We start from the raw sequence: 115343 nt of genomic DNA, 5'->3' as shown, positions 1-115343 counted from the left end.
GGGCGACCGGGTGATGACCGAGACCTCGCCCGCGGGAACCGGATTCCTGGCGGGCCTGTGCCGCGACTGGGAAGCCGCCACCGCACCGGCCGCGAATGCCGGAACCCGGGTGGTGCTGCTGCGCAGCGCGGTGGTCCTGGCCCGGCACGGCGGCATGCTCGGAATGCTCTATCCGCTCTACTTTTTGGGGCTCGGCGGCCGTCTCGGCAATGGGCGGCAATACATTCCGTGGATTTCGCTCGACGACGAAATCGGCGCGATCGTTTTCGCACTCGGCGATGAATCGGTATCCGGCCCGGTGAATATGGTGGGTCCCGCCCCGGTCACCAATGCCGAATTCACCCGGGCGGTGGGGCGCGCGCTGCATCGTCCCACTCCCCTGCCGGTGCCCGCGTTCGCGTTGCGCCTGGCCGTCGGCGAATTCGCCGACGAGGGAATCCTGCATGGTCCCAGGGCAATTCCCACCGTGCTCGAAGCCGCGGGTTATCAGTTCCGGCATCCGACCATCGGCGCCGCATTGCAGGCGGCCGTCGGCGATCGGGACTGAATAAATCATCGCGCGAACGCAATTCCTGAAAGGGTGTCCGGCAGGGCCCCGATATGTCATGCTTGATCTTGTAGTGATCGGCCCTGACCACTGACAACGGTGGGGCAGCAGAGCAAATCGGCAATCCCGATTGCCGATTAACCCCCTGTCTGGCTCGTACCGGATGCGGGCCAGCGAAGGAACGCTGGGGTCACACCATGATCAAGACAATCATTGCCGAATTCATCGTCGCACTGGGACTCGTGGTCGCCGGAAACATGGTGGACCAGGTCGAAGATCCCGTTCGCTGCACCCTGCACGTCATCGATCCGGGCGGTCTCATGGCGTGCATGGACAAATGACCGGCACCGAGGCGCAGCTCACAGCGGACGCGTCGCTACCGTTGGCACGGTGAGCCCCGAACCGAACGTGCTCGCGCCCGCCGAACTCCTGGTGCGCGACGCCCGCGTGAGCGATCTGCCGCAGATCCTGGCCATCCACAACACCGCGATCGCCGAGACCACCGCCATCTGGGACACCGAACTCGCCGATCTGGCGGAACGGGAAGCCTGGTTCGCGGCCCGCACGGCGGCCCGATGCCCGATTCTGGTCGCCGAGATCGACGGCTCGATCGCCGGATACGCCAGCTACGGCCAGTTCCGGCCGAAATCGGGATACCGGTACTCGGTGGAGAACTCGGTCTACGTGGCCGATCGATTCCACCGGCGCGGCGTCGCCAAGGCGCTGATGACCGAACTGCTGGTCCGCGCCGAGCAGGGCGGGGTGCACGCGATGATCGCGGTCATCGAAGCCTCCAACCTGACCTCGGTCGCGCTGCACGAGAAGTTCGGGTTCGAGATCGTCGGCCGACTGCCCGAGGTGGGCCACAAGTTCGGCCGGTGGATGGACCTGACGCTGATGCAATTGCTGCTCGACGATGGCGTAACGTCGCTCTCGTGAGCGACAGCACGACGGCCACCGCGCCCGTACGCGGCGCCTCGGCCCGCTTCGACAGCACACCCCTGCTGGTCGAGGATCTGGGCCTGATCGAGTACACGCGAGCCTGGGACATACAGCGCGCCATCGCCGGCGAGCGCGCCGAGGGCCGCGGTCAGGATCGGCTGCTACTGCTCGAGCATCCCTTCGTCTTCACCGCCGGGCGGCGCACCGAGGCCGCCGACCTGCCCGTGGACGGCAGCCCGGTCATCGAGGTGGATCGCGGCGGGAAGATCACCTGGCACGGGCCCGGGCAATTGGTGGGCTACCCCATCATTCGGCTCGCCGAACCGGTGGACGTGGTCAAGTACGTCCGCAGGCTCGAAGAGGCGTTGATCACCGTGTGCGCGGGACTCGGGCTGAAAACCGGTCGGGTGGAAGGACGTTCGGGCGTCTGGCTGCCCGCCTCGGACTTCCTGCCCGAACGCAAGGTCGCCGCCATCGGCGTGCGGGTGCAGCGCGGGGTCACCCTGCACGGGATCTCGCTGAACTGCAATTCGTCGCTGGACGGATTCCAGGCCATCGTGCCGTGCGGGATTCGCGACGCCGGGGTCACCACCCTGAGCCGGGAACTGGGCCGCGAGGTCACCGTGGCCGAGGTGCGACCGCTGGTCGCCGACGCCATCGCCCGGGCGCTGGACGGCGATTTGCCCGTTACCGAGCACACCGTGGACCGCCCGGCCGCCCCGGGGGCTGCCGAAGCGAAATGATCGCGAGCGTAGGGTGACAGGGGTGACCTCCGTCGACACCCCGACATCGAACACCCCGTCCGCGCCGGAACCGTCTGCGCCGCGTCCGGGATCCGCCGCCGCGACCTCCCCCACCGCGGGCGGGCGCAAGCTGCTCCGCATCGAAGCGCGCAACGCCGAGACCCCGATCGAGCGCAAACCGAAGTGGATTCGCACCAAGGCCACCATGGGCCCGGAGTACACCGAGCTCAAGGGTCTGGTCAAACGCGAAGGGCTGCACACGGTCTGCGAGGAAGCGGGCTGTCCCAACATCTTCGAATGCTGGGAGGACCGCGAGGCCACCTTCCTGATCGGCGGCGAGCAGTGCACGCGGCGCTGCGACTTCTGCCAGATCGACACCGGTAAGCCCGCCGCCCTGGACCGCGACGAACCGCGCCGGGTGGCCGAGAGCGTGCAGGCCATGGGACTGCGCTACTCCACCATCACCGGCGTCGCGCGCGACGATCTCGACGACGGCGGGGCGTGGCTGTACGCGGAAACCGTGCGCGCGATCAAGCAGCTCAACCCGAGCACCGGCGTCGAACTGCTCATTCCCGACTTCAACGCCGATCCGGACCAGCTCGCCGAGGTGTTCGCCACCCGGCCCGAGGTGCTCGCGCACAACCTCGAGACGGTGCCGCGCATCTTCAAGCGCATCCGCCCGGCCTTCCGGTACGAGCGCTCGCTCGCGGTGCTGACCGCGGCGCGCGAGGCCGGACTGGTCACCAAGTCGAATCTGATTCTCGGCATGGGCGAGACGCCCGAAGAGGTCACCCAGGCCATGCGCGATCTGCACGAGGCCGGCTGCGACATCCTGACCATCACCCAGTACCTGCGGCCCTCGCCGCGGCATCATCCGGTGGACCGGTGGGTCAAGCCGGAGGAGTTCGTCGAGCACTCCGACGCGGCCAACGCGATGGGATTCGCCGGCGTGATGGCCGGGCCGCTGGTGCGCTCCTCGTACCGCGCCGGGCGACTGTACGCGCAGGCCATGCGCCATCACGGGCGCGAGATCGCGCCGGAGATGGCGCATCTCGCCGAGGAAGGGACCGCTTCGCAGGAGGCCACCAGCGTGCTCGCGCGCTACGGCTCATAGCCGCCTCCGCGCGAATCCGGGCCGGACTCGGGCGCACCGCCGTTCCCTGTGCGAGCGGCGGTGAGTTGATCGGGCAGTTCGCCCATCCCTCATGAGTTACCCCGACCGGCACGAGATCTGTTGTCGAGCAGGCAACGACGGCTCCTTGTCGGACAGCCTTCATGGTGGTCCGACATGCCTGCCGTGTGGCGGCGTCTGGGGGAATCGTCCGATTCGTGGACGGGACCGCGCCGGCGGTGGGAAGCTCGAAGTACCGCACTTCGACCCCGGAGCGAGCCATATGGTCGAGCGAACAACGGCGTCGGCAGGCGCCAATGGAAAAACGGTGACGGCGCAACGACCGGACGAGATACGCAATGTCGCACTCGTCGGGCACAGCGGCTCGGGTAAGACCACGCTGGTCGAAGCCCTGGCGGTGGCCACGGGGGCGGTGGTGCGGGCCGGGCGGGTCGAAGACGGCACGTCGGTCTCGGACTACGACGACATCGAGCAGCGACAACATCGCTCCGTCCAATTGTCGGTGGTCCCCATGGCGTGGGACGGGAGAAAGATCAATCTCCTGGACACCCCCGGCTACGCGGATTTCGTGGGCGAACTCAGGGCCGGTCTGCGCGGAGCGGACGCGGCCCTTTTCGTGCTCTCGGCCGCCGCCGGGGTGGAGGGCGTGAGCGGGCCGACACTGGCGCTGTGGGAGGAATGCGCGAGCGTGGGCATGCCGCGCGCCATCGTGCTCACCCACTTGGACACCGCGCGAGCCGATTTCGAGGAGATGACCGAGACCTGCCGCGACATTCTCGGCGGCGGACAGTCGGAAAGCATACTGCCGCTGCATCTTCCCGTGTACGGCGACAAGGGCGCGGACGGGCACCGGCCGGTGATCGGCCTGATCGATCTGCTCACCCAGCACGTGTACGACTACTCGGCCGGATCGCACACCGAGACACCGGCTTCGCGGGAGCAGCTGGCGCTCATGGCGCAGGCGCGGGACAGGCTCATCGAGGGGATCATCGCCGGGAGCGAGGACGAGACCCTCATGGACCGGTACATCGGCGGCGAGGAGATCGACCTCGAGACGCTGGAGACCGATCTGGAGCGGGCGGTCGCGCGGGGCAGTTTTCATCCGGTGCTGATCGCCGCGCCGCCGCCCGAGGGCGCCCGGCAGGGGCTGGGAACGGTCGAGATCCTCGACCTGGTCACGCGGGGATTCCCCACGCCCGCAGAGCATCCGGTGTCGGCGATCGGGGTGAACGGACGGTCCGCGCCGCTGGTGTGCGATCCCGGCGCGCCGCTGGCCGCGGAGATCATCCGCACGGCCTCGGACCCGTATGTGGGGCGCATGTCGGTGGTTCGGGTGTTCTCCGGGACGCTGCGGGCCGACGACACCGTGCACGTGTGCGGGCATCGCGGGGGCGGGACGGGGACCCTCGACCACGATTCGGACGAACGGATCGGGGCGGTGTCGGCGCCGTTCGGGAAACAGCAGCGACCGCTCGGGCACGCGATCGCGGGCGACATCGTGTGCGTCACCAAGCTCTCCCGGGCCGAGACCGGGGATACGCTGTCCGCCAAGGATTCTCCGCTGCTCATCGAGCCGTGGTCGATGCCGGATCCGCTGCTGCCGATCGCCATCCGCGCGCACAGCAAGGCCGACGAGGACAAGCTGTCACTCGGGCTGGCGCGGCTCGTCGCCGAGGATCCGACCGTGCGGCTGGAGCAGAACCCCGACACGCGTCAGCTCGTGCTGTGGTGTCTGGGCGAGGCGCATCGGGATGTGGCGCTGGAGCGGCTGCGCGCGCGGTTCGGGGTGCAGGTCGATGTCACCGATCATCAGGTGGCGTTGCGCGAGACGTTCGCCACCACCGCCGTGGGGCGCGGGCGGCACGTGAAACAGTCCGGCGGGCACGGGCAGTACGCGATCTGCGAGATCGAGGTCGAGCCGCTGCCCAACGGGTCCGGAATCGAATTCGTGGACAAGGTGGTGGGCGGAGTCGTTCCGCGGCAATTCATTCCGTCGGTGGAGAAGGGTGTGCGTGCGCAGGCCGCGCGCGGAATCAGCGCCGGGTATCCGCTGGTCGATGTGCGGGTGACGCTGTTCGAGGGGAAAGCGCATTCGGTGGATTCCTCCGATGCCGCTTTCCAGCTGGCCGGTGGATTGGCGTTGCGCGAGGCGGCGGCCGCGGCGCGGATCAATCTGCTCGAACCGGTAGCCGAAGTGCGCGTGGTGGTTTCGGACGACTACGTCGGGCAGGTGCTGGGCGATCTGTCGAGCCGGCGCGGGCGGGTGCTGGGGACCGAGCCGGTGGGATCGGGGCGCACCGCCATCCGGGGCGAGGTGCCGGAGCTGGAATTGCGCCGCTACGCCGTGGACCTGCGTTCGCTGGCCCACGGCGCGGCGACGTTCACGCGCGCCTACAGTCGCCACGAATCCATGCCCGCGCCGCTGGCCGATGCCATTCGCGCGAAAAACACCGGATAGCGCGGGAATTCACGAATTCGGCGGGGTGACTAGCGCTCGCAGGCGACGCCGTCGTTGTCGCGGTCGAGGGCGGGACGGTAGCCCGGCTCATCGCGCAGGATCGGCGCGGCGCCCGCGGCACGGGCGGCGGCGCAGTTCTTGTAGTAGACCTCGTCGGCCTGGGCCGACTTCGTGCCGAGCAGCACCGCGGCGAAAACGATGGCGATAACGCCGAACCAGGTCAGAAACTTCTTCACTCTTCTTCTTCCACAGTCGATTCGAATATCGAGGAGTAGTGGAACCACCCCCGCCGAGGCACCTTACCCGTCGACCACGACACCGAATCCCGAAGCCAATTCACCCAATCCCGCGGGATAGCCCTGACCCACCGCGCGCAATCGCCAGGTGTCCGCGCGCTGATAGACCTCGGCCAGCAGCAGGGTGCGCTCCTCGGTGGCGGCGTCGAGGGTGGCGCGGGCCAGCACACCCGATTCCAGGCCCGCCGTCACCTCGATCTCGATAGCGCCCACCGACCCGAACCGGACCTCGGGATCGTCGAGGGCGACGGCGAAAACCACGCGCCGACAGTGGTCGGGCAGATCGTCGGGGGTCAGGGTGATCGACTGCTCGCCGGGGGCGTCGACGGTCAGCACCGCACCCGCGGTCTCCGGCTGGTTGTAGAAGACGAAATCCGCGTCCCCCGTGACCTTCTCGCCCTGATCCAGCAGAAAGGCGACCAGGTCCACTTCCCAGCGCCCGTCCTGCTTCCAGGACGCACGCACCGTCCACGTCGTCCCGTACCGGGCGGCGGGCAGGTCCATCACCTGCCCCCGCGTCAGCTGTGCACCCATATTCAACTGTGGCACAGCGGGTTCCCGCGTCTCGTCCATTCGCCTCGCACCCAGCATCTCCGGCCCGTAGACGGGCAGCCCCAACGCCCGGACCCGCCCGTATCGCGGATCGGACTCCGCCCCGGGCAGCACGAGCACGTCGGTGACGCTCGCGGAGATATCCACCGCGACCGAACCACCGCATTCGACCACGCGGGCGCACAACTCCGCCCGCCGGGTATGGGTTCCACCCAGGATGAGGAACCTCTGCCCCGCCAGCACGCCCCCGGGGGTGGGAGCCGAGCCGGCGGCCGCATCCGAGGGCTCCGCCGACATCGACGCTGAGACCGGGGTTTTCGGCCCGGGCGGCGTCGAATCGGGCGTCAGAGGCCGCGCGGCGTCTACCGCTTGCTCCGACATCGACGCTGGGTCTGGGACTTTCGTGCCGGGCGGCAACACATTCGGCGGCGGAACCTGCGACGAATCCGAAGCCGCATCCCAGGCCGCGGCTGGCTCAGATCCCGCAGCCGCTCCCCCAGCCGGAGCATCTCCGGGGCCGAGTGGCGAAGCCGGAGTCGGAGCCGCCCTCGATGCCGACGTGAATTGCTCTGCTGCGCCGGGCACTTCGGCCGCGGAATTCACCGAGGTTTGGCCGGCGATGCGCGCCTGCGCGGACTCCGGCACCGACGTCCGACCAGCCGCCGGCGCGGACGCGGGGGCTCGAGGCGGAAGCGAGGCCGGGGTGCCGGGAGCGCCCTTCGGGGAGCCCGGGGTGATGTGGGGCAGGAGGGCGAGGAACCCGGATTCGGTGGCCGTGGGGGTGCCGTGTTCCCGGGCGGCCCGGGCTTTGCCCGTCGGGGAGGTCGGGTCGTTCGTCACCAGGAGGCTGGTGCGGCGGCTGACCGTGGTGGTCACGTCCAGGCCTGCCGCCTCGGCTCGGGCCAGCAACTCCGCGCGAGCCAGGGTGGTGTCGCCGGTGAAGGCGATTTTCATGCCCTGGATCAGGTGGGATTCGAAACGGCCCGGATAGATGAACGAGCACGGGATCTTGCGGGCGGACCGCTCGATCGGGAAGCGGCTCGGGCGGTCGGGAGTCCCGGCGCGGGGGCGGAGCAGGGGCACGGCTACGCCCAGGCGGCCGGCGTCGGCCATCAGGCCGTGCAGGACCCCGGCCAGGACGCGCGTGTCGTCGAGGGCGTCGTGTGCTTTCCGCTGGCGCACGCCGTAATGAGCGGCGAGGGTGCCGAGTTTGAAGTTCTCCGTCGGCGGGGCGACGCGGCGGGCGAAGGCGAGGGTGCACAGCTGCCGGTCGACCGGGAGCACCGCGCCCGCGCGAGTGAACTCCTCCGCGAGGAAGCCGTGGTCGAAGGAGGCGTTGTGCGCGACCATGACGCGGCCGTGCAGCAGCTCGGCCAGCCGGGCGCGCACGGCCTCGAATCGGGGCGCGCCCCGGAGCTTCTCGCGCGTCAGACCGTGAATCCGGACCGGGCCCGGATCACAGCCCGGATCGAGCAGGGTGTGGAACTCCTCCACGATCTCGCCGTCGTCGGCCAGGGTCAGCGCCGCCACCGACAGCACGCGGTCGCGGGCTCGATGCAAACCCGAGGTCTCCACGTCCACGAGCGTGAACGAACCGAATCCAGCCGGTGATTCGCAAGTTGTGTGCTGTGTGATCGGAATGCCCTCCGCCTCGAATCCGACTCTCGCAGTGGAGAAATCAGGCCGCGCGCACCGGCCGTTACGAGACCGGCGAGCCCACCGGGACACGCCGTGCGGGTCAGACATTCCCGACTGCCGGGCGGGGCCGAATCGCGAATTGAGCCCGAGCGGACATCGGTCTCGACCAAACCGCTCTGCGGGGTGACGAGCCTCCACCGCGGGGCCGCGCGAACTCCCGACGCACGGCGGCGGCAGGAGAAATTGGCACGGTCGTTCGGTGGGTGTGGCTGCCGGCTGCGGGGCAGGAAAGCCGCCGCGTGCGCCGAACGGAGTGCTGGATCGGGTGGGGCTTTCGGGCGGGTGGAGCGGGAATCGGATGAATGGGGCGGGGCGCGCTGGATCCCGTCGCGAACCAGCGCATACCGGGCCACTATCCTGGGGGCATGGCAGCAGGTAAGGGCGGCACAGCTCCGTCGAAGGAAGCGAAGGCCGCGGCTAAGGCGGCGCGCAAGCAGGCGTCGAAGGAGCGTCGCCAGCAGCTGTGGCAGGCGTTCCAAATGCAGCGCAAGGAAGACAAGGCGCTGCTGCCGCTCATGATCGGCGCGCTGGTCGGCGTGACAGTGCTGTTCCTGGTGATCGGCCTGGTCTTCGACCTGGGCTGGTTCCTGCTGCCGATCGGCATCCTGCTCGGCGCGCTCGCGGCGTTCATCCTGTTCGGGCGGCGAGTGCAGAAGAACGTGTACGCCAAGGCCGAGGGCCAGGCGGGCGCGGCCGCGTGGGTCTTGGACAACCTGCAGGGTAAGTGGCGGGTCACCCCGGGCGTCGCGGCCACCACCCAGCTGGACGCGGTGCACCGCGTGGTCGGCCTACCCGGCGTGGTGCTGGTCGCCGAGGGCTCGCCCTCGCGCGTGAAGTCGCTGCTGGCGCAGGAGAAGAAGAAGGTCGCGCGGCTGGTCGGCGACACCCCGATCTACGACGTGGTCATCGGGACCGAGGGCGATCAGGTGCCGCTCAAGGAGCTGCAGCGCTACCTGACCAAGCTGCCGCGCAACATCGACACCAAGCGGATGGACGTCATCGAGGGCAGGCTGTCCGCGCTGGCCACCCGCGGCGGCCCGGCGCTGCCGAAGGGTCCGCTGCCGGGCGGGGCGAAGATGAAGGGCGTGCAGCGCTCGATTCGCCGCCGCTGACACACACGTCCACGAGGCCCGCGTCCGTATTCGGACGCGGGCCTTCTGCTTGTCCGGGAGCGGTGCCCCGCGATGATCGAACGCGGGTCGTGCGTCCACTCCGAAACGGAGTCGACCGCCCGGGTCCGGTAGCCGAAAAGGCACCCCGGTAGCCGTCCGGCCGACCCCTCGATTACCCCGGCCCGCGCCCGATCAGGGTGCGGGCTTCGCCGTGTCCGCGGCAAAACCGGAGGTCAACACCGATTCGCTTGGCCCGGTTCGATTCTCGGAAAAAAGTTCCGGCGATCGGGAATGGCTTCGCGCCGACTAACCTTCTATCTATCGATAGCCGGTTAGGACATCCGATCGGCGCGAAAGCATAGGACGACGCCATGACCACCGTGCAGCACCACACCGTCGAGATTCAGGGCCGGAAGATCTTCTACCGCGAGGCCGGCGACCCGGCGAACCCCACCGTCGTGCTGCTGCACGGATTCCCCAGCAGCTCGGCCATGTTCCGCAACCTGCTGCGCGATCTGGGCGACTCGTACCACCTCATCGCGCCCGATCACCTGGGTTTCGGGCAGTCCGACATGCCGTCGACGACCGAGTTCGAGTACAGCTTCGAGGCGCTGACCGCGATCACCGAGGAACTGCTGGACACCCTCGGCATCGACCGGTTCGCGCTGTACATCCAGGATTACGGCGCACCGATCGGGCTGCGCATCGCCGCCCGCCATCCCGAGCGGGTCACCGCGCTCATCTCCCAGAGCGGCAACGCCTATCTCGAAGGCTTCACCCCCTTCTGGGATGTGCTCTTCGCGCACGCGCGGGACCGCGCCACCCACGAGCCCGCGGTCCGCGACCTGCTCGAACTCCCCGCCACCGAATGGCAGTACACGCACGGGGTTCCGGCCGATCGCCTGGCGCTGGTCAGCCCCGACACCTGGACCCTGGATCAGGCGTATCTGGATCGCCCCGGCAACAAGGAGATTCAGCTCCAGCTGTTCTGGGACTACCAGTTCAACCTCGACGGCTACCCCGCCTTCCAGAAGTACTTCGCCGAGCACCGCCCGCCGACCCTGATCACCTGGGGCGCGAACGACGAGATCTTCGGCGCCGAGGGCGCCCGCGCCTACCTGCGCGATCTCCCCGACGCCGAACTGCACCTGCTCGACGCGGGCCACTTCGCCCTGGAGTCACACGGTCCCGAGATCGCGGCGCTGATCCGCGACTTCCTCGGGCGCACGGTGGGTTGACCTTCCGCCCGGGCGCGCAAGTTCTTCGTCGCGAGTCCCGGCGGGGTCGAGCAGCGGCGGCGAATAGCCGCCGGTCGCGCCGACCCCTCGACCGCAGGGGGTGCCGCTGGGCTGTGAGGACAAGTTCGGCCCGGGTATCGGGGTGCGCAGCGGGCCTCGGATCCATTGCCTATGAGCAGAATCGGGCCGGTCGGAACACGGAAACAGCCTGCCCGATCTCGGTGTGCCGGCGCGCCTACCCCTCCGGGATAGGCAGGCACAGCGACGCGCCCTCGCCGAGGTCGAGCCAACGGCCCGCGGGGGTGACGGTCAGGCGCAGGACCACCGCCGAGCAGTGGGAACAGCGGGCCACCGTCCCGGGACAGTTCAGGTAGACCAGGGCGCGGGCCAGGGGCTCGACCGCACCGCAGCAGCCGCAGCGGCAGCCGTGGGCGACGGGGTCGACGGTGAAGATCTCGGCGAGCAGACCGGCCAGGACATTGCCGTCCAGGTGGCCGGGTGCGGAGGTCGCGTCAGCGGACATGGTCAGCTCCCCGTCGGTCCGAAGCGTTCGGTTCTGATCGCGGCCGGATCGTGCCCGGCGGAAACCAGTGCGATGGCGGCGAATTCGACGAACGGCGTCGGACCGCAGACGTAACAGGTGGTGCCCGGGCCGGGCGGCAGAGCGTGGCGGGCGATCTCCGCGGCGGACAGCCGCCCCGGGGCGCGCTGGTCGCCGGGCGGGGCGAGGCGGGTGTAGGCCAGGAACACCTCGATCTCGTCCGGGGCGTCGACATCCTGGTCGGCCGAGGAGAAGGGCGCGCGCTCCCGCAGCGGGGTCAGCTCGTCCCGGTAGTACAGGTCGTCGGGGGTGCGCAGGGAGTACAGCAGCCGAAAAGCACTGGGGTTCGGCGAGTTTCGACGGGCGCGCAGCATGGCCGCGAGCGGGACGATGCCCGAGCCGCCCGCGACGAGCGTCGCCGGTCCCCCGGCCTCGGGATCCCAGACGAACCAGCCGCCGACCGGTCCCCGGACCTCGATCAGGGCGCCGATCGGGAAGATGTCCACGAGATAGCCGGACACCTCGCCGTTGGGCACGCGCTGAATGGTCACCTCGATCTCGTCGCCGCGGGCCGGTGCGGCGAGCGAGTAGCTGCGCTCGGCCCGGTACCCGTCGGGCGCGGTGAGCCGAATGTCGAGGTGCTGGCCCGGAAGATGCCCGGGCCAGCCCGGAACCCGCAGGGTCAGGGTGCGCGCGGTATCGGTTTCGAGGCGGTCGGCGATGAGTTCGGCGGGCTGCCAGCGCATCAGTCGTCCTGATAGCGCTGTTCGCGCCAGGGGTCGCCGTAGCTGTGATAGCCGGCGGTTTCCCAGAAGCCGGGCTCGTCGTAGTCGAGCAGGCGGATGGACTTGACCCACTTCGCGGATTTCCAGAAGTACAGGTGCGGGACCAGCAGCCGGGCCGGGCCGCCGTGCTCGGGGTCCAGATCCGCGCCGTCGAAGGTGTGCACGATCCACGCCTTGCCGCCGGTCAGATCCTCGAGCGGCAGGTTGGTGGTGTAGCCGCCGTAGCTGGTGATGTGCGCGAATTCGGCGTCGGTGACGACGTTTTCGAGCAGCGTGTCCAGGCTCACGCCCTGCCAGGCCGTGTCGAGCTTGGACCAGCGGGTGACGCAGTGGATGTCGACGTGCGGGCGCTGCTGGGCCAGCGACATGAATTGCGGCCAACTCCAACTGTATTGGCGGCCGGTCTCGTTGGTGATGGAGAACTGCCAGCGGTCCAGATCGACGGCCGGGGTGGGGCCCGCCGACAGGACCGGGAAGTCTTCGGTCAGATACTGGCCGGGCGGCAGGCGGTCGTCCTGCGGTCGCGGGCGTCCCTGAAAACCTGGCGAGAAGGTACTCATGCGATCCCTCCGGGCTACCGTCGGTGGCACTGCACGCTGGGCCTGATACTCGGACAGACTACGCCCGGAAGGTCCGGAATTCCGGATGAACCGAACCTAACGGTCGCTCAGTACGGGTCAGCGCACATGCCTGCCGAGGAACGCGACCACCTCGGGCGTGATCGTCCGCCAGTACTCCTCGGTGTGCCCGCCGGGGCTGACGCGGCCGATCTCGAGCGGCGCGGCGCCGATGAACTGCCGGCACCCCTCGACGAACTTGTCGCGGTCGCCCACCCAGACGCCGGTCGGGGCCGGGCCCTGTTTATCGATGTTGCGCAGCGGGTCCAGCGCCGTCCACTCCTCGTGGCTACTGAAGGCGTTGCGCTTGCTCATCTCGTCCCAGGAGGTGATCAGACCCGGCGAGATCGCGGCGATCGCGTTGGCGGGACGACCCCGCTCATTGCGCCGGCGACCGTACAGCAGCGAGCCGAATCCACCCATGGAGATGCCGGTGCAGGCGAACGGCTCGCCCACCGGACCGCCCAGGCGGCGCTCGCTCAGCCAGGTCGGGACCTCGTCGGTGAGCATGCGCATCGGGTCGTCGTTGACGTTGCGCTGATGCCAGTAGCTGTCGCCACCGTCTACGGCGAGGAAGCCGAAGGCCGGGACGAGCCGGGCGGCGACCGCGACCGCGAGCACCTCGGAGAGCCCGCCGACGGCGGCGTTGCGGGCGTTGCCGTGCAGCCCGTGCAGCAGCAGCGACATGGGCAGACCCTCGTGCGGGACGCCGGGCGGCAGGATGGCGACGATGTCCACGTCGCGGCCGCGTGCGGCCGAGTAGAGCCGCTCGGTGCGGATCAGCGGATCGATGCCGAAGACGGTGTGCGCCACGTCGTTGTCCGGGGCGGCCTGTACGCCGGTGCCCCACGCGGCGGCGGCGGTCGCGACGCCGAGTAGTCCGGCGGTCGCCAGGAACGAACGCCGGCTGAATCCGCGCGCGGCACGGCGGCCGGCAGCCTCATGGCTCGTCGAGCCCATCGAATCCTCCATCAGCACATCAACAGCTATCTGCCGTGGCGCGCGCTCGAGCAGCACTCCACGGCAGATGCCCTGCACCATACCGACCCAAAACAACACACGGTGAACGCTTGGCTACGTACAGAGGTCCCCCTGAACACCACTTTTAGACCCGGACCGGGAGTTATGGCGCAAACACGGCAATTCTAATCCGCGAGCGCCGAATGGACCCGCAGGTCACGCAGGTGTCAGGGAAAACATCGAAGGAATTCAGCTGCGGCTCAGCCTGGTTCAGCGACTGTAGACCAGCCCGGTGCCGGTGGCGCGGTCGTGCATGCCGCGGCCGTTGGCATCGGTGAACAGGGCCGGAATCACGAAGATCAGGATGAGCTGACGCACGAGCGCGCGGATGAAACCCACCGGCGCGTCGGCGTCGACGCGGGATACGCGGATGCGTAGGAAGTACTGGCCGGGCGTGAACCCGAATAGTGTGACCCCGATCAGGCCGATGCCGAACCAGACGAAGATGTTGTAGTTCACCAGCTCGCCCGCGATGAGCGTGAAGCGCGAGGGGAGCTCCTGATCCGGGTAGTTGCTGATGAACTTGGCCATCAGCGCGTCGGAGTTGGGCCGCACGATGATGGCGGTCAGACCCAGGGCGATGAACCAGTCGAGCACGAAGGCGGGCACGCGCCGGACCATCGGGGCGAGCGCGCCGACGCCGGACTTGGGCAGACCGAGATCCTTGCCCTGGTAATCACCGGGGGCCTCGTCGCGGGGTTCGCCGTTCGGGCCGGACAGCCAGGAGCCGGTGATGCGTGACATGCCCCCACCTTATTCGGCCCGCGAAGGCGCTCGTGCACCCCCGGTACCCGTGCGGGCGTGCGGTATCCCACTGAGCGAGACGCGTCACGGACGAGCCGCCCGAGATGCGGGACGCGGCGATCGATGCGAGGCTACGAAACACAGGGGTACATCGGCGTGACCGGAAAGTAACCGGAGCGCCCGCGCGCGGTGAGGATTGTCACGGCGACCGGGCGCGACACGATAAGACCCCTATCTTTTGGGGCCCTTACCTGCACTTCGACCGAGGTCGGTGGCAGGATATCGGTGCTGGTCGAACGCCACTCGGCGGTCGGTCGAGGCGAATTCCACACCGTGGGAGACCGCCGAACACCCGCCCAGCTGTACGTGTAACACTGGCGAAACACAGCCTTGATTGCGGGGAAACACCGCGTCCATACCGTCTGGTCGCGACGAACCCATGCAGTCCAACTGGCTGGGAACCGATCCGTAAGGAGTACTAAGTGGCGTTCAGCACGGCCGACGAGGTCATCAAGTACATCAAGGAGGAGGAGGTCGAGTACGTCGATATTCGTTTCACCGACCTCCCCGGTGTGCAGCAGCACTTCTCGATCCCGGCGAAGGCCTTCACGGCCGATCTGGCTGAAGAGGGTCTCGCGTTCGACGGCTCGTCCGTGCGCGGCTTCCAGTCGATCGACGAGTCGGACATGCTGCTGCTCCCCGACTTCAGCACCGCCCGGCTGGATCCGTTCCGTGCCGCGAAGACTGTCAACCTGAACTTCTTCGTCCACGACCCGTTCACCCGCGAGGCCTACTCCCGCGACCCGCGCAACATCGCGCGTAAGGCCGAGGAGTACTTGAAGTCGACCGGCATCGCCGACACCTGCTACATCGGTGCCGAGGCCGAGTTCTACATCTTCGACTCGATTCGCTACGACTCGGGCATGAACGGCTCGTTCTACGAGATCGATTCGGTTTCCGGTTCCTGGAACACCGGCAAGGAATTCAACCTCGACGGCACCCGTAACCGTGGTTACAAGGTCCGCAACAAGGGTGGTTACTTCCCGGTCGCCCCGTACGACCACTACGTCGATCTGCGCGACGACATCTCGACCAACCTGCAGAACGCGGGCTTCGAGCTCGAGCGCGGCCACCACGAGGTCGGCACCGCCGGTCAGGCCGAGATCAACTACAAGTTCAACTCGCTGCTGGGCGCTGCCGATGACCTGCAGCTGTTCAAGTACATCGTGAAGAACACCGCGTGGCAGCAGGGCAAGTCCGTCACCTTCATGCCGAAGCCCCTCTTCGGTGACAACGGCTCGGGCATGCACGCCCACATGTCGCTGTGGAAGGACGGCAAGCCGCTGTTCCACGACGAGGCCGGCTACGCGGGTCTGTCGGACATCGCGCGTCACTACATCGGCGGCATCCTGCACCACGCGCCGTCGCTGCTGGCGTTCACCAACCCGACCGTGAACTCGTACCACCGTCTGGTGCCGGGCTACGAGGCCCCCATCAACCTGGTGTACTCGCAGCGCAACCGCTCGGCTGCCGTGCGTATCCCGATCACCGGCTCGAACCCGAAGGCCAAGCGCATCGAGTTCCGCGCGCCGGACTCCTCGGGCAACCCGTACCTGGCCTTCGCCGCCATGCTGATGGCCGGCCTGGACGGCATCAAGAAGAAGATCGAGCCCCTCGCTCCGGTCGACAAGGACCTGTACGAGCTTCCCCCCGAGGAGGCCAAGAACATCCCGCAGGCCCCCACCTCGCTGGCGTCGGTCATCGACAAGCTCGAGGAAGATCACGAGTACCTCACCGAGGGCGGCGTGTTCACCGAGGACCTGATCGAGACCTGGATCGACATCAAGCGCAACCAGGAGATCGCCCCGGTCAACCTGCGCCCGCACCCGTACGAGTTCGAGCTCTACTACGACGTCTAAATCGTCTGTGTAGCACACGGTCTCGGGAAGCCCCATCTGCTCCGGCGGGTGGGGCTTCGCCCGTTTCCGGGGCGGGTGGGTTGATCTTCTTCGCCAAATCGGACAAATGACCGATTGGGGCGGGGTAGCCTGCTGGCTTCGGGGGATTCGCGGGCGGCGGTCCCGGCAGGGGAGGTAATTCCGGATGATGGATCGGGTCGTATCGGGCTGTGGCGCAACGCGTTCGGGTGGCGAGCGGGGGCGGCTGCGCGCGGTGCTTATCGGGGTTTCGGCCGCGTTGTGTGTGGCTGGTACGCCGATGACAGTTGCCGGGGCCGACTCGCCGGTCACCCTGCAGAGCGACCCGTTCTACACCCCGCCGGCGGGGTGGGACTCGAAAGCGCCGGGGACCGTGTTGAATTCGCGTCCGGTCGAGGTGGCCTCCATGGGGCCGCAGGCGCTGGACGCCGACGCGTGGCAGCTGCTGTATCGATCGACCGACGCCGACGGGCTGCCCATGGCGACCGTGACGACCGTGCTGCGGCCGCGGGGCGGGGAGATCAAGGGGCTGGTCAGTTATCAGGCCGCCACCGACGCCTCGGCGCCGCAGTGCGCGCCCTCGGTCGCGCTGCGACAGGGGGCGCCGGACCAGTACGACTCCAGTCTGGATCTCATGACGATCGAGCAGGTGCTGTCGACCGGTCATGCTGTCTCCGTTCCCGATTGGGAGGGCCCGAAGGGCGTGCTGTTCAGTGCGCGGCAACCGGGTTACGCCATCCTCGACGGCGTGCGCGCGGCCGAGCGGTTCGAGCCGCTCGCCCTGTCCGGCGTCGATACGCCGGTCGCCGCGTTGGGCTACTCCGGCGGGGGATTCGGCACCGGCTGGGCCGCGCAGGTCCAGCCGGCCTACACTCCCGAAGTCCGGCTGGTCGGTGTGGCCGTGGGCGGGGGCAGGGCACAACTGGCCAGTTACCTGAAGGGTTTGAACGCCGGGCCGTTCGCGGGCTTCCTGCCGTCGCTGCTGCCGGGCGTGATGCGCAGCGATCCGCGGGTGGCAACGGCTTTCGGCAACCATTTGACGCCCGCCGGGCAGGCGCTGCTGGCCCGGGGTGACAGCAAATGCGTGACGGCGAATGTGGGTCAGAACGCGATGCTGAACATGGACGACTACCTGACGATCCCTTTTTCCCAGGTGATGGACCAGATACAGACCTCGATCGACAGCTGGGAGTTCCAACCGGAGTCGGCGACCCCGCCGATGTTCGTCTATAACGCCGTGCACGACGAGATCGTCGCCATCGCCGAGGCCGACCGCATGGTGGCGCAGTGGTGTGCGGCAGGTGCGCGGATCACCCAGGTGCGAGACCAGTTGAGCGAGCACGTGGCTCTCGCGATCACCGGGACCGCCGCGACGCTGCGCTGGATCGATGAACGCCTGGCGGGACAGCCCGTACCGGACGGCTGCGCCACGCGCACGGTGACATCCATGGCGCTCGACGGCGCGTAGCAGTCTGACGCCGGACGGCGACAGCCCCTCGAAAAGGGGCAAATGTCCGATACCGCCGGGGATTGCGCGTTGGCAGCATTGCCGAGATCATCCGCTGCAATCTGAGGAGTACTACTCGATGAGCAATCTCCGGACATCCGTGTCGGCCGCGATCGCCTTGACCGCCGCCGGTGTGGCGCTGGGCGCACCGCAGGCGTCGGCCGAGATCGGGGCGAGGGTCGTGATCGCCGGCGGCGGGTTCAGCAACGGCTTCGGCACCGGCTGCACCTACTCGGTGATCGCGAACGGAGCCACCGGCGCGGGCATGGACTTCTACGACAACGGGGTCCTGTTCGCCGCCACCCAGGGCGCCTCGGAGCCGAAAACCCATGTGGTGAACTGGACTCCGGCGACCACGGGCACCCACGCCATCCAGGTGACCCAGAACGGCGACTCGAAGACCATCATGTTGACGGTCGGCACCGGGATCAACGGCGGCAGCTCCTGCCTCGTCATCTGATGCGCTCGCGCGCCGAATCACCGGCGTAGCAACACTTCCCACGGAGCCCCATCCGTTCTGCGGATGGGGCTCCGCCGCTTCGGCCGGTCCCCCGCAGCAAGCCGAATTCCTGACCTAGCGGCAATTCGAGGTCCCGGCAAGACCGGAATTCACCAGCTACTCAGCCCGACTGAGCGCGCGCTAAGCTCGCACGCTGGCAGCGAGGGGTGGTAGATCATGATGGAAACCTTCATCATCGTCGCCATCCTCGCCATGCTGCTGATCACGCCGACGACCATCGCCCTGACGGCGGACTCCGCGGAAAAGAAGAGCCGCGCTCGCGCGGTATCCCGGTGGACGGCCCGCCGCAGGCACTGATCCGTCTCGCTGTTCAGCGCCGGGGGGCGGGGTTGATCGTGTCGCCGTCCCAGCTCAGGTCGGAATCCTCGGCTACCTCGAAGGCCTCGAAACGGGTGTCGGACAAGACCGCATCGATCATGGGGCGTGGGCCCGCGACGATCGTGGAGTCGAAGTCGATCTCGCTCGCGACGGACCAGGCGTGGTCGGCGGGCCAGAGCAGTTGGGGTAGGACGCCGGGGAAATCCGGCGTCCAGCCCAGGCCCGCCGTGTGGACCCAGGCGGGGGTCGCGAGTTCGGTGAGGCTGATTTCGAACAGCAGGAGATCGCGGCCTGGCCAGCGCAGGAAGGGGCCCTTCGTGACCGCCCGTGCGACTTCCGGCGCGACCGAGGCGGTCAGTTCGGCGGCCACGCGCGAGCGTTCGTGATCGAGGCGTCCGGGATCGCCGTCGGTCGACGCGACGAGGAAGGTCGAGGATTCGTGCAGGTCGCCGAAGCCGTTCCAGACCCCCGCGGTCAACGTTCCGGGTGTCGCGGTGGCCGCGCGGAGATGGACGGTGAGCGCGGCCAGGAGGTTCGGGTCGAACCAGCCTTCCACAGTCTGGCCCACCGACCAGCCGTCGGCGAACGACATCGCCGACTCGGATTCGCCGTCGGTCAGGTTGCGCCACTGCACCAGTGGATGCATGACCCTGCCGTTGCGTGCGGCGACCTCGGCCCACGGCCAGGTCGCCTGCGCCACAACCGCGGGCAGTCCCCACTCGTCGATGACGGCGCCGTCCAGGCGGGTCGCCTCGACCGGGTGCAGGATTCGCGCGTAGGCCTCGAAACCGGTCCCGGCGACCGCTCCCGGGCCGTGCTCACCCGCGCGGGCCAGGAGCCGTGCGCCGCGCTCGACATCGGTGGTGAACTTCACCTCGACAGCGTAGGCCGCAGCTCAGCGCGTGCTGCGGCGGATATACAGGGACTGGGTAGCCCGGGCCACGAGAGTGCCGGTGGCGGAGAGGATTTCGGTGGTGTGGGTCGTGACCGACTTCTCGCCGGTGGCGGTGGCCGCGCGGATGGCATCGAGTTCCCGCGCGGGGAAGACCATGGTCGCGGTGAGGGTGCCGTGGCCGGGCGCCAGGAAGTCGATGGAGCCGGTGGTGTTCCAGATTCGGTAGCCGGGGCCGAGCTGACGGCCCGCCATCACGGCGTAGAAGGGGTCGGTCATGGCGAAGAGGGTGCCGCCGAAGGCGGAGCGGTTCACGTTGCAGTTCCAGGGGCGGACGCGGTGCGTGACGCGGATGGCGGTCCAGTCGGGGGCCACCTCGCGCACGCGCACGCCGGAAAACAGGAACGGCGGGTAGGAGCTCATGAACAGCGGGAACAGCTTCGGGCCGACGGGGATCGAACGCGCGGTGCGCGGGGCAGGCACGCGTCCCGAGCTCGCGGTCGGATCCACGGGGGCCGGCACACCCTCGGGACGTGGAGCGGAACCCGTCGGGTCGGGCACGAACTCGGCACTGGACGCAGCTGCCGGTGCGGCGGGTGCAAGCTCGGTACTCGAAGAGAAATCCGGTGGAGTCGACACTGCGGCAGCGCCTTTCGAGTCGGGGGCGCGTCAGCGCAGAGCGGGAGTGGCGCGCGGGGCGGTGCCGAGGAACGACGGGACGCAGGTGACCCGATTCCAGGCTGGGCGCGGCACTTCGGTGACGGCGGGTGTGTGGGCGGGGGGCGGGCCCACTATCGCATGCGCGTTGGTGCCGATGATGCCGAAGGAGCTCACCCCGGCCAGGGCGCCCGACTCGTCGAGAGACCAGGTCGCGCCGTTCCCGGAGATCCGGACGGCCGTGCCTTCCAGCTCGATTCGCGGATTCAGGGTGTGGAAGTTCGCCACCGGCGGGACCGTGCGCTCCCGCAGGCACAGCAGCGCCTTGAGCAGCCCGACCACGCCCGAGGCCGCCTCGAGGTGGCCGAGATTGGCCTTGGCCGAACCCACGTGCAGTGTCCTGCCGCCGTTTCGAGCACCCAGGGCGGCGACGATCGCGTTCACCTCGATCGGATCGCCGAGCGCGGTGCCGGTGCCGTGCGCTTCGAGCAGTCCGATGTCGGCCGCGGTGCGGCGGGCATCGGCCAGCGCGGCCTCGATCACCCGGCGCTGCGCGTCGGCGTTCGGTGCGGTGAAGCCGGAGGAGCGGCCGTCCTGGTTGATCGCGGTGCCGTGAATCACGCCCAGCACCCGGTCACCGTCGCGTTCGGCGTCGGCGAGCCGTTTGAGCACGATCATCGCGCAGCCCTCACCGCGCACGTAGCCGTTGGCCCGCGCGTCGAAGGTCTTGCAGAGCCCGTCGGGCGCAAGGGATCCGGTGTGGTTGATCGCCCGGGTCGAGCCCGGGGACAGCACGAGATTGACCCCGCCCGCCAGCGCGATATCGGATTCGCCGCGCCGCAGCGATCCGACCGCGTGGTGAATCGCCACCAGCGACGAGGAACAGGCGCTGTCGAATGCCACGGCGGGACCGGTGAATCCGAAGGTGTAGGCGATGCGCCCGGCGGCGAAGCTGTGGCCGTTGCCCAGTGCCCAGTGCGCGTCGGTCTGCTGCCGGGCCCAGTCGGCGTAGTCGTGGCGGCCGGTGATCCCCACGAACACCGACACGATCTCCGCCCGCGCCACGGCGGGATCGATGCCCGCGTGCGCCAGCGCCTCCCAGGACACCTCCAGCAGCAGCCGGTGCTGCGGGTCGATGGCCTGCGCCGCACGCGGGCTGATGCCGAAGAACTCCGGATCGAAGTCGAGCGCGTCGCCGATGAAGCTGCCGCGCGAGGGCAGCATGTCCCACTCGTCCTCGAAGGGCCAGCGCCGATGGAACGGCATGTCCGAGATGAGGTTTCGCCCCTCGGCAAGCACGCTCCAGTAGGCGTCGAGATCGCGCACTCCGTCGCCCAGCCGCAGCCCGGCGCCGACGACCGCGATCGGCCCGCTCGCGTCCTGCTGCGCCAGCTGGGCGCGCAGTTGCTTGATGGTCTGGGTGGCGCGGCGCAGCGCCGTGCCTTCGTCCGCGCGCGGGCTCGGGTTGTCCATGACAGTTCTCCTGATGTCCGGTGCCGTCAGGCAGTCGCCGCCTCGACCCCGGCGGGCGTGCGGACGAGTCGTTCGCCGATCGCGCCCGCCAGGGTCTCGGTGGTTCCGTAGGTCCACAGCAGCGTGGGTGAAAGCCGCAGCGCGAAAGCCGATTCCAGGCGATTGCGCATTTCCAGGCTCATGAGCGAGTCGAGTCCGAGCGCCTTGAACGGCGTGCTCGTGTCGAGTTCGGCGGGGGGCATGCGCAATACGCGCGCGGCCACCTCCACGATCTTGTCCCGCACCAGGATCTGGCGATCATCGGTGGTCGCGGCGGCCCAGGCGGCGTGGAATTCGCCACCGGTTCCGCCGGTTCGAGCGTCCGAGGCACTCGCGCGCAATCCCTGCCAGCTCTCCTGGGCGGCGGCGTCGGGGTAGGCGTCGAACCATTGGCGCTGGTCGAAGGACAGGTAGCCGACCACGGCGCGATCCTCGCAGAGGAAGGCGGTGAGCGCGGCCCAGGCGTCCTGCATGCCGAAGCTGCTCATCCCCTGCTCTGCCAGCCGCGCGCCCCGGTTCTCCTGTGCGGCAGCCAGGCCCACGTCCGCGAAGGGTCCCCACTGCACGCTCAGTCCGGGCCGGCCCGCATGCCGCCGGGCCAGGGCCAGCGCGTCGAGGTACGAGTTGGCCGCGGCGTACGCGGCCTGCCCCGGGTTGCCGACCAGCGCCGCGGCCGAGGAGAACAGGACGAACAGGTCCAAGGGGTCCGCGGCGGTGAGCGCGTCGAGGTGGCGGGCTCCGTCGATCTTGGGGCGGAGCACGCGGTCGAGCTGTTCCGCGTTCAGGCCGAGGATGGTGGCGTCGTCCAGGATGCCCGCCGCGTGGAAGACCCCGCGCACGGGAGGCAGTTCGGCACGAATCGAATCCAGTGCGGCAGCGAGCGATTCCGCGTCCGCGACGTCGGCCCGGTAGCTGTGCATCGCGGGGTGTCCCATCGGGCCCGGTGCGCTGCGGCCGATCAGGGCCACCGCACCCGCGCCGGCGTCGAGTAGATGTGCGGCCAGGCTGCGGCCCAGCGCGCCGTGGCCGCCGGTGATCACGTAGGTGCCGTGTGCGCGGAAACGACCGTCCGGCAGCGGCTCCGGGGCGATCTCGGTGACCGTTTCCGGATCGGTGAGCACCAGCTTGCCGATGTGGTCGCCCCGGGTCATGCGCTGCAGCGCGGGGGCGACGGCGGCGAAATGGTGCGCGGTGATCGGCAGCGGCGCGAGTTCACCGGCGCGGATTCGCGACCAGGCCGCGGCGAAGACGGCCGCGAAGCGGTCCGGCCGGCGCGCCATCAACCCCGTGAGATCGACCGCGGCGAAGCTGATGCCCTTCGCGAAGTGGTGCAGGCCGATTCGGCGATCGGCGTAGATGTCCTTCTTGCCCACCTCGATGAAGCGCCCGTCCTCGGCGAGCACCCGCATGCCCAGGTCGATGGCGACGCCGCCGAGGGAGTTGAGCAGCACGTCGACCCCGTGACCGCCGGTCACTTCCCGGATCTTGTCGGCCCAGGTCAGGCCGCGCGAGTCGAAGACGTGCTCGATGCGCTGTTCGCGGCGCAGGTACTCCCGGCGCTCCGCGGTGCCCGCGGTCGCGATGATCCTGGCCCCGAGACTCCGAGCGACACCGATGGCGGCCAGGCCCAATCCGCCTGTCCCGGAATGGATCAGGACCGTCTCCCCCGGTGCGAGCCGAGCCAGGACGGCCAGTGCGTACCAGGCCGTGGTGGTCACCATGGGCAGCGCGGCGGCGACTTCGAAGGTCATGCCCGCCGGGATCGGCTGTGTGTGATCGGCGCGCACGGTGAGATGCGATGCCATGGCTCCGAATCCGCAGCCCACCACCCGATCCCCCACGGCGCGGCCGGTCACGGCGGGGCCGACCGCGCGGATCACGCCCGCGCATTCGAGACCGAGCAGGTCGGGTGCGGCCGAATCGTCGGGGTAGGTGCCCGCGGCCTTCATCGCGTCGATGAAATTGAGTGCCGCCGCGTCTGTTTCGATCAGCACCTCGCCCACACCGGGCCCGCGCACCTCGAGCGGCCGGAAGCGCAGCCCGTCCCAGAAGCGGCCGGGGGTTCGGGCGAGCCGGAAAGGCTGGGCGGGGGTGCGCCACGGTCGCGGTGGGACGGACGGCTCCGGGCGCTCACCCCGTTCGAGTCGGCCCGTGTAGCGCTGTCCCGCCCGCAGCACCACCTGGTCTGCGCCGGTGCGCGCGAGCAGCTCGGCGGCGCAGTCCGCGAACCGGCCGTCCCGCTCCGGGGCGGTGCTGTCCCCGGGCGCGCCGAGATCGATGATCTCGGCCGACAGTTCGGGATGCTCGCGACGCAGCACGCGAGTGAAACCCCAGTACAGCGCGCCGCCGGGGTCGGGGCGCTCGGTGGCGTCGACGGCCTGCGCCTGGCTGGTCACCACGACAAGGCGCGGCGGGGTGGAAGTCGTTCGGGCGCATGTCCGTACGAGGTCGGCGAGTTCGGCCAGTCCCCCGCGCTGCGGGTGCAGGCCCTGCTGCTCGGCGGGTGCGAGGTACACCACGGTGCCGGCCGCTTCGATGACGGCGGCGACATCCACGAACCCGGAAGAACCGGGGGCTTCTGTAACCCCAACCGCTTCGACGGGGTCGAACTCCACGGTGGAGTCCGCCGCCGTGGCCGAACCGACAACTGTCGCCGAACCAGAAGTCCCGACGGCTCCGAGGGCGGGCGAACCCGGGACCGTCGTGGAGCCGGACGCCTCAGCAGCGTCGAGGGCCGTGGCAGAGTCCGGCACCATCGCGGAGCCGAGCACTGGCGCGGAGCCGAGCGCCGGCACGGAGCCGAGGGTCGTCGCAAATTCCAGGGTCGTCGCAGAATCGAGAGCGGTCGCAAATTCCAGCGCCGTCGCAGAGTCGAGAGCAGTGGCGGAGTCGAGGGCGGTTGCCTGCGCGCCGTGACGGCGCAGGGCCGCAACCAGTTCGGTGGTGTGGGGCACCGGGCCGATGATCGCGAACGACTCCGTCTTGCCGCTCGCGTTCGGGATGCGCGGGGACGGGCGCAGGTTCAGGACGAACTCGCGGTCATAGCGGCGGGTGGCGGCGGGGCCGGGGTCGATCGCGACGAGTTCGAGGCCGAGCAGGCGGGCCAGGGGGGCGCGGCCCGTGTCGTAGAGGTGGATGTCGGCGGTCGTGGCCGAGCGGCGGATCGCGTATGCCCAGGCGGTGTCCACGAATTCGGCCGGGTCGGCGTCCAGGATCAGTTCGGCGATGCCGCCGGGCAGCACGGTGTGCTCGCCGTCGAACAGCGGCAGTGCGGTCTGCATCGCGCAGTCCAGCAGGGTGGGGTGGAGTTCGCCCGGATGTGCCTGCGCGCGGGCACGGTCGCTGAGGGCGATCTGTGCCAGGGCCGCACGTTCGGAGCCGTTCCGCCAGTGTCGAAGTGCGCGCACGCCTCGGAAGTCGGGGCCGTAGGCGAGCCCGCGCCGGGCGCAGGCCGCGTAGAAGTCGGCGGGCTCGATGATCTGTGCGTGCGGGAGATCGGCCTCCGGGTAGGGCCGGGGCGCGGCCGGGTGGTCGAGGGTGTGCATTGCGCGACCGCGAGCGTGTACGGTCCAGCCCCCGGTGTCGGCCGACAGCGAGGCGATCTCGAAACTCACGCCGTCCGAGAAGTCCTGGCGCATTGTCACTTCGGCGTGCGCCGGGGAGGCTCCCAGCACCAGCTTCTCGATGAATCGCAGCCCCGACAGCGCCGCCGGGCGCGCACCGAGGTGGGTGCCCACCGTCGCGAGGGCGAGAGCGGCCATCATCGCCCCGGGTACCACCACGGCGTCACCGACGCGGTGATCGGTCAGCCACGACTGGGCATTCGGGTCGATCGGCGCCGTCGCCTGCCATGCCGTGGAGTCGATGGAGCTGGGCAACACCGGAACTCGCAGTGGATCGGCGGTCGCCACGGGCGCCGCGGCGCCCTCGGGGAGCCAATGCGACTGCGGCGTCAGCGGATACGGCGGCAGCTCGACATTCGCGCCGGACACCTCGTCCGCACCGGGGCGCAGACCGGCGACGAAGGCCCGGGCGAGGCTGCGTGCCATCTCCGCGCCCGGATCGCGGTCGCGATAGCACGACGGCAGTACGGCGGGCGGTACCGCGCGCGCGGCGGCGAGCTGCTCCACCGCGGGGAGCAACACCGGATGCGGGCTGATCTCGATCACATGGGTCACGCCGGCGTCGAACAACGCGTTCATGGAATCCGCGAAAAGTACCGGCCGGCACAGGTTCTCGACCCAGTACTCGGCACTCGGCTCGCTCGCCGCCACCGGTCGCACCAGCACCGTCGACATCATCTCGACCGAACCCGGCGCAGGCGAGACATCGGCGATTTCGGCGAGCAGCGGCGTGCGCAACTCCCCCATCCGCGGGCTGTGCGAGGCGTAGTCCACGTTCACCAACCGGCAGAAGATGCCGTCCGCGCCGAGTATCTCGCTCAGCGCCTCGATGGCGTCGGCGTCACCGGACAGCACGCACGAGGTCGGCCCGTTGTGCACGGCCAGCGCCACGTCATCCTCGAAACCCGCTATCGCTTCCGGGATCTCGTCGGCCGCGAGTTCCACGGCCAGCATGCGCCCGGTGCCCGCGACCGAGCGCAGCAGCGCGCTGCGCCGGGCCACGATCCGGGCGGCGTCGTCGAGATCGAGCAGGCCCGCCACTGCGGCCGCCGCGATCTCACCCTGAGAGTGCCCGATCACCACGTCGGGCACGATCCCCGCCCGCCGCCACATCGCCGCGATGCCCAGGGACAGCGCCCACAACACCGGCTGCACCTGATCGACCCGGTCGAGCCAGCCCGGTCCCGCGGCCCCGGAGAGCACCGCGACCGGATCCCAGTCCACGTGTGGCTGCAGCGCCGCCGCGCACGCGTCGAGCGTCGTGGTGAACGCCGCGTCCCGCCCGTACAGCGCGGCACTCAGCCCGTGCCACTGACTCCCCTGCCCGGGAAAGACGAACGCCGTGCGCCCGAGCTCCCGCGCCCGCCCGCTCACCACCTGCGGGGTCTCGGCCGCCGGATCGTCGGCGTACCCGCGCAGCGCCGCGGCGACCTCACCCGGCTCGGTCCCGAGCACGGCCACACGCAGCGGCAGGGCCGGAGCGCGCCGACCCAGCGCGGACGCGATCGCGGGCAGTCCGTCGGCTGCGGAGTCCAGCAGGTCCGCGATATACCGGCAGCGCTGCCGCAGCGCCTCCGCCGAATGACCCGACACCGGCACGAATCCCCGGACGGCCGAGACGGTGACGGCCCCGGCATCCGACCGTGCGACATCGTCCACGGCGCGAGCCGCGAAACCGGCGGGCGACGTATCCGGGGCCGCAACCACGGGTACCGCGGTGGAGCGGGCGGTGGTCGCCGCGCCGCGCAGCACCACGTGGGCGTTGGTGCCGCCCCAGCCGAAGGAGTTCACGCCGACGTAGGCATTCGGACCGGTCTCGAAGCCGCTGTGTTCCTGGGCGATTCGCAGGTTCAGGGCGTCGAACGGGATGTCGGGGTTGGGGGTCTCGGCGTGCAGGGTGGGTGGGATGCGGCCGTGTTCCAGGCAGAGGACGGCCTTCACCAGGCCCGCTATGCCCGCGGCCGCTTCGAGGTGGCCGATATTGGTCTTGATCGAGCCGATCGGGAGGGGGCCGGCGGCGGGGTCGCGGCGGGCACCGAGGATCTCCCCGAGTGCCTGCGCTTCGATGGGATCGCCACGGCGCGTGCCGGTTCCGTGCGCTTCGAGGTAGGCGATGCTGCCGAGGTCGAGTTCGCCGGGCGGGTAGGCCCGGCGCAGCAGATCGCGCTGACCGTCGAGGCTGGGTGTCACCAGGCTCGGGCCACCGCCGTCGTTGTTCACCACGGTGCGCTCGATGACGGCCCGGATCCGGTCACCGTCGCGCACCGCGGCGGACAGCGGTTTGAGATAGATCGCGACCACGCCCTCACCGCGCACGAAGCCGTCCGCGTCCGCCCCGAACGCCGCGCATCGGCCGCGCTCGGACAGTCCGCCGAAATGCGTCAGTCCGATCGAGACATCGGGCGCGAGAATCAGATTCACGCCCCCGACCAGGGCCGAGTCGATGTCTCCCGAGCGAATGGCGCGGACCGCCAGGTCGAGCCCGACCAGCGCCGAGGAGCATCCGGTCTCGACGGTCAGACTCGGGCCGGTCAGTCCGAGGAAGTACGACACGCGCGCCGCGATGACATCCAGCGCGGAGCCGACCGCACTGTGCTGGCTCGCGCCCAGCCCACGTTCCTTGCGCAACGTCTCGTAGTCGTGCCAGGACGCGCCGATATAGACCCCGCCGCGCGTCCCGCGCAGCGATTCGGCGGGCACGTGCCCGTCTTCGAGTGCCCGCCAAACCATTTCGAGCATCAGCCGCTGCTGCGGGTCGATGTCGGCGGCCTCGCGCGGGGAGATGCCGAAGAACGCCGCGTCGAACCGGTCCACACCCTCGAGGAACCCGCCGACCGCCTGGATCCGCCGGTCGCGGTCCAACGGGGCCTGCGCGTCCCAGCGCTCCGCGGGTACCGGCCCGATGGCCGTACCCCGCGCGGTCAGCAGTTCCCACAGCGCGTCGATGTCCGCGGCCCCGGGAAAGCGGCCCGACATGCCGACGATGGCGACGGGTTCGCTCGAGAGTGAGTTCATCGGATCTGTCCACCCCTTCGATTCACTCGGTTTCTCGCACGTCCGCGTGGGTGAAACGCACTGCGCCGCACCACAGCAGCGACTTCTCCAGCGACCCGATCGCGTGCTCCGGCGTCCAGGCCGAACCGCGCAGCACCGGCTGTGAGCGCTTGGCCCGCGCGGCCGCCCGGAAGACCGACGCCGCCGAGTCCACGGTCCAGCCCCGGAAGAAGTCCAGGGGCGCGGCGAATTGCCAACGGGCGGAGGCGAGTTTGCGGCCCAGGGTCAGATTGACCATGCGCAGCATGCCGGGCGACCAGTGGTCCATGGCCCACCAGCGAACGTCGGGCCGGCGCAGCGCGTCGCGCAGGGTCGCCACGTCGGCGGGTCGCAGGTACGGCAGCAGGCCCTCGGTGAGCACCAGCGTGTTCCGCGCCCCCGCGGTCGCCTCGTCGAGAAAGGCGGTCAGCGCCGCGGTGTCGGTGACATCGACCGTCCGGGTGATGCGACGGCAGTTCGGCGTCTCCCCCGCCAGCACCGACTCCTTGTATCCGAGCAGCTCGGGCAGATCCGCTTCGTACCAGTCGAGTTCGGCGGGCAGCGCCAGCCGGAACGGCCGGGTGTCCAGGCCGGCGGCCAGGTTCACGACCCGGTCGCAGCCCGCGGCGATCGACTCCAGGATGAGGTCGTCGATGAGTTTGGTCCGCACCACCGTGGGCCACATGCTCGGCCCGGTGGCGGTCATGGAGACGCCCTCCGGCCCGGCGAGCCTGGCCGCCAAAGGATCCCGGTACAGGGCGTCCGGGCGTTCGGATTCGATCGCCCGGTAGGCCGCCACCCAGCGGGCGGTGTCGGAGACATCGCGGATCGACGGTTCGGTCACGATTGGCTCCGATCCTGCGAAGACCCCTGGTCCGTCGCGATTTTCGTGGTGAACGAGTAGTGCTCGAGCGGGAAGTGCCCGGATCGCCACCGGGCGGTCAAGGCGGTCGTGGGCCGGAAGACCGGTGAGTCGCCGTGCTGATCGAGGAAGGTCGAGGTGGTGCAGGCGCCGGTGAGGAACACCGAGGTCGACTGCCGCCGCCGCATGTCCCGCACGAACTCGGCGTGCGGTTCCGCCTTGATCTCGACGCAGGTCGCGCCGCGCGCGTACATCTCCCGGATGCACCGGACGGCGTGCCGGGTGGAGTTCTCGATCATCGGGAAGTACAGGGAGGTGAAGGAATACGTGGTGCCCAGGACCGAGAAGCTGTTGGGCCATCCGGGCAGGGTCACGCCCTCGTAGGCCCCCGAGCGATTGGTCTCGTAGTAGTCGGCCAGATCCACGCCGTCGCGGCCGAGGATCGGGAACGGCGGGTTGGCTCCCCGCCCGAAGACCCGAAAGCCGGTGGCCAGCACGATGGTGTCGAGTTCGCGGTGCTCGCCGTCCGCGGTGAGGATGCCGGTCTCGGTGACGCGCACGATGGGGTCGGTCACGAGCTCGACGTTGTCCCGGGTGAAGGTCCGGTGGTAGTTGCTCGAGATCGACGGGCGTTTACAGCCGTAGCGGTAGTCCGGCGTCAACTGCGCGCGCAACCGCTCGTCGGGCACCTGTTTGCGCATGGCGTTCAGCGAGAGACGCTCGATCAGCCGCACCGTCGCCGGCAGCTTGCGGCGAAACGCGAAATAGGCGATCAGCTCGTGCATCACATCGATCTGGAAGCGGATCACCCGCAGGATCAGCGGCAGCATCCGGAAGACCCATCGCAGGGCGCGGGGCACCGGGAGGTCCAGCTTCGGCACGACCCATACCGCGCTGCGCTGGAAGACGTGCAGCCGCTTGGCGCGCTCGGCCACCGGCGGAATCAGCTGCACCGCCGAGGATCCGGTGCCGATCACCCCGACGCCGGCGCCTTCGAGATCATGGTCGTGATCCCAGCGCGCAGTGTGGATCACCGTGCCCGCGAACGAGTCCAGGCCCTCGATGTCGGGGGTCCGCGGCTGCACGAGCGGCCCGTGCGCCACGATCACGAACCGGGCCCGCACGGGCCCCGCGCTCGTCCGCACGTCCCACATGTGCTCGCGCTCGTCGAACGCGAGCCCGATCACCTTGGTGTTCAGGCGCAGGTGCGCGCGCAGCCCGTATTTGTCGACACAGCTCTCGGCGTACGCCTGGATCTCGTCGCCGGTGGGATAGGTGCGTGCACTGAGCAGGTTCGGCTCGAAGGAGAACGCGTAGCTGCACATCGGAATATCCACCGCGACATCGGGATAGGTGTTGGCCTGCCAGGCCCCGCCCACCCGGTCCGCCCGGTCGAGGATGACGAAGTCCTCGATGCCCGCGTCCCGCAGCCGAATTCCGGCGCCGATGCCGCCGAAGCCGGCGCCGATCACCGCGACCTCTACGCGGGTGGGCTCGGGGTCGCTCATCGTTCTGTCTCCTGAGAAGTTCTGTGCGCCGGCGGCTCCTGCGCCCCGGCGGGCGTGAGCCGAACGGCCCCGCTCCACAGCCTGGAGCGCTCTAGCGGGCCGATCGCGTGGTCGGGCAGCAACGCCGAACCGCGCAGTGACAGCGGTGAACGCCGCCAGCGCGCCGCGGCGCGGAACGTCGAGTGCGCCGCGTCGACGGTCCAGCCCTCGAAGAAGTCGAGACTGGACGCGAAATGCCATTTCGCGGAACCCAGTTCGCGACCGAGCGTGCGGTTGACGCCGTACCGCACGCCCGGTGACCAGTGATCCATCAGCCACCAGCTGATCGGCGACCGCCGCAGCAGCGTGGACAGCCGACCGACGGCATCGGCTGTCAGATACGGCAGCAGCCCCTCGGTCAGAACCAGCACCCGGCCGGCCCCGGCGGTCGCCTCCACCAGGAAGTCGGTCAGCGCGCCGGAATCGGTGAGATCCACCTGGGCGACGACGCGGCGGCAGTGTGCCCGTTCGCCGGCCAGCACCGATTCCTTGTAGGCGCTCAGCGCGGGCAGATCCGCTTCGTACCAGTCGATCTCGGCCGGGATCGGCAGCCGGTAGGGCCGGGTGTCGAGGCCTGCGGCGAGGTTGATCACCCGATCACAGCCCCGGGCCAGCGTGTCCAGGATCAGATCGTCCAGGAGCTTGGTCCGGACCACCGTCGGCCACATGGTCGTCGCGGCGGCCATGGCCGCACCGCGCGGGCCCGCCAGTGCCGCCGCGAGCGGGTCGCGGAACAGCGCGTCGGGACGAGCCGATTCGATCGCCCGGAACCCCGCCACCCAGCGGGCGGTGTCCGAGACGTCACGCATGAGCGATTCGGTCATGAGGCCGCGGTGTCCCCGATCGAGGTGAACGAGTAGTGCTCGATCGGGGAGTGCCGGGTGCGCCAGGCCGCCTCGACGGTGCTGGTGGGCCGGAACAGCGGCACATCGCCGTTCTCGTCGAAGTACCAGCTGTGCGTGCGCTCGCAGTGCGAACGGTAGAACAGCGTCTTCCCTTGGCGTTCGATCATCTCGGCCACGAACTCGCGGTAGGGATCCGGCTTGATCTCCACGGAGGTGGCGCCCCGGCGGCGCGCTTCGAGGATGCAGCGCACCACGTGGTCGACGCTGCTCTCGATGGTGACGAAGAAGGAACCCGTCATGGCGTAGAGACCGGGCACGGTGAAGTTGTTCGGCATCTGCGGCAGCGTCAGGCCCTCGTACTGTCCCTTGCGGTTGGCCACGATGAGTGAGCGCAGGTCCTGCCCACCGCGCCCGGTGGTCTTGAAGCGGGGCAGATTGGTCTCGTCGAGCGTCTCGAAACCCGTTGCCAGGATGAGGGTGTCGAATTCGTGGTGCGCACCGTCCGCGGTCCGCAGACCGGTCTCGGTGATCTCGGCGATGTCGGCGGTGACGAGATCGACGTTGTCGCGGGCGAAAGCCTTGTAGTACGTGCTCGACATCGACAGGAACTTGCAGCCGAACCGGTAGTTCGGGGTGAGCTTGGCCCGGGTCTCGGGGTCCGGCACCCAGCGCCGCAGCGCGAACTTGATGATCGATTCCAGGAAGGTCACCGACGCGGGGATCTTGTACCGGAACACCGCGTTGTAGAGGACTTCGAGCCAGAAGACCGCTATCCAGCGCGGAATGAACATCATGAAGGGCAGGATCTTGTAGCCGAACCGCAGCAGCGCCGGAAGCGGGAAGTCCGGTTTGGGCAGCACCCAGATCGGCGTGCGCTGAAAGACGTGCACCCGCTCGGCGATCTTGGCCATTGCCGGGATGACCTGCACCGCAGAGGATCCCGTGCCGATGACCCCGACCCGGGTGCCCGTCATGTCGTGCTCGTGATCCCAGCGCGCACTGTGGATCACCCGGCCGTTGAACCTGTCGAGTCCCTCGATGTCCGGGTACTTCGGCCGGCCGAGGCCGCCGTAGGCGATGATGATGAATCGGGCGTGAATGGGCCCCTGCGTGGTGTCCAGCCGCCAGTGGTGCTCGGCGTCGTCCCAGGTGGCCGCCAGCACTTCGGTATTCAGCCGCAGATGCGGCCGGACCCCGTACCTGTCCACGCACCTGTCGGCGTACGCCTTGATCTCGTGGCCCCGGGCGTACGCGTACTCCCAGTCCGGATTCCGCTCGAAGGAGAAGCTGTATCCCCAGACCGGAATGTCCACGGCCACATCGGGATAGGTGTTCCAGTACCACACCCCGCCGATGTCCTCGGCCTGCTCGATGAGCGCGAAATTCGTTATCCCGGCCTGGCGCAGCTTGATCCCGGCGCAGATGCCGGAGAATCCGGCGCCGATGACCGCTACCTCGAGCAGACTGTCATTGTCGGTCATTGTCGTCTCCTGACGAACTCGCGGACACGGCGGGCGAAAGCCCTGCCGAGCACGGTGATGCGACGGACCCGGGGTTGCGGCGGCGCGGGGGCCACCGCGAGATCCACGCCCGAGTCGGGCGCCATGAACATCGCGGCGGCGTAGTCCGCGAACAGGTCGGCGGTGGCGAAGTCCTTGCGGGCCAGCAACTCGTCCATCACCGCGCCCAGCAGTTCGGGATCGGCCCGCTCGGCGACTTCACCCATCACCTTGGGGTTCATGAACGGCGCGGCGTCGGCGACCGCCACCGGGTCGATCTTGGAGAGCATCGACATGGATCGGTCGGTCCGGTTGTCCAGCAGCGCCGCGCTGAGCGAACGGCCCAGCAGTCGCGGCGGCAGCACGCCGGTGGCCAGCGGGACCGCCACCCGCAGCGGCGCGAGCCGGCCGATTCGCGTCAGTCGCGCGTATTCGACGGCGTAGCGCTCGTGCAGGGTGGCGACCAGCCGGTCCCGCAGCTCCGAGAGGTCCTCGGCGTCGAGTGCTTCGAGGTAGTCGATGCGCGCCGCGTCCACGTGCAGCGCGTCGGCGAGTTTGCCCACTTGGATCCGGGTCGCGCGCTCGCTCATGCGCGCCGCCCGAGCAGCACCGCGCCCACGAGCGCGCGGACGGGACGGGGGCGGGCGGCGTTCTTGGCCGCCAGCTCCTTGCGCGCCAGCCTGCGATCGCGCTGCGGCGCGGTGCGCAGCAGCGACAGTAGGTCGGCGCACTGCTCCTGCGAGAGCGCCGCCAGGGCGGGTAGCCGAGCCCCGAGTTCCTGTTCCAGAACTGCCCGGGGGTCCGTGGTCGAATTCATCGTGATAGCCGTCCTTTGTCGCCGGGGACCTGGCGGGCCAGCGAAACCGCCAATCGCATCGCGCGATCCACGGTGCGCCGCCCGATCGAGTTGTTGCGCGCGAAATCGCCGGGGGCGGGCAGGATTTGACAGAGCAGCGGATCGGGCAGGCCGCGCCGCCGCCATTCGCGCGGATAGCCGATCGACACCTCTTCGAAGCGCACCCCGTCGAAATGATCGGTGCGGCGGATGTGCAGGTGCCCGTACACCACGCAGGCCACGTTGTACCGGCGATGCCAGTCCGCGGTGAGCTCGGTGCCGCACCACATCGCGAACTCCGACCGGAACAGCCGATCGGTCGGAGTGCGCAGCAGGGGAAAGTGATTGATCAGCACCAGCGGCAGCTTCGGGTCCACGGCGTCCAGCCGCTCGCGGGTGTAGCGCACGCGCTCGGCGCACCACTGCTCCCGGGATTCGTACGGGTCGCAGGCGAGCAGGTGCTCATCGGTGGCCAGGGTGCCCCTGGCTTCCGCGAGCGCCAAACCCGCTGCCTTGGTGTCGATTCCGCGCGGTAGGAAGGAGTAGTCGTAGAGCAGGAACAGCGGGGCCAGCACGGCGGGCCCGCCCGGGCCCTCCCAGACCGGATAGGGATCCTCCGGCGTCACCACGTCGAGCTCGCGGCAGGCCGTGACCAGGGCGTTGTACTTGCCCACACCGCGCAGATGTCCGGGATCCAGTGCCGTGGTCCACAATTCGTGGTTTCCCGGCACCCAGATCACCTTGGCGAACCGCTCGCGCAGGGCCGAGAGCGCCCAGCGGACGCTCTCGATCTTCTCCGCGACGTCGCCGGCCACGATCAGCCAGTCCCCCGGCGTGTTCGGCCGGATCTGCTCGACCACCTCGCGATTGCCGAGGTGGCTCACGTGCAGATCACTGACCGCCAGCAGCGCCGGCCCGTCGCCGCTCACGCCGTGTCCATCACCGCTCAGGCCGTGCCCGACGCCGCTCACGCAGCGCCCTCTGCCGCTCCCACCGCCGCACCGAGCCTGCCCATGGAACCGCTCAGGCGGGCCATCAGCTCCGCGGGCACCGGACCGCCGTCGTGAATGGCGGACAGGCGCTCGAGCAGCATCTCGACCTCGGCGATGATCGGATCGGCGAGTTCGGCGTCCTGCGGGGTGATCTGGTCCAGGACGTGCCGGGCCAGCAGGCTGACCGTCGGGTACTGGAAGATCACCGAGTTGGCGAGCTTGACGCCCGTCATGGCCCGCAGATGCGTGCCGAGCTCGATCGAGCTGAGCGAGTCGATGCCCATCTCGGTGAACTCCCGATCCGGCTGCACCGCATCGGGCGAGGAGTACCCCAGCACCATCGAGATCGGCGTCTTCAACAGCTCGACGACCGTCTCGTGCTGTTCGGCCGGGCTGAGTCCGGCCAGCCGCTTGGCCAGCTGCGTCGGGTCACCGAGCTGCTGGGTCGCGCGCGGCCGGGCGTGCAGCAGCGCCCGGAAGAACGGCGGCAGTTCGGCCACCGACTGGGCCACCCGCAGCAGCGAGAGATCCATGCCGATGGGCAGGACGTACGGCGCTCCGGTGCGGAGCGCGGAATCGAACAGACCCAGCGCCTCCGCGGTCGGAATGGGCGTGATGCCCATGCGGCCGAGGCGGGCGCGGTCCTTCTCGTCCATGCCGCCGGTATTGGAGGTGTCCTCGGCCCACCAGCCCCACGCCATCGCGGTGGCGGGGAGCCCGCGGTGGTAACGATGCCGGGCCAGGCTGTCCAGGAACACGTTGGCCGCGCCGTAGTTGGCCTGACCGGGTGCGCCGAATGTGCCTGCCGCCGAGGAGAACAGCACGAACATCGACAGATCCAGGTGCTGGGTGAGCTCGTGCAGGTACCAGGCGCCGTTGGCCTTGGCGGGCAGCACCGCGTCCAGGTGGTCGGTGGTGAGCGCGGCGAAGGTGGCATCGGCCAGGGTGGCCGCCAGGTGCACGACCGCCCCGATCGGATGCTCCTCGGGCACACCGGCGATCACCGCGGCCAAGGCGTCGCGATCACCCGCGTCACACGCGGCCACGCGCACGGTCGCACCGGCCGCGCCCAATTCGGCGATCAGCTCGTCCACACCGCCCGCGGTGGCGCCGCTGCGGCTGGTGAGCAGCAGGTTCCTGGCCCCGTAGGCGGTGACCAGGTGACGGGCGATGATGCCGCCGATCTTGCCGGTACCGCCGGTGATCAGGACCGTGCTCTCCGGATCGAACGCCGTGGGCCAGGTGAGCACCACCTTGCCGACATGGCGCGCCTCACCGAGATGGCGCAGCGCCGCGGCGGCGTGCCGCACGTCGAAACGGGTCAGTGGCAGCGGCGCGAGGACGCCGGCGTCGAACAGCGCCGACAGCTCGGAGAGCAAGCCGCCCAGCACGTTCGGTTCCAGTGCGCCGAGTTCGAAGGACGCGTAGGACACCCCGTGCTGTTCCCGGATCGTCGCCGGGTCGTGCACCGCGTCCCGGGCGATCTCCACGAAGCGGCCCGCCTCGGCGAGCAACCCGAGCGAGTCCCCGGTGAAGGCGTCGGGCAGCAGATTCAGGACGATGTCGACCCCGCGCTCGCTCGCGAACCGCTCCGCGAAGGCGGCGGAGCGGGAGTCGGCGAGGTGATCCTCGGCGAACCCCATGCCCCGCAGCACATCCCACTTGGGCTTGCTCGCGGTCGCCAACACCTCCAGGCCGAGGTGCCGCGCCACGTGCACCGCGGCCGTGCCGACGCCGCCGGTGGCGGCGTGCACCAGCACCCGCTCCCCCGAGCGGCCCCCGGCGATGTCGCGAAGTCCGTGCAGGGCGGTCAGATACGCCACCGGTGCGGCCGCCGCCTGGGCGAACGACCAGGCCCGGGGCATCGCAGCGAGCAGCCGGTGATCGGCGGCCGCGGTGCCGGCGATCTCGCCGAAGAGGCCGAATACCCGGTCGCCCGGCGCGAATCCGGTCACGCCCGCGCCGACCGCGCGCACCACGCCCGCGGCCTCGTGCACCAGTCGCGCCGGGGTGCCGGTGCCGGCGGCGACCCCGGTCAGCGCGACCGGGAACGACAGGCCCGCGGCTCGCTGCTCGACCAGAACCGTGCCGGGCGCGAGGTCCGCTCGGGTGTCGTCGTCGGCGACCTCGGCCAGCGCCACGTCGTCGAGATTGCCCGAGGCCGGAATGTCGAGCCGCCACGAACCGGACAGCTTGGCGCCCGCGGTCGCCGCCGCGTCGAGGCCGGAACGGATTCGCCTGCCGAAGAATTCGCCGCGGCGCAGCGCGAGTTCGGGTTCGTCGGTCTGCAGCGCGGTGGCGAGCTGGTCGAGGCTGATGCCGGCCTCGTCGAGGTCGAGTTGCAGGATCCGGTCCTGATGCTCGGATTGCGCGCTGCGCACCAGCGCCCACACCGTGGCCCCGGCCAGATCCGAGACGTCCTCCGCGGCCGCGACCGCCTGGACGCCGCGGCTCAGCACGACCAGCTTGGTCTCGGCGAAACGCTCGTCGGCGAGCCAGGTTTGGATGGTGCCGAGCATGTCGGCGAGTTCCGCGCGCACCGCCGCGCTCGGATGCGCGCCCGGTTCGGCGCCGGCCGAGTCCGCGACCCGGGACAGCACGACCACCTTGGGCGGCTCGGCGCCCTCGACATCCATTGCCGCATAGAGGGTTCGGAGATCCGGGTAGGTGACCGGAAGCGCGTCCCCGTGTACGCCCAGTGGCTGACCGCCGACGACGGCCCAGTCACCCGGGCGACCGGAGTAGCGCGCCCGCTGCACCGGGACGCTCAGCCAGTCGACGCCGAACAGCGAGTCCTGGCGTCCGGACAGACCGCGGGTGGCGAGCTTGGTGGTCGAGATGGTGCGCACCTGCAGCGTGCCCGCCGCCACGATGCGCCCGGTGCTGTCGCCCAGCACCCAGCGCAGGCGATCGGTGCCGGCCGGAGTCAGCTTGACGCGCAACGCCTTCGCGCCCACCGCGCGCAGCTCGACTCGCTCCCACGCGAACGGCAGCCGGATCGCGCCGGCTTCGGACGGGATCAGCGCGGCCGCCGCGGAGCCGGTCTGCATGGCCGCGTCCAGCAGGGCCGGATGCAGCCCGTACTTGTCGGCATCGGCCACCGCGTCCGGCAGCGCGACCTCGGCGAAGATGTCGTCGCCGCGCCGCCAGACCGCCTTCATGCCCTGGAAGACCGGGCCGTACTGGTAGCCGAGCGCGGCGAGGGTCTCGTAGGCGGGACCGGGCTCCATGGCCTGGACCGCACCGACCGGCGGCCAGAGTTCGAGGCCCTGGGTGTCGGTGTCCTCGGTGCGGGGCACCGCGGTGAGATGGCCGTCGGCGTGCAGGCTCCACTGACTCTGGCCGGGCGCGCCGTCCTTGTCCTCGGGCCGCGAGTAGATGGCCACCGAACGCCGCCCCGGCTTGACGAGTTCGCCCACCACGACCTGCAGGTGGATCGCGCCCTCGGCGGGCAGCGTGACCGGGGTGTACATGGTCAGCTTCTCGACCTGCGGCGCACCGAGCCGGTCACCGGCGTGCAACGCCAGCTCGAGCAGCAGCGCGCCGGGCAGCAGCACGTTGCCGTGCAGCGCGTGATCGGCGATCCAGGCGTGGGTCGCCAGGGCGATGCGGGTGCTGAACTGGAAGCGGTCCGCGCCGGGCAGTTCCACGACCGCACCGAGCAGCGGGTGCCCGGCCTCGGCCAGGCCCAGCCCGCTCGGCTTGCCGCCGCCCGAGCCGGACACACTGGCCAGCCAGTACTTCTGCCGCTGGAAAGCGTAGGTGGGCAACGGAATCGAGCGCACGGAGCCGGCCGGATAGATCGCCTGCCAGTTCGGTGAGACGCCCTGCACGTGCGCTTCGGCCACCGAGGTCAGCAGGCGCCGGATGCCGGCGTCCTCCCGCTTGAGCGAGCCGGTGATCAGGCAGGAATCGGCGAAGCCGCCCAGGGATTCGTGCATGGCGGCGGTCAGGACCGGGTTCACGCTCATCTCGATGAAGGCGTTGTAGCCGGACTCGAACGCGGACCGGAAGCCGCCCTCGAAGTTCACCGCCTCGCGCAGGTTGCCGAACCAGTAGTCCGGGCCCAGCTCCGCGGCGTCCAGCACGTCGCCGGTGACGGTCGAGAAGAAGGTGATGTCCGTGGCTCGCGCGGTGACCGGGGCGACGGCGGCCTCGAGCTGCTCGCGCAGCACGTCCACGTGGCAGGTGTGCGCGGCGTAGTCGACAGGAACCTGGCGCGCCCGCACCGCGTCCCGTTCACACCGCGCGAGCACCGCGGCCACGCTGTCCGCGCCGCCCGCGACCACGGTGGTGGACGGGGAATTGACGGCGGCGACGTAGATGTCGTCGATGCCCGCCAGTAGTTCGCGCACCCGCGCGACCGGGGCGTTGATCGAGGCCATGCCGCCGGTGCCCGCCAGTTCGCGCAGCGGCCTGCTGCGCAGGGTCACGATGCGGGCGGCATCGGCCAGCGACAGCGCGCCCGCGACGTACGCCGCGGCGACCTCGCCCTGCGAGTGCCCGAGCACGGCGTCGGGTTCGATGCCGAGCGAACGCCACAGTCCCGCAAGGGAAACCATCGTCGCGAAGAGCGCAGGCTGCACGACGTCGACGCGTTCGATCGACGGCGCGCCCGGCGCCTCGTTCAGCACGTCGGTCAGCGACCAGTCGACGAATTCCGACAGCGCCGCCTCGCATTCGGCGATGAGACCGGCGAAGACCGGGGACTCGGTCATCAGCTGCGCGGCCATGCCCGCGTACTGCGCGCCCTGGCCGGGGAAGACGAAGACGACCTGCCGTTCGGCGGCCTGGCCGCGAATCGGCCCGACCGGTGCGGCGTCGGCGACCGCGGCCAGCCCGGCCAGCAGGTCGACGCGATTGCCGCCGAGCACTACGGCGCGATGATCGAAGGTGGCGCGGGTGGTGGCCAGGGCGTGGCCGATCTCGCGCGAGCTGAATTCCGGGTTCGCCCGGACGTGCTCGGCGAGCTGGGCGGCCTGTTCGGCCAGCGCCTCGGGGGTCTTGCCGGAGATCGGCCAGATGGCAAGCGGCACTTGCCGGCCGGGCTCGACGGGCGTGATCGGCTGCGCCGGGGGCGCCTGTTCGAGAATGACGTGGGCGTTGGTGCCGCTGATGCCGAAGGACGACACCCCGGCCCGGCGCGGCCCGTTGCGGTCCGGCCACGGCACGCTCGAGGTGACCAGATCGACCGTCCCGGCGGACCAGTCCACGGCCGTGGTCGGCTCGCTGACGTTCACCGTGGGCGGCACGACCCCGTGCCGCATGGCCTGGATCATCTTGATCACGCCGGCGATGCCCGCGGCGGCCTGGGTGTGCCCGAAGTTGCCCTTGATCGAGCCGAGCAGCAACGGCTCGGCGGCCGAATGGTCCCGGCCGTAGGTGTCGAACAGCGCTTCCAGTTCGATGGGATCGCCCACGGGCGTGCCGGTTCCGTGCCCCTCCACCACATCGATGTCGGTGGGCGCGAGGTCGGCCGCGGCCAGGGCGGCGCGAATGAGCTTCTGTTGCGCGACCGCGCTGGGAACGGTCAGGCCCTTGGTGGCGCCGTCCTGATTCACGGCCGCGCCGCGCTGAATCGCGAGCACCTCGTGGCCCAGGCGCCGGGCGTCGGACAGTCGCTCCAGGATGAGCACCGCGACGCCCTCGGACATGCAGAATCCGTCGGCGTCGGCGGAATAGGGCTTGCTGCGACCGGCTTTGGAGATCGCGCCGTGCTGGCCGAGAGCGAAGAAGCCGGTCAGCGTCGACATGATCGAGACCCCGCCGACCAGTGCGAGCGAGCATTCGCCGGCGGTCAGCGCCTGCGCGGCCAGGTGCATGGCCACCAGCGAGGACGAGCAGGCGGTGTCGATGCTCATCGTCGGGCCCTGCAGACCCAGGATGTAGGAGACCCGGCCCGAGAGCACGCTCTGACTCACGCCCATGGCGACGTAACCGGGGTCCAGATCCTTCTGGCCCGGAATCAGGTAGGCGTAATCGCCGCCCATCGCGCCGATGTAGACACCGGTATCGGTGTCTTGCAGCGTCGTCGGGTCTATGCCCGCCGATTCCAGTGCCTGCCAGCTGGTTTCGAGCACCATCCGCTGTTGCGGATCCATTGCCTTGGCCTCACGGGGGCTGATTCCGAAGAACTCGGGATCGAATTCGCCCGGCTCGTCGATGAACCCGCCCATCGGCGCCATGGCGGCGGCCACCTCGGGCGATGCCATATCGGCCAGCTCCGTCATCGACCGGTCGGCCGGGAACTTGCTGGATGCATGCTGGCCGTCGATCAGGAAGCGCCATAGCGCTTCGGGTGAATCGATGCCACCGGGAAAACGGCACGCCATACCGACGACCGCGATCGGATCGTCAACGAGAACGTGATCAGCCACGACTGCCCCCATGCGGGTAGAGATGTCCCGTTCTGCATTAGAACGGGATTCAGAATTAGAGAGTTTCCAGTGCCCCTGCGGCAACCCAAAGCGCTTCTGCCAGATGGTCATTGCGCCGACGAGCGAGAAGGTACCGCATACCGGGAGGGGCTGCAACAGATCTCAGTTAATCTGAAGTACACGCAACTCGGAATCACTTGCAAATCACGGCCGGATGATGGAAGCTCGCTGCCACGCCCAGGCCGACACGGCCCGGGCGCTTGGCGCTCGCGTCCGTTCACAGGCGGGCGAGCTGGTTCGCGACAGGTTTGCTGATCGCGTTCTTCAGGAGGGGTAATGGCCGAATTCGAGGTCACGAGAGCGCTGGAAGCCAGCCCGATGCAGCTGTACTCGATCATCGCGAACACATCCACGTGGCAGGAGTGGTTCCTGATGCACGACGGCTTCCTCGAGCAGCCGCCCGAGCGGATGGCCGTGAATTCCACACTGGTGCAGAACATTCGCATGCTGGGCATGTCGCACAAGCTCGAGTTGACCATCACCGCGTTCAAGCCGCCGATGCAGCTGACCCTGTCCGGGCGCAGCGAGGTCGGGCTGGTCTGCGAATTCACCTTCGGAATCGAGCGTCGTCCGGGCGGCTCGCAGCTGACCATCGCCGGCAATTTCACCGGCGCGATGCTCAATGCTCAGCTCGAGCAGGTGATCGAGCGCGACGCACACAGCCAGTTGACCAATTCCATGAGCAAGCTGGCGACGTTGTCGCAGGTAGAAGCCTGATGACCGCGAATGCGCCGCTGCTCGAACTCGCGAATGTGGTGCGCGAGTACCGCATCGGCGGCGAGACGGTGCGGGCGCTGGACGGTATCAGCCTGGACATCGCCGGCGGGCAATTCGTCTCGGTCGTCGGCCCGTCCGGCGCGGGCAAGAGCACGCTCCTGCACGTGCTGGGGGCACTCGATGTCCCGAGTTCGGGATCGATTCGATTCCGGGGCAGAGAGATCGGCGCATTCGGCGATGACGAGCAATCCGAATTCCGCCGGCACCACGTGGGTTTCGTCTTCCAATTCTTCAATCTGCTGCCGACGCTGTCCGCCTGGGAGAACGTGGCGATCCCGAAATTGCTGGACGGCACCGGATTACGCGCGACCAAGCCCCGGGCACTGGAATTGCTGGATTTGGTCGGCCTCGGTAGCCGGGCCGAACACCGGCCCGGCGAACTGTCCGGCGGGCAGATGCAGCGGGTGGCACTGGCCCGGGCCCTGGTCATGGATCCACCGCTGATCCTGGCCGACGAACCCACCGGTAACCTCGATTCCAAGACCGGCGCCGCGATCATGGCGCTGCTGGCCGATATCGCACACGGCGATCACGCCGTGGTCATGGTCACACACAACGCCGAAGCCGCGAGCACCACCGACCGCGTCCTCACCCTGGGCGACGGTCGCATCGTCCGTGATGAGAGCGCCGCGACCGCGCTCGGCGCACCGGAACCCGCCGCGGCGGCGGTGGGTCACCCATGACGGCACTGATAGATCGCTGGCGACTGTTCAGCGTGCGCGAGTTCGCCGTTCATCGCGGGCGAACCATCGCCTCGACCACGGTGATGGCCGTGTCCGCCGCGTTCCTGGTCGCGGTGTTCGGCATCTTCGGTTCCCTGTCCGGATCGGTGAATCAGCTGATCGACGGCCTCGCGGGCAGGGCGACGCTGGAGGTTTCCGGGGTCACCGACTCCGGCCTGCCCGCCGCGGTGCGCGCGGACATCGCCGCGGTGCCCGGCGTGGCACACGCGGTGCCGATGCTGCGCGCCAAGGTGCCCAGTGCGGCGGGTCCCATGCTGTTGCTCGGCGCCGATCCGAGTGCCGCGGCCCTGGAAAGCGACCTACAGGAAGCGGTCGAGCGTCACCTCGGCACGCTGATGACCACCGCCAACGGAGCCCTGGTCGGCCCCGGCGTGGGCGTCGCGGCGGGCGAACGGTTCCGGATCGGTTCCGGCGAGGTGACCGTCGCCGCCGTGCTGTCCGGGCCGAAACTGGAGCAGCTCAACGGCGGTCACTACGTATTGACCTCGCTCGCGGTCGCACAGCGGGTCACCAATCGCAGCGGGCAACTCGACTCCGTCCTCGTAATTCCTGCACCGCAGGCGAATTCGGATGATCTGAAGGCCGCGATCACGGCGGCGGTCGCGGACCGCGCGCTGGTCGCGGAGCCGAGCCTGCGAGCCGTGCAGACCGGCGGCGCCCTGCGCATGCTGCGCTACATGACCCTGATGGGCGCCGCCCTGGCGTTCATCGTGGCGGCGTTCCTCATCTACACCGCCATGAGTATGGCGATAGTCCAACGGCGACCGGTCATTTCGATGCTGCGCGCGGTCGGCGGCCGGCGTTCCACCATCGTCACCGATCTACTCGTCGAAGCCGCCGTGATCGGGGTGATCGGCGGTGCGGCCGGCTCGGCGCTGGGCGTGCTGCTGGGCCGCACCGCGATCGATACGCTACCGCTGGCGCTCATGCAGTCGATCGAAGCGCGCATGACGTATTCGTTGCCGCTGTACGCGATTCCGATCGCCATCGCGGCGGCCGCGGGCACCAGCATGCTGGCCTCGGGCGTCGCGGCGTACCAGGTGTACAAGGTGTCCCCGGTCGAGGCGCTGGCCCCGGTCGGAGCCGGTGTCGCCGACCGCGTTCCGCTGCTGCTGCGCCTTTTCGCGGCGTGGGCCGCGATCTTCAACATGACGGTGGCGATCATCCTGGTGCGGTTGCACCTGGACGCCTTCGTCTTCTCGGGCGTGGCCCTGTGCCTGTTCTTCGGAGCCGGACTCATGCTGTGCTTCGCCCTGACCGGGTCACTGGTCGCGGCCACCTCGTGGGTCGCGCGGCGCTTCGGCCGGGCGGGCGAGCTGGCCGCGACCTCGCTCGAACGCGCCCCGCGCCGGGTGTGGGCCACCCTGATGACGGTGTTCATGGCGGTGGCGGTGACGGTGACGATCACCGGCGCGAACAACGATCTCCTCGGCGCGATTCGCGGTTCCCTGGGATCGACCGGCACGGTCGACGTCTGGGTGACCTCGCATCCGCCCGACGAGTTCCCGACCGGCCCGGCGCTGCCCGCTGATCTGGCGGCGCGCATCGGCGCGGTCCCGGAGGTGGCGAGCGTCAACGAGGGACAGGTCGCCTACGCGACCATCGGCGCGGAGAAGGTGATCCTGTACGGACTCGCCACCGGCAGCGTCAACCCGCTGTACGAGGGGCTCGACGCGGCGCTGCGGGCGGAGGTGGTCGCCGGGCACGGCATCGTGGTGTCCCGGGACATGGCCCGCGGGCTGGGCGTGGGCGTCGGCGACGAACTGTCCGTGCAGACCCCGCGCGGACCGCAGCGCACCCGCGTCGTCGGCGTCGTGTCGTACTTCTCGGCGATGACCGGGACCGTCGGCATGGGCCTGGACCAGATGCGGCAGTGGTTCGACCGCCCCGGCTCGACCATCCTGCAGATCGAGGGCGTCCCCGGCACGGACGGTGATCGGCTGCTGGAATCGGTCGCGGCCTTGGCGCCGCCGGGCATCCATGTCTATTCCGGCGCAACGTCATTGGCCAATGTCGAGAACTCGGCCAAGCAGGGTATGGCGGTATCGAACGCCGTATGGATGATCATCGTCCTGATCGCCGCGGTGGCCCTGCTGAACACCTTGACGCTGTCGGTGCTCGAACGCCGGCGCGAGATCGGGGTGCTGCGCGCCATGGGCGCGAGCCGGCGTCGCACGCTGCGCATGGTGCTCGCCGAAGCGGCGGGCATCGGCGTGGTCGGCGGGCTGCTCGGGCTGGGGTTCGGGCTGGCCAGTCAGTACTTCTTCGACGCCCTCACCCCGAACATCATGAATCTCGAGGTGGCCTACCGGCCGAGCCCGCTCGCGCTGGCCTTCGCGGCCGGTGCGGTGGGATTGAGTCTGCTCGGCTCGATTCCGCCGGCCGTGCGAGCGGCCCGGCTCAATATCATCGATGCGGTGAGCATCGAATGACACAGGGGGAAAACATGTTTCGCATCAGATCTCTTCGAGTGCGGGTTGTGATCGCGGCGGCGGCCCTGTGCGCGGTGACCGGTGGCGTGACCGCGTGCGGCGATTCGGGCGAGTCCGCGACGCCGGTCACCCGATCCAGCGCGGCGCCGGTCACCGACCAGCCGCCCATCCCGCTGCCCGGGGTCGCCGATCTGAACCTGGGCCTGACGCTGGCCCTTGACCCGAATTCGCCACGCGCCCAGGCCCTGGACGTGGTCCAGGGTTCGAATGCCGACCCCGAGTTGGTTACCAAGATGGCGCAGGCCGGGGTGAGCAACGGGGTGAAGATGACCGTTACGAGCGTGCGCTACGCCGGCAACGGCCTCATGGAGGCCACCGCGACCCTGTCCCTGAACGGCAAACCCGTCGAGGGCGAGGCCGTCATCCCCTTCGTCGCCGAGAACGGGCGCTGGAAGCTGCAATTGGCCTGGGCCTGCCAGATGCTGACGAACACCGGGGCCACCTCACCGGCCTGCACCTAGACCGCCGGGCACGCACGGGAACACCGGTATATTCTATTCCTGTCCGAAATATGCTGAACCATAATTGTTTTCGCACAGTCCTCGAGTTATTGCCGCACCAGAGCCAATCTCGGTGAGTGATTGGCGAGTCCTGCTGAGCGGAGGCATTACCCGGTATCGGTCGTGGGCTGGTAAGCCGCCCATACTGTCTCGCGGGTGAGGAATTTTTCTGATTCGCGGGCGAGATTCTCGCTCGGCAAAATGCTGTTCGTATTATTCGTGACCATCGGACTGGCCGCCGTCTGGGTGGGCGGCACGGCGGGGGGCGCGCCCGCCGCAGGGGGTCCGGCGCGCATCGATCTCCAGGGGGCGGTGAACGTACGGGATCTGGGGGGATATCGGACCTACGACGGGGCAAAGGTCAAGGCGGGCAAAATTATCCGGGCCGACGCGCTCGGGAAGCTGACCGACGCGGACGTGCAGAAGCTGGGCACGCTGCGGTTGCAGACCGTCATCGATCTGCGGGTGCCCACCGAGGTGCAGGCCCTGGGCGCGGACCGGCTGCCCGCCGGGGTGCCCCTGGTGGCCCGGCCCATCCAGGACAACGGCATGTTCGCCAAGATGTACCAGGCCATTCAATCGAAGGATCCGGTGCAGCAGCAGGCGCTGCTGGGTGACGGCAAGGCCGAGCAGATCATGCGCGACATGTACCGCAGCTTCTTCGACGCCGATTCGCTGGCCAAGTTCGGGCAGACCGTGAAGGACCTGTCGAACACCGGCACCGCCACGCTGTTCCACTGCACGGCGGGCAAGGATCGCACCGGCTGGCTGTCCTACGTGGTGCTGCGCGCGGTCGGCGTACCGGAATCGGTGGCGCGCCAGGACTATCTGCTGTCGAACCAGTACCGGGCGGCGGCCGACGCCGCGCTGCGGGCGCAGTTGAAGCAGGGCGGGATCATGCAGAACCCGGATCTGCTGATTCCGCTGCAGGAGGTGCGCGCCGAGTACCTCGATATCGCGGTGGCGCAGGTGCAGGAGCAGTTCGGCGACTTCGGCGACTTCCTCACCGACGGTCTGGGACTGGACGCCTGGACCATCGTGAAACTGCGGAAGAACCTGGTTTCCTGACCGATCACATCGAAGGACGGGCCCCGCGCACACCGCGTGGGGCCCGATTCGTGTGTGTCAGTTCACCTTCGAGACCCCGGCGGCGTCGAGCGCGGCCAGGTAACCGAACACCAGCGCCGGTCCGATGGTCGCGCCGGGACCGGCATAGGTGTGACCCATGACCGGGGAGCTGGCGTTGCCCGCCGCCCACAGTCCCTCGATGATCGAGCCGTCCGTGTGCAGCACCCGGCCGACCGTGTCGGTGACCAGGCCGCCTTTGGTGCCGAGATCGCCGGGCACCATCCGGGCCGCGTAGAACGGACCCTTGTCCAGCGCACCGAGATTCGGATTCGGCGCGTTGCGCGGATCGCCGTAGTAGCGGTCGTAGGCGCTGTCGCCGCGGCCGAAGTCCTCGTCCCTGCCCTGCTCGGCGAAACCGTTGAAGCGAGTGACGGTGGCGCGCAGCCGCTCCGCGGGCACCCCGATCTGCTCGGCGAGCTCCTCGAGGGTCGCCGCCCGCTTGACCGCGCCCTCCTTGAACCAGCGACCCGGCAGCGGCTGGCGCGGCGCCTGCCCCGCGAACAGGTACCGGTTGCGGTACCGCTGGTCGAAAACCAGCCAGGCGGGCAGGTTTTCGCCGACGCCCTCGCCCTGCCCGTTCTCGCCGCCGTACATGCGATGGGTCGCTTCGACGTAGGGCAGCGACTCGTTCATGAACCGCTCGCCGTGCTCGTTGACGATGATGCTGCCGGGCAGATTGCGCTCGGCCAGGCAGAACCAGGGCTGGCGCGGCAGCGGAATCGAGGGACCCCACCAGGCGTCGTCCATGAATTCGACCGCCGCCCCGAGTTGCTGGCCCGCGCGAATGCCGTCACCGGTGTTCGCCTTGGCGCCGACGGTCCAGTCGACGCCGATGGGCTGGCGCTGGTACTGCTTGCGCATGGTCTCGTTGTGCTCGAATCCGCCGGCCGCGAGGATGACTCCGCGCCGGGCGGTGAGTTCGAGTTCGGCGCCCTCGCGCAGCACGACCAGCCCGGTGACCCGGCCGTCGGTGGCGCGCAGTTCCACCAGCGGGGTGTCGAGCCACACCGGCACCTCGGCCCGCTGCAGACCCGCGCGCAGCATGGCGCTGAACGCCTGGCCCCGGGCGAGCAGATGCTGGCGCAGCACATTGCCTTTGAGCCAGCGGGCGGCGATCTTCACGCCTCGGAAGGGCGCGCGGGGGTTGCGCAGGCCCAGGTGCATCTGGCGGAAGTCGGCCTGGGTGGCGACGAAATTGCGCGGTCCCGGAATGTAATCCGGCTCCAGATTGGCCAGTTCGGCGCCGAGCTGTTTGCCGTTGTACGGCGTCGGCTCGACCGAACGGCCGTGCGCGCGACCACCGGGCGCTTCGGGGTAGTAGTCGGAATAGCCCGGCACCCACTGCATCCGGAGTCCCGCGTGCTCGACCAGGAAGTCGAAGACCTCGGGTCCGCGGTCGATGTAGGTGTCGATGCGCGCGGGGTCGACCTTGTCCCCCACGATGTGGTGCAGGTAGGTGCGCGCGTCCTCGAGGTTGTCGGCCGGGGCGTCGCGGCGCAGCGCCGAGTTGCCGGGAATCCAGACGCCGCCGCCGGAACGTGCGGTGGAACCACCCCAGTGCCTGGCCTTTTCGACGACGAGGGTGGACAGGCCGTGGTGCGCGGCGGCCAGCGCGGCCGCCATTCCGGCCGCGCCGGAGCCGACGACGATCACGTCGTAGGCGTCCGCATCGTTGTGCTGCATGACTGGTGAACCCCCAGGGTTTTCAGGTGGTGAAGGGTGAAGAGGACGAGATGTGGATCAGGCGCGCCAGCGCTCGTCGAGGACGGCCGCCAGGGCCCCTTCGACGCACACCAGCAGGGAGGCTTCGCGATTGCCGGTGGCGCGCAGCCATTGCAGGTAGCCGTATTCGGCGGCCGCCAGCATGAGGTGCACGAGCAGTCCGGGATTGCTGTCCAGGGCGGGATCGCGCGACATACGTTGCGCGACCAGCTCGACCAGCCGGGTGCGATGCTCCGGCGGAATGAGCGCGACGCGGTCCAGCAGGTGCGGCGCGGTGGCGAAGGCCGCGCGCCACTGTTCGAGTTCGGCGGCGGCCAGGGTGGTGGATCGGATCTCGATCGCCCGGGCCAGCGCCACGTCGGCGGATTCGGTGCTCGGCCGTTCCTCGAGCAGCGCGGCGATACCCGCGCCACCCTCGCGGACCGGGTCCAGCAGCAGATCTTCCTTGCTGCGGACGTGACGGAAATAGGTACTGGGTGAGATTCCGGCGGCGGCGGCGATCTGTTCGGTGGTCACCTCGTCGAAACCCCGCCGGGCGAACAGTTCGAAGGCCGCGCGCTGTATGTCGGCCCGAATCTGTCGTCGTTGCCGCTCCCGCAGGGACATCGGCACTCCTTGTCGCTGTCGCGCGACCGTGGAGTTGGTTGCCGTCCACGACGAGCCGCGCAGTGCAAGCATCTCCCTTTGTGACAGTAACTGTCAAGTCGAAACTTGCTCGCGGTTCGAAGGCGTCAGCCGATCCCCCGGGGCACGATGGAGTCGAAGGCGCTCAGGTCCAGGTCATCGGAGGCTTCGGTCCAGCCGACAGCCCGCAGCTGACCCGGGGATTCGATGCCCAGGGCGTCGTGCAGGCCGATCACCACCGAGCGGGCCAGTTCCTCCAGCCGCCCGCGCGAGATCGGCCACAGCAGCGAGCGCCGCCAGTTCTCGATTTCGCGGCGCAGGGCGGGCGCAGACCAGCCCAGGTCGCGGAGTTTCTGCGCGGCGGCTTCCGGAATCGGTTCCGCGAGATAGTAATTGCCGGTGAGTTCGGCGGAGAGCTTGATATCGAACTGCTGGAATTGCACGTAGCGATTTCCGGTGGCCGCGATGATCAGCGTGGCCCGGGACGGCAATTGCGCCAGACATCGTGCCAGTGCCAGCGCGAACGCGTCCCATTCGGTGGTCACATCGCGCTCGTTCTGTTCATCGCCGCGATCCTACGCCGTCGAATCATCCGGGGCAGCGAATAGTTCTGGCGCGCTTGGTGATCGAATCGAGTCGGCTGTGACGGTTGCCACCGCGCCGAGATGATGAGAAGATTCGACCGTATCCCTCTCATCTTGTCGGAGACCGGTCCCGCCGGAGCGTGGCGCTCCGGCAGGACCGTGATCAAAGGAGATCACCATGACCGCCGCCGTAGCGCCGATCGAGCACGCGTCCGGAGCCGGCCGCCCCGAGCGCCAGGTCTTCACCCCCGGAACTCGCATGTGGGAGGACACCGGGCTGATCACCTTCTCGCTCACCGCGGGGTCGGCCTTCCTGCTGCAGACGATGGAACCGAGTATCGCCGCCGTCGTCGACGAGCACTCCAGCTTCCGCACCGACGCCCTGGGCCGGGCCGCGCGCAGCGTCGCCTCGGTGATGATGTGGATCTACGGCGGGGAGGAGGCGCTGGCCGAGGCCGCGCGACTGCGGTCCATGCACGCCACCCTCAATTCCACCGACGGCCAGGGCCGCAAGCACCAGGCGCTGGCCTCGGGGCCGTGGGCCTGGGTGCTGCACACGGCCGTGCACGCCTTCGTCGAGGGCAACAAGTACTTCTCCGACGACAAGCTCACCGACGCCGACAAGGAGTCGTACTACCGCGAGGTGGTACAGCTCATGCGCAATTTCTCGGTGGCGCCCAAGGAGATTCCCGCGACCTACGCCGAGTGGGAGCCGTGGTTCTACGACCAGGTCGAGAACCATCTCGAAGTGACGAACGTGGCCTACGACTACCTGAAGGTCATTCAGACCCTGGCCCCGCCCAAGCAGGTTCCGGCCGTGCTGCACCCGCTGTGGAACGTGGCGGCGACCCCGCTGGGCAAGATGCAGTACTTCTTCACCGTCGGCACCACCCCCGAGATCATTCGCGAGAAGCTCGGCCTGACCTGGACCGCGAGCGATGAGCGCAAGCTCAAGGCACTGGGCTGGGTCATCGGCCGCACCGTGCCGCACCTGCCCGAACGCGTCCGCTACTTCCCCATCGCCTACGAGGCCCGTCGCCTCGAGCGCGACCGCGCCCGCCTGCGCAAGATGATCAACCTGCGCCCGGTGTAGCCGCCGGCCACCCCGATTCCTGGGGCTGGTTCGCGGCCACGGGAACCGGCAGGGTCAGATGGTGATCATGCGGATGGTGTTGTGGCGCGCCCTGGTCGGACTGTTACTGGTGCTGGGGGCACTGGTGGCGCCCGGGCAGGCGGCGGCCGAACCCGGCTACCAGTGGCGGCAGGAGTACATCACCACCCCGGACGGGACGCGACTGCACGTGGACGTGCTGCGGCCCGCCGGCATCGCCGACGACGTGCGGACCCCGGTCATCATGACCGTGAGTCCGTACCGCGCGCACCTGGCCTACCTGACCCTGCCGCGTCCCGAGGGCGGGCCGTCGGTGGAGAACCTCCAGGTCGATACGTTCCTCGACGCCGGATACACCTATGTGATCGCGGACCTGCGCGGCTTCGGCGGCTCCAACGGCTGCCCCGACTACGGCGGCCCGGGCGAGCGGCAGGATGTGAAGACCGCGGTGGAATGGGCCGCGGGACAACCCTGGTCGACCGGCAAGGTGGGCCTGCACGGCATCTCCTACGAGGGCTGGACCGGGTTCATGGGCCTGGTGGAGAAGCCGGTGGGCCTGGCCGCGGTGGCATCCTTCGCACCGGTGGTCGACCCGTACTCCTACCTGTACATGCAGGGTCAGGCGTGGAAGTTCTCGGGCAAGCCGATCACCGAAACCGGTATCCGGCCCGGCGATCTCGCGGGCATCGAACATCTGCTGATCGCCACGACGCCCGCGCACTGGGAAGATTCGGCCGAATACCGCACCAACGCCGTCACCATCGATCCGAGCTGCTATCAGGGCTACCTCGACGGCATCATGAACCACGACGGCGCCACCGAGTTCTGGCGCGATCGCGACATGGTGGAACGCCTGCGGGGCAACACCATTCCGCTGTTCCTCGGACAGGGATTCCTGGACTACAACACCCGGGCCGATCGCGTCTTCGAGGTGTGGAACGCGCTCGGGCCCGGTGAGCACAAGGCCTGGTTCGGGCAGTGGGGACATCGGGACTGCGCCGCCAAATGCGGGCGCTCCACCTTCAACGAAGAACTGCTCGCCTTCTTCGACAAACACGTGGCGGGCAAGGACGTGACGGTCCCCGGACCGCGAATCACGGTGGGGCAGTTCGACGGCGGCTGGCGGTCGGAAACCGCGTGGCCCCCGGCGGACAACCGATCGGTGACCGTGGATCTGAAGACCGGCAGCTACCTCGACCGCGGCTTCGTGACCGGGCCCGATCGCGAGATCTGGACCGTCACCCAGCCGCTGGCGCGGGACGAGCACCTGGCGGGCGCGGCCTCGGCGACGGTGAGCCTCGACGGGCCGAGCGGAGCCACGGTCGCGCTGGAGCTGTACGACATCGACCCCGCCGGGCGGGCCACCGTCATCACCCGCGGCATCGCGCCGGTCACCCCGACCGCGCAGGTGCGCATGCTCGCCCAGGACTGGCCGCTGGCGGCCGGGCACCGGATCGGGGTGCGGATCACCGACGTGGTGGACGACATGTGGACCCACACGCCGACCCTGTCCCGGGTGACGGTCACCGCCGCGCAACTGCGGCTGCCGCTGCTGGGCACGGCGCGCGCGGCGGATCTGCCGGGCACCATGGCGGAGGGCATTCCCAAGTGGCGCGCGGAGAAGGCGGTCACACTGGCACCGGACCTCATCGCGAATACTCAGGTGACCGCCGACTTCCCGCCCAGGACAGGTGACAGATGACCCGGACCGCTCCCGCCGCCACCACCGTGGACGACGCCACCGCCGAACGCCTGGCCGTCGCGCTGCGCTGCGTGACGGTCTCGCGCGAGGACGACTCCGCGACCGACCACACCCAGTTCGACCGGCTCGCGGCTCATCTCGAGGAGTCGTTCCCGCTGGTGCACGCGCGGCTCGAGTGCGAACTGTTCGGCCACAGCAGGCTCTATCGCTGGCCGGGCAGCGCGGACACCGATCGCACGTCGGCGATTCTGCTGGCGCACATGGACGTCGTGCCCGTCGACGATCCGGATCGATGGACGCATCCGCCGTTCTCCGGAACCGTGGACGCCGAATTCATCTGGGGGCGCGGGGCGATCGACGACAAGAGCCGGGTGCTCGCGATCCTGGAGGCGGTGGAAGCCGCCCTCGCCGCGGGCGTACAGCCCAGGGACACCGTGTATCTGGCGTTCGGGCACGACGAGGAGGTCTTCGGCGATCAGGGCGCGGTGCGGATGGCGGCGCGGCTGCGCGAGGCCGGGGTGCACGCGGAGCTGCTGCTGGACGAGGGCGGGGTGATCACCACCGGGGTCGCCGACGGGGTGGACACCCCGGTCGCCACGATCATGGTGGGCGAGAAGGGATATGCCACCGTGCGGCTCTCGATCGCCGCGACCGGCGGGCACTCCTCGATGCCCGGCCGCCAGACAGCGGTCGGGCAGCTGGCCCGGGCGGTGGCGCGGGTGCAGGACCATCCGTTCCCGCTGCGCCTCACCCCGGTCACCCTCGACATGCTCACGCGGCTGCGCGATGTCATGAAGGAGCCGCGCCGCAGCCTGCTCTCGATCGCCCGGTTCGTCGCGCCCGCGGTGACCCGCATCATGGCGGCCCGTCCGCAGTCGGAAGCGCTGGTGCGCACCACGACCGCCCCGACCGTCATCCGCGGCGGCGTCAAACCCAATGTGCTGCCGCAGAAGGCCGAAGCCTTCGTGAATTTCCGCATCCTGCCCGGTGATTCGGTGGCCGACGTACTGGCGCACTGCCGCAAGGTGATTCGGGACCCGGAGATCACCGTAGAACTGGCGGGCGCGTCCTCCGAGCCTTCGGCCACCCCCTCCGCCGGCCCGGTCTTCGACCTGGTCGCCGCCGTCGCCGAAGCGACCGTGCCCGGCATCGCCGTCACCGTGGGCCTGGTCCCGGGTGCGACCGACTCCCGGCACTACGACGACCTGGCCGGAACCCGCTGCAACTTCGCGCCCATCATCCTCACCGGCGCGGACCTGGAACGCATCCACGGCAGCGACGAACGCATCTCCCGCGCGAACTACGCCCGCCTGATCACCTTCAACCGGCTCCTGATCGACCGGCTCGCCGCGCCCCGGGACTGACCCGGCTGCCGATCGACCGGCCGGCCTCCCCCCGGACCGGCACTGGCGGGTGTCGCACCGGAAACCGGATCTCCGGCCCGTCGGCGCTGACCACTCGGGCGGGGTTCGGCGAGTGCGGGCGGTTGGGCGGTGGTTCGGGGGGCGGTGCGCGAGAATGGCTCGGCCGGGCTCGACAAATCGGGCGAACCGCGCCGATGGGCGGGCCGGCGGCGGCGACCACCGAACCGAGAGGGACGAGGATGACCCGGAACGAGACCGGCGAGCTGCAGGGCGCGGGCGGGCGCGTGTACTGGCAGGCGTGGCTGCCCGAGGGCGAGCCGCGCGCGGTGGCGGTGATCGTGCACGGCTACGCCGAGCACTCCGGGCGGTACGCCCACGTCGCGGCGCGCCTGAACGAGGCCGGGTTCGCGGTCTACGCGCTCGACCACATCGGGCACGGGCGCTCGGCCGGCGGCAAGGCGAACGTCGAATCGCTCGACGGGGCCGCGGACAACGTCGGGGCGCTGCTGCGGCTGGCCACCGACAAACATCCGGGGCTGCCGCGCTTCGTCATCGGACACAGCATGGGCGGGCTCACCGTGGCCTACTGGGCCACCCGCGCGCCCGTCGAGGTGAACGGCATCGTGCTGTCCGCGCCCGCGATCGTGGTGGACGCGGGCAACGCCGTGCAGAAGCTGCTGGCCCCCGTGATCTCCAAGCTGGCCCCGAATCTGCCGGTGGTGAAGCTGGATTCGTCGCTGGTGAGCCGCGACCCGGAGGTGGTGCGCGCCTACGACACCGATCCGCTGGTCTTCCACGGCAGCGTGCCCGCGCGGACCGCGACCGAGATGCTCAAGGCCGGGGAATTCGTGCAGGCGCACCTGGACCGGCTGACCGTGCCGGTGCTGCTCCAGCAGGGGCTGGCCGACGGGCTGGTCTCCCCAGTCGGCGCGGATCTGGTCGAGCGGGGTGCGGCCTCGGCGGACAAGACGGTGCTGCGCTACGACGGGCTGTACCACGAGATCTTCAACGAGCCGGAGCAGGACAAGGTGCTCACCGATACCGTGCAGTGGCTCGAGGCGCACCTGCCCGCCTGAGGTTTCTACCCTGTGCGGCAACGCTGTTCGGGTGCTCGACGCACCCGGACGGCACCCGCCGGGCCGGACACCCGGCGGCGGTGACTCGAGTGTGCGGCGCCATCCGAACGCTCGGGCAGCCGACCGCGCCGGCCGGTGGCCTCGCGCAGCCGGGCGCGGGCCGGACCCGCGAGTTCGCGGAGGGCGGGTTCGAGGTTGCCGTAGGAGTCACCGCTGTTCGTCGTGCGGCAGCCTCGTGTGCGTGATCCGTTGACATATCGATACTTTCGGTACGCGTCGCGCGACCTACCCGTACGTGCTGAGGCAGGCCGCATCGCCGTCCAGGACGCCGGTGCGGAACGCCTCCAGCCGGACGAATCCGCTCGCCACCACCGAACCGTTCACGTCCGCGGCGGCCAGCCCGTCGGCCAGCAGGCCGGAGACCGCCTCGTCGAGATCGTCCGCGGACAGCCGCAGGTCGTTGCCGGGCTGACTCAGACTGGTGGTGAAGGCCCCCGACAGGCATGCCGCGCGCAGTCCCGCGGTCTCCGCGCCGGTGAGGTCCAGCTTGCGATCCTGTTGCACCGCAAGGGTGTACCGCGAGATGAAGACCACGAAGGCGCTGTAGTCGCCCACGACCGTCGAGGCCAGCAGTCCGCCGTCGTCCCGATCGCGGGCGCGCTTGGCCAGCTCCGGAACGTCCGCGCCGATGGTGTTGGTGGACGGGCAGAACGACACCGGTTCGGTCGCGGTGATATTCGAGCAGCGCCCGCTCACCCCCGCGTAGTCGTACACCGGGGCCTTGCCGAGCGGGAACACCCGGGCCAGCGACTGCGTCAGCAGATCCAGCGAGGCCCGGTTCACCGGCAACTGGGTCTCCTGTTCGCCGGGCAGGAAGCTGGTGGGCAGGGTGCCGCGCCGCTGCGCCAATTCCTCGCGGGAGATGCGTTTACACGCGTCCGCGCCTTCGGTGTAGCCGATCTGCACGGCCGTGACGCGTTCGAAGGCGGTGCCGTGTTCGTCACCCGCGCCACCGGGTTCCTGATCGCGCACCGCGATGGTCGCGCCGAGCACGTTGTTCAGCCCGTCGGTGGTGTTGATGGTGAAGTGGCGCGAATCGCCCTCCGCCACATGCCGAATGAACACGCCGGCGAAACAGTCGGCCTGCTGTTCGCGCACCACCGTCGGGGTGAGCACGCCGTTGAGGCGGGCCTGGTCCTGCAGCGAATGCCCGTACTCGTGCGCGATCACCATCACCACGGACATGGGGCCGAACTTGCGGATCAGTTCCGGGAGCAGGACGCCGCGATCCCAGCCGATGGATTGATCGACCCCGCAGTAGGCGGCGTTGATCTGCTGAAAAGTGCTGTCGCGGCAGAAGGTCGGCGATTGCGCGCGGGCGGCGGTGGCATCCCAGGACAGGAACTTGCCGACGGGAGTGAATGCCCCGGGCAGGGTCCTGGCGTACTCGCGCTCCCAGTACTCCCGCAGATCCGACAGGGCGTTGAGGACGAGTTGATCGACCGGGCCGCCGTCGCCGTTCGCGGCGGTCAGGGTCGCGTCCTGGACGCCGGAGCGCGGGCCGCTGGGTCCGGTGGCCGAGGCGGCGCCGTCCAGCTCGAAGGGATTGTCCACGCGATCCGAAACCCGTTGTGTGCCTGGAACTCGCACCGACTCGCAGCCGGTGAGCGCCAGCCCCGCCAGCAGCAGGACCGCGGCCAGGGCCGCCCGGCAACGCGATACGCGCATCTCGCCTCCCGAGGAAAGCCCCGGACCGTATGGTCCGAATCTCGAGACGGCGGGGTTCGGCCGCCTCCCCGATTACGAGTATCCGCCCCCGGAGTCACTCGAATGCGCGATCTCGCAATACTCGAGAGCGAAGTCTCATCGTGCGAGGGCGGGTTTCGTTCTCAGAGACGCAGTTTCGCGATGACCGCGCGGTGGTCGGTCTCGGGAATGCTCACCGAATGCACCTCGGTCGCATGGCCGTCCGCGACCAGTACCCGGTCGATGCCGATGAGCGGGAAACGACCCCACGCCTGATTGTCCGGCCAGGTCGGCATCGCGCCGACGCCGACCAGTTCGGCGGCATCGGCATACCTGCCGCGCAACAGATCCCGGAACGCGGTGTGATCGTAGGTGGCGTTGAAGTCACCGCCGACGATGACCTTGCCCGGCTGCTGATCGAGGACGTCGCGCAGTTCGCGCATCTCGGCCTGCCAGGCGGGGTAGTTCAGATTCGGCGGGACCGGGTGGAACTGGAACACGGTGATCGGCCCGCGCTCCGGATGCAGCATGGTGGCGCGAATGCTGTGGAGGGAGAACCGCGGAAGCCTGCTCGCGTCCTGCAGCGGGTACCTGCTGTAGACGCCCGAACCCTGGCCGCCGGCGGCCGGTTCCACGTAGTAGTAGGGCAGTTCGGTTTCCAGGCCCGCCGCTTGGAGGCGGGCCAGGGCCTCGGGGGTGAGTTCGGCGAGGGTCAGAACCTCGACGCCGTTCTCGCGTACCTCGCGCACGATGGCGTCCGCGTCGGCGTGCCCGAACAGGATGTTCGACTGCATCACCGTGACGTCGATACCCGGTGGCGCGGTGCCGTCGGGCACCAGCATCGGGAACTGCGTCCAGAGCGCGGCGGCGACTGCGGCCGCAGCTCCCGCCGCGGTGCGCCATTGCCGCGCCGCCAGAAACAGCGCCACCGCCACGACGGAGCCGAGCATGAAGAAGGAGGCGAACGAGGCGGCCAGCACAACGTATTCGGAACGCCACGAGGTGTAGTGCAGGACGATGCCGGTCACGCCGATGACGAGGGCGAGCCAGCCCAGCACCAGGGCCGTCCGGGCGAGAATGCCGCGGCGACGGGACGGGTTCGCGGGCGGCGCGGACGGGGGTTCGGCCGGGGCGCTCACGTCGGCACGCTCGGTCGGCGCGTCGGCGGGCCAGCGGCTGCCTCCGCCCGAGAAGACGTGCGCGGCAACCAGTTCCGCGCCCACCCTGGGCAGAACGGTGGTCGTCATCGCGGCGTTGTCCGCGTCGGCGGCCGGCCGGGGCGTGGCGTCCGGAACACCGGCGATCGGCAGTCCGGCCAGGGCCTGCTGGGCCGCGGCGGCCAGCTCGCCGCACGAGGCGAAGCGGTGCTCCGGGTCCTTGGCGAGGGCGGTGGTCACGACGGTGTCGAAGCCGCCGGGAAGCTCGGACCGGCTGGAAGTGGGTTGCGGGACAGGCAGATTCAAGTGCCCGTGCAGCAGTTGGCCCGGACTCTCGCCCGCGTAGGGCGGGTTGCCGGTGAGCAGGTGGTAGAGGGTGCCGCCGAGCGCGTAGACATCGGTGCGGGCGGAAACGGCGGTGCGGGCCTCGAATTGCTCCGGGGCGGCGTAGCGCAGGCTGGCGTAGAGCTGGCCGGTGCGGGTGGCCTCGCCGACATGGTCGAGCACCTTGGCGATGCCGAAGTCGGCGAGGAAGACCTCCGCGCCCGTGCCCGAGGCGAGCAAAATGTTGGCGGGCTTCACATCACGATGCAGGACGCCGGAGGCGTGGGCGCGGTCCAGGGCTTTGGCGACCTCGGTGACGATGCGCACCGCGCGCGCGGGCGGCACCGGGCCCCCGGACAACACGGCGGACAGATCGGTGCCGTCCACGTACTGCATGGCCATCCACAGTTGCCCGGCCTCCTCGCCGCGCGCGAAGACGGCCACGATGTTCGGGTGCGACAACCGCGCCACGGTGTCGGCCTCGCGCAGGAAACGCGAACGCACATCGGCGTCGTCGGACACGGCGGGACCCAGCACCTTGAGCGCGATCATGCGCGGCAGGTCCCGGTCGTGCGCGAGGTAGACCTCCCCCATCCCGCCCGCCCCGATCAACCGCTCGATTCGATACCCGGCGAATACCTGACCCTGCGCCAGCACCCGTCCCACCGCAACACCTCCACCTGATCGCCGCCCCACCCTACTGCACAGCCCGGGCACTGACCTGCGCGTGAAGTACTGCGGCCGAGGTGCGCGACCCACCTCGCGGTGTCCGATCGCCGCATTACCCCCGCCCGCGTTCTGCTGCCGCGGGCGGATCGACCGCTGCGCCGCCGGTGCCGTTGGTCAACGGCCGATCGGCCGAGTACCCGGGCTTACTCCCTCGAATCGGGCGTCGACGCGGCACCCATTCCTCGATCAGCGTGCGGCGGTGGCGCTGTGGCACCACGGGCGCAGGTCCGCGCATGCCGGAACAGCGCCCGCGCGTGCGAGGATTCTCCCCATGCACGAGGAGGCAATTCCGGTTCTGCGCGTGGCCGACGCTTCGGCAGCGGTGCGCTGGTACGAACGTCTGGGCTTCACCTTCCGGTGGGAGCACCGCTTCGAACCCGCGTTCCCCGCCTTCGTAGAGGTCGCCCGCGGCCCGGTCAAACTCTTCCTCTCCGAACACGAGGGCGACGCCCGCCCGAACACCCTGGTCTACCTCCGCGTCCGCGACATCGACACGGTGGCAACGGAGTTCGGCGTGCCGGTCGAAACCGCGCCCTGGGCGCGCGAGGTGGAGCTGACCGACCCCGACGGCAACCGCCTGCGGATCGGCACACCGTTCGAACAGGAGTGACGGCCGGGCGGTGATGCAGCGCCAGCCGACCTCCCACGGCACCGATCTCGGCAATTCCGCTGCCCGCAACGGCTATCCGATAATTCGAACGCTGCCGCTCCTTGGCGAGCCCTCCCACTTCGACGATCACCTGACTCCGGTTGTGCCGCTGAAAACTGGCGCACACGGTCCAGCCGGGCGCGTGGGCCAGGTTCGCCGGTGCCACTCCTCGCTCGCCGATGCCGAACTACCGGCCGCCCGGACTGCCGCGCGATCTGTTCGACGTGGTGACCGGGCCCGGCACGGTGGTCAGCACACTCACCGAACTCGGCGATACCGTCGGCCATGAGTGGCTGGATCGCAGTTCGCGAACGACCTTCGTACATGGCACCACCGTTTGGATGGGCGCGCCCAGGATCGCCCGACGCTGTCGGCGCGCGGAGAGGTGGCCGGCGCAAGGAAGTCCGCGGTTGGGGTCGTGAACGAAACACCGGGTTGGTGGGGGGGAACCCGGCGGGTGTGGGGCGCGTCCTAGTTGGTGATGGAACCGGTGTGGGGAGGGTGGCGTGGCGGAGGACGGGTGGCGGGAGCGAGCGCGGCGGGCGCAGGCCGGGGCCGAGCGGGAGCAGGGGCGAGTACGGGGCGGGGGTGTGGACCCGGATTACATTCAGCGGCTGGAGTGGTTTCCGGGGTTGTCTCATGCGGAGATCTACGCGGGTGTGCGGGACATGGATCCGGGGGCCATGCGGGAGCTGGCCGACGGGTGGGTCGAGGTCGCGGACGGGTTGTCGGGGGCGGCGTTCGCGGTGGGGGCTACCACCGAGGCCGCCATTGGGGAGGGTATGGCGGGGCGGATCGCGGACGCGGCCATGCTCGCGGTTCGTGAATTCGTTTTGGACGCAATGGATGTGGTGGGGGTCGCGCACAGCACCGGGCATCGGATCACCGCGGCGGCCTACGGCGCGGAGGCCGTGCGGCGGAGCGTTCCGCCACCGCTGGAACAGGACTGGGCGGCGACCGCTCCGCACGTGGCCACGATGATCGGAGCCGAGGCCGGGGGCGCGCACGACCCGGAAGCGCGCGGGAAGGAGCTGTACCTGCAGGCGCTCGCGGCGCTGGACGCCAACTACGTGCCGACGTATCCGGCTGCGGGATCGGGGGTTCCGGCCTTCTCCGCGGTTTATGCGCCGGGCATCGGCAATGCGGGGACCGAGGGGGCCGGCAACCGGCTGCTGGGCGGCGGCGGCCCGAGCGGGCAGGTCGTGGCTGCGCAGCTCCCCCCTGCCACCGGCGCGGGAGAGCAAAGCGAGGCGACCGCACGCCGGGACACCGAAAGTGCGCTCGTCGGTGCGGAATCCGCGACCGATGGCCTGGAACCTGCCTATTCGGGAGAAGCGGCCTCGAGATCCGGTGCCGAGACCGCTGCCGAAAGCGCAGCCGGACAGCAGGTCCACGAGCAGAGCCGCCCTGTGTTCGCATCCACCGGGGAGGGCAGCGCTGAGCGCTCGGAACGCCCGATTCCCGGCCGCGCCGCGAATCCATCCGTCCCCGCCGAGGCGAATCCGTCTATTCCCGGGCCGAATCCATCCGCACCCGGCTCGCCCACGACGCCCGTCTCCCCCGCCGCACCCGGCCACCGGTCGACGCCCGGCCAACCGCTCGCACCGGGTGGCTCCGGCCCGGGTTCACCGCCGTCCGGCGGACCGGGCCGCAGCTACCCGCAACCGAACTCCGGCGGATTCCCTTCTGTCGCAGCACCATCGACCCACTCCGCCCCCGCGGTTCGATCCACCGCACAGCCCATGGGCTTCATGCCCGGCATGTACCCGCCCGGCGCGCGCACCGGCGCCGATGCCGACGCGGACCACAAAACCCCGGCCTGGCTGATCAGAAACCGCGAATCCGAGCTCCTCGGGTCCCCGCCGCCCTGTATGCCGCCGGTGATCGGCTCCGAAATACCGGCGGCCCGAACAGATCCCACCCGCACCGATCACACTTCGGCCGATCCACCCACCGGACGGTAAACGGGAGGTCCGGCGGCCTGCCACCCGGCGCGCAGGAATGGCGCGGCGGGTGGGCGCGCCGGATGAGGGTGTCCACGTAGCGCGGATCGCCCGCGACCGTGATCGAGCGGGGGCCCTCGATCGCCGCCACACCGACCTCGGCGCGCATCGGTTCCAGCAGGCGGGTGACCTCGCCGAGGGTGGCCTCCAGCACCGCGGCCGCACCCCGGTCCGGGATCTTCGCCAGCAGCCGCCCGCGCACGACGGCGATCCGGGCGGCGTCAGCGAGCGAGATCGCCTCGGCCACGGCGGCCGCGGCGATCTCCCCGGCCCCGTACCCGGCCACCGCGTCGGGCGGCGGACCCCAGGCCCGCAGCAGGGCGGCCAGCGCCCACTGGAACACGAACAGCGCCGGCTGGGTGTCGTCGTCGCCGGGACCGCAGCTCGCGAAACCGTTGCGCGGGGTCCACACTCGCGGCCCGCCCGCCTCGACGACGGCGTCCGCTGCCTCGGTCAGCGCCGCCGCGAACACCGGATGCCGCGCCGCCAGCGCACGCCCCATCCGCGGGTGCCCGCCGCCGCCCGCGAACAACCACAGCAGCCCGCCCGATCGCGCACCCTCGACCGGTTCGAGCACCGCGGTGGGCCCTTCCGTCGTCTCGCGGGCGACCCGGCCGGCGAGGCGGTGGAGTTGGTCGCGGGCGTCGTCGATGTCGTGGGCGAGCACCGCGGCGCGGACCGGCTCGGGGACGAGTCTGCTTACCGCGGAGGTGAATTCGCCGAGTGAGCGGTAGGCGGGCAGGCGCTCGGCCCAGTGCTCGGCCAGCTCGCGCAGGCCGTCGTGGTCGCGGGCGGAGATCGGGAGCAGGGTGGGCGGTTGCTCGCCGCGCGGGGCGGGTGCGGGCCGCGGCTCCGGGGCCAGGGCGATGTGCGTGTCGCGAACGCCGGACGCGGGGAAACCCATTCCGGCGCCCAGGATTTCGGCGTAGCGGTGGGTGCCGGTGCGCTGGGTGTCGGTGGTGCGCTGCAACACCAGCACCGTGCACAGGCCGATGTCGGTGGGTACCGCGATGCCCGAAAACTGCGGCAGCAGAGTCAGATCCACGCCGCCCGTGATCACGAAAGGGACCGACTCGTCGGCCAGCAACCGCATGGCGGTGTCCACCGCGACCAGCGGCGAGAGCCGGTCGCTCTGCACCAGCAGGCTGGGTCCGCGCAGGTCGAGGGCGCGCGAGAGCTGGTGGGCGCCGTTGGGCGCCGCGCCGCCGAAAACCGGTGCGGCGCCGAACACCACGGCCGCGTTCGAGCCGCGCGCCACCGCGCCCAGCCCGGAGTCGTCCAGGGCCTCCACGGCGACCTCGAGGGTGACGCGCTGGCGCGCGTGCATGCCCGAGGCCTCCACCTCCCCGATGCCGAACCAGTCCCGGTCGAAGGCCGCGCCCGTCGCGCGGGTGCCGACACCCACGATCGACACCCGGGGAAAGGGCGATCCGATATCGGTCGAAGCTTTCGTACTCTGCCGCACAGGAATCCCTCCCGCGTCCGGCGACGTGCGCGCCGAGGTACCTCGGGCGATTCTGCCAAGATTTCGCTCGGCCCAGCCGGGCTTTCGCGCAGGTAGATTGTGACTCAGCGCGGTCCCGGTGGGTGACACCACCCCCGCTCGCCGCGGTGTGCGGGCGCGCTGGAATCCGAACGGGCCGTGGACGGTCCGATCACACCGATCGGTTTGGTGCGCAAGTCGATTCGCGCGCCGGCCGCGCAGCCGACCGGCGCCGGGGAGCTACCCTTCGGTAGGCGGCTCCCCGGCGCGCTGTCCGGCTCAGGCGGTGGCCGCGCGCCGCTGCGGCGGTTCGAAGTCCGCGGCGGTGGCGTGCGAGGAGAAGAAGCGCAGTGCTAGGTTCACCGCGTCCTGTTCGGTGTCAACGCCCGAAATCGCCATGGCCCGGCGTACCGCGTTGTCGTCGAGATAGATTCGAGTGACTGCCATTTCGGCACCTCCAACACGTCAGTCGTGTACTCAAAGCATGACGGATCGCAGGGCGCAGGGCAGCCGAATGGGCAATAGCCATTAGCAAATCGGGCTAAGAGATCTTCGCCCGAATTATCTGGTACGCACGGACTTTCACACCGGACAAATGCGCGATGCCCCCTCGCGCGGGCGAGAGGGCATCACGGCGACGAAGTCCGGTGCTAGACGAGCATGCCGCCGAGGCGGGCCTTGATCAGATCCTCGGCCTCGGACACCATGCGGCCGATGAGCTCGGCGCAGGTCGGAATGTCGTCGATCAGGCCCTGGACCTGGCCCGCGGACCAGATGCCCGCGTCCAGATCGCCCTCTTCGAACACCTTGCGGCCGCGCGCGCCCGCGACCAGATCGCGCACATCCTCGAACTTGCCGCCGGCCTTCTCGATTTCGACGACCTTGCGGCTGATCTCGTTGTCCGCCACGCGCGCGGTGTTGTGCATGGTGCGGAAGATGAGCTGGGTCGCGCGTTCGGTATTGGCGACGATCTGCTCCTTGACCGACTGGTGGATCGCCGATTCCTGGGTGCACATGAAACGCGTTCCCATATTCACGCCGTCGGCGCCCAGCGCCAGCGCCGCGACCAGGCCGCGCGAGTCGGCGATACCGCCGGAAGCGATCACCGGGATTTCCAGCGCCTTGGTGGCGGCCGGAATCAGGATGAGGCCGGGGACGTCGTCCTCGCCCGGGTGGCCGGCGCATTCGAAGCCGTCGATGGAGACGCCGTCGACGCCGATCTTCTGCGCCTTGAGGGCGTGCCGGACGCTGGTGCACTTGTGCAGCACCTTGATCCCGGCTTCCTTGTAGTACGGCAGGAAGGGCTCGGGGTTGGAGCCCGCGGTCTCCACGATCTTGATGCCGGACTCGATGATCGCCCGCATGTACTCCTCGTACGGCGGCGGATTGATCGAGGGCAGGATGGTGACGTTCACGCCGATCGGCTTGTCGGTGAGCGCGCGCGCCTTGTCGATCTCCTTCAGGAGATCCTCGGGGGTGGGCTGGGTGAGGGCGGTGATGATGCCCAGCCCACCCGCCTCGGACACGGCGGCGGCGAGTTCGGCGCGGCCGACCCACATCATGCCGCCCTGCACGATCGGGTGTTCCACCCCGAAGGTCTCGGTGAACCGGGTACGCAGCATTGAACGCCGTCCTCTCATGCCTCTCACAACTGGCTTGATACTCGCATAGTTGCATATGCGGGACAAGCCCGATGTGAGCCGGAGTTTGCAGCGATCGAGACCGCTTCGCGGCGAACCTGGGGATAACCTGACCGGCGCGAATCGAGCACCATGATCGATTTACCAGCGCTGAGCTGCTGAATGAAGTGATGATAAATTTCCTACAGAACCTTCTCTGTAACCCTTGTCACGCCAAAAAGTTAGTTGGTATTCTCACGCTCGTTCAGCCGTCGGCGGCCCCGGAACAGCCGGTGCCGCGGTGACGGTCCGAGAGGAGTACGTGGCATGACGGTGTTCCAGCCGCTCGACCAGCCCATCCGGTCGCGCCGCAATCACTGGGTCAACCAGATCGCTACCCACGCCGTCATGCGCCCGGACCACACCGCGTTCCGGTGCAAGGGCGTGGACACGAGCTGGAAGGCGCTGCACGAACGCTCCGAGCAGTTCGCCGACGCGCTCGCCCGGCGCGGGGTCGGGTTCGGCGATCGCGTGCTGTTGCTGGCGCTCAACTACACCGAATACATCGAAGCGGTCATCGGCATCAACGCCCTGGGCGCGATCGCGGTGCCGGTGAACTTCCGGCTCACCCCGCCCGAGGTCGCGTACATCGTCGGGGACAGCGGCGCCAAGGCCATCGTCACCGACACGCTGCTGCAGCCGCTGGCCGTCGCCATGGTCGCGCAGGCCCCGGCGCTGGAAACCTGCGTGGTGATCAACGGGCAGAGCGCGGACGGCGTCATCGGCTACGCGGACTTCCTCGCCGAGGACGGCGAACCGCATGCGCCGCTGGACATTCCGGAAGACACGCCCTGCCTGATCATGTACACCTCGGGCACCACCGGCACCCCCAAGGGCGCGGTGCTCACGCACGCGAACATGAATTCCCAGGGCCTGACCTGTATCCGGGCCATGGACATCACCCCGGAGTCGGTGGGCTTCTGCACCTCCCCGCTGTTCCACATCGCCGGGCTGGGCAGTCTCACCCCGTACTTCCTGCTCGGCGGCAAGACCGTGCTGCATCCCCTGGGCGCGTTCGACGCCACCGAATGGCTCGACGCCGTGGAGGCCGAACAGGCCACCACCGCCTTCTGTGTGCCGGTGCAGTGGCAGCTCATCTGCGAGGAGCCCACGGTCCGCGAGCGCAAACTCGCGCTGCGCATGCTGTGCTGGGGCGCGGCCCCGGCCTCGGACTCGGTGCTGCGGGCCATGGCCGACTGCTTCCCGGACGCGCAGAACGTCGCGGTGTTCGGCCAGACCGAGATGTCGCCCATCACCTGCGTGCTCGAGGGCCGGGACGCGCTGCGCAAGCTCGGCTCGGTCGGCAAGCCCATCCCGACCGTGCAGGTGCGCGTGGTCGACGACGAGATGAACGACGTCGCCCCCGGCGAGATCGGCGAGATCGTCTATCGCGGCCCGACCCTGATGTCGGGGTACTGGAACCGCCCCGAGGCGACCGCGGAGTCGTTCCACGGCGGCTGGTTCCACTCCGGTGACCTGGTGCGCCAGGACGAGGAGGGCTTCGTCTACGTGGTGGACCGCAAGAAGGACATGATCATTTCCGGCGGCGAGAACATCTACTGCGCCGAGGTGGAGAACGTGCTCTTCGCGCACCCCAAGATTCACGAGGCCGCGGTCATCGGCCGCCCGCACGAGAAGTGGGGCGAGGTGCCGGTCGCGGTGGTGGCGCTGGTCGAGGGCGTGGACGAGCTCACGATCGAGGAGCTCACGCCCTTCCTCAACGAATCGCTGGCTCGCTACAAGCACCCGAAGGACCTGGTCATCGTGAGCGAACTGCCGCGCAACGCCAGCGGCAAGGTGCTCAAGGTCGAACTGCGCAAGTAGCGCGCCCGGACCCCGGCCCGCCGCACCCACCGGTCACGGCGCGCGGGCCGGATACGAAGAGACCGCCGGTCCGAGCCGAAAGGCTCTGTCCGGCGGTCTTTTTCGTGGCTCCTGCGGTGCGGTTACGGCAGCGGCACGCCCAGCAGCTCCCGGACCGGCTGCCCGAACAACTCGACGGGCTGGTCGAGCAGCGCCCGCACCGGCTCCTCGATCAGCGTGCGCACGGGTTCCTCGACGAGCGTGCGCACCTGCTGCTCGACCGCGGCCGGTGCGACCGCCGCGAGTGCGGGCGCGACCGCGGCGGCGACCTCGGTCGGCACGGCCGCGGCGAGCTCGGCGGGGACCGCGGCGGCCAGCTCGGGCGCGATGCCGGCGCTCACCAGCCGGTCCCGCTCGGCCTCGGCCAGCGGGTTCGGCGCGGAAAGCTGCTGCGCCACAGCGACATCCGCCGCGATGGGCTTGCGCGCCACATCGCCCTGCAACCGCAGGGTTTCGTAGGCGTTGACACCGGCGATGATGCCGACCGGCACGCCGATCGCCAGACTGCCGATCGTGGTGCCCATGGCGCCCAGCAGTGACGCGCCGGTCAGGCAGCCGCCGGCGAATCCGGTGGCGGTGCCGGCCAGCGCCGCGGAGAACGTGCCCGCCGCGCCCACGCCGATGCCACCGGCCAGGCAGCCGATGACCAGGCCGGTCATGCCGCCGATCAGACCGCCGATCGCGACCGCCAGGCCGAACTGGGTGCCCACGGCGCTGTACGCGTCGTTGATGTCCTTCTGCCGCTGCACCGGGTCCTGATTCGGCTTGATCCCGCCGGGCGGGGGCGCGGCGCCGTCCGGCGCGGCCGGATCGTCGATGTAATCCACGATCGGCACGCTCGCGGGCGCCTTGCAGACCGGGTCCGGCAGACCCGCCGCGCTCGCGTTCTCCGGCATGCGGTCCAGCTCGTCGCGCGGCACCCGCGAGACCGGCACCGTGCCGATCGGGCAGGGCACCGCGGCGTTGGGCCACAGCGCCATCGGCGAACCCAGGGTCAGGGTGTTGCCCATGACGTAGCGGCCCTGCGCGTCCAGCACCTGGAAGTTGTTGAGCAGGCGCAACTCCCGATCGCCGCCGGGGCCCGGCAGCAGCGGGTCCGCGCCGGTGCCCGGGGCCTGGATGAGGACCGAGCCGATCGGGGTGGTCAGCAGCGCCGACATGTCGGTGAGGTCGCCGGTGTACACCACGCCCTGCATGATGCCGACCGTCACCCGGGACAGGCCCTCCTGCAGTGCCAGCTCGTGCGGGGTGAGGTTGCTCTGGTTCTCCGATCGCGGGCGCGGGATCTCGCGGCCGAACGGAATGTGGTGCAGCGTGCTGCGGTCCTCGCCCAGGATCAGATTGCCCGAGTGATCGCGCAGCTGGAAGTGGTTGTTGCCGATGATGCTGACCGCGACGTCCGGGCCGTAGATGGTCGACAACCGGCGATAGGCGTTGCTGCGCAGGTAGATGTCGCCGTACAGGTTCAGGTCGTTCTCACCGCACAGCGGATCGCGCTCGGGGATCGGGGCCATCGGATCGTCGGCGTCCGGCGTCGGCGGGCAGCTCAGCAGGATCTGATCGGCGCCCGGATCATCGGTGTCGGCGGCGCTGGGAGGGGCGGGGGTGTCCACCGTGACCGGTGCGGCATAGGCGGAAACCGCGGTGACGATCGCGGTCAATCCGGCGAACACCGTGGTCAGAGCGACAGATGTGCCTCGCAATGGAACCTCGCAATCCAAATACCTGCGCACGGAAAGGGCGGAAGTACTACAGACGAGCAAGATCTGAAATGCAGGCTATCAAGGGTGGATCCAAATGCGCGGCAGCTCGGATCGGGCCGCGATTCGGGCTAGATCATGTCCTTGGCGGTGAGCCAGCGCATGATCGGCCAGCCGCAGAACACCGGCAGCCAGCAGGTGAGCACCCGGTAGAGCAGCACCGACGGCACGGCGATGGTGGCGGGCACGCCGAAGGCGGCCAGACCGCCGATCAGGGCGGCCTCCACCGCGCCGACGCCGCCGGGGGTCGGCGCGGCCGAGGCGAGCGTGCCGCCGATCATGGTGACGATGGTGACGGTCACGAAAGTCGTACTGCCGCCGAAGGCTTCGATGCTGGCCCACAGCGCCAGCGCCATGCCCAGGGTGGTGGTGGCGCAGCCGCCCACGATCATGGCCAGCCGGCCCGGGCGCCGGCCCAGATCCTTGAGCTGGACCACCACGTCGGCGACCTGCGGGCGCACCTCGTTGAGCAGCCAGCGCCGCATCTTGGGGATCAGCATGGTCGCCCCGACCAGGCCCAGCACCGCGCCCGCGACCAGGTACAGCACGGTCGCGTTGGGGACGAAGTGCGACAGGTCGGTCGATACGCCCGCCGCGACGGAGAAGAACAGCAGCAGCGCCACGTGCGTGATGACCTGAACGGTCTGCTGCAGGGCCACCGCGGCGGTGGCCCGCACCGCCCCGAGCCCGCCCTTCTGCAGGAATCGCACGCTGAGCGCGAGCCCGCCCACACCCGCCGGGGTGGTGGTGGCCGCGAAGGTGTTGGCGATCTGCATGAGCAGCAGATTGCGGAACTTCACCGCCTCGGAGGCGCACGCCCACAGGGCCATGGCCGCGCCCACGTAGGTCAGCGCCGAGACCGTCAGGCCCAGCAGCGCGAACCACCAGTTGGCCGAACGCAATTCGGAGAAGAAGCCCGGCACCGCGCTGATGTACGGATACGCCACGTAGACCAGGCCGATGAGCAACACGAGCTGAATGAACTGATTGCGGGAGAACCGCGTGATCTGTGCGGCCTGAATCTTGTCCTGGCCGGTCTGTTTCGCGACTTCGTCGCGGGTGCCCTTCATGAGCGCGCCCGGTTCGGGGACCGATTTGCGGACCAGCTCGGGGATGGCGGTTCTGGTGAGTCTGCGCGAGGCGCTCAGCACCCGCTGGGTACCCAGGGCCTCGATCGCGGTCCGCACCGAGGTCTCGGTGCCGAAGAGTCCGGAGCCGGTGAGCAGCAGCTGCGCGACGTCGGACTGGAATCTGACCTCGTACGCGCCGAACTCGGACTGCATGAAACCGCCGAACCGCACCTGTCCGTCGTCGAGGACGCGAATGTCCTCGGCTCTGAGATCACCGTGCGAGATCTGCGCCTTGTGCATGGTGTCCAGCGCCTGCCAGACCGCGGCCAGGGTCTGTTCCCCGTCGTCGGCGGTGAGCCGGTGGCCCTGGGGTTCGGTGTGCGCGTACAGCATCCAGCCGCGGTCCACCGCCGCCACCGTGAGCGGCTTGTTGCTGCCCAGTCCCAGATCGCCGAGCGCGATGCCCATGAGCGCGCGATGTTCCACGGCTCTGCGCATCGAGGCGAAGAGCGAGGGATATTCGCTGCTGCGAATGGTGAGCCACCAGCGCAACTGCCGCAGCGCGCTGCGGCTGCGCTGGTTCTGCCCGTACATCTCGATGATCAGCGGATCGGCCTCGGTCTTCGCGGCCAGCACCAGCGGCCCGCGCCCGGCCGGTCGCACCACCTGGAAGGCGGTCACCCGGAACCCGCGCTGGTCCAGCAGTCTGGCGGCCGCGTCGAGCGGAACCTCGAGTGCGGGGGTGCCCACCACCAGCACGATGACCGCGCCCACGAACCAGCCGACGGACAGCCCGAGCAGGGCGCGGGCCGGGACCACGAGGCTGACCACCAGGTGGATGGGCACGAAGGCCAGCAGCAGCGTCCACCACCAGCGCCGCCATCTGGTCGGCAGCCACGGGCTGGCCACGGTGAGCGTGGCCGCGAGCATGGCGATCCAGCGCGGATCGTCCAGGAACTGCGACAGGAAGGTGTTGACCTGTTCGGGTTCGGCCAGATGCCAACGCGGAGCCTTGAATCCGGCCCCGGTGATCGAGAACAGCAGCACCGCGATCAGGCCCGCGGACAGGAAGCCACCCAGCAGCTTCCACTGTCTGCCCCAGACCAGGCGCACCAGGATCGCGAACGGCAGCGCCAGAATGGCGATGCCGTAGAGGATGTAGACCAGGTTGGACTGCTCGGGCGTCAGGAACCCGACGATGTTCGAGACCGAACTCTCGAGGTCCTCCCACTGCGGGCGCGTGATGAGCGAGCCGGTGATGATGACCGCGACCAGCAGCGCGGACAGCACGACGCGCAGGATGTCGCTCGTCCGCCGGATCCGCGGCTGCAGCAGACTGCCGGAGACAGGAATTTCCCGTCCGTCGACTCGCATGTCCTATGGGCGCTTTCGGATCGTGGGAACGACTGCGGTCCCATGGTCGGTTCGTCTTCTCGTGTGGCAGGGGGGCTCACCGGCTACCGGCACGCTGGTTACCGTAACCCGTCGCGGTCGCTTCCCGGGACGTCCCCGGCTCCCGGCGACCGTCCGGCGTGTCTGTTTCGTCCGCTCTGTGATTTATCTTTCGTCGGCGTGGGCCGCCCGTGCGCCACGTGCTTGCCGGTGTCCGGCCCGAGCAGCTGATCGACCATGGGCGTGATGCGCGGCGGCCTCTTGTTCGCCACCCCGGAACCGACGATGACGCCCAGCGCGATCGCCAGCACCGTCAGCGTGGTGGTGACCAGGACGTGCAGCCCGTCGGCATTGGACTCGGCGACCAGCTGCGAGACCCCGGTGAGCCCGATGCCGCCGGGCACCAGCATCCAGAAGGCGGGCAGGAACGCCACCTGGGTGGGCGGGGCGTTGCGATTGCGCTGCACCAGGTATGCCGCGGGCACCGCGATCAGCCCGCCCAGGAACGAGCCCAGCAGTCCGCCGCCGATCAGCACGCCGAGCTTCTGCGCCGCGAACGCCGCGTACAGCACCATCAGCAGCCAGGGCAGCGACTTCGGCGGGGCGCTGGCCCGCCACGAATGCCCGAATCCGATCAGCAGCACCCCGAGAATCGGCGCCCACCAGCCCAATTGCCGCAGCTGCTCGGGTCCGGCCGGGCCCTGCGGGCCCAGCAGCTGCAAACCGATGAACACCCCGAAGGCCAGCAGCACCAGTTTGTTCAGGCCGTAGATGGTGCGACTGGCCCCGGCCACCATCGACCCCGACGCCAATTCGATCGAGCCGTTGGTCAGGGTCGAACCCGGCAGCAGCGAGGCGACCCCGGGCACCAGCAACTGCTGCGGGTTGCCCCCGCCCAGCGCGTGCGGAAAACCGAAGGACAGCAGGGTGACCACCGCGCCCGCGACCACCGGCAGTCCGGTGGACAGCAGCGGCATGCGCTCGGCGAGCATGATCAGCAACTGCACGACCAGGCCGATCACGATGTAGCCGAGCAGGGCGTTGGCGGTCGGATTGAGCATGAGTCCCAGGCCGACGGTCAACACCACGTTGCCCAGGAGCTGGAGCCAGACCGCGGTCGGCGGCGGCAACCGGAGAATCTCCTCCAGGTCGGCGGTGGCCTGCACCGGCGGCGGGACCGTTCGCTTGATCTTGTCGATGAGCCGGTAGAGCTTGCCGATCTGGTCCAGGCGCAGGGTGTCCACGCTGGCCTCGAGCAGATCCACCGCGGTGCCGCGCGAATCGTGCACGCGCACGAAGATTCCGGTGGGCAGCACGAAGAAGTGGACCTCCTCGGCGTCGTAGCGGCGCGCGAGGTCGTCGAGGATGACCTGTACCTGATTGGTGGTCTCGCCCGAGGCGATCAGCGCGACCCCGATGTGGCGCAACAGGTCCAGTAGATCGGCCGAGACCGGCGGTTCCTCCGGCGGCGGGGCGTCCGCGGGCACGTCCGCGGGGCCGACGCTGACCCGCCCGAGCCAGCGATCCATGGAATCGGTCGCGCGCCGCGTGATGCCGTACAACCGTCGGCCGCCGGGGCGCGGCGTCCGAGGGGGTTGGTTATCGGGGTCACGGGGGTGCACGCGCGCCTCCTTCCGGAATCGGACGGGTTGGCAAACTCTTGGCAAATTTCACCCTAGCGCGCACCGCGCGCGGATCCATCGTGGCGCGTATCCCACTGTCGCCATTCCGCCGTGCACCGGCGCTCGGGTCGTCTCTAATGAGCGATGTGCCAGTACCGTCCGGTGTGTCAGAACCGCCAATAGCATCCGGCGTTGCCCCGGCGGTCGCGGCCGGGGTATGCCTAACGGTTGCCATCTCCATAACCTGAGTGGCATGGATATCGACACGCGACTGCTGCGTTACTTCCTGGCGGTCGCGGAGACCGAGAGCCTGCCGCGCGCCGCGCAGCGTCTGCATGTCGCCCAACCGGCCCTGGCCACCCAGATCAAACAGCTCGAACAGCAGCTGGGCGTCGAACTCTTCATCCGCTCGCGCGCCGGATGGACCCTGACCGCCGCCGGAAAAGTGCTGGCGGCACAGGTTCCCGGCCTGCTCGCGGTGTGGGACCGGATCCTGCGCGACACCAAGAGCGATGCCAGCCGCGCGGCCCGCGTGCTGCGTCTGGGCTGCGTGAACAGCGCCGCCGACGCCCACATCCCCGAGATCATCCAGGTCTTCCACCGCCTGCACCCGGACTGGCAGATCGACATCCACCAGGGCGGGTGGACCGACCCCACCGCGGGACTGGACGAGGGCGACGTGGACGTGGCGCTGCTGCGCCTGCCGTTCCCCGGCCAGGACGGGTACCACGTGCGCGAGCTGTTCACCGAGCCGCGCTGGATCGCCCTGCCGACCGCCCACCCGCTGGCCGAACGCGAGGACATCGCCTTCCGCGAACTCTGGGACGAGCCGTACGTGGCCTCGCCCGCCGAAACCGGCTGGTGGCGCGACTACTGGATGGGCCTGGACGCCCGGCCCGCCGACACCGCGATCATCGGCGCCATCGCCCGCAACACCGAGGAGTGGCTGCGCGCGATCGCCGACGACTACGGCGTGAGCTTCACCCCCGCCTCCACCGCGCGCGCCAATCCCTTTCCCGGCGTGGTCTTTCGCCCCGTGCACGGCATCGCCCAGACCCGCGTCGCCCTGGTGTGGCCCGACGCCTCCGAAGCCGACCCGATCGTGCGCTACTTCATCCGCTGCTGCACCGACATCATGGGTCACCAGGCCGGCGACGGCCGCCGCACCTCCTGAGCCGCGGCACCTCCTGAGCCGCGGCGCTCCGCGCCCATTCACGGCCGTGCACCGGGCCGCCGCGAGTCCGCCCCGCGCACGGCCGAATCAGTTACGCGTGCGGCCGAATCAGCCGCTAGCCGGCCAGGACCGCCATCGCGGCATTGTGGCCGCCGATACCGCTCACCCCGCCGCCGCGGACCGCGCCCGCCCCGCACAGCAGGATGCCCGGATGCGCGGTGGCCACGCCCCAGCGCGCGGCCGAGGTATCGGAATCGCCCGTGCGGTAGGGGAATTGGAGATCGCCGTGGAAGATGTGACCGCCGGGCAGGGAGATGTCTTGCTCGAGGTCCAGGGGCGACCTGGCTTCCAGGCAGGGATCGCCGTTCGCGTCGGTGGCCAGGCAATCGCGAATGGGCTCGGCCAGAACCGCGTCCAGCTGAGCCAGGGTGGAATCCAGCAGCGCGGCCTTCACACCGTCGGGATCGGCGGCGAAAAGGCCTGCGGGGACGTGCAATCCGAAGAGCGTGAGGGTGTGCGCGCCCGCGGCGGCGAGTTCGGGGGACAGGATGCTCGGGTCGGTCAGGGTGTGGCAGTAGATCTCCGAGGGCGGGGCGGTGGGCAACCGGCCCGCCGCGGCCTCGCGGTAGGCGCGTTCGAGCTGCGAGCCCGATTCGGCGATGTGGAACGTGCCGGCGAACGCCGCGGCCGGGTCGACGGCGGCGTCGCGCAGGCGGGGCAGGCGGCGCAGCAGCATATTGACCTTGAGCTGGCAGCCTTCGGGACGTTCGGCGGGCTCGCCCAGCAGCCGGGCCAGCTCGAAGGGCGCGGCGTTCACCAGCACGTGCCCGGCCGTCACCGTTCCCTCGCGCCCGTCGGCGCGGGCGAACGCCACATCGGTGGTGCCGGAACCGGTGCCGAGGGCGGTCACCGTGCAGCCGGTGATCAGTTCGGCCCCGGCGGCGCGCGCGGCCGCCGCGAGCGCGTCGGTCAGGGCGCCCATGCCGCCGATCGGCACGTCCCAGTCGCCGGTGCCGCCGCCGATCACGTGATAGAGGAAGCAGCGGTTCTGCAGCAGGGACGGATCGTGCGCGTGGGTGAAGGTGCCGATCAGGGCGTCGGTGAGCACCACACCGCGCACGGTGTCGTCGGTGAACTCCCGTTCCACCCAATCACCCAGCGGCCGTTCGAATATCGACTCCCACAGCGCGGGATCATCGACCACGTCCCGCATTTCGGCACGGGTCGGCAGCGGTTCGGTGAGTGTCGGGAACACCCGGCGCGCCAATTCCCCGGTGCGGCCGTAGAACTCCTGCCACGCCCGGAAATCCCGGTCCGAACCGGTGACCCGGCGGAAGCTCTCGCGGGTGCCGGACTCGGAGCCGCCGTCCACCAGCAGCCCGCCCGCGCCGACCGGGGTGTAGGACGAGATCCGCCGCCGCCGCGTCCGGAACCGCAGCCCCAGATCCCGCACGATGGCATCGGGCAGCAGGCTCACCAGATACGAATAGCGGGACAGGCGCGCGTCCACGCCCGGGAAGACCCGGGACGACACCGCCGCGCCGCCGGTGTGGTCCCGGCGCTCGAGCACCGCCACCGACCGCCCGGCCCGGGCCAGGTACGCGGCGGCGACCAGGCCGTTGTGGCCGCCGCCCACCACCACGACGTCATAGCGCGCCCGGCGCGGCGCGGACGGGGGGCTCGGGTCGCCGGTACTCATGGCTCGACTGTAGAACGCCGGGCCGCGCGCGCCGGTGAGCCCGCTAGCGCGCGGCCATGTCCAGCGCCGCGAGATGACTGAACAGCACCGACGCCCCGATCGGATTGCCGCCGCCGGGATAGGTGGTGCCGCTCACCGCGGCCATGGTGTTGCCCGCCGCGTACAGCCCGGGAATCGGCGCGCCCGCGGGGGTCAGCACCCGCGCGGCGGTGTCGGTGCGCAGGCCGCCCTTGGTGCCCAGATCGGAGATGCCGAAGGCGGCCGCGTGGAAGGGCCCGCGCACGATCGGGGTGAGCGGCGGCGCGCCCTTGGAGAACGCGCGATCGTAGGCCTCGTCCCCGCGCCCGAAGTCCGGGTCCACGCCCTTGTCCGCGATGGCGTTGAACCGCTCGACCGTCGCCGCGAGCGCCGCGCCCGGTACGCCGATCTTGTCCGCCAGCTCCGCCAGGGTGTCCGCGGTGTGCCAGAGCCCGGCGGCCTCGTACTCCGCGGTCGCCACCATCGGCACGTTGCTCGCCTTGACCGGGGGCACCGGGCCGTGGGCGTCGTCGTAGATCATCCAGAAGGGCAGGCGCACGTCGCCGCCGTCCAGATGCTCGATGATCTCGCGGCCCAGCCGGTCGTAGGGCGCGGACTCGTTGACGAACCGCTCACCGTGCCGATTGACGAAGATGCCGCCGGTGAACCACAGCGCGAACGCGGCCCGGCCGTCCGGATGGATCAGCCCGGGGGACCACCACGCCTGATCCATGAGATCCACGTCCGCGCCCGCGGCGATGCCCGCCTCGTGCGCGCGGCCCTGATTTCCCCAGGGCCCCATGGTGTCCCGCGCCTGCCCGGGTACGCCGTAGCGTGCGCGCAGCGCGTCGTTGCCCTCGAAACCGCCCGCCGCCAGCAGCACGCCCCGGCGGGCGCGCACGGCGCCGCGCACCCCGTCGCGTTCGACGATCGCACCGGTGACCGCGCCGTCCTCGAGCACCAGCTCCACCAGCGCGGTGTTCAGGCGCACGCTCGCGGCCGGATACGCCGACAGCGCCAGCAGGAACCGGCCGACCAGCGCGCGGCCGCCGATGAGCAGGTCCGGCGGCGGTTCGCCGTGCCGGTCGGTGCCCAGCGGGCCGCGCACGGACGCGCTCAGCTCACCCAGCTCGGCCGCCGGAAGCGGGGTCGGCACGATGTGGCGCTTGCCGTCGAGGCGGGCCTTGGGCGCTTTGCCGTAGTAGTCCGGCCACGGGAAGGACTGGAACGACAGGGCGGCGTCCTGCTCCAGATACTCGATGACGCGCGCGCCGCCGCGCACGAACGCCTCCTGCAGCGCGGCCGGCGTGCGATCGCCCACCACCGCGCGGAAGTACTCGAGCGCGTCCTCGACGGGCTCGTCCACCCCGGCCCGGCGCAGCACCGGATTACCCGGGAACCACATGCCGCCGCCGTTGGAATAGGAGGTGGTGCCGCCGAACTTCTCCGTGGCCTCCACCAGCAGCACCGACAGGCCCTCGCGCGCGGCGGTATAGGCCCCGGCCAGGCCACCGCCCGACCCGGCGACCAGTACATCGACCTCTTCGTCCCAGTCCGTCACCACAACTCCCTAGCTCTCGCTCCTGCCCGACGGTAAGCGCGGGCGGGGGGAAATGCGGGGGATCTGTCCCGATAGGCAGGAATGCCGGTGCTACGGAATCAGTGCGCGGGGTTGGCCGCGTCGTCCTTCACCGCGAGCACATAACCCTGCGGTGTGCGCTCGTCCGGGCGCGCCAGGCGCTGCATCCGGGCCGTCACCCGGAAACCGCAGGCCGCCAGCGCCTCCGCCAGCGTGTCCGGGGCCCAGCGGTAGGACGTGGTCACCTTGTGGTCGTACGGCTGCACGCCCGTCACCCCGTCCGCGGCCTGGAACGCGAACAGCGCGTGCCCGCCCGGGCGCAGCACCCGCGCGAACTCCGCCAGCACCGCCGGTACCCGCGCGGGCGGCAGATGAATGATGGAGTACCAGGCCACGATCGAGCCCAGCGCCGCGTCCGCCAGCTCCAGCCGCTCCATCGAACCGACCTCGAAACGCAGCCCCGGATACTCGAGCCGCGCCAGGCGAATCATCTCCGGCGACAGGTCGAGTCCGAAGATGTCCAGGCCCGCCCGGCGCAGGTGATCGGTGATGCGGCCCGGACCGCAGCCCACCTCCGCCGCGGGCGCGTCCGCGTGCTCGCTCTCGAGCACCGATTCGGCGAAAACCCCCAGCACCGCACGGTCGTACGGATTGGCGAGCAACTGCTCGCGGACCAGGCCGGTGTACAACTCGGCCACCCCGTCGTAGGCCGTTCGGGTGACGCTGACATCCTCGGCCTCGATCATCACTCGACTCTAACGCGGCGCGTCAGCGCTCGGTCGCGCCGATCGAGGGGGTGCGCACCGGCCGATCCGCGCCGTCCGCGCTGACCAGCAGCAGCGTGTGCGGGGCCAGGCGCGTGCGCAGGGGCCACAGCGCGAACTCCACGAAGTGCCGGAAATCGCGGAACAACACCGGATCGGGCAGGCTGTGCCGCCACACCGCCGTCGCCACTTCCGGCCGCTGCCAGCCGTTCGCGCGCATGAGCTCGGTCACCCGCGGATTCAGGCCCGCGCCCGCCTCGGCGTCCAGATACACCCGCAACGACTCCGGGCCGCGACTGAAATGCACCGAACCGCGATCACCGGCGTCGACCACGGCCGCACCGCCGGAAGGCAATTCGGCCACGATCGCGGTCAGATCGTCGAAGAACTGCCGCCATTCGCGGTCGGTGGCGCGCCGCGCGGTCTGCTGCTGCTCGAGCACCAGCCGGCGGTCGCGCTCGGCCGGATTGACCAGATACAGGTCGACGGTATCGGTTCCGGCCACCACGCCCACCGACAGGCGCTCGGACATCCACACCGGACCCGGCGTCCGCCACAGCGTGCCGTGCACCGGCGTGCCGAGATCACCGCGGAAACCGTCGGCGGCGCGGGTGAAGGCCGCCGTCAACTGCTCACGCACCTCGACCGGCAGGCCCTCGTCGTACAGCCCGGATTCGATGCTGTCGCTGAGGGTTACGCACACCGACTCCAGGCGATCACCGTCGAAGCTGAACAGCGCGCGCTCCTGCTCCACCCGCAGCGTGGTGTGCGCGGGCACCAGCCGGGGCCGCGCCTCGTCCGAGCGCAGCGACCAGCCCGCCCGCTCGGCGAACGCGGAGACGTCCGCGCGGGTCCAGGTCCAGTCGAACTCCCGTGCGGCCTTGGCGATTTCGAGTCCGCCCGGCACATCCACCCGCAACGGGCCCGCGTCGAAACTCGACACCGCGTGCTCGCGCAGGAACTCCGCGCGCTGGGTGCGTGCGGTGGGATGCGGGGCGATGCCCAGCACCGCGATGTCCAGGTCCGCCTCGCCGTCGATCCAGCCGTCCGCGACCAGATCGGTGGTGGCCGCGACCCCGAGCGTGCGCAGCGCCTCCACCGCGCGAATCACGAATCCGCTCACCGCGGTTCGGCCCGCCACCCGCGAAATGCAGCAGGACCAGTTCGATTCCGGCCCGGCCGACCAGCCCCGCGACCGCAGGACCTGTTCCACATCCGCGCCGTACCGCCAGGTCGGATCGATGAACTCGCTGCGGCTCAACTCCGCGCACAGCTCCCCGTCCCCGGTGGTGAGCTGCACGTACCGCCCGCCCGCCGCGCTCAGCACCACGTGCGCGTCCGCCGGGAGCGTATCTACCAGCACCGCCAGATCGGCGGTCAGCCGACCCCAGCCGCCCAGTGCCGCGCGGCGGCGCGCCCCCTCGTGCCGCCGATCCATCCAGTACCGCTGCTCCACCGGATTGACCAGCAGCAGATCCACGCAGTCCGCCGAAGTGGTCAGCCCGACAACCACATTCGGGAAGACCCAGGCCACCCCCTCCTCCGCGCCCGCGCCCTGCTCGGCGGGCTCGCCCCACAGCTCCACGAACCGGGTACGCAACCGCGCCAGCGCCGCCGCCGGACCGTCCCCGCCGGGACCCGGGCAATCGGACACCGTCACCCGCACGTACGCAAGACCGCGCACGCTGCCCCAGAACATGGCCGAATCCGCCCACACGTCGAGTCCCGTGCGCGCGAACAGCGCGCCCTGGCGCATCGTGCCCACCGTCTCGGGACCGCTCCAGCCCGCCACCCGGGCGAAACGCCGAATATCCGGTGCGCCCCAGCGCCAGCCGAATCCGACTGCCGCCCTGACAATCTCCACCGCGCCCGGCACATCGACCCGCACCTCGAATCTCACCCCCGCGACCCTAATATCCCCGCCGGGTCCACCCGCGTGTTTCGCGGTCCGGCCGCCGGCCGCCGCCCGCCCACGCCGCGGGCGGCTACGGCCGGTACGGACCGAACGCGGGTAGCGTCGGGACGATGCGCACAGGTACGAGACTGTTCGGAATGTTTGTCGCATCGGGCCTCGCCCTCACGGTGTGCTCCTGCGGCGACTCCACCGCCGACCGCATGCGCGACACCGCCGCGGAGTTCGCCGACGCACTCAACGCCGACGACATCGCGGCGGCCGCCCGCGCCACCACCGACGAAAAACAGGCGACAACCACCCTCGACGGCCTCTACGACGCCCTCGGCAAAGACGTCGAATTCCGCGTCGGCGACATCGGCGACAACGGCGACTTCACCCTCGACGCCACCTGGAAACTCGGCCCCGACGGCAAGAACCAGTGGACCTACCGCACCACCGGCGACCTCGAGGACACCGACGACGGCTGGCGCGTGCACTGGAACCCCGCCACCCTCGCGCCGGGACTCGACATCGGGCCGCTCTCCTACAGCCGCGTCGACCCCAGCCCCGCGCCGCGCGTGCTCGACGCCGCCGGCGGCGAATTCATGACACAGCAGACCGTCACCCTGGTGAACCTCGCACCCGGCGCCGACACCGCCGCCGTGGCCGCCCTGCTGCGCGCCGCCGCACCCGGGGTCACCGCGGCCTCCCTGGACACCGAACTCGCCGGGGCACAGGGCAAACCGATCACGGCGGTACTGCTGCGCGAATCCGACATCGCACCCGTACGCGACGCCCTCACCGCGCTGCCGAACGTCACCCTCGCACCGCAGAACCGGCTGCTCACCACCGACAAGGCGCTGTCCTCACCCGTGTGGTCCGGCCTGAGCGAACAGTGGCAGAACGACGTCGACGCGGCGGCCGGATGGGCCGTGCGCGCCCGCGGCACCGACGGCACCCAGCGCGTGGGCGGCCCGGATGCCAAGCCCGCCGGCGATATTCGCACCACCCTCGATCCGGCCCTGCAACGCGCCGCCGAAACCGCCCTCACCCCGATCGAACAGCCCGCGGTCATCGTCGCCCTGCAACCCTCCACCGGGAACCTGCTGGCCATCGCGCAGAACGCCGCCGCCGACGCCCAGGGCCCCATCGCACTCACCGGCCTCTACCCGCCCGGCTCCACCTTCAAGACCGTCACCGTCTCCGCCGCCCTGCAAGCCGGAGCCGTCACCCCCGACACCGTCCTGCCCTGCCCCGGCACCGAGAACATCGAAGGACGACAGATCCCCAACGACAACAACTTCGACCTCGGCAGCGTCCCCCTGCACACCGCCTTCGCCCGCTCCTGCAACACCACCATGGGCCGCCTCGCCGTCAACCTCCCACCCGACGCACTGACCCACGCCGCCGCCCAACTCGGCCTCGGCACCGACTACATCACCCCCGCCCTCACCACCGTCACCGGCAAGGTCCCCGTCGCCGACACCCCCGCCCTGCGCGTCGAAGAAGGCATCGGCCAGGGCAAGGTCACCGCCACCCCCTTCGGCATGGCCCTGATCGCCGCCGCCCTCGCACACGGCACCCCGCCCGATCCCGCACTGCTGCAAGGCAAGCCCGGCACCCCCGACCGCCCCGCCGAACCCCTGCCCGCCGGCGTCGCCGACCAGATCCGCACCATGATGCGCGAAACCGTCACCGCGGGCACCGCCACCCAACTCGCCGACATCCCCGGGCTCCTCGGCAAAACCGGCACCGCCGAGTTCATCGACGACACCCACGCCCACGGCTGGTTCGTCGGCATCACCGGCGACCTCGCCTTCGCCGTCTTCATCAACGACGCGGGCAGCTCGGCGCCCGCCGTCGACGCGGCGGGCCGCATGCTCCGCGGCCGGTGACCCCGCGGCACGGGTCTCAGCCGCACAGCGCGCGTGCCAGCAACCCCGGAATATCGGTCGACGACGTCGTGCCGGTGAACGAGACGGTGACCGACCGCCCGGCCGCCGTCGTGCCCGACATCGCGGTGAACCCCCGGACACCACCGACATTGCCCACGAAATCCGTACCGCAGGGCAGTCGCAGGGTCGACACGCCCAGACCGTAGAAGAACCCGCTCCCGGAACCCATGTCGACCCCGTCCAGCATCTCGGGCACCCGCGACTCCGGCACCACCCGGCCCGCCCGCAGCGCGGCGAAGAACCGATTCAGATCCGCCCCGGTGCTGACCATCGCCCCCGACGCCCACGGCAGCGACGGCTCGATCCGAGTCGTATCGGTCACCACGCCACCGATATTCGCGTAACCCGTCGGATGCGGCGCCCGCAGACCGGTCTCGCCCGTCTCCGGCAGATACGTATCCGACAACCCGAGCGGAACCAGAATCCGGGCACGCAACTCATCGGCGAAGCGACGACCCGTCACCGCCTCGACCAGCATCCCGGCCACGAGGTAGTTGATATTCGCGTACTCGAACCGAGCACCCGGCGCGAGCCCCGTGGGCTCCCGCACGACCATCGCGACCTCCTCCGCGGGCGTGTACGTCCGCCCCGTCCGCGCCGCCTCGTACTCGTCCACCTCCGGCGACAGCGGCGGATCCAGCAAACCGCTGCGATGCCCGAGCAATTGGCGCACCGTGATCTCGCCCCCCGCGGGTCCCGCACCGGCCAGCAACCCCGGCAGGTACGCCTCGACCGGCCGATCGAGATCGATCCGCCCTTCCGCCGCCAACCCCACGACCAGCGCGGCCGTGAACGTCTTGGTGATACTCCCGATGCGCACATGCTGCGCCGGATCGACCGGAATCGCCTCTCCCACAGCCAGATCCGCCACACCCGCGGTCAGCACGGTGGTCACGTCGTCCACGGTCACCGTGGCGATCGCCCCCACCGCCCCGTCCCGCACCAGCTCCGCCAGATCGCCCCGCACCGCCTCGGCACCGGCCGGCGCCCCGCCGTCCCCGGCCGCACACCCCACCAGCAGCATCGAAGTCACACAGATCGACATACCAACAGCCCGCCATCGCATGGCCCGACACTAGAAATCGTTCCCGCGCACACACATCGGACCGCGGTACCACCCCGCCTCACCCCGTGGTACCGGTCCGCCGGTCGCTAGCGCACCCGCGCCCTCGGCCGCTGCGGGCGGGAACCGCCGAAGCGGGGGAGCAGGGAAAGACCACGGTAACTCAGCGCCGACTGCAGCAGCGCGACGCCGATGATCACCGCCACGACGGTGAACCCGGTGCGGTAGACCGTGGGCAGCAGCACACCCAGCGCGCCACCGAGCACCCACGCCAACTGCAGGACCGTCTCGGTGCGGCCGAAACCCGACGCGATGGATTCCGGCGGCAGATCGTCCTGGATCGAGGCATCCAGCGACACCTTCGCCAGCGCGGTGGACGCCGACGCGACCAGTGTCGCCAGCACCGCGCCCACCAGACCGTTCTGAAGCGCCGCGACGATGGTGATCGCCAGGCAGGCGCCCGTGCACGACAGGATGATCGCGGCCGGGCGGCCCAGGCGTAACCGGGCGCCGGTGAAGTTGCCGCCGAAATTGCCGACGCCCGCCGCCGCACCGGCCGCCGCCAGCATGAGGGCCTGGCGCAGCGCGGACTCGTCACTCGACTTGGCCACGAAGGCGATATAGAACGTCAGAAAACCGGTCAGGACACGGATCGCGCAGTTCGCCCACAACCCCGCGATCACCGTGCGGCCCAACGGTTGCCGGGCGCGCAGGCGCGGGCGGGCGGGGTGCTGCCGGGCTTGCGCCGCGGGATCGGCCGCGCCGGATGCAACGGGGCCGGCGGAGCCCGGCGCGGTGGCGACTGCCGCGGGATCCGGCCGACCCGGTGTGCCCCCGCCGGAATCCCGATACCCGAGCGTCGCCGGAACCTCACCCTCGGTGACCTCCACCCACGGCGGGATACGCAAACTCAGATACGCGCCTGCCGCCGCGAGCAGCGCCGCCACCACCAGCGCACCCGTGGAATGGAACACGAACGCGGCCGCCGCCGCGACACCGCCCGCCACGATCGAACCGCCCACCAGGCCGAACACAGTCAACCGCGAGTTCGTGCGCACCAGATCTATCCCCGGCGGCAGCACCCGCGGCGTCACAGCGCTTTTCAGCACCGAGAACGACTTGCTCAACACCATCGACCCCAGCGCCAGCGGATACAGCGCCCAACTGTTCAGACTGAAGATCAACCCGACCGCGACCAGCACCCGCAACCCGAACGTCGCCGCCAGCGCGATCCGCCGCCCGTGCTGCAACCGATCCAGCAGCGGCCCGATCACCGGCGCGATCACCGCGAACGGCGCGACCGTCATCAACAGATACAACGCGACGTTCACCCGCGACTGCGTGGCCGGACTCGCGAAGAACAACGTATTGGCCAGCGCCACCGCGATAGCCGCGTCGGTCGCGAAGTTCGCGACGGTCGCCCGCATCAACGCCGTCAACCCGGACTCGTACGCCCCGTCCGCCCGCGCGGCCCGCTGCACCATCTCGACCCCGCGCCGCGCAGCCAGCTCCCCTCGAGCCAGCGCCCCCCGCCCCGCCGACACGGACCCCGAACCAGGCTCATCAGAGGTGCCCACCGCCCGATTCTCGCAACGCCCGCGCAGGTTGCCCTGGCCCCACGCCGAGACGCCCGCCGAACTCGCCCCCTATCGTCGGTTCCGATCCACAGCAGGGGCTGCGATCACGCCGCCCGCAGCGCTCCGGATCCGAGGTCTTTGCGGGATCCGTCAGGCCGCGCAGCCGTTCGACGCGGGCCAGCGGAACGGGTTATGGACCGAGATCCCTTGCGCCACATAGTTGTATGTGCCCAGGACCAGTCCTCCATAGACTTCCTGTTCGCCCAGACTCGAGATATCGACTACGCGATCCCAGAAGATGTCGCTGTTTGCCAGCATCGCGAGCTCCGGATCATCCAGAACCGCGGCTATTCGAGCAAGGCGCGCACGGCTAGGAGAGGCCTTCCACATCGCAGAGCCGCAGAATTGAGAATCTATCGAAGATTGGAAGTTGCGTGATGTGATTCCCTTGTCGGTCAAGAGCTGCCGGACGCGGTTCCAAACCTCCTTCGGGACGGTGTCCACGTTCGTGTTGTGCACGAGCGAACCGAGCTCGACGAGCACGGCCTCTGCCGCCAGCCCTCGGGCTCCGTGGACACCAACCCCTTCGAGGAAGCGAGTCTGGTGGTCCGCTCCGCCGATACGGAGATGCCAGCAGTCCCGGTAACCGGTTTTTCGGGCACAGTAGATGCGGCCGTGAATACCGAGCCGGGTCAGCAAGTGGGCGACGTCGTCGATGAGCCGGCGGCTCGTGGACGCGTAGTAGACCTGAGCCTGTCTGCCCTTTGGATCCCAGCGAACAGAGCCGTCTGTAGCCCACAGGTGTCGTAAGAACAGGGTGATCTTTCGGTTCGTGAGTCCGAAAATACGTTCCGGAACGAACTTCTCGTAACTGCGCAGTCCGAATAATCCGAGTTCATCGAGCCACGCGGCGATGGGGTTACGCTTCCCATGGGTAAGTCGGTAGGGCGCCGGCAAACGAAGAGTGGTTACCCGGGCCGCCGCGTATTCGTCGCGTATAGCGGTGATGCCGAAATGTTTCGCGGCGTTGGTCACCACGTTGAGGTTCGCTTCGTCAACGCTCGCATACCGTATCGGCTGCTTCTTCACACATGAACCATCACCGATCATATGGGCCAACAGGATCACTTCGGGGTCGGGCATCGTCCCTGTGTGTTCGGGTGCCGGGATTCTGCGGGGGATCGCCAGCCGGGAATCGACCGCTAGGGACCGCAGCGGAGTCCAACCATCCACGGTCAGAAACGGATGGTTGACCGTCGCATCGATCAGGCGGCCGGACGCCAGTCGTAGCCGGGACACTTCGGAACGACCGCTGTGGAAGACATGCATCATCGGACGGGCAACCATCCGCATTTCCTCGTCGACGGACCAAACGAGCGGCAGTTCCCCACTCCCGAGCAGCTCGCCGATCGAGATCTCGCTCCCGTTGTCCGCGCGCAGGATCCGGGTGGAAGCTGGAAAACAACCGGGACCGGAAGGTCGGAATTTCCCGTATTGCGCATAAATTCGGTTCTCTGTAAGAGGTGAATTCATGAAACAATGGTATCCGGAAAGGACTAGCCGCGAGCCATATCCACGAACCTGCTCAGATGCAATTGATGGGCCACGGTGATAGTAGCGGTCGGGCCATTTCGGTGCTTACCCACAATCAAGTCTGCCTCTCCGCCCCGTGGGTCATCCCTCTCGAATGCATCTGGCCGATGAAGCAAGATCACCATGTCAGCATCCTGTTCAAGGGATCCACTCTCGCGAAGATCAGAAACCATTGGTCGCTTATCTGTCCGTTGCTCCGGCCCGCGATTCAGCTGACTAATAGCAATAACGGGAACTTCCAATTCCTTGGCCATCAGCTTCAGGCTTCGTGAAAAGTCCGAGACCTCTTGCTGGCGAGATTCGACTTTCTTTCCCGAACTCATCAGCTGCAGGTAGTCCACGACAATAAGCCGCAAATCATGCCGCTGCTTGAGCCGCCGGGCCTTCGCCCGAATTTCCATCATGGTCAAGTTGGGCGAATCATCCACGAACAACGGCGCTTCACTGATCTCACTCATCCGCCGAGCCAGCCGAGTCCAGTCGTCGTCGCTCATCCGCCCCGACCGCATGTCCCCGAGCTTGATCTTCGCCTCGGCCGACAGCAAACGCATGACGATTTCCGTACGGCTCATTTCCAGGGAGAAGATAACGCTCGCCATTCCATGCTTGATGGAGCAGCTGCGCATGAAATCCATGCCCAAAGTCGATTTACCGACACCGGGCCGCGCCGCGACGATGATCATCTGGCCCGCGTGGAGGCCGTTGGTCAGTTCGTCGAGCTCGGTGAAACCCGTTGGGACGCCGAGGGAGATGCCGCCGCGGCTCGCGATCGAGTCGATCTCGTCCATCGTGGGCTGCAGGAGCTCCTCCAGGGGGAGGAAGTCCTCGCTCGAGCGGCGTTCGGTCACCTCGTAGAGCTCGGCCTGGGCGCGGTCGACCACCTCGGCCACGTCCTGGCCGTCGGCGCCGGCGTAGCCGTACTGGACGATCCGGGTGCCGGCCTCGACCAGGCGGCGCAGGATCGCCTTCTCGGCGACGATCTCGGCGTAGTAGCCGGCGTTGGCGGCGGTGGGGACCGTTTGGGTCAGGGTGACCAGGTACGGGGGGCCACCGATGCGCTTGAGCTCGCCGCGGCGGTCCAGGGTCGCGGAGACGGTGACGGGGTCGGCGGGTTCGCCGCGGCCGTAGAGGTCCAGGATCGCGTCGTAGACGGCCTGGTGCGCGGGGCGGTAGAAGTCGCCGGGGCGAATGACCTCGATGACGTCGGCGATGGCGTCCTTGGACAGCAGCATGCCGCCCAGTACCGATTGCTCGGCGGCCATGTCGTGCGGCGGCTGGCGGCCGAAGTCCTCGCCGGGTGCCTCGCGATACTCCGACGGTCCCTGATCGTCGTGGCCGCGATCATCGATGACTGCCATCCGGCTCGACCGTCCTCTCTCCTGCGGCACGGATCGGACATCCCTGTTCTACGCCTGCGCACCGACAGGTTCCGAACTCGTGATCCACGACAATGATGCGAACCTAAGCGAAGCTACCGGCTCCACCAAACGGAACTGTGCATACAGCTGTGGATAAAGTGGGTGTTGTTCACCAACCGTTGTGCACCCCCTGTGGATGAACTGGGGACAACAATCGGTGAAGTGGGTGAATCCCCAGGTAGCGTCCGATTTCTCGATGTTCGCAACTGTGGATCAAACCGGTGCGGCGTGTCGCTGGACGGCAACCTTCGGGCGTGTTGGGTGAACAGCGTTTCCCCGGGGGGTGACCTGACGCACAACAAGGCCGGTCGGTATCCCGATTACTCCACAGCCCGCGCCGAACATCGCGCGCACACCGGACCGGGTCCGGGACAAACAGAATCGGAGGCCATCCCGCAGGGATGGCCTCCGACAGCGCCGAACTTATTCGGCGGCGTTGACCTGCAGGTCGAACTTGGCAGCCACGTCCGGGTGCAGGTGCACCTTGACGCCGTGCTTGCCGGTGCTCTTGATGTGAGCCTTCGGCAGCTCGATGCTGCGCTTGTCGACGACCGGGCCGCCCGCGACCTTGATGGCGGCGGCGACGTCGGCGGCGGTAACCGAACCGAACAGCTTGCCGGTGCCGGCGGTCTTGACCGACAGCGCCACACCGGTCAGGCCCTCGATGGCCTGCTTCAGCTCGTTGGCGTGATCCAGGTCGCGCACCTTGCGCGCGTCCTGGGCACGACGGATGCCGGCAACCTGCTTCTCGGCGCCGCGGGTGGCGACGATCGCCAGGCCACGGGGCAGCAGGAAGTTACGGCCGTAACCGTCCTTGACCTCCACGGTGTCGCCAGGCGCACCGAGGTGATCCACATCAGCAGTCAGAATCAACTTCATTGCTGTGGTTTCCCTTCTCAGCGAGCGGTGGACACGTAAGGCAGCAGTGCGACCTCACGGGAGTTCTTGACGGCCACGGCAACGTCGCGCTGGTGCTGCACGCAGTTGCCGGTCACACGACGAGCGCGGATCTTGCCGCGATCGGACACGTACTTGCGCAGCAGCGCGGTGTCCTTGTAGTCGATGTTGACGGTGCCGGACTTAGCTTCCTTGCAGAATGCGCAAGCCTTCTTCTTCAGCACCTTCTCGCGTGCCGGTGCTTTGCCCATTTGTCTTTCTCCGTACTTTTGGGGAGGGCTCGGTCGAGCTCAACTCCCTACGCGGGCCGTTCTAGAACGGCGGTTCATCGTCCATCTGCTGCCCGCCCCCGAAGGAGCCGGCCGCGGGCGCACTGCCCCACGGGTCGTCGCCGCCACTCTGGGCGCCACGACCTCCGCCACTGCCACTGCCACCGCCGGAGTAACCACCCTGGCCCTGGCCGCCACCGCCACCCTGATTGCCACCGCCGGAGAAACCTCCGCCGCCTCCGCCACCGCCACGGGTGGTCTTGGCGATCTTCGCGGTCGCGTACTTCAGGGACGGGCCGACCTCTTCGACCTCGAGCTCGACGACCGTGCGCTTCTCACCCTCGCGGGTTTCGTAGGAGCGCTGCTTGAGTCGTCCGCTCACGATCACTCGAGAGCCACGGGTCAGGCTCTCGGCGACATTCTCCGCAGCTTCGCGCCAGATGTTGCAGCGCATGAAAAGCGCTTCGCCGTCTTTCCATTCATTGGTATTACGGTCGAACACACGGGGAGTCGACGCGACCGTGAAGTTCGCGACTGCCGCACCCGCGGGCGTGAATCGAAGCTCGGGGTCAGCCGTCAAGTTTCCGATGACGGTGATGACCGTGTCGCCTGCTGCCATGGTTCCTCCTGCTATCCGGTGCAGTCCGCAGTGCACTCGCCTGTTGCGGTCAGCCTAGAGATAGGCACCGACCGTTTACGAGCGCACATGCGGGAGGACAGGACCTACTTCTTGCCGAGCCGCAGCACCTTGGTGCGCAGCACCGACTCGTTCAGGCCCAGCTGGCGATCCAGCTCGCTGACGGTGGCCGGTTCGGCGGTCAGCTTGACGATGGCGTAAATGCCTTCGGCCTGCTTGTTGATCTCGTAGGCGAGACGGCGCTTTCCCCAGATGTCGACGTTGTCGACCTTGCCGCCCTCTGTGCCGACCACGCCGAGCATGGTGTTCAGATTCGGGCCAACGGTGCGCTCGTCCTGACTCGGATCGAGAATAACCATCACTTCATAATGACGCACGGACCTCATCACCTCCTGTGGACTGTAAGACGGCCATGGACGATCCATGGCAGGAGGGTTCGTTGCGTCAGCAACCCGGCAAGGCTACATGAACCCGATCTGAGCTGCGAAATCGGGCTCCGGCTCGAGCTGACCCGGTCGTGACCGGCCGAAGCGGCTTAGGGTGGGGGCCATGTCGAACCGACCCGTCGCCGGTGCGCCGGTCGCCGGCCGCCGTGCGGGCGGACCCGGCGCGGCGGGCACGCCGCTAATGCTGTGGACGCTGCTGGCCTGCGCGTTCACCCTGTTGCTCGGCTATTTGAACAAGGCACGTTGTGCCGCCGCGCCTTTCGACGGCGCGGGCCGCAGCACCATTTTCGACAGCGTCAAGGATTCGGACGTCTGCTATTCCGACATCCAGTTCCTGTGGCTGGGCCGCGACATCGATCTGCACGTGTTCCCGTATCTGTCCGGCGGCATCACCCCGGACGGCGTCCTGACCGGCGGCGCCGTGGAGTACCCGGTGCTGAGCGGTGTGTTCATGTGGCTGGGCGCGCTGGGCGCCGGCGACGACGCGGTGTTCCTGCGCAATTCGGCGCTGTTGCTCGCGCCGTTCGCGCTGTTGACGGCGTATCTGCTGGTGCGCCTGGCCGGGCGCGCGGCGCTGCTGTGGGCGGCGGGCCCGCCGCTGGTGCTGTACGCCTTCCACAACTGGGAGCTGCCGGTGGTGTGCACGGCGGTCGCGGCGGTGTACGTGGTCGCGACCATGACCCGGTATTCGCTGCGCACGCGCGGCGTCATCGCCGCGGTGCTGCTCGGGATCGGCTTCTGCCTGAAGTTGTATCCGGGCATCTTCGTGCTGCCGCTGCTGCTGTACGTGCTGGTGGGTGAGCCCGCGCCGGGGGAGAATCCACGCGCCGCACGGCCTTTCGATGTGCGGGGGGCGTTCGCGGTGGCGGGTGCGGCGATCGGCACGGTGGTGGCGGTCAATCTGCCGTTCGCGCTGGCCGGGTACGAGGGCTGGCGGGCCTCGATCACGTTCCAGCAGTTGCGCCAGGCCGATATCACCACCAATTCGATCTGGTACTGGGGTCTGCGGCCGTTGTTCGGCACCGCCGCCGACTCCGAGTCCACGTTCCAGGATGTGGTGTCGGTGGCCTCGCCGGTGCTGGTGCTGGCCGCGTTCGCGCTGGCGGCGTGGCTCGGCTGGCGGCGGTATCTGCTCAACGGCTGGTATCCGTGGATCGGGGTCAGCGGCGCGATGCTGTGCGGATTCCTGCTGCTGCACAAGGTCCATTCACCGCAGTACACGCTGTGGCTGATTCCGTTCCTGGTGCTGCTGGAGGTCCCGTGGGGCCTGATCGCCGGGTATCTGCTCGCGGACGCGGCGATCGGCATCGGGGTGTTCCGGTATTTCTACGCGCTGGGCTCGGGGCGTTCGGCCCAGGTGATGGAGAACGTGGTGCAGTTCGGCGTCTGGGGGCGGGCGGCGCTGCTGGTGGTGTTCTTCTTCATGTTCGTGTGGGCGAAAGAGCGTGGGCCGCTGGGTGTTCGGGGCCGGGTCGTGTTCGCCGCGGAGCGGGAGCCCGCGCCCGCGCGCTTCTGATCCGGTACGCCCCGACATGCGCTCGGCGGGTGCCGAAGTCGCCGCGGGGCGGGTCGCGCGCGGCACACTGTGACGATGCTGCACTTGCGAACCATGGCTCCGGCCACCATGACCGCCGATATTCTCGCGGCGCTGGAGTGCGACGACGCGGTGACCGGGCTCGCGGTGTTCCGGGGCGCCGCCGTCCGCCCGGCCGGGGATCTGATCATGGCGCAGGTGGCCCGCGAAGCGGCGAACGACGTGATCCAGCGGCTTCGGGACCTGCGGGTGCATCAGGTCGGCAGTATCGAGATGGATCCGGTCGGAACCTGGTTGTCGCGCAGTGGTTTCGAGGCCGAGGTGCGCACCCCGGGCAGCAGCGCGGACGCGGTGGTGTGGGCGGAGGTGACGCAGCGGGCCTACGACGAGACCGAACTGAACTGGACGTTTCTGAGCTTTCTGACCCTGGCGACGGTCATCGCGAGTATCGCCATCGTGGTCGATTCCCAGATCCTGGTGGTCGGCGCGATGGTGCTCGGCCCGGAGTTCGGGCCGATCGCGGCGCTGGGGGTGGCGCTGGTGCGGCGTCGATTCGTGTTGTTGCAGCTGGCGATTCGCACCCTGGTGCTGGGTTTCGTGGTGGCGATCGGCCTGACCATCGTGCTGGCGCTGGTGGCGCGCGGGCTGGGCTGGATCACGCTGGCGGATGTGATCGGCCCGCGGCCGGGTACCGCGTTCATCTACACCCCCGACAAGTGGTCGTTCATCATCGGGGTGATCGCGGGCGCGGCGGGGGTGCTGGCCATCACCTCGGCGAAGTCGCTCGGTCTGGCGGGTGTGTTCATCTCGGTCACCACGGTTCCGGCGGCGGGCAATATCGCCCTGGGCGTGGCGTTCGGCGACGGTTCCACCATCTGGGGCAGTGTCGCGCAGTTGCTGTTGAACATCGGGGGAATGGCGTTGGCGGGCTGGCTCACCCTGGCGTTCCAGCAGGCGGTGTGGTCGCGGGTGTCGGTGCGGCGGGCCCGGCATCTGCGGTTGCCGCACCGGCGCATGCTCTGAGCGCCGGTGGCTGAACGACCGCGCCCGCCACGCGAATTCGCGTGACGGGCGCGGGGAAGAGCGTTCGGGGATCAGCCGACCGGGGTGACTTCCTTGTCGTTCACCGCATCCACCTCGTCGCCGTCCTCGCGGCGATTGCGCATGATGCTGGTGATGAAGGCCGCGCCGATGAAGGCGATGCCGATCAGGCCGGTGATCAGCTCGTTGACGTGCACGCCGATCGAGATGAACAGGATGGCGGCCAGGGCGCCGATGGCCCAGTGCGCGCCGTGCTCGAGGTACACGTACTCCGCGAGGGTGCCCTTGCGGACCAGGTACACGGTGATGGAACGCACGAACATGGCGCCGATCAGGCCCAGGCCCAGGGCGATGATGATCGGGTCCGAGGTGATGGCGAACGCGCCGATGACACCGTCGAAGGAGAAGGACGCGTCCAGGACCTCGAGGTAGAGGAACAGGAAGAAGCCCGCCTTGCCGGTGGCCTTCGCCAATTCCGAAGGCCCGCCGGACTTCGCGGCCGCTTCTTCGGCTTCCTCGGCCAGCTCCTCGGTGTGGAACATCGAGCCGAGGCCGTCGACGACGACGTAGACGACCAGGCCGAGCACGCCGGCGAACAGCACGGTGGAGCGGTGGTCGTCGTCGGCGATGTATTCGGCGGTGAGCAGGATCGTGACCAGGGTCAGCACGACGGCGAGCATGTCCAGCTTGCCGAGCTTGGCCAGCGGGCGCTCGAGCCAGCCGAGCCAGGTGATCTCGCGCTCTTCGAGGATGAAGTTCAGGAACAGCATCAGCAGGAACGCGCCGCCGAAGGAGGCGATCTGCGGATGCGCCGCGGTGAGCAGGGATTCGTAGGTGGGGCTGCCGTCGGTGGGCACGTTGAGTGCCAGGTCGAGGGCTTCCTTGGGGTTCAGGCCGGCGGTGATCCACACGATGGCGAGCGGGAAGACCAGGCGCATACCGAAGACGGCGATCAGGACGCCGATGGTAAGGAAGATCTTCTGCCAGAACTCGCTCATCCGTTGCAGGACGGTGGCATTGATGACCGCGTTATCGAACGACAGCGACACCTCGAGGATGCCCAGGATGGCGCACAGTGCCAGTGCTGTCGGTCCGCCATACACGAATGCCACCACAAGGGAGACCACCGTGATGACGAGGGAGAGGCCGAAAATACGCAACACTGGAGTGGGCCTTTCGTGAGCCGGATGCGTTCGGGTGGAGCTGTTTTACTGAGCGGGCGCTTGGCCGCACACCGCTGAATGCTCGCACGCGGGAGGCTCATGCGCCCGAGCCCCCCTGGCGCGACGGATTATTCGCCTCAGACCGTGACGCCGTAGTCGCGGGCGATGCCGGCCAGGCCGGAGGCGTAGCCCTGGCCGATGGCGCGGAACTTCCACTCGGCGCCGTTGCGGTAGAGCTCGCCGAAGACCATGGCGGTTTCGGTGGAGGCGTCCTCGCTCAGGTCGTAGCGGGCGAGTTCGGTGCCGTTGGCGCGGTCCACGACGCGGATGTACGCGTTGCGCACCTGGCCGAAGCTCTGGCTGCGCTGGTCCGCCTCGTAGATGGAGACGGGGAAGAAGATCGACTCGATGGTCGGGGGCGTGGCGGCGAGGTCGATGTTGATGACCTCGTCGTCGCCTTCGCCCTCGCCGGTGCGGTTGTCGCCGGCGTGCACGATGGCGCCCTCGGGCGAGGAGAGGTTGTTGAAGAAGACGAAGTGCTTGTCGGACACGACCTTCTTGTCGGCGCCGGTCGCGATGGCGCTCGCATCCAGGTCGAAGTCGGTCCCGGTGGTGGTCCGCAGATCCCAGCCCAGGCCGACCGACACGGCGGTCAGGTTCGGCGCCTGCTTGGTCAGCGAGACATTTCCGCCCTTGGACAAACTGACACCCATGCGGGGAATCCCTTCCGTTGGAAAGCGTTTTAGCGTTGTCGTATCGCGGCATGTCCGAATTGCCGGGTCCGCTAGCTAGACCCTAGTGGTTTCCCGTGGTGTTGTGCAGGAACAAGACGAGGACATCCCCCGGCACAACCCTGTCTCGCGACATGTCACCTGCGTTGATCGTCATAGTCGCCGCCGATGTGAACAGTTGCCTACCATCGGGGCGTGGCAGGCCGTAGGCGGGGATGGTTCGGCGGGCAGAGATCAGCCCGCAACGACGAATGGGTGCAGCAGGCCAGGCAGACGCTCACGGCGGCCTTCCTGGACATGGACCGCAGGCAGAGCATCGCCGAGGCGGCCGTGGCGGCGTCGGCGCAGGTCTTCCCCGAACGCGGGATGAGTGCGCGCTGGGAGCCGATCCGGGCGCGCTGCTATGACGCCGCGGGGGTCTATCTGGCCCTGACCGAGCGGCTGGACCAGGCCGAACGCACCGGCGGCACGGTGCCGCAGCAGGAGATCGACGCGTCCATCCGCCGGCTGGGCGACGCCGCGCGCGGGGTGGACGATTTCTATCGCGGTGAGCAGGCCCATCTCGAGCACGCCGTGGCGGTGTACGGGACGGTTCCGCAATTGGTTGCCCAGGTGCGTGCTGCGGCGGTGAGCGCGCGGCAGGCGGCCGACGCGTCCGCGTACGCGGGATACCCTTCCGTGCGCCAGTGCGCGCGGGCTGTGGATGAGGGTCTCGTCACACTCGAGGCCGCGGTGGCGGGTGCCGGGGCGGGGGTGGTGCGCGAGGCCGCGAGCAACCTCGAGGGGCGGACCCGGGAGCTGTCAAGGGCACTGGAAGACGCACCGGGCAAACAGCATTCGGCGACCACCGCGCTCGCCTCGGCGGGCACCCGATTGTCGGCCGCGCGGCACCGGGTCGAACGGGTGCCGCCGGCCCTGTCCGCCCTGCTCCGGGAGTTCAACGCTGCGAGTTCGGCGGATTTGGCCAACAATGAACGGGAAGCCCACCGAGAGATCGAAGCCGCAGCCGCGGAACTGACCCGGGCACGGGCCACGCTGCAGCAGGACGACCCGGAGCAAACACTTGATCTGACCACTTCAGCCCGCGGACATCTGGCCTCGGCAGAGGAACAGGCCGACGCCGTCACCGACCGGCTCGCCCTGCTGCGAGAGGTCCGTGCGAACCCGCAGGACCAAGCCAAGGCCGTACGGTTCAAGCTGCGCGACGCGCAGATGCTGGCGGTGAACCAGGGTCTGGTCGCCGAGTGGGGGTCGGTGCTGGATGCCCAGTCCGACCGGTTGGAACGAGTTTCCTCCGGTTTGGTGGGTCGGCATCCCGATTACTGGGCATACGTAACCGAGCTGGAAGCCATCACCGCGTTCATCGCCGGGGTGGTGGATCGAATGAGAAACACCGAGAAATAGACCGACCGACCAGAAGGAGGAACGGGGCACGATGACCGCGACCATCACCACCTATCCGGAAGTCGCCCCCGTCTCACTGCACAAGCGGCAGCCGATGCGGCACTTCCGCCAGGTCCCCGGACCCGAGCTACGCCTGCTGTTCCACCGCCTGCCCGAGCCCTTCGGCGACTGCGCCGACCGCGACACCCTGGCCATGGCGCTGGGCGCGACCCTGTACGTCCCCGCCACCCGTGCGGATCTGACCGCCACCATCGTGCGGCGCGCCCAGGGCGGGGTCTGCTCGATGGTCATCGACCTCGAGGACGCGGTCGCCGATCACGAGGTCGAGTTCGCCAAGGGCCAGGCCGCGGCCACGCTCAACGAGCTCGGCGCGGGCACCGACATGTACCCGCTGCTGTTCGTGCGCGTGCGCGACGCGGCCTCGATCGGTGAGATCGTGGACCGGCTCGGCACGGGCGCGCGGGTGCTCACCGGCTTCGTCTTCCCCAAGTTCGACAGCGGCAGCGGCGGTGAATACCTCGACGCGCTGGCCGCGGCCTCGCAGCGGCTGGGCCGCACCCTGTTCGGCATGCCGGTGCTCGAGTCCCCGGCGCTGGTGCATCGCCAGACCCGCGACAGCGAACTGCATCGCATCCGGGACCTGCTCACCGAGCATCGCGATCAGGTGCTCGCGGTGCGCATCGGGGCCACCGACATGTGCTCCACCTTCGGCATCCGGCGCGACCGCGACCTGACCATCTACGACGTGCGCGTGGTCGCCGACGTCATCGCCGACATCGTGAACTACCTGGGCCGCACCGACGGCACCGGCTTCATCATCACCGGGCCGGTGTGGGAGTACTTCGCCGACCACGAGCGCATGTTCCGGCCGCAGCTGCGCACCTCGCCGTTCCTCGAGCACGACGCGGTGCCGTTCCGGCAGTACCTGGTCAGCCGGGACCTGGACGGCCTGCTGCGCGAGATCGCGCTGGACCGCGCCAACGGCATCCAGGGCAAGACCGTCATCCATCCCTCGCACGTGGCCGTGGTGCACGCGCTGTCGGTGGTGACGCACGAGGAGTACTCCGACGCCCTGGACATCCTGCGCGAGGACGGGGGCGGCGTGGCCGCCTCGGAGTACCGCAACAAGATGAACGAGATGCGCCCGCACCGCAGCTGGGCGCACCAAACCCTGCTGCGCGCACGGGTATTCGGCGTCACCAACAAGGGAGTGTCCTTCGTGGATCTGCTCAAGGCGCTGGTCGCCTCGTGACCGGCGCGAGCGAGACGATCGGCGAACTGCCCTGGGCCACCCGCGAACTCGGCCTCGGCGTGCGGCACGGCGAGAGCGCCACGCCCGCGGACCCCGCGCTCGACGGGGTCGACTGGCTGGTCCCGGATCTCATCGAACCCGGTCTCAGACACAATAATCCGCGTCGCGCGCACCTGCTGATCTCGACCGTGCTCGGCAAACACCTGCCCACCGACCCGCACCGGGTGATCGCCGCCGCGAACAGCCTGGGCGATCTGGTGCTCGAGGTGCTCGCCCCGGCCGCCGCCGCCCCCGGCCCGGCCGTCGGGACCGACACCGGCCCGGCCCCCGATGCCGCGGTCGCCGCTGCGGCCCGCTCCGCGAGAACCAGTGCGGCCGCCGAACCGGCTGCCGCACAGCTCGATTCGACCCCGATCCCCGCCGTGGTGCTGGGCTTCGCCGAGACCGCGACCGGCCTCGGGCACGGCGTCGCCGCCCGCATCGGCGCGGCCTGCTACCTGCACTCCACGCGCCGCGACGTCCCCACCGCGCAGACCCTCACCGGATTCGAGGAGGGGCACTCGCACGCCACCTCGCACCTGCTGCAGCCCGCGCCCGCCGAGATCTTCCTGAACAGCCTGCCCATGGTGCTGGTCGACGACGAGATCTCCACCGGCGCGACCGCGCTGGACGCGATCCGCTCGCTGCACGAGTTCACCCCGCGCACGCACTACGTGCTGGCCTCGCTGGTGGACATGCGCACCGAGGACGACAGGGCCGCCTTCGAGAAGGCCGCGGCCGAGCTCGGCGCGCGGATCGACACCGTCTGCCTCGCATCGGGGGAGACCCTGCTGCCCGACCGTCTGGTGGAGTCGGTGGCCGCGCTGCCCGCGCCGGAACTGAACCCGGTCGCCGAGGTCCCCGGCCACGTCGCCCGCATCGAACTGCCCTGGCCCGCCGACGTTCCCGAAGGCGGACGGCACGGCATCCTGGACTCGGACACGCCCGCGTTCGACGCCGCGCTGGCCGCGACCGCCGCCACCCTCTGGCGCGAACTCGACGCCCTCGCGTGGGCGAGCGTGGACCCCGAGCGGGGCGGCAGCCCGCGCCCGGTCATCGTGCTCGGGCACGAGGAGTTCATGTATCTGCCGCTGCGCCTGGCGGCCGCGCTCGCCGACAGCGGCGTGCCCACCCGCTACCAGACCACCACCCGCTCACCGGCGTACGTGCTGGACGAGCCCGGCTACCCGCTGCGCCGCGGCTTCCGCTTCACCGCACCCGAACCCGACGACGTGCCGCGCTTCGTCTACAACGCGCGGTGGCCCGAACCGGCCGCGGCCGACCCGATCCTGCTGGTCGTGGTCGACGAACCGGGCGACACCGACCGCCTGTACTCCGGCGGCGGCCTCATCGACGTGCTGACCGCCTCGGGCGCCGATGTCGTGGTCGCGGTGCTGCCCGCCGCCGATCCCCGCGCCCTCGCCGCCGCCCGCACCGCGTCCCCCGCCGCACCCGAATTCGATTCGCCGACCGGAGAATAGACAGAACCTGATGACCGCACCGGACTCCGATTCCACCCCGACATCCGCCCGCACCCTGCCCGAACCGCTGCGCGGACCCGAGTTCGGGTCCTACGCGCCGGACGAGGTCGTCTGGCTGCTCAAGGATCTGTCCGCGGTGGACCTGGAAGCCGATGTGGCCGAACGGGAGAGCCGGATCCAGGCGGGTGAGGCGCACTACGCCGAATCGCTGCCCGTGGAGTACCAGCCCGACGCGGCCTATCGCGAACTGTTCGACAAGGTCCTGGCCGAGAGCGCCGAGCGGCTGGCCCTCGCGGTGGCGACCGTCGCCGAACTGGTGGTCGCCGAGCGCGGTGACGACGTGGTGCTGGTGTCGCTGGCGCGCGCGGGCACCCCGATCGGCGTGCTCATGCGGCGCTGGCTGGCCCGGCGGACGCCGAGCCTGGACGTGCCGCACTACGCGGTCTCCATCGTGCGCGACCGCGGCATCGACGCGGTGGCACTGGATTACCTTGCCGCGCATCACGATCCCGCCGACATCGTCTTCGTGGACGGCTGGACCGGCAAGGGCGCGATCACCCACGAGCTCGCCGACGCCCTGGACGCCTACGCCGCCGCCGGTGGCGCGCGCTTCGACCCGGACCTGGCCGTGCTCGCCGATCCCGGCGCGTGCGTGCGCACCTACGGCACCCGCGACGACTTCCTGATCGCCTCGGCCTGCCTCAATTCCACGGTCTCGGGCCTGGTGTCGCGCACCGTGCTCAACGACACCCTGATCGGGCCGGGCGATTTCCACGGCGCGAAGTTCTACGCCGAACTCGCCGCCGACGATGTCTCGGGCAAACTGCTGGAGGCGGTCACCGCCGCCTTCGACACGATCCATCCCCGGGTCGCCGCGCAGGTCGCCGAGCTGCGCGCCGCCGACCGCAGCCCGACCTGGGCCGGGTGGGCCTCGGTGGAGCAGGTGCGCGCGGCGTACGGCATCTCCAGCGTCAATTTCGTGAAACCCGGTGTGGGCGAGACGACCCGGGTGCTGCTGCGCCGGGTACCGTGGCGGGTGCTGGTCCGCGAGGCCGACGCTCCCGAGCACGCCCATATCCGCATGCTCGCCGCCGCTCGCGATGTTCCCGTCGAGGTGGTTCCGGACCTGGCCTATGCGTGCATGGGTTTGATCAAGGATGTGAAGAAGTAAATGGTGGACCGAAGACGACTATCGCGTCGAACCACGCTCATCGCGACCGACCTCGATCGCACCATGATCTACTCCCGCAACGCCTTCGGCGCGGACCCCGGGCTGACCACGGTGTGCGTGGAACACCTCGAGGGCGCGCCGCTGTCCTACATGACCACCGACGCCGCCGACCGCATGCGCATGCTGACCGCGCCGGCGGCGGTCATCCCCACCACCACCCGGACCATCAAGCAGTTCAACCGGATTCGACTACCCGGCGCCCCCTGGCGCTACGCCATCACCACCAACGGGGGCAACATCCTGCACAACGGCATCCCCGACATGCGCTGGCGGATAGACATCGACGCCGAGGTGCGCGCCACCAGCGCCACCCTCTCGCAGGTCAATGCCGAACTGCGGTCCCGCATTTCCGATTCCTTCGTCAAGAAGTTCCGCGTCGCGGATCACCTGTTCAACTACCTGGTGGTGGACGTGGCCACCCTGCCCGCGGACTTCCTGGCCGAATGGGACGCCTGGTGCCGCCCGCGCGGCTGGTCCGCCTCCCAGCAGGGCCGCAAGATCTACACGATGCCGATCGCGGTCTGCAAGAGCCGCGCGGTCGCCGAGGTACGCCGCCGCCTGATCGATTCGGGCGAACTGGATCCGGGCGCGCTGACCCTGGCCGCCGGTGACGGCGCACTGGACGCGGAAATGCTGCGATCGGCCGACTCGGCCATCCGCCCCCGCCACGGCGAACTGGAACTGCTGGAGTTCACCCACCCGAACCTGACCGTCACCCACGCCGCCGGCATCCGCGCGGGCGAGGAGATCCTGGACTGGTTCCTGGCGGCCGCGCCCGAGGCCGCCTGAGCGACAGGCGAACTCGGCGTCCGGCGCGGCCGGGCGTGGAACGCCGGGTATCGATCGGCCCTCTCCGAGCGCCTGATCGACATCGCGCCCGTGTTGGACCGGTCATGCGCGGGCCTGCGAGGAGTACCGGCCCGCCGGACTCGATCCGCCGACGCACTCACTCCGCGTCGCGCGTGCGCGCGAACGAGGGAGCACTGCGAGCCGGTCGCCCGGGATCCCGGGCAACCGGGCCGAGTTCGACGGTCGGTCGACGAGTGCGAAGGCGGCGACCGGCGGAAAGTCGCCGCCGCACGTCGAGATTCGACTGTGCCCGCATCACCCGGCGGCCGGTGCGGGTGCCGCGGCGGTGACCACGATCCGCCGGCGGCGGCTCGGCGCCATCAGCGTGGGATGCCGCACGCTCCACGCCGCGCCCGTGCAGATCAGCTCCTTGATCCGCGCGCCCATACGGCCCGTGACCACCTTGGTCTTCGGCTCGTCCTCCGGCGTCACCTCCTGCACGACGGCATCGCGGCGGCCCAGGCTGATGCACTGGCTGCGGTAGCCGATCGGCGCCTCGGGCACCGGGCGCCCGGTCAGTCGCGCGGCGAGCGCGTCCGCGCCCTGCCAGGCCATGGGTGAGGCCGTGGCGCAACCCATCCGGAGCGCCTTGCCGCCGATCGCGATGGCGCGCGCGGCATCCCCGACCGCGTACACGTCCGGGTGCGACACCGAGCGCATGGTGCCGTCGACGACGATCTGCCCGCTCTCGGACACCTCGAGGGTGGTGGCGGCCGCAATGGGGTGTACGGCGAAACCCGCTGTCCAGATGGTCATCTCGGCGGGGAGGTGGCCGCCGGCGCCGGTGGTGACCCCGTCCGCCTGGACCGCGGTGACGGCGACGCCCTCGTGCAGGGTGATGCCGAACCGGTCGAACGCGGTGCGCAGATGCCGCTGGGCCTTCTCGTCCAGCCAGTCGCCGACGCCGCCGCGCGCGACCATGGCGACCGTGAGATCCGGCCGGGCCTCGGCGATTTCGGTGGCGGCCTCGATGGCGGTCAGGCCGCCGCCGACGACCAGCACCCGCGCGCCCGCGCCCAGCTCGGCCAGGCGGTCCCGAACCCGCAGCGCCGCGTGCTTTCCGGCCACGTTGTGGGCGTATTCGGCCACGCCGGGGACGCCGAAGTCGGCGACGGCGCTGCCGAGGGCGTAGACCAGGGTGTCGTAGTCCAGGGTCGCCCCGCCCCGCTCATCGGTGACGGCGACGGTCTTGCGCTGGGCGTCGACCGCGGTGACCCGGGCCCGGCGCACGTGCACGCCGGTGCCCTCGAAGATCGTACGCAGCGGGCGGTTTCGCAGTTCCTGACCGGTGGCGAGCTGGTGCATCCGCACCCGCTCCACGAAGTCGGCGTCGGCGTTGACCAGGGTGATCTCGACGTCGTCGCGATGCAGGCGCTTGGCCAGGCGGCCGGCGGTGATGGCTCCGGCGTATCCGGCGCCCAGGACGACGATGCGGTGCTTCATGGTGAGCTCCTTCGCTGTTGTGCTCACCTCCTGAACCGGACAGCCCCGGGATCCCTGACAAGAATCCGATGTGATCCGGGTCACCAGTTCCCGATGGCGGCCGGGCGGGCCTCGGCGACCGCCCACCGCCGCGCCACGCGGCCGAGTTTGTCCGGGTTGACCTGGATCTGAATGCCGGTCACCTCGGCCCCGTTCGTTTCCAGGGTGATCAGCCCGTACACCCTGCCGCCCGCCTCGACCAGCAGCGCCGGAGCGCCGTTGACCACCACGGCGTAGAAGTACGGGGTGGCCCCGGCGTAGGCGCGTTTGGCGGTCGTGGGCCGGAACAGGTGGCTGATGTAGCGCGCGATGGCGTCCGCCCCGAGCACCGGGGTCCGGCGCGCGGCGACCGCGCTGCCACCGTCCGCGACACTGATCGCGTCCGCGGCGAGCAGCCGCACCAGCGGTTCGGTGTTCCCGCTCAGGGCCGCGGCCAGGAATTCCTCGATGACCCGGCGGGCCGCCGCGGCGTCGACCTCGGTGCGGGCGCGATCGGAGGCCGCGTGCTGTTTGGCGCGGCGATAGAGCTGCTGGCAATGGGATTCGGTCAGGTCGAGCAACTCGGCGATCTCGCGATGCGAATATCCGAACGCCTCGCGCAGCACGTACACCACGCGCTCGTTGGGGGAGAGCCGTTCCATGACCGCGAGCATCGCCAGCGACACCGACTCCCGCTGTTCGGCGGTGTCGGCGGGACCGAGCATGCGGTCCCCGGCCAGCACCGGCTCGGGCAGCCACTGCCCGACATAGGTCTCGCGCCGGGCCCGCGCCGAGGTGAGCTGATTGAGGCAGATGTTCGTGAGCACCTTGGTCAGCCACGCCTCGGGCGTCTCGATCCAGCTCCGATCGGCCGCGTGCCAGCGCAGGTAGGTGTCCTGCACCGCGTCCTCGGCATCACCCGCCGAGCCGAGCAGCCGGTAGGCGATCGCCTCGAGGCGGCCCCGGCTGCTCTCGAACAGATCGGCTTCGGCGGTGCTCAACGACATGACCCCATCGTCGGTCATGTGCCCGGTGCACGGCCACCCACCCCGGCGCGCGCCGGGGCGCTCAGCCCCAGCGCCCGAGCAGGCTCGTGGCCGCGGCGGTCAGCGACCGCTGCAGGAACGGCCCGAAACTGACCCGGGCCACACCCAATTCGGCGAAGTGCGCGCGATCGCCCTTGTCCGGCATGCCGATGGCGTTGACCGGCAGCGGCAGCTCCTCGCACAGCCGGCGCTGCACGTCGGGCTCGTGGAAGCCGACCGGGTACAGCACATCGGCCCCCGCGGCGGCGGCGAGCGTCATCCGCTCGATCGCGGCTGCGAACCGCTCCTCCGGGGTGCCGGTGTCGGGTCGCATGAACACGTCGGTGCGGGCGTTGATGACCAGGTGCACCCCGGCGGATTCGGCGGCCCGGCGCAGTTCGCCCACCAGGTCGGCGTGCTCCTGCGGCGTGCGCAGCCGCCCGCCCTCGCCGTGCACGGTGTCCTCGATGTTGAGCCCGATCGCGCCCGCCTCCAGCAGCCCGTTCACCAGCTCGTCCGCTTTCAGTCCGTACCCGGACTCGATGTCCACCGACACCGGCAGCTCGACCGCGGCGGTGATCTCCCGGATCCGCCCGGTCACGTCGCTGAACGCCATCCCCTCCTGATCCTGCTTGCCCAGCGAATCCGCCAGCGGATGGCTACCGACGGTCAGCCCCCCGAAACCGGCCTCCTGCACCAGCTTCGCCGACCAGGCATCCCACACCGTCGGCAGAATCGCCGGATCCCCCGGCTTGTGAAGTTCGAGAAACGTCGCGGCTTTCTGCTGCAAACTCATACCCCGATCCTGCCCCCGTTCGCCCGGATGCGAAAGGCGGCGCAGCGCAACGCCCGAAACGGGCCCGCGCGCGTGGGTGTGGGGCCGGGGGCTACGGGCGGGTGGCGATGGCGCGGACCCGGTCGACCGCGGTCATGGCGGCGGGGCCGGTCGCGGTCACCTCCAGGCGGTGGCCCGCGCGCACGTCGAGGGTCAACAGGGAGGTGAGGCTGGTGGCGGGGACCGGGCCCGCGCCGGTGGTGGCGTTGCGCAGGCGCACGACGGCGTCCAGGGTCCGCAGGGCGGCAACGAGTTCGGCGGCGGGGCGCGCGTGCAGGCCGTGTGCGCCGGTGACGTCGAAGACCGCGGCGGCCTGCGCCTGAACCGCTGTCCGGTCCATGTCGGCCGCCGCGGTGCAGGCCGCGGCGGTGGTTGCTGGAAGCGTTGCGGTGCCGAGTGTTTCGGTTGTGGCCGAGTGATCGCGCGACACGGCGTCGCCCCGCCCGGCCGTGCCGCCGGTGTCCGTGAGCTGAATGCGCTTGGCGTCCAGGGCCTGATCGGCCGCCGCCGCGACTTCGTCCAGGGACGCACCGCCGCTCGCGGTGGCCAGTGCCGCGACCAAGCCCTCGACCAGCGGTGCGGCGGAGAGGCGCACGCTGATCGTGGGCTCGAGCAGTTCCAGGGCGGTGTCGGCGGACAGCACCGCGCTGCCCAGATCCATCAGCACCAGCACCCCGTCCCCGGAGTCCGCGGCGGCGATGGCCTGGGCGACCGACTCGGCGTCGGTACCCAGCTCGTTCCCGTACGACCCCGCCGCCATCTCGATCCGAATCGACTGCGCGGGCAGCAGTCCGACCGCCAGCTCCACCGCGGCCCGGGCCAGCGCCCGGCTGTGCGAGACCACCACCAGCCCGATCATCGCCCCGCCCCGCGCCGGGCCCACGCCGCCGTACCGATCGCGACGGCGTGCCGCGGCACGCCCGCCCCCGGCCCGCCGGTCATCGCACCGCCCCACGGGCCGCCCGCACCAACAGCACGGCGCTCGTCGCGCCCGGATCCTGGTGTCCCGCACTGCGTTCGCCCAGGTAGGACGCCCGGCCTTTCCGCGCGACCATGGGAATGGTCGCCGCGCAGCCCGATTCGGCCGCTTCCGTCGCGGCGGCGAGAGCTTCGGCCTCGGTCGCGCCTGCCGCGGCCAGTTCGTCCAGCGCGGCGGCGGCGGGCAGCAGCGCGTCGAGCATGGTCTTGTCCCCGGCCGCGGCCTTCCCCCGTGCGATCACTCCCTCGACCCCGGCCCGGAACGCGCGCGCGAACCCGGCCGTGCTCGACTCTGTCGTGCCGGGTGCGACGGCGCCCGTATCGCGCGTTCCCGAGTCGGTGGCGCTCGAATCCGTTGTCCCGCCTTGGACGTCGGTCGAAGCTCCGCCCGCCGCGGCGGCGGCGCGCGGACCGCCCGAGCCGCCGTTGTCGGCGCCCTCGGAATCCGCCGCACCGAGGCGCAGGAAGAAGGTCCCGTACAGCGGCCCGGCCGCTCCGCCCACCGCGCGGATCAGAGTCATGGCCGTATGCCGATAGACCCCCGCGGCCGTGCCGGGGGTGGACTCGTCCAGTTCGGCCACCGCGGCCGCCAATCCGCGCCGCAGATTCGTTCCGTGGTCGGCGTCCCCGATCGCGGCGTCGAGGTCGGTCAGTTCCGCCTCGTGCGCCAGCACCAGGCGGGCGAACTCGTGCACCCAGACCGTCGCGTCGACCGCCATCACATGCCCCAGCGCAGCGCGGGAGTGCGTACGGGATAGTCCCACAGCGCCGTCAGTTCGTCGTCGAGCCTGGTCAGGGTGACCGAGCAGCCCGCCATGTCCAGGGAGGTGATGTACGAACCCACCAGCGAGCGCGCGATCTCGATCCCGTGCCCGCGCAGGATGCGGGACACCTCGTCGAACATCAGATACAGCTCCAGCAGCGGCGTCCCGCCCATCCCGTTGAGCAGGCACAGCACCCGATCACCGCGCCGGAACGGCAGATCCGCCAGCAGCGGTTCCACCAGCAGCCCCGCCACCTCGTGCGCGGGAGCCAGGGGCAGCCGCTGCCGCCCCGGCTCGCCGTGTATCCCGATGCCCAATTCCATGTCGTCCGGGCCCAATTCGAAGGTGGGCCTGCCGACCGCGGGCACCGTGCACGAGGTCAGGGCCACGCCCATGCTGCGTGAATCCGCGCTGACCCGGGTCGCGATCCCGGCCACCTCGGCCAGGGTGCGGCGCTGTTCGGCCGCCGCCCCGGCGATCTTCTCCAGCACCACCGTGGCTCCCACCCCGCGCCGCCCGGCGGTGTAGAGGCTGTCCTGCACCGCCACATCGTCGTTCACCACCACCGCCAGCACCTCGATGCCGGTCTCGGCGGCCGCGAGTTCGGCGGCCATCTCGAAGTTCATGACGTCGCCGGTGTAGTTCTTGACGATGTGCAGCACCCCCGCGCCCCCGTCCACGGCGGCGGTGGCGGCCAGGATCTGATCGGGCACCGGCGAGGTGAAGATCTCCCCGGCGCAGGCGGCGTCGAGCATGCCCGGCCCGACGAAGCCCGCGTGCAGCGGTTCGTGCCCCGACCCGCCGCCGGACACCAGCCCGACCTTGCCCGGCACCGGCGCGTCGGCGCGCGCCACCACCCGCTGCTTCGCGTCGACCCGCAGGTCGGGATGGGCCGCGGCCATGCCGGCGAGCGCCGCGTCGACCACCTCGGCCGGATCGTTGATGAGCTTCTTCACCGACTACTCCCTCCGCGGGGACGGTTCGAATCCACTGCAGCCAGACTCGCACCCGGCCTCGTCCGGGATGGGCGTTTCGGGCTATATCCGGCCGGCGGGCGCGGCGGTCCGCAGTCGGCCCGGGAGCCGCCGGACGCTAGTCCGCCCGCTCGGGCGCCAGATCCTCTTCCAGCGACCGAGCCAGTTCGATATCGGTCACCAGCTGCACCATCAGATCCCGCAGCTCGCAGTCGGGCAGGTGATGCGCGGCGAATTCGAAGGGCTCGGACACGTCCAGCCCCCCGCGCGTGGCCTCCAGGATCACCCACGGAATGCCCACGTCGGCCACCCCCAGCCGATCGCGGACCAGATCGGCGGTGTCGTCGATGAGCCCGGTGCGCCGTGCCACCGCCGCGGTCATCTGATCGTCGAGTTCGGCGCGCCGGCGTTCCAGCGCCCCCAGGTCCGCGTCGAACTCCTGCGTCACCGTGGTGCGCACGCTGCCGTCGTCGAACACCTGGAAGCCCTCGTTGACAGCCGTTGTGCCGAGCGCGATCTCGGATTCGGCCAGGGTGGGCAGGGTGCGGAGGCAGTCGAGCACCGCGTCCAGGGCCACCACCAGCCGATCGCGAATGTCGCGGCGGTGCACCAGCTCTCTCTCGGCCTCCGCGCGCTCGCCCAGCACCTGCTCCACGGCCCGGCCGATCTGGAAGGCCATGGCCGTGGACTCCGGCGCCCACCCGCCCTCGGGCACGTACTCGCCTTCGCCGGGGGTGATGGTGTCGAGGAAGGCGTTCACCGCGTCGAGCAGGTCCTCCAGCTGGGCGCGGGACACGGCGGAGTGCCGGAAGGCACGCAGATACTGTTCGTGCGCTTGTCCGGGATCGACCTCTCCGTCGCTCACGAAACCGATACTGCCATGCGCGAGTGACGGACCGGCGCAATGGCAGCAAACATCTGGCGTGCCCTGTCGAGTGTGGGTGCTCAGTACCCCTGCTGCTGTCCCAGCTGCGCCATGATCGTGCTCTGGATCTGCTGCAGCCCGCCGGGGGTGACCCCGCTCTGCAACTGGCCCTCGATCGAGCGCACCAGATGCGAGTCGTCCATGACCTTCTCGCTCGACTGGATCAGCACGGTGCCCGCGCCGGTGAAGTCGAACTGCCGCTCCTCGCCCGAATTCACGCCGAATCGCGCCGCACCGGCGGCCAGGAAACTCGACACCCAGCGCTGGTCGTAGTGATGACTCGGAGACGGGCAATCCGCCCAGCCGACCAGCGATTCCGGGTCCACCCGCAGGGGCGGCTCGGCGAACATGACCGGTCCGTTGGAGGAGGCGAGGAACTTGCCGGTGCCGATCAGCGTGAGGAAGCCCGGCACGATCGACTGGTTCAGCGACAGCTCCGGTTCGAACGCCAGCAAATTCGCGGCACGAACCGTGAGATTGCCGTTGTCGAGGTCGTAGGAGTTGATGTCGTAGCCGCGGTCACCGATGATCAGCTTGCCGTGGCCCTCGGCCACCACGTAGTCACTGGTGAACAGCGGCGCCGAGAACTGCTGCGACACCATGTGCAGCAGCCCGCCCTGCAGGCCGTGCGTGAGCGCCCGGAACTCCATCTGCCCGTAGTAGGCGATCATGGCGCCCCGCCGCATGAACCACGGCTTGCGCAGGTCGATGCAGTACGCGTAGCTGTTGTTCGGAATATTGTCGCTGTCACCGAGATTCGTCGGGTTCAGGATCTGGCTCATGGCTCTTCAGACCTCACAACTTCTGCTCGGACGCCTGCACGTACACCACGCCCTGACCGACGCAATGCAGCTGCATGGCCTCGCCGGACCCCTTGCCGACCGCGTCGCGCCAGCTCAGCGCCGACTTCAACTCGGTCTGCACATTGCCGTAGGCCGCCACGAACGCCTGCGGATCGACCACCACCGGGTACTGCCCGCCCACGGGCAACTCGATGAAGCCGCCGTGGCCCAGCAGCACCGCGCTGCCCTGACCGGAGATCTGCGTGGTGAACATGCCCGCGCCGGTGAGCACACCGGCCGCCGCGCCGCGGATCGCGCCCATCAGGCCGCCGCCGCGCCCACCGCCGCCGCCCCCGCCGCCGGAACTGGCGACCGACACGATCGAGGTCTGCAGCCCGGCCGAATTGGCCAGCAGCCGTGAGGCTTCCACCCGCAGTACCGCGCCCGGCTGCATGTGCACGACCTGGGTCTCGAGACCCGCGAAACCGTAGTGCACCTCGCCGTTGCCCTGGGCCAGCATGGTGCGCTCGTGCTCACCGGCCATCATGCGACCGGCCATGCCCGCGATTCCGCCCATCCCGCCCATGCCGCTCGCACCGGGCACCTGGTGCGGGGAGAAGGACACATCACCGGTGTAGAAGAGCATCGACCCGGTGCGTGCGACCACGCCCCCGGCCTGGCCCACGTGGACCTTGACGACCTTCGCGTTCACCTGTTCGAACATCGCGCGCCCCTCACCGCTCGGCAGGCTGGATCAACACCAGTCCCTGCCCGTCCCAGCGCAGCGAGAACGCCTCGCCGCTGCCCTGTCCCATGACGCCGCGCCACGAAACATCGGTCACGAACGACTGATTCAGGTTGCCGCGCGCCGCCACGAACGCATCCGGATCCACCACCAGCGGGTACTGCGGCGACACCTCCAGATGGATGAGCGGCCCGCCCGCCGACAGCAGCGCCACCTGCCCGACCCCGCTCACCTTGGTGGTGAACAGGCCCGCGCCGGTCGACGCGCCGCGCAGTCCCGCGAACGACACGTCGGTGCGCAGGTTCCCGGCGAATGCCAGCAACTGCTGCGACTCCACCTGCAGGGTCTCGTTGTTGAGATCCACCACGGTGACGTGCTGACCGTTGACCGCGAAGAAGACCCGGCCGTTGCCGGTGCATTCCATGAGCGAGAGTTGCTCGCCGGTCGCGCGGCGCTTCATGCCGGCCAGAATGCCGTCGCCGCCGCCGAACCCGGCGCTCTTGAACTGGACGTTGCCTTCATAGGCGACCATGGACCCCGAAATCGCCCGGATGCTCGTCCCGGCGAGATGGGCCTCGATCACCTTTTTTGACTTCTCGAAAAGCTGTGCCATCCATGCCCCGTACTCGAACTGTGCGGTAACCCTAACCGATCATGTCGGCGGCTGGGGTGCCCGATTTCTCGTAGAGTGGCAGCGACAGCACCGGCAAGCGAAGGGTCGATCTTGTCTGCAGCTTTGGTGAAGGGCCAGAACGGCCCTTTGAATACGAACGACGTGGTGATCAGCGTACAGATCGCCGCACCCGCGGACCTATCCGCACTGCTGGTCACCGAAAGCGGGAAGGTCCGCACGGACGCCGATTTCGTCTTCTTCAATCAGCCCAGCGGCCCCGGGGTGAACCTGCAGCCCGGCCCCGGCGGGCAGCCCGCCGCCCTGATGATCTCGCTGGCCGCGGTGCCCGCGGACATCGCCCAGATCCGCGCGGTCATCACCCTGGACGATCCGGGCAACAACTTCGGCCGCATCACCGCCCCGGTCGCCGTGGTCTCGGACAGCGCGGGCAACACCCTGTTCGAGTACCGGGTCGAGGGCCTGAACACCGAATCCATCGTCATCGCGCTCGAGGTGTACCGCCGCCAGGGCGCGTGGAAGGTGCGCGCGGTCGGACAGGGCTACGCCGGCGGATTCGCCGCGCTGGTCACCGATCACGGCGTCCAGGTGAACGCGCCGCAGCAGCCCGCGGCCCCGGCGCAACCCGAGCAGTACGCCCCGTCCGGTGGATATCCGCCGCCGGCCGACCAGTACGGGCAGTCCGGCGGGTACCCGCCGCCCGCGGATCAGTACGGGCAGTCCGGTGGATATCCGCCGCCCGCAGACCAATTCGCGCCGACCGGCGGCTACCCGCCCCCGGGCGGCGGCGCGCCCGGCTACCCGCCGCCGGGCGGGGGCTACGCGCCGCCGCCGCCGCCGGCTCCGGCGCAGGCGCCCTCGATGTCCAAGGACCTGCCGCGCGATCACGCGGTCAGCCTGGTCAAGGGCCAGAGCGTCAATCTCCGCAAGGAGGGCGGCGCGGCGCTGACCTACGTGAAGATGGGCCTGGGCTGGGATCCGGTCAAGCGCGGCGGCATCTTCGGAAACCGGGCCGTGGACATCGATCTGGACGCGTCGGTGGTGATGTTCGCCGACACCGCTCCGGTCGACGTCGTCTACTACGGCAGCCTCGCCTCCAAGGACGGCTCGATCCGCCACCAGGGCGACAACCTCACCGGCGAGGGCGCGGGCGACGACGAGGTCATCCTGGTCGACCTCACCCGCATCCCCACCCACGTCACCTCGCTGCTGTTCGTGGTCACCTCCTACAAGGGCCACACCTTCGAACAGGTGGCGAACGCGTTCTGCCGCTTGATCGACGGCGGCAACAACGCCGAACTGGCGCGCTACACCCTGGCCGGCGGCATGCCGTTCACCGCCATGGTCATGGCCAAGGTGTACCGCAACGGCAACGGCGCGGACTGGAAGATGGAAGCCCTCGGCGAGGGCTTCCAGGCCAAGCATCCGGGCGAGGCGGTGCCGCAGCTGGCGCGTTTCCTGGGCTGAGCTCTCCTCGGCCCGCCGAACAGCGAAAGACCCCGTGCCTCGAAAGAAGCACGGGGTCTTTGCTATTCACGATTCGGCGGGCCACAACGGCGGGTGTCGGTACCCGTGTCCCGCGCTACCGGGCGCTAGGTGGCCGGCGCGGCGGCCCGCGGCCGCAGCAGCGCGGGCAGCGGGGAGCGGACGGGATCGGGTACGTGGTTCAGCACCCCGCCGATCGGATCGTCCATCCCGTCCCGGCGCACCGGATCCTCCTCGGGGTGATAGATCTGGCGAATCACCAGGGCGCACAGGATGACCACGGCGATGTCGCGGATCGCGACCGTGCCGGTGAACCACTGCTCGGGCAGACCCTTCTTGTCGGTGCCCAGGTAGTAGTACATGCGCGGCGCCCAGACCAGGGCGTCGATCGTCATCCAGGCCAGCAGCACCCGGCGCTGCGGCAGCGCCAGCACGGCGAGCGGGATCAGCCACAGCGAATACTGCGGGCTCCACACCTTGTTGGTGAGCAGGAACGCCGCCACCACCAGAAAGGCCAACTGCGCCAGGCGCGGTCGCCGCGCGGCGGTCAGGCCGATCCAGCCGATGCCCGCGCAGACCGCCAGGAACAGCAGCAGCGACACCGCGTTCAGCACCGACGGCGTCTCGCGCGCGCCGAGCACGCCGTCGAAACCCGTCCAGCCGGTGAAGGAGCTGATCACGTTGTAGATCGAATCCGGATCCGCGTGCCGTTCGGTGTTGAGCCGGAAGAACTCCCACCAACCCCGGGGATACAGCACGGCGATGGGCGCGTTCACGGTCAGCCAGGTGATCGCGGCGGCCGCGATCGCGGCACCGGCCGCGCGCAGCGATCGCAGCCCGCCCCACAGCGGATCGTCGTCGTCGCCGAAGCGCGCGGTGCGCAGGCACAGCACCAGGATCGGGCCGAGCAGCAGCAGCGGATACAGCTTGGCGGCGCCGCCCAACCCCAGCAGCACGCCCGCCAGCACCGGCCGCCGCCGCGACCAGGCCAGCAGCCCGCCCGCCGCGAAAGCCGTTGCCAGGGTGTCGAAATTGGTGAACGCGTGCACCAGCACCAGCGGGGAGAGCGCCATCAGCGCCACATCCCAGATCCGCCGGCCCGCCAGCAGCGCCGAGGCCCAGATGGTCACCAGCCACGCGATGGCCAGGCCGAAAGCGACCACGTTGAAGTAGATGACCACCTCGAGCGCACCCGGCAGCGCGGACTGCTTCCACGCCTTCGCGATGCCCATGGCGGTGTACTGGTACAGGCCCGACACCACCGGGTACTCCATGTACCGGGCCTGCGGCATACCGTCGCCGCCGAAGTCCATCCACTGCTTCTTGTACGGGAACGCGCCCTGATCCAGGCGTTCGGCGCCGTACAGCGGCACCGTGTCCGAGTAGCACATGGCCACGTACTGGCGGCCGTCGTTCCAGTCCAGCCCCAGCACGCCGTTCTCGTCGGGCGCCTGCTGAATACAGGCCGCCTTCCCGAACCAGCTCAGCGCCAGGAAGACCAGGGTGAACGCGAACAGCACCCGCATGGGCGTCCAGAACCGCACCCGCCCGATCACCGCGTGATCGCCGACCGGCCCGCCGATCAGATCGCACAGCTGCGCGGTGAGGGTGTCGGTGCGACTGGGCTTGTCGCGATCGTCCACCGAGCGCAGGTCCACCGCGAGCGGGGCGGGCGACTCGTAGAGCACCGCGCCCGGCTCGGCCGCCGCGCCGGGGTGCACGGCGCCCGCGGTGTCGTCGCCGTGCCCGCTCCCCGTCGCACCCGAATCGCCGTCCCGGTCGTATTCGGGTGCGCGACCGGCCGACTCGCTGTCCGCGTCCCGCCGGCGCCCCACTCCCTGCTCGATCACGACCCGAGGCTACCGACTCCTGGTCGGTGCGCCGCCGTTGCCGTTGCCGTTGCCGCCGTTCCCGTTTCCATTTCCGTTGCCGTTCCCGCCCGCGCCGGGCGTGGTGGTCAGCGGCGAACCGTCGGACGGCGCGACCGGCTGCCCGGGCAGCGGACCCTCACCGGAGTTCTCCGACGTGGTCGACGGCACCGCCCGCTGCTGGTTCTGCGGATTGGGCGCCAGACCCGGGACCGGAATGGTGATGCCCGGCAGGATCTCGACCTGGCTCTGGGTGATGACGGGCGGCAGGATCGGGGAATCCTCGGTCGAGGGCGCGGTGTACGGCGCGGACCAGGACGGCACGCCGGCCTGGCCGCCGATGGCCGCGGGCTTGGGGAACGACTCGTTCTGCGTGCCCTTGAGCGCGCCGTCCATCGTCTTCTTCCAGATGTCCGACGGCAGACCGGAACCGTAGACCGGGCCGCCGTTGGCGTTGACCAGCTTGTCGCCCTGTTCGGTACCCACCCATACCGCGGTGGCCAGCGACGGGGTGTAGCCGACCATCCAGGCGTCGCGGTTCGCGCCGGTGTCGCCGAGCTGGTGGGTGCCGGTCTTGGCCGCGGAGTCCCGGTTGCCCGAGAGGTTGTGGTTGCGCGACCAGGCCGCGATGGGCTTCATGGCGGCGGTGACGTTGTCCGCGACCGCGGCCGAGACCCGCTGCTCGCCCGCGGTTTCGCCGCGATCGAGCAGGACGGTGCCGTCCGAGGTGGTGACCTTCTGCACGAAATGCGGTGCGCGGTAGACGCCCGAGGCCGCCAGGGTGGCGTACGCGGAGGCCATGTCCAGCGGCCGCACCTGGTACTGGCCGAGCACGACGCCGTTGTTGGGGCCGTTGCCGTCCGGTTCGGTCAGCGTCTTGCCAACGCCCGGAATCGATTCCGGGATGCCGAGCTTGTGCGCCATGTCGGCGATCTTCTGCGGGCCGTCGCCGGGCATGTCCAGCATCATGCGGTAGAAGCTGGTGTTCAGCGAGCGCTTGAGGGCCTCGGCGATGGTGCACATGCCGCACTGCTCGCCCTCGACGTTCGTGATCTTGATGCCGTTGACGGTGACCGCCGAGGAGTCGTACAGCGTGGACAGCGGCTTGCCCATCTCCAGGTTCTCGGCCAGGCCGAACACCTTGAAGGACGAACCCGCGGGCAGCCCGGCGTTGGCGAAGTCGAAGCCCTGACCGTCGGTGCCGCCGTAGTAGGCCGCCACCGCGCCGGTCTTGGGATCGACCGAGACCACCGCGGTGCGCAGGTTCTCGGGCTCACCGTCCATGACGTTGGTGACCGCGTCGATCGCGGCCTGCTGCGCCTGCGGATTCAGCGTGGTGGTGATCGAGAGGCCCTCGGTGTTCAGCTCGCGCTGGGTGATGCCCGCGGCCTCGAGCTCGGTGAGCACCTGGGTCTTGATCAGGCCCTCCGGACCCGAGTCCAGATCCTCGTTCTGCGCGGACTGGGCGGCCGGAACCACATCCGGGAACACCATTCCCGCGCGTTCGGCGGCCGCGAGGTTGCCACCGCTCACCATGCCGTCCAGGACGTAGTTCCAGCGCTGTTCGGCGCCCTTGCGGTTCTTCTCCGGGTCCAGGTTGGACGGCTGCTGGATGACCGCCGCCAGCACCGCGCCCTCGGACACGGTCAGTTCGGTGACCGGCTTGCCGTAGTACGCCTTGGCCGCGGCGTCGATGCCGTACGCGCCGCGACCGAAGTAGATGGTGTTCAGGTACGCGGTGAGGATGTCGTCCTTGGACCATTGCCGCGCCATCTTGGCCGAGATCACCAGCTCGCGCAGCTTACGGGTCAGCGAGCGCTCGTTGCCGACCATCGCGTTCTTCACGTACTGCTGGGTGATGGTGGAACCACCACCGGCGCTTTCCTTACCGGTCAGGTTGTCCCAGAACGCGCGGCCGAAGCCCTTCATCGAGAAGCCGGGGTTGGTGTAGAAGTCCCGGTCCTCGGCCGCGATCACCGAGTTGCGCACGTGCGGCGGAATCTGGTCGATGCTCACGTCGGTGCGGTTGCCCTCGGGGGGAACCACTTTCGACAGCACCGAGGTGCCGTCGGACATGTAGATGGTGGCCACCTGGTTGGTCTTGAGGTCGCCCGGGCGCGGCACGTTCACCCCGGAGTACGCCACCAGGAAGGCGGTGCTGGGCACCAGGATGGCAACGGCCATCAGGATGTAGCAGACGCGGCGAACCGTGCGCCACGTCGACTTCTGCTTGGGGCGGCGGCCTTTTCCGCCCGCACCGCCCGAACCCTCGCCACCGGGACGCCGCGGCGGTGGTCCGCCCGGGGTGTCACCGGCCGGTCGGCGGCTCGCCGGAATCGCGCCGGACGGCGGCCGGGTGCGGTCGTCGGCCGGGCGCGGGCGGGTGGCGGTGCCGCCACCGGCCGCACCGGCGCCCACGCC

The 115343-nt window shown here is 69.7% G+C and carries 89 protein-coding genes (1 of these 89 running past the window's edge); 33 read left to right on the top strand and 56 right to left on the bottom strand.

The window, feature by feature from the left end:
- The 6 genes from ABZ319_RS05035 to ABZ319_RS05010 form a co-directional block, all read left to right on the top strand.
- Window positions 1-547, top strand: the 3' portion of a protein-coding gene (locus tag ABZ319_RS05035; RefSeq protein WP_354985009.1) for a TIGR01777 family oxidoreductase. 353 nt of this gene lie to the left of the window's left edge; only the last 547 of its 900 coding nucleotides appear in the window; its start codon lies beyond the left edge, outside the window; it ends in the stop codon at window positions 545-547.
- Window positions 548-744: 197 nt separating this feature from the next.
- The gene (locus tag ABZ319_RS05030; RefSeq protein WP_354985008.1) at window positions 745-888 is read left to right on the top strand and encodes a hypothetical protein; all 144 of its coding nucleotides are present in this window, start codon (window positions 745-747) and stop codon (window positions 886-888) included.
- 49 nt (window positions 889-937) lie between these two features.
- Window positions 938-1486, top strand: a complete 549-nt coding sequence (locus ABZ319_RS05025; RefSeq protein ID WP_354985007.1) for an N-acetyltransferase family protein — start codon at window positions 938-940, stop codon at window positions 1484-1486.
- Window positions 1483-2232, top strand: a complete 750-nt coding sequence (lipB, locus tag ABZ319_RS05020; RefSeq protein ID WP_354985006.1) for a lipoyl(octanoyl) transferase LipB — start codon at window positions 1483-1485, stop codon at window positions 2230-2232. Before ABZ319_RS05025 ends, lipB begins: the two co-directional genes overlap by 4 nt.
- Window positions 2233-2362: 130 nt before the next feature.
- Window positions 2363-3346 (top strand): lipoyl synthase, encoded by a 984-nt coding sequence (gene lipA / locus ABZ319_RS05015; protein WP_354985040.1) that lies wholly within the window; start codon window positions 2363-2365, stop codon window positions 3344-3346.
- 280 nt (window positions 3347-3626) lie between these two features.
- Entirely contained in the window at window positions 3627-5822 is a 2196-nt protein-coding gene (locus ABZ319_RS05010) for an elongation factor G-like protein EF-G2 (RefSeq protein ID WP_354985005.1), read from the top strand.
- A gap of 29 nt (window positions 5823-5851) precedes the next feature.
- Here the strand turns inward: ABZ319_RS05010 and ABZ319_RS05005 are convergent, their stop codons facing one another.
- Both ABZ319_RS05005 and ABZ319_RS05000 read right to left on the bottom strand, forming a co-directional pair.
- Complete coding sequence (locus tag ABZ319_RS05005) at window positions 5852-6058, bottom strand: excalibur calcium-binding domain-containing protein (protein ID WP_354985004.1); 207 nt, start codon at window positions 6056-6058, stop codon at window positions 5852-5854.
- Between the two features lie 63 nt (window positions 6059-6121).
- Complete coding sequence (locus ABZ319_RS05000) at window positions 6122-8416, bottom strand: TerD family protein (protein WP_354985003.1); 2295 nt, start codon at window positions 8414-8416, stop codon at window positions 6122-6124.
- Window positions 8417-8733: 317 nt separating this feature from the next.
- Here ABZ319_RS05000 and ABZ319_RS04995 point away from each other — a divergent pair, with 317 nt between their 5' ends.
- On the top strand, window positions 8734-9480 hold the full coding sequence (locus tag ABZ319_RS04995) for a DUF4191 domain-containing protein (protein ID WP_354985002.1): 747 nt from the start codon (window positions 8734-8736) through the stop codon (window positions 9478-9480).
- 371 nt (window positions 9481-9851) lie between these two features.
- Window positions 9852-10718 (top strand): alpha/beta hydrolase, encoded by an 867-nt coding sequence (locus ABZ319_RS04990; RefSeq protein ID WP_354985001.1) that lies wholly within the window; start codon window positions 9852-9854, stop codon window positions 10716-10718.
- Window positions 10719-10953: 235 nt separating this feature from the next.
- On the opposite strand, the gene ABZ319_RS04985 is transcribed toward ABZ319_RS04990, so the two are convergent.
- From ABZ319_RS04985 to ABZ319_RS04965, 5 genes are all read right to left on the bottom strand, one after another.
- The gene (locus tag ABZ319_RS04985; RefSeq protein ID WP_354985000.1) at window positions 10954-11241 is read right to left on the bottom strand and encodes a DUF6510 family protein; all 288 of its coding nucleotides are present in this window, start codon (window positions 11239-11241) and stop codon (window positions 10954-10956) included.
- A gap of 2 nt (window positions 11242-11243) precedes the next feature.
- Window positions 11244-12005 (bottom strand): ferredoxin reductase, encoded by a 762-nt coding sequence (locus ABZ319_RS04980; protein ID WP_354984999.1) that lies wholly within the window; start codon window positions 12003-12005, stop codon window positions 11244-11246.
- Window positions 12005-12604 (bottom strand): sulfite oxidase-like oxidoreductase, encoded by a 600-nt coding sequence (locus tag ABZ319_RS04975; RefSeq protein ID WP_354984998.1) that lies wholly within the window; start codon window positions 12602-12604, stop codon window positions 12005-12007. The genes ABZ319_RS04980 and ABZ319_RS04975 overlap by 1 nt, the downstream gene beginning before the upstream one ends.
- Window positions 12605-12721: 117 nt before the next feature.
- Complete coding sequence (locus ABZ319_RS04970) at window positions 12722-13720, bottom strand: alpha/beta hydrolase-fold protein (protein WP_354984997.1); 999 nt, start codon at window positions 13718-13720, stop codon at window positions 12722-12724.
- A gap of 171 nt (window positions 13721-13891) precedes the next feature.
- Window positions 13892-14425: an RDD family protein gene (locus ABZ319_RS04965; RefSeq protein WP_354984996.1), complete on the bottom strand. Its 534-nt coding sequence runs from the start codon at window positions 14423-14425 to the stop codon at window positions 13892-13894.
- Window positions 14426-14907: 482 nt separating this feature from the next.
- Here ABZ319_RS04965 and glnA point away from each other — a divergent pair, with 482 nt between their 5' ends.
- The 4 genes from glnA (at window position 14908) to ABZ319_RS04945 (ending at window position 18686) form a co-directional block, all read left to right on the top strand.
- Window positions 14908-16344 (top strand): type I glutamate--ammonia ligase, encoded by a 1437-nt coding sequence (glnA, locus tag ABZ319_RS04960; protein WP_354984995.1) that lies wholly within the window; start codon window positions 14908-14910, stop codon window positions 16342-16344.
- Between the two features lie 298 nt (window positions 16345-16642).
- Window positions 16643-17830 carry a lipase family protein gene (locus ABZ319_RS04955; protein ID WP_354984994.1) on the top strand — a complete coding sequence of 396 codons (1188 nt, stop codon included), beginning with the start codon at window positions 16643-16645 and terminating at the stop codon, window positions 17828-17830.
- Window positions 17831-17948: 118 nt separating this feature from the next.
- Window positions 17949-18329, top strand: coding sequence for a hypothetical protein (locus ABZ319_RS04950; protein WP_354984993.1), 381 nt, complete (start codon window positions 17949-17951; stop codon window positions 18327-18329).
- 216 nt (window positions 18330-18545) lie between these two features.
- Window positions 18546-18686, top strand: coding sequence for a hypothetical protein (locus ABZ319_RS04945; protein WP_354984992.1), 141 nt, complete (start codon window positions 18546-18548; stop codon window positions 18684-18686).
- 13 nt (window positions 18687-18699) lie between these two features.
- On the opposite strand, the gene ABZ319_RS04940 is transcribed toward ABZ319_RS04945, so the two are convergent.
- From ABZ319_RS04940 to ABZ319_RS04885, 12 genes are all read right to left on the bottom strand, one after another.
- Window positions 18700-19581, bottom strand: a complete 882-nt coding sequence (locus ABZ319_RS04940; protein WP_354984991.1) for a hypothetical protein — start codon at window positions 19579-19581, stop codon at window positions 18700-18702.
- Window positions 19582-19602: 21 nt separating this feature from the next.
- Window positions 19603-20109: a DUF4442 domain-containing protein gene (locus ABZ319_RS04935; protein WP_354984990.1), complete on the bottom strand. Its 507-nt coding sequence runs from the start codon at window positions 20107-20109 to the stop codon at window positions 19603-19605.
- A 159-nt stretch (window positions 20110-20268) separates the two neighbouring features.
- On the bottom strand, window positions 20269-21729 hold the full coding sequence (locus ABZ319_RS04930) for a polyketide synthase (protein WP_354984989.1): 1461 nt from the start codon (window positions 21727-21729) through the stop codon (window positions 20269-20271).
- Window positions 21730-21755: 26 nt separating this feature from the next.
- Window positions 21756-28406, bottom strand: a complete 6651-nt coding sequence (locus ABZ319_RS04925) for an SDR family NAD(P)-dependent oxidoreductase (protein WP_354984988.1) — start codon at window positions 28404-28406, stop codon at window positions 21756-21758.
- A 22-nt stretch (window positions 28407-28428) separates the two neighbouring features.
- The gene (locus tag ABZ319_RS04920; protein ID WP_354984987.1) at window positions 28429-29268 is read right to left on the bottom strand and encodes a class I SAM-dependent methyltransferase; all 840 of its coding nucleotides are present in this window, start codon (window positions 29266-29268) and stop codon (window positions 28429-28431) included.
- Window positions 29265-30794 (bottom strand): NAD(P)/FAD-dependent oxidoreductase, encoded by a 1530-nt coding sequence (locus ABZ319_RS04915; protein WP_354984986.1) that lies wholly within the window; start codon window positions 30792-30794, stop codon window positions 29265-29267. The genes ABZ319_RS04920 and ABZ319_RS04915 overlap by 4 nt, the downstream gene beginning before the upstream one ends.
- The gene (locus tag ABZ319_RS04910; RefSeq protein WP_354984985.1) at window positions 30791-31657 is read right to left on the bottom strand and encodes an SAM-dependent methyltransferase; all 867 of its coding nucleotides are present in this window, start codon (window positions 31655-31657) and stop codon (window positions 30791-30793) included. The genes ABZ319_RS04915 and ABZ319_RS04910 overlap by 4 nt, the downstream gene beginning before the upstream one ends.
- Window positions 31654-33159, bottom strand: a complete 1506-nt coding sequence (locus ABZ319_RS04905; protein ID WP_354984984.1) for an NAD(P)/FAD-dependent oxidoreductase — start codon at window positions 33157-33159, stop codon at window positions 31654-31656. The genes ABZ319_RS04910 and ABZ319_RS04905 overlap by 4 nt, the downstream gene beginning before the upstream one ends.
- Window positions 33156-33767, bottom strand: a complete 612-nt coding sequence (locus tag ABZ319_RS04900; protein WP_354984983.1) for a hypothetical protein — start codon at window positions 33765-33767, stop codon at window positions 33156-33158. Before ABZ319_RS04900 ends, ABZ319_RS04905 begins: the two co-directional genes overlap by 4 nt.
- On the bottom strand, window positions 33764-33994 hold the full coding sequence (locus tag ABZ319_RS04895; RefSeq protein ID WP_354984982.1) for a hypothetical protein: 231 nt from the start codon (window positions 33992-33994) through the stop codon (window positions 33764-33766). Before ABZ319_RS04895 ends, ABZ319_RS04900 begins: the two co-directional genes overlap by 4 nt.
- Complete coding sequence (locus tag ABZ319_RS04890; RefSeq protein ID WP_354984981.1) at window positions 33991-34941, bottom strand: metallophosphoesterase; 951 nt, start codon at window positions 34939-34941, stop codon at window positions 33991-33993. Before ABZ319_RS04890 ends, ABZ319_RS04895 begins: the two co-directional genes overlap by 4 nt.
- 38 nt (window positions 34942-34979) lie before the next feature.
- Complete coding sequence (locus tag ABZ319_RS04885; RefSeq protein WP_354984980.1) at window positions 34980-41381, bottom strand: type I polyketide synthase; 6402 nt, start codon at window positions 41379-41381, stop codon at window positions 34980-34982.
- Window positions 41382-41717: 336 nt separating this feature from the next.
- Here ABZ319_RS04885 and ABZ319_RS04880 point away from each other — a divergent pair, with 336 nt between their 5' ends.
- The 5 genes from ABZ319_RS04880 (at window position 41718) to ABZ319_RS04860 (ending at window position 47021) form a co-directional block, all read left to right on the top strand.
- Window positions 41718-42158 (top strand): SRPBCC family protein, encoded by a 441-nt coding sequence (locus ABZ319_RS04880; protein ID WP_354984979.1) that lies wholly within the window; start codon window positions 41718-41720, stop codon window positions 42156-42158.
- Complete coding sequence (locus ABZ319_RS04875; RefSeq protein ID WP_354984978.1) at window positions 42158-42901, top strand: ABC transporter ATP-binding protein; 744 nt, start codon at window positions 42158-42160, stop codon at window positions 42899-42901. The genes ABZ319_RS04880 and ABZ319_RS04875 overlap by 1 nt, the downstream gene beginning before the upstream one ends.
- Window positions 42898-45393 carry an FtsX-like permease family protein gene (locus tag ABZ319_RS04870; protein ID WP_354984977.1) on the top strand — a complete coding sequence of 832 codons (2496 nt, stop codon included), beginning with the start codon at window positions 42898-42900 and terminating at the stop codon, window positions 45391-45393. Before ABZ319_RS04875 ends, ABZ319_RS04870 begins: the two co-directional genes overlap by 4 nt.
- A gap of 38 nt (window positions 45394-45431) precedes the next feature.
- Complete coding sequence (locus ABZ319_RS04865) at window positions 45432-45914, top strand: hypothetical protein (protein ID WP_354984976.1); 483 nt, start codon at window positions 45432-45434, stop codon at window positions 45912-45914.
- 195 nt (window positions 45915-46109) lie between these two features.
- A complete protein-coding gene (locus ABZ319_RS04860; protein WP_354984975.1) occupies window positions 46110-47021 on the top strand; it encodes a tyrosine-protein phosphatase in 912 nt (303 codons plus the stop codon).
- A gap of 57 nt (window positions 47022-47078) precedes the next feature.
- Here the strand turns inward: ABZ319_RS04860 and kstD are convergent, their stop codons facing one another.
- The 3 genes from kstD to ABZ319_RS04845 form a co-directional block, all read right to left on the bottom strand.
- Entirely contained in the window at window positions 47079-48764 is a 1686-nt protein-coding gene (kstD, locus tag ABZ319_RS04855; protein ID WP_354984974.1) for a 3-oxosteroid 1-dehydrogenase, read from the bottom strand.
- A 57-nt stretch (window positions 48765-48821) separates the two neighbouring features.
- A complete protein-coding gene (locus ABZ319_RS04850) occupies window positions 48822-49409 on the bottom strand; it encodes a helix-turn-helix domain-containing protein (RefSeq protein ID WP_354984973.1) in 588 nt (195 codons plus the stop codon).
- A 125-nt stretch (window positions 49410-49534) separates the two neighbouring features.
- Window positions 49535-49972 carry a hypothetical protein gene (locus tag ABZ319_RS04845; RefSeq protein WP_354984972.1) on the bottom strand — a complete coding sequence of 146 codons (438 nt, stop codon included), beginning with the start codon at window positions 49970-49972 and terminating at the stop codon, window positions 49535-49537.
- 217 nt (window positions 49973-50189) lie between these two features.
- Here ABZ319_RS04845 and ABZ319_RS04840 point away from each other — a divergent pair, with 217 nt between their 5' ends.
- The 4 genes from ABZ319_RS04840 (at window position 50190) to ABZ319_RS04825 (ending at window position 55264) form a co-directional block, all read left to right on the top strand.
- The gene (locus ABZ319_RS04840) at window positions 50190-51104 is read left to right on the top strand and encodes an oxygenase MpaB family protein (protein WP_354984971.1); all 915 of its coding nucleotides are present in this window, start codon (window positions 50190-50192) and stop codon (window positions 51102-51104) included.
- A 67-nt stretch (window positions 51105-51171) separates the two neighbouring features.
- Window positions 51172-52824 (top strand): CocE/NonD family hydrolase, encoded by a 1653-nt coding sequence (locus ABZ319_RS04835; protein ID WP_354984970.1) that lies wholly within the window; start codon window positions 51172-51174, stop codon window positions 52822-52824.
- Window positions 52821-54188 (top strand): M20/M25/M40 family metallo-hydrolase, encoded by a 1368-nt coding sequence (locus ABZ319_RS04830; RefSeq protein ID WP_354984969.1) that lies wholly within the window; start codon window positions 52821-52823, stop codon window positions 54186-54188. The genes ABZ319_RS04835 and ABZ319_RS04830 overlap by 4 nt, the downstream gene beginning before the upstream one ends.
- 239 nt (window positions 54189-54427) lie before the next feature.
- Entirely contained in the window at window positions 54428-55264 is an 837-nt protein-coding gene (locus tag ABZ319_RS04825) for a lysophospholipase (RefSeq protein ID WP_354984968.1), read from the top strand.
- 285 nt (window positions 55265-55549) lie between these two features.
- On the opposite strand, the gene ABZ319_RS04820 is transcribed toward ABZ319_RS04825, so the two are convergent.
- Together ABZ319_RS04820 and ABZ319_RS04815 are read right to left on the bottom strand one after the other, a co-directional pair.
- On the bottom strand, window positions 55550-56992 hold the full coding sequence (locus tag ABZ319_RS04820; protein ID WP_354984967.1) for a metallopeptidase: 1443 nt from the start codon (window positions 56990-56992) through the stop codon (window positions 55550-55552).
- Between the two features lie 161 nt (window positions 56993-57153).
- The gene (locus ABZ319_RS04815; protein WP_354984966.1) at window positions 57154-59157 is read right to left on the bottom strand and encodes a protein kinase; all 2004 of its coding nucleotides are present in this window, start codon (window positions 59155-59157) and stop codon (window positions 57154-57156) included.
- A 334-nt stretch (window positions 59158-59491) separates the two neighbouring features.
- On the opposite strand from ABZ319_RS04815, the gene ABZ319_RS04810 reads away from it, so the two are divergent.
- Window positions 59492-59830: a glyoxalase superfamily protein gene (locus tag ABZ319_RS04810; protein ID WP_354984965.1), complete on the top strand. Its 339-nt coding sequence runs from the start codon at window positions 59492-59494 to the stop codon at window positions 59828-59830.
- Window positions 59831-61696: 1866 nt separating this feature from the next.
- Here ABZ319_RS04810 and ABZ319_RS04805 read toward each other — a convergent pair.
- The 3 genes from ABZ319_RS04805 to ABZ319_RS04795 all read right to left on the bottom strand — a co-directional run bounded on the left by ABZ319_RS04805 (window position 61697) and on the right by ABZ319_RS04795 (window position 64977).
- On the bottom strand, window positions 61697-63277 hold the full coding sequence (locus ABZ319_RS04805; protein ID WP_354984964.1) for an acyltransferase domain-containing protein: 1581 nt from the start codon (window positions 63275-63277) through the stop codon (window positions 61697-61699).
- Between the two features lie 357 nt (window positions 63278-63634).
- The gene (locus tag ABZ319_RS04800; protein ID WP_354984963.1) at window positions 63635-63802 is read right to left on the bottom strand and encodes a type II toxin-antitoxin system VapB family antitoxin; all 168 of its coding nucleotides are present in this window, start codon (window positions 63800-63802) and stop codon (window positions 63635-63637) included.
- A gap of 203 nt (window positions 63803-64005) precedes the next feature.
- A complete protein-coding gene (locus ABZ319_RS04795; RefSeq protein WP_354984962.1) occupies window positions 64006-64977 on the bottom strand; it encodes a nitronate monooxygenase family protein in 972 nt (323 codons plus the stop codon).
- A gap of 324 nt (window positions 64978-65301) precedes the next feature.
- Here ABZ319_RS04795 and fadD5 point away from each other — a divergent pair, with 324 nt between their 5' ends.
- Entirely contained in the window at window positions 65302-66858 is a 1557-nt protein-coding gene (gene fadD5, locus ABZ319_RS04790; RefSeq protein ID WP_354984961.1) for a fatty-acid--CoA ligase FadD5, read from the top strand.
- A gap of 122 nt (window positions 66859-66980) precedes the next feature.
- Here fadD5 and ABZ319_RS04785 read toward each other — a convergent pair whose 3' ends face one another.
- From ABZ319_RS04785 to ABZ319_RS04775, 3 genes are all read right to left on the bottom strand, one after another.
- On the bottom strand, window positions 66981-68600 hold the full coding sequence (locus tag ABZ319_RS04785; RefSeq protein WP_354984960.1) for a hypothetical protein: 1620 nt from the start codon (window positions 68598-68600) through the stop codon (window positions 66981-66983).
- A gap of 128 nt (window positions 68601-68728) precedes the next feature.
- Complete coding sequence (locus tag ABZ319_RS04780; protein WP_354984959.1) at window positions 68729-71101, bottom strand: lysylphosphatidylglycerol synthase transmembrane domain-containing protein; 2373 nt, start codon at window positions 71099-71101, stop codon at window positions 68729-68731.
- 98 nt (window positions 71102-71199) lie between these two features.
- Window positions 71200-72741 (bottom strand): threonine/serine exporter family protein, encoded by a 1542-nt coding sequence (locus ABZ319_RS04775; protein ID WP_354984958.1) that lies wholly within the window; start codon window positions 72739-72741, stop codon window positions 71200-71202.
- A 253-nt stretch (window positions 72742-72994) separates the two neighbouring features.
- On the opposite strand from ABZ319_RS04775, the gene ABZ319_RS04770 reads away from it, so the two are divergent.
- Window positions 72995-73915, top strand: a complete 921-nt coding sequence (locus ABZ319_RS04770) for a LysR family transcriptional regulator (RefSeq protein WP_354984957.1) — start codon at window positions 72995-72997, stop codon at window positions 73913-73915.
- Window positions 73916-74030: 115 nt separating this feature from the next.
- On the opposite strand, the gene ABZ319_RS04765 is transcribed toward ABZ319_RS04770, so the two are convergent.
- From ABZ319_RS04765 to ABZ319_RS04750, 4 genes are all read right to left on the bottom strand, one after another.
- Window positions 74031-75614, bottom strand: coding sequence for an FAD-dependent oxidoreductase (locus ABZ319_RS04765; RefSeq protein ID WP_354984956.1), 1584 nt, complete (start codon window positions 75612-75614; stop codon window positions 74031-74033).
- A gap of 43 nt (window positions 75615-75657) precedes the next feature.
- Window positions 75658-77193: an FAD-binding protein gene (locus ABZ319_RS04760; RefSeq protein WP_354984955.1), complete on the bottom strand. Its 1536-nt coding sequence runs from the start codon at window positions 77191-77193 to the stop codon at window positions 75658-75660.
- A 98-nt stretch (window positions 77194-77291) separates the two neighbouring features.
- Window positions 77292-77957 (bottom strand): class I SAM-dependent methyltransferase, encoded by a 666-nt coding sequence (locus ABZ319_RS04755; RefSeq protein ID WP_354984954.1) that lies wholly within the window; start codon window positions 77955-77957, stop codon window positions 77292-77294.
- A gap of 22 nt (window positions 77958-77979) precedes the next feature.
- Window positions 77980-79875, bottom strand: coding sequence for a DUF6301 family protein (locus ABZ319_RS04750; protein WP_354984953.1), 1896 nt, complete (start codon window positions 79873-79875; stop codon window positions 77980-77982).
- A 152-nt stretch (window positions 79876-80027) separates the two neighbouring features.
- Here ABZ319_RS04750 and ABZ319_RS04745 point away from each other — a divergent pair, with 152 nt between their 5' ends.
- Window positions 80028-81764, top strand: coding sequence for a penicillin-binding transpeptidase domain-containing protein (locus ABZ319_RS04745; RefSeq protein WP_354984952.1), 1737 nt, complete (start codon window positions 80028-80030; stop codon window positions 81762-81764).
- 16 nt (window positions 81765-81780) lie between these two features.
- Here ABZ319_RS04745 and ABZ319_RS04740 read toward each other — a convergent pair whose 3' ends face one another.
- The 8 genes from ABZ319_RS04740 to rpsF all read right to left on the bottom strand — a co-directional run bounded on the left by ABZ319_RS04740 (window position 81781) and on the right by rpsF (window position 89655).
- Window positions 81781-82848 carry a serine hydrolase domain-containing protein gene (locus tag ABZ319_RS04740; RefSeq protein ID WP_354985039.1) on the bottom strand — a complete coding sequence of 356 codons (1068 nt, stop codon included), beginning with the start codon at window positions 82846-82848 and terminating at the stop codon, window positions 81781-81783.
- 128 nt (window positions 82849-82976) lie between these two features.
- Window positions 82977-84410, bottom strand: a complete 1434-nt coding sequence (locus tag ABZ319_RS04735) for an MFS transporter (protein WP_354985038.1) — start codon at window positions 84408-84410, stop codon at window positions 82977-82979.
- A 204-nt stretch (window positions 84411-84614) separates the two neighbouring features.
- Window positions 84615-85997 (bottom strand): LAGLIDADG family homing endonuclease, encoded by a 1383-nt coding sequence (locus ABZ319_RS04730; protein ID WP_354984951.1) that lies wholly within the window; start codon window positions 85995-85997, stop codon window positions 84615-84617.
- Between the two features lie 23 nt (window positions 85998-86020).
- Window positions 86021-87415 (bottom strand): replicative DNA helicase, encoded by a 1395-nt coding sequence (dnaB, locus tag ABZ319_RS04725; protein WP_354984950.1) that lies wholly within the window; start codon window positions 87413-87415, stop codon window positions 86021-86023.
- Window positions 87416-87898: 483 nt separating this feature from the next.
- Complete coding sequence (gene rplI, locus ABZ319_RS04720) at window positions 87899-88354, bottom strand: 50S ribosomal protein L9 (RefSeq protein ID WP_354984949.1); 456 nt, start codon at window positions 88352-88354, stop codon at window positions 87899-87901.
- Between the two features lie 17 nt (window positions 88355-88371).
- Entirely contained in the window at window positions 88372-88623 is a 252-nt protein-coding gene (gene rpsR, locus ABZ319_RS04715; RefSeq protein WP_354984948.1) for a 30S ribosomal protein S18, read from the bottom strand.
- A 61-nt stretch (window positions 88624-88684) separates the two neighbouring features.
- On the bottom strand, window positions 88685-89260 hold the full coding sequence (locus ABZ319_RS04710) for a single-stranded DNA-binding protein (protein ID WP_354984947.1): 576 nt from the start codon (window positions 89258-89260) through the stop codon (window positions 88685-88687).
- Window positions 89261-89364: 104 nt separating this feature from the next.
- A complete protein-coding gene (rpsF, locus tag ABZ319_RS04705; RefSeq protein WP_354984946.1) occupies window positions 89365-89655 on the bottom strand; it encodes a 30S ribosomal protein S6 in 291 nt (96 codons plus the stop codon).
- A 250-nt stretch (window positions 89656-89905) separates the two neighbouring features.
- Between rpsF and ABZ319_RS04700 the strand changes: the two genes are divergently transcribed.
- Together ABZ319_RS04700 and ABZ319_RS04695 are read left to right on the top strand one after the other, a co-directional pair.
- A complete protein-coding gene (locus tag ABZ319_RS04700; protein ID WP_354985037.1) occupies window positions 89906-91240 on the top strand; it encodes a hypothetical protein in 1335 nt (444 codons plus the stop codon).
- 75 nt (window positions 91241-91315) lie between these two features.
- The gene (locus tag ABZ319_RS04695) at window positions 91316-92281 is read left to right on the top strand and encodes a DUF389 domain-containing protein (protein ID WP_354984945.1); all 966 of its coding nucleotides are present in this window, start codon (window positions 91316-91318) and stop codon (window positions 92279-92281) included.
- Window positions 92282-92352: 71 nt separating this feature from the next.
- Here ABZ319_RS04695 and ABZ319_RS04690 read toward each other — a convergent pair whose 3' ends face one another.
- Together ABZ319_RS04690 and ABZ319_RS04685 are read right to left on the bottom strand one after the other, a co-directional pair.
- Window positions 92353-93462, bottom strand: coding sequence for a DUF475 domain-containing protein (locus ABZ319_RS04690; RefSeq protein ID WP_354984944.1), 1110 nt, complete (start codon window positions 93460-93462; stop codon window positions 92353-92355).
- Window positions 93463-93599: 137 nt separating this feature from the next.
- On the bottom strand, window positions 93600-94175 hold the full coding sequence (locus ABZ319_RS04685) for a TerD family protein (protein ID WP_354984943.1): 576 nt from the start codon (window positions 94173-94175) through the stop codon (window positions 93600-93602).
- A 213-nt stretch (window positions 94176-94388) separates the two neighbouring features.
- Here ABZ319_RS04685 and ABZ319_RS04680 point away from each other — a divergent pair, with 213 nt between their 5' ends.
- From ABZ319_RS04680 to ABZ319_RS04660, 5 genes are all read left to right on the top strand, one after another.
- Entirely contained in the window at window positions 94389-95597 is a 1209-nt protein-coding gene (locus ABZ319_RS04680) for a hypothetical protein (RefSeq protein ID WP_354984942.1), read from the top strand.
- A gap of 94 nt (window positions 95598-95691) precedes the next feature.
- Window positions 95692-96849, top strand: coding sequence for an HpcH/HpaI aldolase/citrate lyase family protein (locus ABZ319_RS04675; protein WP_354985036.1), 1158 nt, complete (start codon window positions 95692-95694; stop codon window positions 96847-96849).
- Window positions 96846-98369 carry a phosphoribosyltransferase family protein gene (locus ABZ319_RS04670; RefSeq protein WP_354984941.1) on the top strand — a complete coding sequence of 508 codons (1524 nt, stop codon included), beginning with the start codon at window positions 96846-96848 and terminating at the stop codon, window positions 98367-98369. The genes ABZ319_RS04675 and ABZ319_RS04670 overlap by 4 nt, the downstream gene beginning before the upstream one ends.
- A 55-nt stretch (window positions 98370-98424) precedes the next feature.
- The gene (locus tag ABZ319_RS04665; protein ID WP_354985035.1) at window positions 98425-99540 is read left to right on the top strand and encodes a cysteine protease StiP family protein; all 1116 of its coding nucleotides are present in this window, start codon (window positions 98425-98427) and stop codon (window positions 99538-99540) included.
- A complete protein-coding gene (locus tag ABZ319_RS04660; protein ID WP_354984940.1) occupies window positions 99541-100389 on the top strand; it encodes an HAD family hydrolase in 849 nt (282 codons plus the stop codon). It begins immediately after the preceding gene.
- Between the two features lie 315 nt (window positions 100390-100704).
- On the opposite strand, the gene ABZ319_RS04655 is transcribed toward ABZ319_RS04660, so the two are convergent.
- The 10 genes from ABZ319_RS04655 to ABZ319_RS04610 form a co-directional block, all read right to left on the bottom strand.
- A complete protein-coding gene (locus ABZ319_RS04655) occupies window positions 100705-101919 on the bottom strand; it encodes an FAD-dependent oxidoreductase (RefSeq protein ID WP_354984939.1) in 1215 nt (404 codons plus the stop codon).
- A 53-nt stretch (window positions 101920-101972) separates the two neighbouring features.
- Window positions 101973-102917 carry an RNA polymerase sigma factor SigJ gene (sigJ, locus tag ABZ319_RS04650; protein WP_354984938.1) on the bottom strand — a complete coding sequence of 315 codons (945 nt, stop codon included), beginning with the start codon at window positions 102915-102917 and terminating at the stop codon, window positions 101973-101975.
- Window positions 102918-102978: 61 nt separating this feature from the next.
- Window positions 102979-103731 (bottom strand): isocitrate lyase/phosphoenolpyruvate mutase family protein, encoded by a 753-nt coding sequence (locus ABZ319_RS04645; protein ID WP_354984937.1) that lies wholly within the window; start codon window positions 103729-103731, stop codon window positions 102979-102981.
- Between the two features lie 91 nt (window positions 103732-103822).
- Window positions 103823-104629, bottom strand: coding sequence for a dihydroxyacetone kinase phosphoryl donor subunit DhaM (gene dhaM / locus ABZ319_RS04640; RefSeq protein ID WP_354984936.1), 807 nt, complete (start codon window positions 104627-104629; stop codon window positions 103823-103825).
- A 79-nt stretch (window positions 104630-104708) separates the two neighbouring features.
- Window positions 104709-105467, bottom strand: a complete 759-nt coding sequence (locus tag ABZ319_RS04635; protein ID WP_354984935.1) for a DAK2 domain-containing protein — start codon at window positions 105465-105467, stop codon at window positions 104709-104711.
- Window positions 105467-106468 (bottom strand): dihydroxyacetone kinase subunit DhaK, encoded by a 1002-nt coding sequence (gene dhaK / locus ABZ319_RS04630; RefSeq protein WP_354984934.1) that lies wholly within the window; start codon window positions 106466-106468, stop codon window positions 105467-105469. Before dhaK ends, ABZ319_RS04635 begins: the two co-directional genes overlap by 1 nt.
- 136 nt (window positions 106469-106604) lie before the next feature.
- A complete protein-coding gene (locus ABZ319_RS04625) occupies window positions 106605-107351 on the bottom strand; it encodes a hypothetical protein (protein ID WP_354984933.1) in 747 nt (248 codons plus the stop codon).
- 80 nt (window positions 107352-107431) lie between these two features.
- The gene (locus ABZ319_RS04620; RefSeq protein ID WP_354984932.1) at window positions 107432-108193 is read right to left on the bottom strand and encodes an AIM24 family protein; all 762 of its coding nucleotides are present in this window, start codon (window positions 108191-108193) and stop codon (window positions 107432-107434) included.
- A gap of 13 nt (window positions 108194-108206) precedes the next feature.
- Complete coding sequence (locus tag ABZ319_RS04615) at window positions 108207-108917, bottom strand: AIM24 family protein (protein ID WP_354984931.1); 711 nt, start codon at window positions 108915-108917, stop codon at window positions 108207-108209.
- Window positions 108918-108927: 10 nt separating this feature from the next.
- On the bottom strand, window positions 108928-109551 hold the full coding sequence (locus tag ABZ319_RS04610) for an AIM24 family protein (RefSeq protein ID WP_354984930.1): 624 nt from the start codon (window positions 109549-109551) through the stop codon (window positions 108928-108930).
- Window positions 109552-109662: 111 nt separating this feature from the next.
- Here ABZ319_RS04610 and ABZ319_RS04605 point away from each other — a divergent pair, with 111 nt between their 5' ends.
- Window positions 109663-111036: a TerD family protein gene (locus ABZ319_RS04605; RefSeq protein ID WP_354984929.1), complete on the top strand. Its 1374-nt coding sequence runs from the start codon at window positions 109663-109665 to the stop codon at window positions 111034-111036.
- 125 nt (window positions 111037-111161) lie between these two features.
- Here ABZ319_RS04605 and ABZ319_RS04600 read toward each other — a convergent pair whose 3' ends face one another.
- The gene (locus ABZ319_RS04600) at window positions 111162-112742 is read right to left on the bottom strand and encodes a glycosyltransferase 87 family protein (protein WP_354985034.1); all 1581 of its coding nucleotides are present in this window, start codon (window positions 112740-112742) and stop codon (window positions 111162-111164) included.
- Between the two features lie 171 nt (window positions 112743-112913).
- Window positions 112914-115259, bottom strand: a complete 2346-nt coding sequence (locus tag ABZ319_RS04595) for a transglycosylase domain-containing protein (protein ID WP_354985033.1) — start codon at window positions 115257-115259, stop codon at window positions 112914-112916.
- Between the last annotated feature and the right edge of the window lie 84 nt (window positions 115260-115343).

The organism is Nocardia sp. NPDC005978 (assembly GCF_040614455.1).
GTDB lineage: Bacteria > Actinomycetota > Actinomycetes > Mycobacteriales > Mycobacteriaceae > Nocardia.
The sequence above is the reverse complement of the archived record's forward strand: the minus strand, read 5'-3'. Positions and strand labels throughout refer to the sequence as shown.

Excerpts from the sequence above, each read along its gene's own strand:
- ABZ319_RS05030 (WP_354985008.1), top strand. The coding sequence starts at position 745 with ATGATCAAGACAATCATTGCCGAATTCATCGTCGCACTGGGACTCGTG.
- ABZ319_RS05010 (WP_354985005.1), top strand. The coding sequence starts at position 3,627 with ATGGTCGAGCGAACAACGGCGTCGGCAGGCGCCAATGGAAAAACGGTG.
- ABZ319_RS05000 (WP_354985003.1), bottom strand. The coding sequence starts at position 8,416 with ATGTCTGACCCGCACGGCGTGTCCCGGTGGGCTCGCCGGTCTCGTAAC.
- ABZ319_RS04995 (WP_354985002.1), top strand. The coding sequence starts at position 8,734 with ATGGCAGCAGGTAAGGGCGGCACAGCTCCGTCGAAGGAAGCGAAGGCC.
- ABZ319_RS04990 (WP_354985001.1), top strand. The coding sequence starts at position 9,852 with ATGACCACCGTGCAGCACCACACCGTCGAGATTCAGGGCCGGAAGATC.
- ABZ319_RS04985 (WP_354985000.1), bottom strand. The coding sequence starts at position 11,241 with ATGTCCGCTGACGCGACCTCCGCACCCGGCCACCTGGACGGCAATGTC.
- ABZ319_RS04980 (WP_354984999.1), bottom strand. The coding sequence starts at position 12,005 with ATGCGCTGGCAGCCCGCCGAACTCATCGCCGACCGCCTCGAAACCGAT.
- ABZ319_RS04975 (WP_354984998.1), bottom strand. The coding sequence starts at position 12,604 with ATGAGTACCTTCTCGCCAGGTTTTCAGGGACGCCCGCGACCGCAGGAC.
- ABZ319_RS04965 (WP_354984996.1), bottom strand. The coding sequence starts at position 14,425 with ATGTCACGCATCACCGGCTCCTGGCTGTCCGGCCCGAACGGCGAACCC.
- ABZ319_RS04955 (WP_354984994.1), top strand. The coding sequence starts at position 16,643 with ATGACAGTTGCCGGGGCCGACTCGCCGGTCACCCTGCAGAGCGACCCG.
- ABZ319_RS04950 (WP_354984993.1), top strand. The coding sequence starts at position 17,949 with ATGAGCAATCTCCGGACATCCGTGTCGGCCGCGATCGCCTTGACCGCC.
- ABZ319_RS04945 (WP_354984992.1), top strand. The coding sequence starts at position 18,546 with ATGATGGAAACCTTCATCATCGTCGCCATCCTCGCCATGCTGCTGATC.
- ABZ319_RS04930 (WP_354984989.1), bottom strand. The coding sequence starts at position 21,729 with ATGGACAACCCGAGCCCGCGCGCGGACGAAGGCACGGCGCTGCGCCGC.
- ABZ319_RS04925 (WP_354984988.1), bottom strand. The coding sequence starts at position 28,406 with ATGAACTCACTCTCGAGCGAACCCGTCGCCATCGTCGGCATGTCGGGC.
- ABZ319_RS04915 (WP_354984986.1), bottom strand. The coding sequence starts at position 30,794 with ATGAGCGACCCCGAGCCCACCCGCGTAGAGGTCGCGGTGATCGGCGCC.
- ABZ319_RS04910 (WP_354984985.1), bottom strand. The coding sequence starts at position 31,657 with ATGACCGAATCGCTCATGCGTGACGTCTCGGACACCGCCCGCTGGGTG.
- ABZ319_RS04905 (WP_354984984.1), bottom strand. The coding sequence starts at position 33,159 with ATGACCGACAATGACAGTCTGCTCGAGGTAGCGGTCATCGGCGCCGGA.
- ABZ319_RS04900 (WP_354984983.1), bottom strand. The coding sequence starts at position 33,767 with ATGAGCGAGCGCGCGACCCGGATCCAAGTGGGCAAACTCGCCGACGCG.
- ABZ319_RS04895 (WP_354984982.1), bottom strand. The coding sequence starts at position 33,994 with ATGAATTCGACCACGGACCCCCGGGCAGTTCTGGAACAGGAACTCGGG.
- ABZ319_RS04880 (WP_354984979.1), top strand. The coding sequence starts at position 41,718 with ATGGCCGAATTCGAGGTCACGAGAGCGCTGGAAGCCAGCCCGATGCAG.
- ABZ319_RS04875 (WP_354984978.1), top strand. The coding sequence starts at position 42,158 with ATGACCGCGAATGCGCCGCTGCTCGAACTCGCGAATGTGGTGCGCGAG.
- ABZ319_RS04870 (WP_354984977.1), top strand. The coding sequence starts at position 42,898 with ATGACGGCACTGATAGATCGCTGGCGACTGTTCAGCGTGCGCGAGTTC.
- kstD (WP_354984974.1), bottom strand. The coding sequence starts at position 48,764 with ATGCAGCACAACGATGCGGACGCCTACGACGTGATCGTCGTCGGCTCC.
- ABZ319_RS04850 (WP_354984973.1), bottom strand. The coding sequence starts at position 49,409 with ATGTCCCTGCGGGAGCGGCAACGACGACAGATTCGGGCCGACATACAG.
- ABZ319_RS04840 (WP_354984971.1), top strand. The coding sequence starts at position 50,190 with ATGACCGCCGCCGTAGCGCCGATCGAGCACGCGTCCGGAGCCGGCCGC.
- ABZ319_RS04835 (WP_354984970.1), top strand. The coding sequence starts at position 51,172 with ATGCGGATGGTGTTGTGGCGCGCCCTGGTCGGACTGTTACTGGTGCTG.
- ABZ319_RS04830 (WP_354984969.1), top strand. The coding sequence starts at position 52,821 with ATGACCCGGACCGCTCCCGCCGCCACCACCGTGGACGACGCCACCGCC.
- ABZ319_RS04825 (WP_354984968.1), top strand. The coding sequence starts at position 54,428 with ATGACCCGGAACGAGACCGGCGAGCTGCAGGGCGCGGGCGGGCGCGTG.
- ABZ319_RS04820 (WP_354984967.1), bottom strand. The coding sequence starts at position 56,992 with ATGCGCGTATCGCGTTGCCGGGCGGCCCTGGCCGCGGTCCTGCTGCTG.
- ABZ319_RS04810 (WP_354984965.1), top strand. The coding sequence starts at position 59,492 with ATGCACGAGGAGGCAATTCCGGTTCTGCGCGTGGCCGACGCTTCGGCA.
- ABZ319_RS04800 (WP_354984963.1), bottom strand. The coding sequence starts at position 63,802 with ATGGCAGTCACTCGAATCTATCTCGACGACAACGCGGTACGCCGGGCC.
- ABZ319_RS04795 (WP_354984962.1), bottom strand. The coding sequence starts at position 64,977 with ATGCTGCGTACCCGGTTCACCGAGACCTTCGGGGTGGAACACCCGATC.
- fadD5 (WP_354984961.1), top strand. The coding sequence starts at position 65,302 with ATGACGGTGTTCCAGCCGCTCGACCAGCCCATCCGGTCGCGCCGCAAT.
- ABZ319_RS04780 (WP_354984959.1), bottom strand. The coding sequence starts at position 71,101 with ATGCGAGTCGACGGACGGGAAATTCCTGTCTCCGGCAGTCTGCTGCAG.
- ABZ319_RS04770 (WP_354984957.1), top strand. The coding sequence starts at position 72,995 with ATGGATATCGACACGCGACTGCTGCGTTACTTCCTGGCGGTCGCGGAG.
- ABZ319_RS04765 (WP_354984956.1), bottom strand. The coding sequence starts at position 75,614 with ATGAGTACCGGCGACCCGAGCCCCCCGTCCGCGCCGCGCCGGGCGCGC.
- ABZ319_RS04755 (WP_354984954.1), bottom strand. The coding sequence starts at position 77,957 with ATGATCGAGGCCGAGGATGTCAGCGTCACCCGAACGGCCTACGACGGG.
- ABZ319_RS04745 (WP_354984952.1), top strand. The coding sequence starts at position 80,028 with ATGTTTGTCGCATCGGGCCTCGCCCTCACGGTGTGCTCCTGCGGCGAC.
- ABZ319_RS04740 (WP_354985039.1), bottom strand. The coding sequence starts at position 82,848 with ATGCTGCTGGTGGGGTGTGCGGCCGGGGACGGCGGGGCGCCGGCCGGT.
- ABZ319_RS04730 (WP_354984951.1), bottom strand. The coding sequence starts at position 85,997 with ATGAATTCACCTCTTACAGAGAACCGAATTTATGCGCAATACGGGAAA.
- dnaB (WP_354984950.1), bottom strand. The coding sequence starts at position 87,415 with ATGGCAGTCATCGATGATCGCGGCCACGACGATCAGGGACCGTCGGAG.
- rplI (WP_354984949.1), bottom strand. The coding sequence starts at position 88,354 with ATGAAGTTGATTCTGACTGCTGATGTGGATCACCTCGGTGCGCCTGGC.
- rpsR (WP_354984948.1), bottom strand. The coding sequence starts at position 88,623 with ATGGGCAAAGCACCGGCACGCGAGAAGGTGCTGAAGAAGAAGGCTTGC.
- ABZ319_RS04710 (WP_354984947.1), bottom strand. The coding sequence starts at position 89,260 with ATGGCAGCAGGCGACACGGTCATCACCGTCATCGGAAACTTGACGGCT.
- ABZ319_RS04700 (WP_354985037.1), top strand. The coding sequence starts at position 89,906 with ATGCTGTGGACGCTGCTGGCCTGCGCGTTCACCCTGTTGCTCGGCTAT.
- ABZ319_RS04695 (WP_354984945.1), top strand. The coding sequence starts at position 91,316 with ATGCTGCACTTGCGAACCATGGCTCCGGCCACCATGACCGCCGATATT.
- ABZ319_RS04685 (WP_354984943.1), bottom strand. The coding sequence starts at position 94,175 with ATGGGTGTCAGTTTGTCCAAGGGCGGAAATGTCTCGCTGACCAAGCAG.
- ABZ319_RS04675 (WP_354985036.1), top strand. The coding sequence starts at position 95,692 with ATGCGGCACTTCCGCCAGGTCCCCGGACCCGAGCTACGCCTGCTGTTC.
- ABZ319_RS04660 (WP_354984940.1), top strand. The coding sequence starts at position 99,541 with ATGGTGGACCGAAGACGACTATCGCGTCGAACCACGCTCATCGCGACC.
- sigJ (WP_354984938.1), bottom strand. The coding sequence starts at position 102,917 with ATGTCGTTGAGCACCGCCGAAGCCGATCTGTTCGAGAGCAGCCGGGGC.
- ABZ319_RS04645 (WP_354984937.1), bottom strand. The coding sequence starts at position 103,731 with ATGAGTTTGCAGCAGAAAGCCGCGACGTTTCTCGAACTTCACAAGCCG.
- dhaM (WP_354984936.1), bottom strand. The coding sequence starts at position 104,629 with ATGATCGGGCTGGTGGTGGTCTCGCACAGCCGGGCGCTGGCCCGGGCC.
- ABZ319_RS04635 (WP_354984935.1), bottom strand. The coding sequence starts at position 105,467 with ATGGCGGTCGACGCGACGGTCTGGGTGCACGAGTTCGCCCGCCTGGTG.
- ABZ319_RS04620 (WP_354984932.1), bottom strand. The coding sequence starts at position 108,193 with ATGAGCCAGATCCTGAACCCGACGAATCTCGGTGACAGCGACAATATT.
- ABZ319_RS04615 (WP_354984931.1), bottom strand. The coding sequence starts at position 108,917 with ATGTTCGAACAGGTGAACGCGAAGGTCGTCAAGGTCCACGTGGGCCAG.
- ABZ319_RS04610 (WP_354984930.1), bottom strand. The coding sequence starts at position 109,551 with ATGGCACAGCTTTTCGAGAAGTCAAAAAAGGTGATCGAGGCCCATCTC.